At 69.2% G+C, this 113,068-nt stretch carries 105 protein-coding genes, 1 tRNA gene and 2 pseudogenes (2 of these 108 only partly in view); 73 read left to right on the top strand and 35 right to left on the bottom strand.

Features of this window, described 5'->3' with window-relative positions:
• A protein-coding gene (locus ACZ1DY_RS42035) for a MarP family serine protease (RefSeq protein ID WP_192744024.1) crosses the window boundary here: on the top strand, window positions 1–1,005 show its 3' portion. Its footprint begins 180 nt before the window's first position; the window shows 1,005 of its 1,185 coding nt (coding positions 181–1,185); its start codon lies off the left edge, out of view; the stop codon is at window positions 1,003–1,005.
• On the opposite strand, the gene ACZ1DY_RS42030 is transcribed toward ACZ1DY_RS42035, so the two are convergent.
• From ACZ1DY_RS42030 to nhaA, 4 genes are read right to left on the bottom strand one after another with little or no spacing between them, the layout of a single operon-like run.
• On the bottom strand, window positions 1,002–1,406 hold the full coding sequence (locus ACZ1DY_RS42030; RefSeq protein WP_257483241.1) for a DnaJ family domain-containing protein: 405 nt from the start codon (window positions 1,404–1,406) through the stop codon (window positions 1,002–1,004). The genes ACZ1DY_RS42035 and ACZ1DY_RS42030 overlap by 4 nt on opposite strands.
• Window positions 1,403–2,326: an alpha/beta fold hydrolase gene (locus ACZ1DY_RS42025; protein ID WP_465483027.1), complete on the bottom strand. Its 924-nt coding sequence runs from the start codon at window positions 2,324–2,326 to the stop codon at window positions 1,403–1,405. The genes ACZ1DY_RS42030 and ACZ1DY_RS42025 overlap by 4 nt, the downstream gene beginning before the upstream one ends.
• Before the next feature lie 15 nt (window positions 2,327–2,341).
• A complete protein-coding gene (locus ACZ1DY_RS42020; protein WP_126730044.1) occupies window positions 2,342–2,845 on the bottom strand; it encodes a phage holin family protein in 504 nt (167 codons plus the stop codon).
• Between the two features lie 51 nt (window positions 2,846–2,896).
• On the bottom strand, window positions 2,897–4,096 hold the full coding sequence (gene nhaA / locus ACZ1DY_RS42015; protein ID WP_465483026.1) for a Na+/H+ antiporter NhaA: 1,200 nt from the start codon (window positions 4,094–4,096) through the stop codon (window positions 2,897–2,899).
• A 208-nt stretch (window positions 4,097–4,304) separates the two neighbouring features.
• On the opposite strand from nhaA, the gene ACZ1DY_RS42010 reads away from it, so the two are divergent.
• Entirely contained in the window at window positions 4,305–5,765 is a 1,461-nt protein-coding gene (locus ACZ1DY_RS42010) for a peptide MFS transporter (RefSeq protein WP_465483025.1), read from the top strand.
• Between the two features lie 202 nt (window positions 5,766–5,967).
• Here ACZ1DY_RS42010 and ACZ1DY_RS42005 read toward each other — a convergent pair whose 3' ends face one another.
• Complete coding sequence (locus tag ACZ1DY_RS42005) at window positions 5,968–6,687, bottom strand: VIT1/CCC1 transporter family protein (RefSeq protein WP_257483239.1); 720 nt, start codon at window positions 6,685–6,687, stop codon at window positions 5,968–5,970.
• Between the two features lie 111 nt (window positions 6,688–6,798).
• Between ACZ1DY_RS42005 and ACZ1DY_RS42000 the strand changes: the two genes are divergently transcribed.
• Complete coding sequence (locus tag ACZ1DY_RS42000; RefSeq protein ID WP_257483238.1) at window positions 6,799–7,251, top strand: ATP-binding protein; 453 nt, start codon at window positions 6,799–6,801, stop codon at window positions 7,249–7,251.
• A gap of 3 nt (window positions 7,252–7,254) precedes the next feature.
• Window positions 7,255–8,031 (top strand): tRNA(His) guanylyltransferase Thg1 family protein, encoded by a 777-nt coding sequence (locus ACZ1DY_RS41995; RefSeq protein WP_465483024.1) that lies wholly within the window; start codon window positions 7,255–7,257, stop codon window positions 8,029–8,031.
• Here the strand turns inward: ACZ1DY_RS41995 and ACZ1DY_RS41990 are convergent.
• Window positions 7,995–8,675 (bottom strand): DUF2848 domain-containing protein, encoded by a 681-nt coding sequence (locus ACZ1DY_RS41990; protein ID WP_465483023.1) that lies wholly within the window; start codon window positions 8,673–8,675, stop codon window positions 7,995–7,997. The two genes, ACZ1DY_RS41995 and ACZ1DY_RS41990, sit on opposite strands and share 37 nt — an antisense overlap.
• Before the next feature lie 107 nt (window positions 8,676–8,782).
• Here ACZ1DY_RS41990 and ACZ1DY_RS41985 point away from each other — a divergent pair, with 107 nt between their 5' ends.
• Window positions 8,783–10,087, top strand: coding sequence for an MFS transporter (locus ACZ1DY_RS41985; protein ID WP_126730051.1), 1,305 nt, complete (start codon window positions 8,783–8,785; stop codon window positions 10,085–10,087).
• Window positions 10,084–10,419 (top strand): cupin domain-containing protein, encoded by a 336-nt coding sequence (locus tag ACZ1DY_RS41980; RefSeq protein WP_257483235.1) that lies wholly within the window; start codon window positions 10,084–10,086, stop codon window positions 10,417–10,419. Before ACZ1DY_RS41985 ends, ACZ1DY_RS41980 begins: the two co-directional genes overlap by 4 nt.
• Window positions 10,420–10,474: 55 nt before the next feature.
• Here ACZ1DY_RS41980 and ACZ1DY_RS41975 read toward each other — a convergent pair whose 3' ends face one another.
• The 3 genes from ACZ1DY_RS41975 to ACZ1DY_RS41965 all read right to left on the bottom strand — a co-directional run bounded on the left by ACZ1DY_RS41975 (window position 10,475) and on the right by ACZ1DY_RS41965 (window position 13,773).
• Window positions 10,475–10,960 carry a DUF6319 family protein gene (locus ACZ1DY_RS41975; RefSeq protein WP_126730054.1) on the bottom strand — a complete coding sequence of 162 codons (486 nt, stop codon included), beginning with the start codon at window positions 10,958–10,960 and terminating at the stop codon, window positions 10,475–10,477.
• 163 nt (window positions 10,961–11,123) lie between these two features.
• Window positions 11,124–13,094: an acetate--CoA ligase gene (acs, locus tag ACZ1DY_RS41970; RefSeq protein WP_257483234.1), complete on the bottom strand. Its 1,971-nt coding sequence runs from the start codon at window positions 13,092–13,094 to the stop codon at window positions 11,124–11,126.
• A 100-nt stretch (window positions 13,095–13,194) separates the two neighbouring features.
• Entirely contained in the window at window positions 13,195–13,773 is a 579-nt protein-coding gene (locus ACZ1DY_RS41965; protein ID WP_465483022.1) for a GNAT family N-acetyltransferase, read from the bottom strand.
• Window positions 13,774–13,888: 115 nt separating this feature from the next.
• Between ACZ1DY_RS41965 and ACZ1DY_RS41960 the strand changes: the two genes are divergently transcribed.
• From ACZ1DY_RS41960 to ACZ1DY_RS41940, 5 genes are all read left to right on the top strand, one after another.
• Window positions 13,889–14,386, top strand: a complete 498-nt coding sequence (locus ACZ1DY_RS41960; RefSeq protein WP_126730058.1) for a phosphoribosyltransferase — start codon at window positions 13,889–13,891, stop codon at window positions 14,384–14,386.
• Window positions 14,383–15,114: a Fic family protein gene (locus ACZ1DY_RS41955; RefSeq protein WP_465483021.1), complete on the top strand. Its 732-nt coding sequence runs from the start codon at window positions 14,383–14,385 to the stop codon at window positions 15,112–15,114. Before ACZ1DY_RS41960 ends, ACZ1DY_RS41955 begins: the two co-directional genes overlap by 4 nt.
• An 88-nt stretch (window positions 15,115–15,202) precedes the next feature.
• The gene (locus ACZ1DY_RS41950; protein ID WP_465483020.1) at window positions 15,203–15,961 is read left to right on the top strand and encodes a 3-hydroxybutyrate dehydrogenase; all 759 of its coding nucleotides are present in this window, start codon (window positions 15,203–15,205) and stop codon (window positions 15,959–15,961) included.
• A 187-nt stretch (window positions 15,962–16,148) separates the two neighbouring features.
• Entirely contained in the window at window positions 16,149–17,465 is a 1,317-nt protein-coding gene (locus tag ACZ1DY_RS41945) for an MFS transporter (RefSeq protein WP_465483019.1), read from the top strand.
• The gene (locus tag ACZ1DY_RS41940) at window positions 17,462–19,297 is read left to right on the top strand and encodes a helix-turn-helix domain-containing protein (protein WP_465483018.1); all 1,836 of its coding nucleotides are present in this window, start codon (window positions 17,462–17,464) and stop codon (window positions 19,295–19,297) included. Before ACZ1DY_RS41945 ends, ACZ1DY_RS41940 begins: the two co-directional genes overlap by 4 nt.
• Here the strand turns inward: ACZ1DY_RS41940 and ACZ1DY_RS41935 are convergent.
• Both ACZ1DY_RS41935 and ACZ1DY_RS41930 read right to left on the bottom strand, forming a co-directional pair.
• Window positions 19,275–19,859: a nitroreductase family protein gene (locus ACZ1DY_RS41935; RefSeq protein WP_465483017.1), complete on the bottom strand. Its 585-nt coding sequence runs from the start codon at window positions 19,857–19,859 to the stop codon at window positions 19,275–19,277. The two genes, ACZ1DY_RS41940 and ACZ1DY_RS41935, sit on opposite strands and share 23 nt — an antisense overlap.
• A gap of 4 nt (window positions 19,860–19,863) precedes the next feature.
• Window positions 19,864–21,135, bottom strand: a complete 1,272-nt coding sequence (locus ACZ1DY_RS41930) for a tannase/feruloyl esterase family alpha/beta hydrolase (protein WP_465483016.1) — start codon at window positions 21,133–21,135, stop codon at window positions 19,864–19,866.
• Between the two features lie 114 nt (window positions 21,136–21,249).
• Between ACZ1DY_RS41930 and ACZ1DY_RS41925 the strand changes: the two genes are divergently transcribed.
• Window positions 21,250–22,143 carry an extracellular catalytic domain type 1 short-chain-length polyhydroxyalkanoate depolymerase gene (locus ACZ1DY_RS41925; protein WP_465483015.1) on the top strand — a complete coding sequence of 298 codons (894 nt, stop codon included), beginning with the start codon at window positions 21,250–21,252 and terminating at the stop codon, window positions 22,141–22,143.
• Here the strand turns inward: ACZ1DY_RS41925 and ACZ1DY_RS41920 are convergent.
• Complete coding sequence (locus tag ACZ1DY_RS41920) at window positions 22,084–22,389, bottom strand: ArsR/SmtB family transcription factor (RefSeq protein WP_257483225.1); 306 nt, start codon at window positions 22,387–22,389, stop codon at window positions 22,084–22,086. The genes ACZ1DY_RS41925 and ACZ1DY_RS41920 overlap by 60 nt on opposite strands.
• A 52-nt stretch (window positions 22,390–22,441) precedes the next feature.
• Between ACZ1DY_RS41920 and ACZ1DY_RS41915 the strand changes: the two genes are divergently transcribed.
• A complete protein-coding gene (locus tag ACZ1DY_RS41915) occupies window positions 22,442–23,611 on the top strand; it encodes an MFS transporter (protein WP_465483014.1) in 1,170 nt (389 codons plus the stop codon).
• 95 nt (window positions 23,612–23,706) lie between these two features.
• Here the strand turns inward: ACZ1DY_RS41915 and nicT are convergent, their stop codons facing one another.
• The 7 genes from nicT to ACZ1DY_RS41880 all read right to left on the bottom strand — a co-directional run bounded on the left by nicT (window position 23,707) and on the right by ACZ1DY_RS41880 (window position 33,182).
• Window positions 23,707–24,798, bottom strand: coding sequence for a Nickel transporter NicT (nicT, locus tag ACZ1DY_RS41910; protein WP_465485786.1), 1,092 nt, complete (start codon window positions 24,796–24,798; stop codon window positions 23,707–23,709).
• Entirely contained in the window at window positions 24,795–25,724 is a 930-nt protein-coding gene (locus ACZ1DY_RS41905; RefSeq protein WP_257483222.1) for an N-acetylmuramic acid 6-phosphate etherase, read from the bottom strand. Before ACZ1DY_RS41905 ends, nicT begins: the two co-directional genes overlap by 4 nt.
• A 17-nt stretch (window positions 25,725–25,741) precedes the next feature.
• Window positions 25,742–26,740: a MurR/RpiR family transcriptional regulator gene (locus ACZ1DY_RS41900; protein WP_370641834.1), complete on the bottom strand. Its 999-nt coding sequence runs from the start codon at window positions 26,738–26,740 to the stop codon at window positions 25,742–25,744.
• Window positions 26,741–26,950: 210 nt separating this feature from the next.
• Window positions 26,951–28,726: a serine hydrolase domain-containing protein gene (locus ACZ1DY_RS41895; RefSeq protein WP_465483013.1), complete on the bottom strand. Its 1,776-nt coding sequence runs from the start codon at window positions 28,724–28,726 to the stop codon at window positions 26,951–26,953.
• 11 nt (window positions 28,727–28,737) lie between these two features.
• Window positions 28,738–30,006, bottom strand: coding sequence for an exo-beta-N-acetylmuramidase NamZ family protein (locus ACZ1DY_RS41890; RefSeq protein WP_465483012.1), 1,269 nt, complete (start codon window positions 30,004–30,006; stop codon window positions 28,738–28,740).
• The gene (locus ACZ1DY_RS41885; RefSeq protein WP_465483011.1) at window positions 30,003–31,808 is read right to left on the bottom strand and encodes a glycoside hydrolase family 3 protein; all 1,806 of its coding nucleotides are present in this window, start codon (window positions 31,806–31,808) and stop codon (window positions 30,003–30,005) included. The genes ACZ1DY_RS41890 and ACZ1DY_RS41885 overlap by 4 nt, the downstream gene beginning before the upstream one ends.
• A 576-nt stretch (window positions 31,809–32,384) precedes the next feature.
• Complete coding sequence (locus ACZ1DY_RS41880) at window positions 32,385–33,182, bottom strand: HAD family hydrolase (RefSeq protein ID WP_457959370.1); 798 nt, start codon at window positions 33,180–33,182, stop codon at window positions 32,385–32,387.
• 576 nt (window positions 33,183–33,758) lie between these two features.
• On the opposite strand from ACZ1DY_RS41880, the gene ssd reads away from it, so the two are divergent.
• The 8 genes from ssd (at window position 33,759) to ACZ1DY_RS41840 (ending at window position 39,217) form a co-directional block, all read left to right on the top strand.
• Window positions 33,759–34,832 carry a septum site-determining protein Ssd gene (ssd, locus tag ACZ1DY_RS41875; RefSeq protein WP_257483217.1) on the top strand — a complete coding sequence of 358 codons (1,074 nt, stop codon included), beginning with the start codon at window positions 33,759–33,761 and terminating at the stop codon, window positions 34,830–34,832.
• Window positions 34,829–35,971, top strand: a complete 1,143-nt coding sequence (locus ACZ1DY_RS41870; protein ID WP_465483010.1) for a TadA family conjugal transfer-associated ATPase — start codon at window positions 34,829–34,831, stop codon at window positions 35,969–35,971. The genes ssd and ACZ1DY_RS41870 overlap by 4 nt, the downstream gene beginning before the upstream one ends.
• On the top strand, window positions 35,968–36,711 hold the full coding sequence (locus ACZ1DY_RS41865; protein ID WP_465483009.1) for a type II secretion system F family protein: 744 nt from the start codon (window positions 35,968–35,970) through the stop codon (window positions 36,709–36,711). Before ACZ1DY_RS41870 ends, ACZ1DY_RS41865 begins: the two co-directional genes overlap by 4 nt.
• A complete protein-coding gene (locus ACZ1DY_RS41860) occupies window positions 36,705–37,283 on the top strand; it encodes a type II secretion system F family protein (RefSeq protein WP_465483008.1) in 579 nt (192 codons plus the stop codon). Before ACZ1DY_RS41865 ends, ACZ1DY_RS41860 begins: the two co-directional genes overlap by 7 nt.
• A 16-nt stretch (window positions 37,284–37,299) precedes the next feature.
• Complete coding sequence (locus ACZ1DY_RS41855) at window positions 37,300–37,473, top strand: DUF4244 domain-containing protein (RefSeq protein ID WP_465483007.1); 174 nt, start codon at window positions 37,300–37,302, stop codon at window positions 37,471–37,473.
• Entirely contained in the window at window positions 37,473–37,817 is a 345-nt protein-coding gene (locus ACZ1DY_RS41850; protein ID WP_465483006.1) for a TadE family type IV pilus minor pilin, read from the top strand. The genes ACZ1DY_RS41855 and ACZ1DY_RS41850 overlap by 1 nt, the downstream gene beginning before the upstream one ends.
• On the top strand, window positions 37,814–38,170 hold the full coding sequence (locus ACZ1DY_RS41845) for an Rv3654c family TadE-like protein (RefSeq protein ID WP_465483005.1): 357 nt from the start codon (window positions 37,814–37,816) through the stop codon (window positions 38,168–38,170). Before ACZ1DY_RS41850 ends, ACZ1DY_RS41845 begins: the two co-directional genes overlap by 4 nt.
• 420 nt (window positions 38,171–38,590) lie before the next feature.
• Complete coding sequence (locus tag ACZ1DY_RS41840) at window positions 38,591–39,217, top strand: bifunctional DNA primase/polymerase (RefSeq protein WP_126730092.1); 627 nt, start codon at window positions 38,591–38,593, stop codon at window positions 39,215–39,217.
• 13 nt (window positions 39,218–39,230) lie between these two features.
• Here ACZ1DY_RS41840 and ACZ1DY_RS41835 read toward each other — a convergent pair whose 3' ends face one another.
• Window positions 39,231–41,696 carry a DEAD/DEAH box helicase gene (locus tag ACZ1DY_RS41835; protein WP_465483004.1) on the bottom strand — a complete coding sequence of 822 codons (2,466 nt, stop codon included), beginning with the start codon at window positions 41,694–41,696 and terminating at the stop codon, window positions 39,231–39,233.
• Window positions 41,697–42,014: 318 nt separating this feature from the next.
• On the opposite strand from ACZ1DY_RS41835, the gene ACZ1DY_RS41830 reads away from it, so the two are divergent.
• The 4 genes from ACZ1DY_RS41830 (at window position 42,015) to ACZ1DY_RS41815 (ending at window position 46,296) form a co-directional block, all read left to right on the top strand.
• The gene (locus tag ACZ1DY_RS41830; RefSeq protein WP_257483210.1) at window positions 42,015–44,309 is read left to right on the top strand and encodes a sodium-translocating pyrophosphatase; all 2,295 of its coding nucleotides are present in this window, start codon (window positions 42,015–42,017) and stop codon (window positions 44,307–44,309) included.
• Window positions 44,310–44,421: 112 nt separating this feature from the next.
• The gene (locus tag ACZ1DY_RS41825) at window positions 44,422–44,973 is read left to right on the top strand and encodes a hypothetical protein (protein WP_465483003.1); all 552 of its coding nucleotides are present in this window, start codon (window positions 44,422–44,424) and stop codon (window positions 44,971–44,973) included.
• 92 nt (window positions 44,974–45,065) lie between these two features.
• Window positions 45,066–45,650 (top strand): hypothetical protein, encoded by a 585-nt coding sequence (locus ACZ1DY_RS41820; protein ID WP_465483002.1) that lies wholly within the window; start codon window positions 45,066–45,068, stop codon window positions 45,648–45,650.
• A 34-nt stretch (window positions 45,651–45,684) separates the two neighbouring features.
• Complete coding sequence (locus ACZ1DY_RS41815; protein ID WP_126730099.1) at window positions 45,685–46,296, top strand: hypothetical protein; 612 nt, start codon at window positions 45,685–45,687, stop codon at window positions 46,294–46,296.
• Between the two features lie 141 nt (window positions 46,297–46,437).
• Here ACZ1DY_RS41815 and ACZ1DY_RS41810 read toward each other — a convergent pair whose 3' ends face one another.
• Window positions 46,438–47,250, bottom strand: coding sequence for a S1 family peptidase (locus tag ACZ1DY_RS41810; protein WP_465483001.1), 813 nt, complete (start codon window positions 47,248–47,250; stop codon window positions 46,438–46,440).
• 269 nt (window positions 47,251–47,519) lie between these two features.
• Between ACZ1DY_RS41810 and topA the strand changes: the two genes are divergently transcribed.
• Window positions 47,520–50,426, top strand: coding sequence for a type I DNA topoisomerase (gene topA, locus ACZ1DY_RS41805; RefSeq protein ID WP_257483205.1), 2,907 nt, complete (start codon window positions 47,520–47,522; stop codon window positions 50,424–50,426).
• A gap of 66 nt (window positions 50,427–50,492) precedes the next feature.
• Here the strand turns inward: topA and ACZ1DY_RS41800 are convergent, their stop codons facing one another.
• From ACZ1DY_RS41800 to ACZ1DY_RS41790, 3 genes are read right to left on the bottom strand one after another with little or no spacing between them, the layout of a single operon-like run.
• Entirely contained in the window at window positions 50,493–52,010 is a 1,518-nt protein-coding gene (locus ACZ1DY_RS41800) for a carboxylesterase/lipase family protein (protein WP_465483000.1), read from the bottom strand.
• Between the two features lie 11 nt (window positions 52,011–52,021).
• Window positions 52,022–52,648, bottom strand: coding sequence for a VC0807 family protein (locus tag ACZ1DY_RS41795; protein ID WP_465482999.1), 627 nt, complete (start codon window positions 52,646–52,648; stop codon window positions 52,022–52,024).
• Between the two features lie 4 nt (window positions 52,649–52,652).
• A complete protein-coding gene (locus tag ACZ1DY_RS41790; protein ID WP_257483202.1) occupies window positions 52,653–53,243 on the bottom strand; it encodes a TetR/AcrR family transcriptional regulator in 591 nt (196 codons plus the stop codon).
• 112 nt (window positions 53,244–53,355) lie between these two features.
• Between ACZ1DY_RS41790 and ACZ1DY_RS41785 the strand changes: the two genes are divergently transcribed.
• The 6 genes from ACZ1DY_RS41785 to ACZ1DY_RS41760 all read left to right on the top strand — a co-directional run bounded on the left by ACZ1DY_RS41785 (window position 53,356) and on the right by ACZ1DY_RS41760 (window position 60,202).
• Window positions 53,356–54,147 carry an ESX secretion-associated protein EspG gene (locus ACZ1DY_RS41785; RefSeq protein WP_465482998.1) on the top strand — a complete coding sequence of 264 codons (792 nt, stop codon included), beginning with the start codon at window positions 53,356–53,358 and terminating at the stop codon, window positions 54,145–54,147.
• Window positions 54,140–54,913, top strand: coding sequence for an ESX secretion-associated protein EspG (locus tag ACZ1DY_RS41780; RefSeq protein ID WP_126730107.1), 774 nt, complete (start codon window positions 54,140–54,142; stop codon window positions 54,911–54,913). The genes ACZ1DY_RS41785 and ACZ1DY_RS41780 overlap by 8 nt, the downstream gene beginning before the upstream one ends.
• 43 nt (window positions 54,914–54,956) lie before the next feature.
• Entirely contained in the window at window positions 54,957–56,177 is a 1,221-nt protein-coding gene (locus tag ACZ1DY_RS41775) for a hypothetical protein (RefSeq protein ID WP_465482997.1), read from the top strand.
• Between the two features lie 4 nt (window positions 56,178–56,181).
• Window positions 56,182–56,796, top strand: a complete 615-nt coding sequence (locus tag ACZ1DY_RS41770; protein WP_465482996.1) for a hypothetical protein — start codon at window positions 56,182–56,184, stop codon at window positions 56,794–56,796.
• Window positions 56,797–56,942: 146 nt separating this feature from the next.
• Window positions 56,943–58,997: a bifunctional MFS transporter/dTMP kinase gene (locus ACZ1DY_RS41765; RefSeq protein WP_465482995.1), complete on the top strand. Its 2,055-nt coding sequence runs from the start codon at window positions 56,943–56,945 to the stop codon at window positions 58,995–58,997.
• Entirely contained in the window at window positions 58,994–60,202 is a 1,209-nt protein-coding gene (locus ACZ1DY_RS41760) for a DNA polymerase III subunit delta' (protein WP_126730112.1), read from the top strand. The genes ACZ1DY_RS41765 and ACZ1DY_RS41760 overlap by 4 nt, the downstream gene beginning before the upstream one ends.
• Before the next feature lie 374 nt (window positions 60,203–60,576).
• Here the strand turns inward: ACZ1DY_RS41760 and ACZ1DY_RS41755 are convergent, their stop codons facing one another.
• Window positions 60,577–62,265 (bottom strand): hypothetical protein, encoded by a 1,689-nt coding sequence (locus ACZ1DY_RS41755; RefSeq protein WP_465482994.1) that lies wholly within the window; start codon window positions 62,263–62,265, stop codon window positions 60,577–60,579.
• A 140-nt stretch (window positions 62,266–62,405) separates the two neighbouring features.
• Between ACZ1DY_RS41755 and ACZ1DY_RS41750 the strand changes: the two genes are divergently transcribed.
• Window positions 62,406–62,479 (top strand) — tRNA-Thr (locus ACZ1DY_RS41750).
• A gap of 95 nt (window positions 62,480–62,574) precedes the next feature.
• On the opposite strand, the gene ACZ1DY_RS41745 is transcribed toward ACZ1DY_RS41750, so the two are convergent.
• Window positions 62,575–63,201 (bottom strand): TetR/AcrR family transcriptional regulator, encoded by a 627-nt coding sequence (locus ACZ1DY_RS41745; RefSeq protein ID WP_465482993.1) that lies wholly within the window; start codon window positions 63,199–63,201, stop codon window positions 62,575–62,577.
• A gap of 44 nt (window positions 63,202–63,245) precedes the next feature.
• Here ACZ1DY_RS41745 and ACZ1DY_RS41740 point away from each other — a divergent pair, with 44 nt between their 5' ends.
• The 6 genes from ACZ1DY_RS41740 (at window position 63,246) to ACZ1DY_RS41715 (ending at window position 69,484) form a co-directional block, all read left to right on the top strand.
• Window positions 63,246–64,172 (top strand): alpha/beta hydrolase, encoded by a 927-nt coding sequence (locus ACZ1DY_RS41740; RefSeq protein ID WP_465482992.1) that lies wholly within the window; start codon window positions 63,246–63,248, stop codon window positions 64,170–64,172.
• On the top strand, window positions 64,169–64,984 hold the full coding sequence (locus tag ACZ1DY_RS41735; RefSeq protein ID WP_126730117.1) for an SDR family NAD(P)-dependent oxidoreductase: 816 nt from the start codon (window positions 64,169–64,171) through the stop codon (window positions 64,982–64,984). The genes ACZ1DY_RS41740 and ACZ1DY_RS41735 overlap by 4 nt, the downstream gene beginning before the upstream one ends.
• Complete coding sequence (locus tag ACZ1DY_RS41730; protein ID WP_126730118.1) at window positions 64,984–65,913, top strand: ferritin-like domain-containing protein; 930 nt, start codon at window positions 64,984–64,986, stop codon at window positions 65,911–65,913. The genes ACZ1DY_RS41735 and ACZ1DY_RS41730 overlap by 1 nt, the downstream gene beginning before the upstream one ends.
• Window positions 65,910–66,395 (top strand): NAD(P)/FAD-dependent oxidoreductase, encoded by a 486-nt coding sequence (locus tag ACZ1DY_RS41725; RefSeq protein ID WP_126730120.1) that lies wholly within the window; start codon window positions 65,910–65,912, stop codon window positions 66,393–66,395. Before ACZ1DY_RS41730 ends, ACZ1DY_RS41725 begins: the two co-directional genes overlap by 4 nt.
• Window positions 66,392–67,879: a flavin-containing monooxygenase gene (locus tag ACZ1DY_RS41720; RefSeq protein WP_465482991.1), complete on the top strand. Its 1,488-nt coding sequence runs from the start codon at window positions 66,392–66,394 to the stop codon at window positions 67,877–67,879. The genes ACZ1DY_RS41725 and ACZ1DY_RS41720 overlap by 4 nt, the downstream gene beginning before the upstream one ends.
• Window positions 67,880–67,951: 72 nt before the next feature.
• Complete coding sequence (locus ACZ1DY_RS41715) at window positions 67,952–69,484, top strand: PstS family phosphate ABC transporter substrate-binding protein (RefSeq protein ID WP_126730123.1); 1,533 nt, start codon at window positions 67,952–67,954, stop codon at window positions 69,482–69,484.
• A gap of 263 nt (window positions 69,485–69,747) precedes the next feature.
• On the opposite strand, the gene ACZ1DY_RS41710 is transcribed toward ACZ1DY_RS41715, so the two are convergent.
• Window positions 69,748–70,212, bottom strand: coding sequence for a GreA/GreB family elongation factor (locus tag ACZ1DY_RS41710; protein WP_034310019.1), 465 nt, complete (start codon window positions 70,210–70,212; stop codon window positions 69,748–69,750).
• 123 nt (window positions 70,213–70,335) lie between these two features.
• On the opposite strand from ACZ1DY_RS41710, the gene ACZ1DY_RS41705 reads away from it, so the two are divergent.
• The 6 genes from ACZ1DY_RS41705 to ACZ1DY_RS41680 all read left to right on the top strand — a co-directional run bounded on the left by ACZ1DY_RS41705 (window position 70,336) and on the right by ACZ1DY_RS41680 (window position 75,133).
• The gene (locus ACZ1DY_RS41705) at window positions 70,336–70,923 is read left to right on the top strand and encodes a TetR/AcrR family transcriptional regulator (RefSeq protein WP_034310021.1); all 588 of its coding nucleotides are present in this window, start codon (window positions 70,336–70,338) and stop codon (window positions 70,921–70,923) included.
• Window positions 70,924–71,038: 115 nt separating this feature from the next.
• On the top strand, window positions 71,039–72,265 hold the full coding sequence (locus ACZ1DY_RS41700; protein ID WP_126730642.1) for a M14 family metallopeptidase: 1,227 nt from the start codon (window positions 71,039–71,041) through the stop codon (window positions 72,263–72,265).
• Between the two features lie 85 nt (window positions 72,266–72,350).
• Window positions 72,351–72,872: a gamma carbonic anhydrase family protein gene (locus tag ACZ1DY_RS41695; protein WP_126730126.1), complete on the top strand. Its 522-nt coding sequence runs from the start codon at window positions 72,351–72,353 to the stop codon at window positions 72,870–72,872.
• A gap of 33 nt (window positions 72,873–72,905) precedes the next feature.
• A complete protein-coding gene (locus ACZ1DY_RS41690) occupies window positions 72,906–73,337 on the top strand; it encodes an uL11 family ribosomal protein (protein ID WP_192743968.1) in 432 nt (143 codons plus the stop codon).
• Window positions 73,334–73,753 (top strand): CGNR zinc finger domain-containing protein, encoded by a 420-nt coding sequence (locus ACZ1DY_RS41685; protein ID WP_465482990.1) that lies wholly within the window; start codon window positions 73,334–73,336, stop codon window positions 73,751–73,753. Before ACZ1DY_RS41690 ends, ACZ1DY_RS41685 begins: the two co-directional genes overlap by 4 nt.
• A 111-nt stretch (window positions 73,754–73,864) precedes the next feature.
• A complete protein-coding gene (locus ACZ1DY_RS41680) occupies window positions 73,865–75,133 on the top strand; it encodes a serine hydroxymethyltransferase (RefSeq protein ID WP_126730131.1) in 1,269 nt (422 codons plus the stop codon).
• A gap of 156 nt (window positions 75,134–75,289) precedes the next feature.
• Here the strand turns inward: ACZ1DY_RS41680 and ACZ1DY_RS41675 are convergent, their stop codons facing one another.
• Window positions 75,290–75,808: an inorganic diphosphatase gene (locus tag ACZ1DY_RS41675; RefSeq protein WP_034310036.1), complete on the bottom strand. Its 519-nt coding sequence runs from the start codon at window positions 75,806–75,808 to the stop codon at window positions 75,290–75,292.
• Window positions 75,809–75,975: 167 nt separating this feature from the next.
• On the opposite strand from ACZ1DY_RS41675, the gene dacB reads away from it, so the two are divergent.
• The 14 genes and pseudogenes from dacB to folK all read left to right on the top strand — a co-directional run bounded on the left by dacB (window position 75,976) and on the right by folK (window position 90,676).
• Window positions 75,976–77,973 (top strand): D-alanyl-D-alanine carboxypeptidase/D-alanyl-D-alanine endopeptidase, encoded by a 1,998-nt coding sequence (gene dacB, locus ACZ1DY_RS41670; protein ID WP_257483192.1) that lies wholly within the window; start codon window positions 75,976–75,978, stop codon window positions 77,971–77,973.
• 198 nt (window positions 77,974–78,171) lie between these two features.
• Window positions 78,172–79,200, top strand: a complete 1,029-nt coding sequence (locus ACZ1DY_RS41665; protein WP_257489818.1) for a zinc-dependent metalloprotease — start codon at window positions 78,172–78,174, stop codon at window positions 79,198–79,200.
• Window positions 79,197–80,204 (top strand): tRNA lysidine(34) synthetase TilS, encoded by a 1,008-nt coding sequence (gene tilS / locus ACZ1DY_RS41660; protein ID WP_465482989.1) that lies wholly within the window; start codon window positions 79,197–79,199, stop codon window positions 80,202–80,204. Before ACZ1DY_RS41665 ends, tilS begins: the two co-directional genes overlap by 4 nt.
• 116 nt (window positions 80,205–80,320) lie before the next feature.
• Window positions 80,321–80,884 carry a hypoxanthine phosphoribosyltransferase gene (gene hpt, locus ACZ1DY_RS41655; RefSeq protein WP_093933323.1) on the top strand — a complete coding sequence of 188 codons (564 nt, stop codon included), beginning with the start codon at window positions 80,321–80,323 and terminating at the stop codon, window positions 80,882–80,884.
• 144 nt (window positions 80,885–81,028) lie between these two features.
• Complete coding sequence (locus ACZ1DY_RS41650; protein ID WP_125683481.1) at window positions 81,029–81,391, top strand: hypothetical protein; 363 nt, start codon at window positions 81,029–81,031, stop codon at window positions 81,389–81,391.
• 17 nt (window positions 81,392–81,408) lie between these two features.
• Entirely contained in the window at window positions 81,409–82,773 is a 1,365-nt protein-coding gene (locus ACZ1DY_RS41645) for a WXG100 family type VII secretion target (protein ID WP_257483190.1), read from the top strand.
• Window positions 82,774–83,013: 240 nt separating this feature from the next.
• Window positions 83,014–83,808 carry an ESX secretion-associated protein EspG gene (locus ACZ1DY_RS41640; protein WP_126730137.1) on the top strand — a complete coding sequence of 265 codons (795 nt, stop codon included), beginning with the start codon at window positions 83,014–83,016 and terminating at the stop codon, window positions 83,806–83,808.
• Window positions 83,809–84,004: 196 nt separating this feature from the next.
• A complete protein-coding gene (locus ACZ1DY_RS41635; protein ID WP_465482988.1) occupies window positions 84,005–84,838 on the top strand; it encodes an ESX secretion-associated protein EspG in 834 nt (277 codons plus the stop codon).
• Window positions 84,839–85,027: 189 nt separating this feature from the next.
• On the top strand, window positions 85,028–87,445 hold the full coding sequence (gene ftsH, locus ACZ1DY_RS41630) for an ATP-dependent zinc metalloprotease FtsH (protein ID WP_126730140.1): 2,418 nt from the start codon (window positions 85,028–85,030) through the stop codon (window positions 87,443–87,445).
• Window positions 87,414–87,686, top strand: a pseudogene (locus ACZ1DY_RS41625) (GTP cyclohydrolase I); the annotation flags it as partial. The gene ftsH and the pseudogene ACZ1DY_RS41625, both read left to right, overlap by 32 nt.
• Window positions 87,687–88,655: 969 nt before the next feature.
• Window positions 88,656–89,000, top strand: a pseudogene (gene folE / locus ACZ1DY_RS41620) (GTP cyclohydrolase I); the annotation flags it as partial.
• On the top strand, window positions 88,997–89,839 hold the full coding sequence (gene folP, locus ACZ1DY_RS41615) for a dihydropteroate synthase (protein WP_465482987.1): 843 nt from the start codon (window positions 88,997–88,999) through the stop codon (window positions 89,837–89,839). The pseudogene folE and the gene folP, both read left to right, overlap by 4 nt.
• A complete protein-coding gene (gene folB / locus ACZ1DY_RS41610; RefSeq protein WP_465482986.1) occupies window positions 89,832–90,191 on the top strand; it encodes a dihydroneopterin aldolase in 360 nt (119 codons plus the stop codon). The genes folP and folB overlap by 8 nt, the downstream gene beginning before the upstream one ends.
• A complete protein-coding gene (gene folK, locus ACZ1DY_RS41605) occupies window positions 90,188–90,676 on the top strand; it encodes a 2-amino-4-hydroxy-6-hydroxymethyldihydropteridine diphosphokinase (RefSeq protein WP_016337774.1) in 489 nt (162 codons plus the stop codon). Before folB ends, folK begins: the two co-directional genes overlap by 4 nt.
• A gap of 302 nt (window positions 90,677–90,978) precedes the next feature.
• Here the strand turns inward: folK and ACZ1DY_RS41600 are convergent, their stop codons facing one another.
• On the bottom strand, window positions 90,979–91,920 hold the full coding sequence (locus ACZ1DY_RS41600; protein WP_465482985.1) for a MerR family transcriptional regulator: 942 nt from the start codon (window positions 91,918–91,920) through the stop codon (window positions 90,979–90,981).
• 60 nt (window positions 91,921–91,980) lie between these two features.
• Between ACZ1DY_RS41600 and ACZ1DY_RS41595 the strand changes: the two genes are divergently transcribed.
• From ACZ1DY_RS41595 to ACZ1DY_RS41565, 7 genes are all read left to right on the top strand, one after another.
• Window positions 91,981–92,442, top strand: coding sequence for a DUF3180 domain-containing protein (locus ACZ1DY_RS41595; protein ID WP_126730147.1), 462 nt, complete (start codon window positions 91,981–91,983; stop codon window positions 92,440–92,442).
• Between the two features lie 69 nt (window positions 92,443–92,511).
• Complete coding sequence (locus tag ACZ1DY_RS41590; RefSeq protein ID WP_465482984.1) at window positions 92,512–94,491, top strand: DUF6779 domain-containing protein; 1,980 nt, start codon at window positions 92,512–92,514, stop codon at window positions 94,489–94,491.
• A 28-nt stretch (window positions 94,492–94,519) separates the two neighbouring features.
• Window positions 94,520–95,689 carry a PrsW family intramembrane metalloprotease gene (locus ACZ1DY_RS41585; RefSeq protein WP_257483184.1) on the top strand — a complete coding sequence of 390 codons (1,170 nt, stop codon included), beginning with the start codon at window positions 94,520–94,522 and terminating at the stop codon, window positions 95,687–95,689.
• A 134-nt stretch (window positions 95,690–95,823) separates the two neighbouring features.
• Complete coding sequence (locus tag ACZ1DY_RS41580) at window positions 95,824–96,750, top strand: Rossmann-like and DUF2520 domain-containing protein (protein WP_465485785.1); 927 nt, start codon at window positions 95,824–95,826, stop codon at window positions 96,748–96,750.
• Complete coding sequence (gene panC, locus ACZ1DY_RS41575; protein WP_257483182.1) at window positions 96,747–97,655, top strand: pantoate--beta-alanine ligase; 909 nt, start codon at window positions 96,747–96,749, stop codon at window positions 97,653–97,655. The genes ACZ1DY_RS41580 and panC overlap by 4 nt, the downstream gene beginning before the upstream one ends.
• A 12-nt stretch (window positions 97,656–97,667) precedes the next feature.
• Entirely contained in the window at window positions 97,668–98,162 is a 495-nt protein-coding gene (gene panD / locus ACZ1DY_RS41570; RefSeq protein ID WP_126730155.1) for an aspartate 1-decarboxylase, read from the top strand.
• 4 nt (window positions 98,163–98,166) lie between these two features.
• Entirely contained in the window at window positions 98,167–98,955 is a 789-nt protein-coding gene (locus ACZ1DY_RS41565; protein ID WP_465482983.1) for a type III pantothenate kinase, read from the top strand.
• A gap of 176 nt (window positions 98,956–99,131) precedes the next feature.
• Here the strand turns inward: ACZ1DY_RS41565 and ACZ1DY_RS41560 are convergent, their stop codons facing one another.
• Window positions 99,132–99,833 carry a class I SAM-dependent methyltransferase gene (locus ACZ1DY_RS41560; protein WP_465482982.1) on the bottom strand — a complete coding sequence of 234 codons (702 nt, stop codon included), beginning with the start codon at window positions 99,831–99,833 and terminating at the stop codon, window positions 99,132–99,134.
• On the bottom strand, window positions 99,830–100,603 hold the full coding sequence (locus ACZ1DY_RS41555; protein ID WP_465482981.1) for a class I SAM-dependent methyltransferase: 774 nt from the start codon (window positions 100,601–100,603) through the stop codon (window positions 99,830–99,832). Before ACZ1DY_RS41555 ends, ACZ1DY_RS41560 begins: the two co-directional genes overlap by 4 nt.
• 96 nt (window positions 100,604–100,699) lie before the next feature.
• On the opposite strand from ACZ1DY_RS41555, the gene lysS reads away from it, so the two are divergent.
• A complete protein-coding gene (gene lysS / locus ACZ1DY_RS41550; protein WP_465482980.1) occupies window positions 100,700–102,211 on the top strand; it encodes a lysine--tRNA ligase in 1,512 nt (503 codons plus the stop codon).
• A 151-nt stretch (window positions 102,212–102,362) separates the two neighbouring features.
• Window positions 102,363–102,716, top strand: coding sequence for a histone-like nucleoid-structuring protein Lsr2 (locus tag ACZ1DY_RS41545; protein ID WP_005165380.1), 354 nt, complete (start codon window positions 102,363–102,365; stop codon window positions 102,714–102,716).
• A 6-nt stretch (window positions 102,717–102,722) separates the two neighbouring features.
• Here ACZ1DY_RS41545 and ACZ1DY_RS41540 read toward each other — a convergent pair whose 3' ends face one another.
• Window positions 102,723–103,562 (bottom strand): AraC family transcriptional regulator, encoded by an 840-nt coding sequence (locus ACZ1DY_RS41540; protein ID WP_465482979.1) that lies wholly within the window; start codon window positions 103,560–103,562, stop codon window positions 102,723–102,725.
• A 66-nt stretch (window positions 103,563–103,628) separates the two neighbouring features.
• Between ACZ1DY_RS41540 and ACZ1DY_RS41535 the strand changes: the two genes are divergently transcribed.
• The gene (locus ACZ1DY_RS41535; protein ID WP_465482978.1) at window positions 103,629–104,210 is read left to right on the top strand and encodes a TIGR03086 family metal-binding protein; all 582 of its coding nucleotides are present in this window, start codon (window positions 103,629–103,631) and stop codon (window positions 104,208–104,210) included.
• On the opposite strand, the gene ACZ1DY_RS41530 is transcribed toward ACZ1DY_RS41535, so the two are convergent.
• Complete coding sequence (locus ACZ1DY_RS41530) at window positions 104,207–104,965, bottom strand: (2Fe-2S)-binding protein (RefSeq protein WP_465482977.1); 759 nt, start codon at window positions 104,963–104,965, stop codon at window positions 104,207–104,209. The two genes, ACZ1DY_RS41535 and ACZ1DY_RS41530, sit on opposite strands and share 4 nt — an antisense overlap.
• Window positions 104,966–105,371: 406 nt before the next feature.
• On the opposite strand from ACZ1DY_RS41530, the gene ACZ1DY_RS41525 reads away from it, so the two are divergent.
• The 4 genes from ACZ1DY_RS41525 to ACZ1DY_RS41510 all read left to right on the top strand — a co-directional run bounded on the left by ACZ1DY_RS41525 (window position 105,372) and on the right by ACZ1DY_RS41510 (window position 111,088).
• Entirely contained in the window at window positions 105,372–107,930 is a 2,559-nt protein-coding gene (locus ACZ1DY_RS41525; protein WP_034310092.1) for an ATP-dependent Clp protease ATP-binding subunit, read from the top strand.
• A 633-nt stretch (window positions 107,931–108,563) separates the two neighbouring features.
• Complete coding sequence (locus tag ACZ1DY_RS41520) at window positions 108,564–108,929, top strand: type II toxin-antitoxin system RelE/ParE family toxin (RefSeq protein WP_465482976.1); 366 nt, start codon at window positions 108,564–108,566, stop codon at window positions 108,927–108,929.
• A 1-nt stretch (window position 108,930) separates the two neighbouring features.
• On the top strand, window positions 108,931–109,269 hold the full coding sequence (locus ACZ1DY_RS41515; RefSeq protein ID WP_126730169.1) for a helix-turn-helix domain-containing protein: 339 nt from the start codon (window positions 108,931–108,933) through the stop codon (window positions 109,267–109,269).
• A gap of 61 nt (window positions 109,270–109,330) precedes the next feature.
• A complete protein-coding gene (locus ACZ1DY_RS41510) occupies window positions 109,331–111,088 on the top strand; it encodes an Hsp70 family protein (protein ID WP_465482975.1) in 1,758 nt (585 codons plus the stop codon).
• Here the strand turns inward: ACZ1DY_RS41510 and pcp are convergent, their stop codons facing one another.
• Both pcp and ACZ1DY_RS41500 read right to left on the bottom strand, forming a co-directional pair.
• Window positions 111,089–111,724, bottom strand: a complete 636-nt coding sequence (gene pcp / locus ACZ1DY_RS41505; RefSeq protein ID WP_465482974.1) for a pyroglutamyl-peptidase I — start codon at window positions 111,722–111,724, stop codon at window positions 111,089–111,091.
• A gap of 26 nt (window positions 111,725–111,750) precedes the next feature.
• A protein-coding gene (locus tag ACZ1DY_RS41500) for a M1 family metallopeptidase (RefSeq protein WP_465482973.1) crosses the window boundary here: on the bottom strand, window positions 111,751–113,068 show its 3' portion. Its footprint extends 98 nt past the window's final position; the window shows 1,318 of its 1,416 coding nt (coding positions 99–1,416); its start codon lies beyond the right edge, outside the window; it ends in the stop codon at window positions 111,751–111,753.

Genomic DNA, 113,068 nt, shown 5'->3' with positions numbered 1-113,068 from the left:
TTCGCGGTGGCCACCGTGGTGTTCCTGGTCGCGCTCGGCGAGACCCTCGGGGTCTGGGCCGGCCGGAGACTGCGGCAGAAGATCAACCCGGACAAGCTTTCCGGCGTCGACAAGACGCTCGGCGCGGTCGTTCAGGCCGCCGTGGTGTTCGTGGTCGCGTGGCTGATCGCGACGCCGCTGACGGCCGTCTCGGGCGTGCCGGGGCTGGCGAAGTCGATCAACAGCTCGGTCGTGCTCGGCGAAGTGAACAACGTGATGCCGGAAGCGGCGCAGGGCTTCCCGAGCGAACTGCGCAAACTGCTGGACGCGTCCGGCTTCCCGTCCATTGTGGACCCGTTCCAGAAGCCGAACGTCGAGGACACCAGCCCGCCGGACACCGCGCTGCAGGCGAGCGCGATCGTCAAACAGGTGCACCGCAGCGTGGTGAAGATCCGCGGCAACGCGACCTCGTGCTCGCGGGCGCTGGAGGGCAGCGGATTCGTCGTCGCGCCGCAGCGGGTGATGACGAACGCGCACGTCGTCGCGGGGACCGACGAGGTCGCCATCGAATCGACTTCCGGCAAGTTCCCGGCCAGGGTCGTCTACTTCGACCCCGAGGCCGACGTGGCCGTGCTCGCGGTGCCGCGGCTCCAGGCGCCCGTCCTGCCGTTCACGCCGCGGGTCGCGCGGGCGGGAGACAACGCGATCGTGCTCGGCTACCCGCTCGACGGCCCGTACACCGCGACGCCCGCCAGAGTGCGCGGCCGGATCAACCTGCGCGGACCGGACATCTACGAGGCGAACACCGTGCAGCGGGACGTGTTCACCGTGCGCGGGCAGGTGCGCAGCGGTAACTCGGGCGGGCCGATGATCAATCCCGAGGGCGAGGTCATCGGGGTGGTCTTCGGTGCGGCCGTCGAGGATCCGGAGACCGGGTTCACGCTGACGTCGGAGCAGGTGCGGCCGGTGGTGGAGACGGCCCCGGCGCTGAGCGCGAACACGTCGACGGGGCCCTGCGCGAACTAGCGGCCTTCGCGCCAGGAGGCCAAGACCTCGTCCACGTCCAGCGGCCGTGCCCGCAGCACCGGACCTCCGGCCGGACGCCGGTGCTCGGCGCGGATCCGTTCGTTCAGGTCCTCGACGATCTCCCGCACCCGCGCCTCACGACGCACCTTCGCGAGGGTGTCCGGTAGGTCGTCGAGCTCCTTCGCGATCGCCAGCGAAGGCGGCAGCAGCGCCGAAACGTCGTGGCCCTCGGCGCGGACCTTGTTCACCACCCAGGACAGGGCGGTGTCCTTGCCGTCCGTCTTCGGCAGCGGTTTTCCCGCGCCGGGCAGGTCGTCGAACTCGCCCTTCGCCTCCGCGGCGCTGATCTGCCGGTCCACCCAGGACTCGAACGACACGCCCGTCGGTTTTCGCTCGGTCATGTTTCCAAGATACGGAAGAAGTCCAGTAGCGCGGCCGACGTGCGCTCCGGGGCCTCCAGATGCGGGAAGTGCCCGATGCCGGGCCAGCGTTCGAGACGGGCGTCCGGGGCCCAGCGGCGCGACGCCGCCGCCGTTTCGGGCAGGACACACCGGTCGTCCTCGCCGTGCAGTTGCAGCACGCGGGGAGCGAAGCGGTCTTGCAGTGCTTCGCGGAACCGGCGGCCTTCGCCGCGGAACTGGGCGCGGAACGCCCATCGGTAGTACTCGAGCGCGCTGTGCGGCACTCCCTGCACCAGCATCGCCTGCCGGAACGTCCGCACCGTCTCGGTGAAGTCGGAGGTGTTCGTCCACTGTGGACCGGACCAGGCACGGAAGAGCTCTTCGACGGCGAGCGCGTCGTCCTTGACCAGCCATTTTTCCGGCGCCATCGGCACCTGGAAACGGAACAGATGGCCCGAAGCACGCAGCTGCCCCGGCCGCCGGACGGCCCGGCGCAACGCCAGCGGATGCGCGCCGCCCAGCACGCTGACCGACGCCACCAGCCGCGGATGCAGCGCGCCGACCGTCCACGCGAGCATGCCGCCCCAGGCATGTCCGACGAGATGGGCCTTGCGCGCGCCGAGCGACTTGATCAGCCCGCCGACGTCGCCGGCGAGCGTCCAGGCGTCGTAGCCGCGCGGGGGTTTGTCGGAGTCGCCATAGCCGCGCAGATCGACCGCGACCACGCGGAAACCGGCGCCGGCGAGCGCCCTCAGCTGGTGATGCCAGGCCCACCAGAACTCGGCGAACCCGTGCAGCAGCACGACCAGCGGCCCGTCGCCGAGTTCGGCGACGTGCAGCCGGATGCCGTTCGCCGAGACGTCACGATGAGTCCACGGACCGTCGATCCGGACGATCGACGGATCCGGTGTCGCCTGCACCGACTCGAAGACTTCTCAGTCGCGGACCGCGGCCGCGTCGTCTTCGGCGCTGTGACGCGGCTTGAACGCGGCGGCGGTGTCCTTGAAGCTGTTGATCGTCCGCTCCGGCGCCTTGATCTTCTTCACCTTGCGGTAGCCGAGGAAGCCCGCGGCCGCCGTCGCGACGAGCATCAGCCCGAACACGATCGCGAACGCCGCCCAGCGCATCAGCCACTCGGACAGCAGCTCGCCGAGGAAGAAAAAGAAGAAGAACGAGCTGTACAGCCCGATGACCAGCGCGACCAGGAAGAAGATGGCGCCCTTGAGGCCCTTCTTCGCCTCCGCGACGACCTCGGATTTGGCCAGCTCGACCTCGGCGCGGATCAGCGTCGAGACGTGTTGTGTGGCATCGCCGACGAGTTTCCCGAGGGACTGCTCGCTCGCTACCACGTCGTCATCGCTCGACAGGGGGAGGTAGGGCACGGCCCCCACGCCGTCGGGGCCGGTACGTTCGTGCTTGGGGCTGCTCACACCGGTCATCGTGCCACGTGCCCGGATCACGGGCGCGACGGACCGGCGAGTGTCGCCTACTCAATCCTCGCGCGCGTGCACCCGGCTGCGGTGCAGCAGCATCGCGGCGGCCGAAAGCGAGGCGATGGCCGAGGCGATCAGCACCGCCGCCTTCGCCAGCTCGACGGCCTCCCCGTCGAGCGCGAGGTCGGCGATCAAGAGGCTCACCGTGAACCCGACACCGCCGAGCATCGACAGCGCGCCGATGTCTCGCCAGCCCATGCCCTGGGGTTTCTCCGCGAGCTTGAACTTCACGGCGAGCAGGCTGGCGCCGAAGATCCCGACGAGCTTCCCGCCGACCAGGCCGATCAGCACGGCCAGCGGCAACGCCGTGGTGAACACCGCGCCGAGCGATTCGGCGTCCACCTTGATCCCGGCGGCGAACAGCGCGAACAGCGGCACCGCGACCGCGGCCGACCACGGCTGCAACCGGTGTTCGAGCCGGATGGCGGGCGCGTGCTCCTCGCCGTCGTCGGCGCGGACGCGGGTGAGCAGGCCGAGCGCGACGCCGGCGATCGTGGCGTGGATACCCGCGGAGTGCACCGCGACCCAGGTGATCAAGGCCAGCGGCACGTAGATCCAGGCGCTGCGGACGCGGCGGTGCTGCAGGTAGGCGTACAGCGCGAGGGCCGCGACCGCGACACCGGCGGCGACGAGGTCGAACTTCGCGGTGAACAGGATCGCGATGAGGAGGATCGCGCCGAGGTCGTCGACCACCGCGAGCGAGAGCAGGAAGACGCGGGCGCTGCTCGGCAGGTTCGACGCGGTCAGCGCGAGGACGCCCAGCGCGAACGCGATGTCCGTGGCGACCGGGACGGCCCACGCGCGCTCGATGCCCGGCGTTCCCCAGCCGACCGCGAGCGCGACCAGCGCCGGCACGATCATGCCGCCGATCGCGGCGACCACCGGCAGGATGGCCTGCTTGAACCGCGAAAGCTCACCGACCACGAGTTCGCGTTTGAGTTCGAGCCCCGCGACGAAAAAGAACAGCGCGAGCAGGCCGTCTTTCGCCCAGTCTCCGATGGTCAGATTCAGGTGGAGGAATTCGGGACCGAGCCGGAAATCGCGGATCGCACGGTAAATGTCGTCGATGGGCGAATTGGCCCAGATGAGGGCGATCGCGGTGGCGCCGAGCAGGATCATCCCGCCGGTCGTCTCCGTGCGGAGGTAGCGGGCGAATTCGGCGACGGCTTTCGCGGGACGGGTGGGGCCGGTGCTCACGGCATCCTCCGGGTTTCGGCAACGACGAATACTGTTGCCGACCAGACTTCCCGGCGCACCTTGACGTGATTTTAACGCCTCAAGCTGCGGAAATCTCGCGTTCATGACAGCTGCCACAGAGATCATGCGGACGTCGGTGTCCCGTCCACATGCTGGGCTTCTAGCATGTCAACCGGAAACCGACAACGATGTCTTCACAAAGGACGGCATGGTGAGTACCTCTACCGAGGTCCAGCGAGACACGAGGTTTTTCGGGCACCCACGAGGGCTCGCGAACCTCTTCGGCGTCGAGATGTGGGAGCGTTTCTCGTTCTACGGGATGCTCGGCATCCTCCCGATCTACCTCTACTACGAAGTCAGCCAGGGCGGCCTGGCGCTGCCGAAGGCCTCCGCGCTCGGCATCGTCGGCGCGTACGGCGGCATGGTCTACCTGTCGGCGGTGATCGGCGCCTGGGTCGCGGACCGGGTGCTCGGCTCGGAACGCACGCTGTTCTACAGCGCGATCCTGATCATGATCGGCCACATCAGCCTCGCCGTGCTGCCCGGTCTCGCGGGTATCGGTGTCGGCCTCGTCTGCGTGGCCGTCGGCAGCGGCGGGCTGAAGTCCAACGCCACCGCCATCGTCGGGACGCTGTACGCGCCGGGCGACGAGCGGCGTGACGGTGGTTTCACGATCTTCTACATGGGCGTGAACGTCGGTGGCTTCGTCGGTCCGCTCCTGACCGGGCTCGCGCAGAGCGAGATCGGTTTCCACGTCGGTTTCGGGCTCGCCGCGTTCGGGATGGCGCTCGGCCTGATCCAGTACACGATCGGCCGCAAGAACCTCGGCGAGAAGGCGGGCGAGGTCCCCAACCCGCTGCCCGCGTCGCAGCGGCCGCTGGTCTTCGGCGGCACCGCGGTGGGCGTCGCCGCGATCGTGCTGCTCGTGGTCTTCGGCGTGATCAACCCGGCGAACCTGGTCGACGTCGTCGTCTGGGCCGTCGCGATCATCTCGGTGATCTACTTCGTGGTGATCATCGGCAGCAAGAAGATCACCTCCGAGGAACGCAGCCGGGTGTACTCGTTCATCCCGATGTTCATCGCGAGCGCCGCGTTCTTCTCGCTGTACCAGCAGCAGTTCACCGTGGTCGCGGCCTACACCGACGAACGGCTGAACCGGACGATCTTCGGCTGGGAGATGCCGGTCGCGTGGGTCAACTCGATCAACCCGGTGTTCATCATCCTGTTCGCGCCGGTGATCGCCGCGATCTGGACCAAACTGGGTTCGCGGCAGCCGTCCTCGCCGATCAAGTTCGTGCTCGGCACGGTCACCATGGGCGTGGCGTTCCTGCTGTTCCTCCCGATGGTCGGCAGCGGCAAGAACGCGAGCCCGCTGCTCGCGCTGGCAGGCATCCTGTTCGTGTTCACCATGGCGGAACTGATGCTGTCCCCGGTCGGTCTCTCGCTTTCGACCAAACTCGCGCCGGAGGCGTTCCGGACGCAGATGGTGGCGCTGAACTTCCTGTCCATTTCGCTCGGTACGGCGATGTCCGGAAAGCTCGCCGAGTTCTACACGGTGGACGACGAAGCGCCGTACTTCAGCATCGTCGGCGGGGTGGCCATCTTGGTCGGTGTGGCGCTCCTGGTGGCGACGCCGATGATCCGCAAGCTGATGAAGGGCGTTCACTGACGCGCTTCATGCCGCACTGACGAGCGATCCTCGAACGTGCTGAAAGGGCCCTTCACCGCATAGGAAGCGGTGAAGGGCCCTTTCGCTGCGTCTGCCGCTCGTTGGGCGAGGTCGGCGGCGGCTTGTGGTCGGTCCAGGTGGTCGTGAGTGGCGATTCGGGTTCTAACCCGAATCGCCACTCACGACCACCTGGACCGATTGCCTACCCGACGGTGGTCCCGAACAGCACGCCGACGTAGTAGGTCACCAGCATCGTCAGCGCGCCGACGCCGACGTTCCGCGCGATCGCGCGGCCCACGCGCGCGTCGCCCAGTTTCGCGCTGATGAACCCGGTCAGCACCAGCCCGACCACGACCGCCGACGCGCACGCCCAGACCCGCGCGGAGGTCGGCGTCCACACGATCGCCAGCAACGGCAGTAGCGCGCCCACGGTGAACGCCACCAGCGACGCCCACGCCGCCTGCCACGGGCTGGTCAGATTGTCCGGATCGATGCCGAGTTCGGCCTCGGCGTGCGCCTGCAGCGCGTCCTTTTCGGTCAGTTCGCGGGCGACCTCCGCGGCGAGTTCGGGGGAAAGGCCCTTCTCCTCGTAGATTTCCGCGAGTTCCCGTTCTTCGGCTTCCGGCATCTCTTTCAGTTCGCGCTTTTCCAGCCGCAACTGTGCGCGTTCGGTGTCGCGCTGGGTGCTCACGGAGACGTATTCCCCGCCCGCCATCGAAAGCGCGCCCGCGACGAGCCCGGCGATTCCCGCGGTGGCGATCGTGGTGGAGTCGGTGGTCGCGCCCGCGACGCCGACCACGATGCCCGCCACCGAGACGATCCCGTCGTTCGCGCCGAGAACCCCGGCGCGCAGCCAGTTCAGCTTGCCGCTCAGATCCGCATGCGGTTCGTGCGGATGTGAAGTCGATACGGTATCGGTCACCTTTTCAGTGAAACACAAAGAACGGTACCCGGCGAGCGAAGACCTTTTCGGTTAATAGAGGCAATCCTTATTGACTATTGCCTTACCTAACCCATCGGCTACGTTGTGTCCGTGACAGCGGTGGTGATCCTGATCGGGCTACAGGCGTCCGGGAAGTCGACGTTCTTCCGGCGCGAGTTCGCGGGAACGCACGTCCACGTCAGCAAGGACACCTTCCCCAACGCCCGGCGGCCGCAGGCCCGGCAGTTGCGGATGCTGGCCGAGGCGCTCGAAGAAGGTCGTTCGGTGGTCGTGGACAACACCAACCCGTCACCGGAGGAGTGGGCGCCGCTGATCGAGGTCGCCAGGCGGTACGGCGCGCGCGTCGCCGGGTACTGGTTCCCGCCGGATCTCGAAGGCTCCCAAGAGCGCAACGCGCGCCGGAAAGGGAAAACCCGGGTGCCCGACGTCGGTCTGTATGCGACGCTGAAACGCCTCAGGCGCCCGAGCGCCGAAGACGGTTTCGACGAGCTGTACACCGTCGGTTTCGACGGGGAAGGCGGTTTCGTCGTCGAGCGGGGGTGAACCATGGACGCCGGTGATTTCGAGGCACGGCAACGGGAACGCGAGTGGTTCCACGGCCTGACCGTGCCACCGGGTGCCTGGACGGTGCTCCGCGTCGACGACAGGGGTTTCTCGAAGTTCACCGAAGCGCGGTTCGAGAAGCCGTTCGATCCCCGGTTCGCGGACTGTATGGCCGAGACGGCGAACGCGTTGATGGCGGAATTCGCTTCGCCTTACGTGTGCACGGAAAGCGACGAGATTTCGCTCGTCCTCCCGCCCTCCGCCGGCCTCTTCGGCCGGGGTGTGGAGAAGCTCGTGTCGATCTCCGCCGGCGTCGCCTCGGCCGCGTTCACCCACGCGGCCGGGGTGCCCGCGCACTTCGACGGCCGGGTCTGGCTCGGTACGACGCTGGACGACGTCGTCGACTATTTCTCCTGGCGCCAGGCGGACGCGGCCCGCTGCGCGCTCAACGGCTGGTGCTACTGGATCCTGCGCAAGGCGGGGAAAACGGCGAGTGAGGCCGGAGCGGCTCTCGAAGGCATTGGCGTCTCCGAGAAGAACGAGCTGCTCTTCGCGCACGGCGTCAACTTCGCCGAAGTCCCCGCCTGGCAACGGCGCGGCGTCGGGCTGTACTGGGAATCCTACGAGCGCACCGGATTCGATCCGGTGCGCGAGGTCGAGGTCTCCGCGACCCGCCGTCGCGTCCGCGTCGATCGTGAGTTGCCCATGAAGGGCGAGTACCGGGCCTTCCTCGGTGAACTGCTTCAGCCGATCGGTTCGGGCAGCCGCCGCACGGTGTAGGCGAGTTCGATCGTCTCGCCGGTCGCCGGGTCGCCCAGTTCCACGCGCCACGAGCCGGCGAACTGGTCGACGCCGTGCACCATCGGGATGGTCCCGGAGATCAGCACGGTCCCCGGGGCGTAGAGGTCACGCTCGCGCAGCACGTCCAGCCAGTAAGACGGCGGCAGCAGTTCCGCGAGTTTCCCTTGCTGGATCAGGGTTTCCCCGGCCCAGGCGGATAGCGTGAGGTCGTCGAGCCGGTCCTGGACGTCCACGAGCCGCCACGCCTTGGTAGCGAGGACGTCGGGGCCCGCGTTCTTGCTCCACGCGACGCCGTGCGCTTCGAGCGCGCGGTCGGTGTGGTCGCAGGCGGCGGTCAGGAGGACGTCCTCGGGCGCGGGACCGGTGATGACGACGGCCCATTCGGCCTCGCCGGAGGTCCGCTCGTGCTGCACCGGGACCTCGTCGGTCTGGCTCGCCAGATACGGCGCGACGGGGTACAGCGCCGGGATCACCGAAGGCGCGGGGACGCCGAGTTCGGCCAGCTCGGCCACGTGGGCGGCGACGTCCTCCTGGCTGCGACCGGCGTATCCGGCGTTCAGCAGCGTGTGGACCTCGGTCCGCCGCTCCTGGCCGTCGGGAAGGGTGAAACGCAGCTCAGGCATCTGTCCTCCGAGATTGGGGGTTGCGCATACAGCTTGTATACAAGGAGTATATCCGCAATTCAACCCCTCCCGGCGGGGTTGCGGATCTCCTACGGACGGATGTGGACATGACCTCACCAGCCGGTGACCGGCGTTCGTTGCACAAGGCCTTCGCGGCCAGCCTCTCGGGCACGGCGCTCGAGTGGTACGACTTCGCGGCCTACTCGGTGGCGGCCGCGACGATCTTCGGGAACCTCTTCTTCCCGTCGGAAGACCAGCTCGCGAGCACGATGGCGGCGTTCTCCACCTACGCCGTCGGCTATCTCGCCCGGCCGCTCGGCGGGTTCCTGTTCGGCCGCCTCGGCGACGTGCTCGGCCGCAAGCGCATCCTGGTCATGACGCTCGTGCTCACCGGGGTGGCGACGTTCCTCATCGGTGTCCTGCCCACGTACGAGACCATCGGCGGCTTCGCGGCGGTGCTGCTCGTGGCGCTGCGGTTCGCGCAGGGTGTCGGTATCGGCGGCGAATGGGGTGGCGCCGTCCTGCTCTCGAGTGAGTTCGGCGATCCGAACAAACGCGGCTTCTGGGCCTCCGCCGCCCAGATCGGCCCGCCCGCGGGCAACCTGCTCGCCAACGGTGTCCTCGCCGTACTGGCCGGGCTGCTCACCGAGGACCAGTTCAACAGCTGGGGCTGGCGGATCGCGTTCCTGCTGTCCGGCGCGCTGGTCGGGTTCGGCCTGTGGATCCGGCTCAAGCTGGAGGAGACCCCGGTCTTCAAGCAGATCCAGGAGCGTGGCGAACGTCCGTCGGCGCCGATCTCCGAGGTCTTCCGCACCGAACGCCGCGCGCTGGTCGCGGCCGTGCTGATCCGCGTCTGCCCGGACGTGCTGTACGCGCTGTTCACCGTCTTCGTCCTCACCTACGTCACCACGCACACCGACCTCTCGCGCGGCGCCGGGCTGGCCGCGGTGATGATCGGTTCGGCGTTCCAGCTGATCCTGATGCCGCTGTTCGGCGCGCTCTCGGACCGGGTCTCCCGGCGCAAGATGTACCTGGTCGCGACCATCGCCGCCGGGATCTGGCCGTTCGTGTTCTTCCCGATGGTCAGCGGCGGTTCGTTCGCCATGCTGGCGATCGGCATCGTGCTCGCGCTCGTCATCCACGCGGCGCTCTACGGGCCGCAGGCCGCGCTCGTCACCGAGCAGTTCTCGCCGCGCCTGCGCTACACCGGCAGCTCGCTGGCGTACACCCTCGCCGGCGTGATCGGCGGAGCGCCCGCGCCACTGCTGTTCACGGCGCTGCTGGCCGGTTTCGACACCTGGGTCGCGATCGGGGTCTACTTGCTCGCCACCGCCGTCGTGACCGTCATCGGTGTCGCGCTCGCCCGTGACCCGGACCGCGAGGAGGCCGCCGCCATGGAGTCCGTGCGATGACCTGGACTCCGATGTCCACAGTGGAGGGTCTGCCGCTGATCGGCGGGCAGGGCCGGTTCCGGACGCTCGCCACGGCGGAAGGCGGGCTGGCGTACGAGATCTCCTACCCGGCGGGTGTCGCTTCTCCCGTGCACAGCCACGATCACGACAGCATCGTGTACCTGGTTTCGGGTTCGCTGCGCGGCACGCTCGACGGCCGGGAAGTGACCCTCGAAGCCGGCGGCACGATCGTCCACCCGCGCGGTGTTCCGCACAGCGTCGAGGCCATTGTGGACAGTCGGTGGGTGGAGTTCAAGACACCGCTGCCCTCGCGGCCGCCGATCGCGGAATGAAAAAAACCGGGGCGGACACTGATTTCCAGCGTCCGCCCCGGTCGGGAGGAAAGTCTTACGCGTCCAGCTCGGCCAGCGCCAGCTTCGCCTTCTCCAGCTCGGCTTCGAGCTGAGCGACCTTCGCGGCCTGCAGCTCGCGGGCGGCGTTGATGACCTCGTCGATCGGGCCGGACAGGTCGGCGTGCAGTTCCTTGGCGGCGCGGGACACGGCCGCGGCCGGGATCTCCAGGCCCTTCGCGACCCACTTGGCGCCGTTCTTGAGCTCGGCCTGCCACTCGCCGTCGGCGGTGCCGGTGACCGTGAGGGTCAGCTCGACGGTGCGCGTCTTCTTCGCCGTCGTGGCGACCTTCGGGCGGCCACGCTTGGGCTTGGGGGACTCCGCCACTGCCTCTTCGGCAGCGGGCTCCGGGTTCTCCGGAGTCTCGGTCTTCGCCTCGGCCGGGGCTTCGGCCGTCTCCGCCTGCGGCGTCGAGTCGACGGGCGCTTCGGTAGCCGCTTCTTCGGACACGGCGTCAGTGCGTGTCAAGGCATCCACGGTCATCGTCGGTGTCGTCTCCTTGCCCGGGTATGGGGTGGTACCCGGCACATCCTAGAACAGGCGTTCGAGTAGGGCGAACCGGGGTGTGGTAGGCGTGTCGATGTCAGGAAAGGGTCTTTCAGGACGAAATATGTCCTGAAAGACCCTTTCCTGACGTTTTGGGGCGCTACTCCTCGGTCTTGCCGGACTTCAGACCGGAAGAGATCAGGTCCATCACCGACGAGTCGGCCAGCGTCGTCACGTCGCCGACCTGGCGGTTCTCGGCGACGTCGCGCAGCAGGCGGCGCATGATCTTGCCGGACCGCGTCTTCGGCAGCTCCTGCACGACCAGGATCTGCCGCGGCTTCGCGATCGGCCCGATCTCCTTCGCGACGTGGTTGCGCAGCTCCTGCACGGCCTCGTCTCCACCATCGACGGCGTTGCCGCGGAGGATGACGAAGGCGACGATGCCCTGCCCGGTGGTCGGGTCGGTCGCGCCGACGACGGCGGCCTCGGCGACCGTCGGGTGCGAGACCAGCGCGGACTCGACCTCGGTGGTCGAGATGCGGTGCCCGGACACGTTCATCACGTCGTCGACCCGGCCCAGCAGCCAGACATCGCCGTCGGCGTCGTACTTCGCGCCGTCACCGGCGAAGTAGTAGCCCTGGTCGGCGAAGCGGGACCAGTAGGTGTCGCGGAACCGCTCCTCGTCGCCCCAGATGCCGCGCAGCATGCCCGGCCACGGCTTGTCGAGCACCAGGTATCCGCCGCCGCCCTTGCCGACCTCGACGCCCTGGTCGTCGACGACCTTCGCCGAGATGCCCGGCAGCGCCTTCTGCGCCGAACCCGGCTTCGTCGCGGTGACACCCGGCAGCGGCGAGATCATGATCCCGCCGGTCTCGGTCTGCCACCAGGTGTCGACGATCGGCGCCGAGTTCGCGCCGACGTTCTCGCGGTACCAGATCCACGCCTCGGGGTTGATCGGCTCGCCGACGCTGCCGAGCACGCGCAGCGACGAGAGGTCGTACTTCTGCGGGATCTCGTTGCCCCACTTCATGAACGTGCGGATCAGCGTGGGCGCGGTGTAGTAGATGGAGACCTTGTGCTGCTGCACGATCTCCCAGTGACGGCCCTCGTGCGGGGTGTTCGGCGTGCCTTCGTAGACGACCTGCGTCGTCCGGTTCGCCAGCGGCCCGTACACGATGTACGTGTGCCCGGTGATCCAGCCGATGTCGGCGGTGCACCAGTAGACGTCTTCGCCGGCCTTGTGGTCGAAGACGTTGTGGTGCGTGTACGCGGCCTGGGTCAGGTACCCGCCGGAGGTGTGCAGGATGCCCTTCGGCTTCCCGGTGGTGCCGGAGGTGTAGAGGATGAAGAGCGGGTGCTCGGAGTCGAACGCCTGCGGCGCGTGCTCGGCGGACTGGCCGTCGACCAGTTCGTGCCACCAGATGTCGCGGCCTTCGGTGATCGGCACCTCTTCGCCGGTGCGGCGGACGACGATGACCTTCTCGACCGATTCGGCGCCTTCGAGCGCTTCGTCGACGTTGGCCTTCATCGGGGCGGCCTTGCCGCGGCGGTACTGGCCGTCGGTGGTGATGACGATCCGCGCCGCCTGGTCGTCCACCCGGGAACGCAGTGCTGTCGGGGAAAAACCACCGAAGACGACACTGTGCAGGACGCCGATCCGGGCACACGCGAGCATCGCGACGATCGCTTCGGGCACCATCGGCATCTGGATGGCGACCCGGTCGCCCGCCTCGAGCCCGAGCGACTCCAGCGCGTTCGCGGCCTTGGAGACCTCGTCCTTCAGCTGGGCGTAGGTGATGTCACGGCTGTCGCCGGGCTCGCCGACCCAGTGGATGGCGACCTGGTCGCCGTGCCCGGAATCGACGTGGCGGTCGACGCAGTTGTACGCGACGTTGAGCTTCCCGCCCACGAACCACTTCGCGAACGGCGCATTGGTCCAGTCCAGTACCTGCGACCACTTCGTTTCCCAGTGAAGGCGCTCGGCCTGCTTGGCCCAGAACGCTTCCCGGTCGGCGTCGGCTTCGGCGTAGAAGTCGGCGGTGGCATTCGCTTGCGCGCTGAAAGCCTCACTCGGGGGGAAGGTCCTGCTCTCCGTGAGCAAATTGTCCAGCGCCGGCGACTGCTCGGTCATGGTGCGATGCCTCCTGTGATTCGCGTGTCTTCACGCCCGTTGGCACGCTATCGACGTTACGACGCGAAGTAAAAGGTTGCATCGTGGTTGCGCGCGGCATTCACACGCTTGAGGACAGAGCGGTACGGACCGCCGGCCATTCTGGTCCGGTGAGGGAGTAGACGACGGTGTCGCGGACGGTTCCGTCAGGCCGCACGCGATGCGCGCGCAGCACCCCTTCCCGTTGCGCGCCGAGACGTTCGATCGCCTTCTGCGACTTGAGGTTCCGGATGTCGGTCTCCCACGAGACGCGGTTCGCGCCGAGGTCGTCGAAAGCGTGGCGCAGCAACAGGAGTTTCGACTCGCGGTTGAGTCCGGTCCGCTGCCATTCGGAACCGATCCAGGTGTGGCCGATGGAAACGATCTTGTGGCGCGCGTTCATCGCGTAGAACGACGTCGTGCCCGCGACCTCGCCGGTGCGCGCGTCGATCTGGGCCCAGGCGCGGCGGTCGGCGTCGGCGAGGATGTCGTCGACCATCGCTTCGGTCGCGGCGAGGTCCTGTGGCTGCCGGAGGCTGAGCCAGGTCCAGATCGCCGGGTCGGAGCCTGCCGCGTACAGGCCCTTGGTGTGGTCGCGGGTGAGCGGTTCGAGGCGGACGCGTTCGCCGGTCAAGGTCGCATGGGTGTTCCAGTCGGTCACGATCTTGACGGTACGACCGGCAATGGCCTTACTAGATAGCCATTTTCGAAGCATTCGAGAAGGCCACTACCCCGTTGCCTATGCTCGCGGGAACGATCGACGAAGGCGAGGCGGCATGGCCGAAGAGCGGGAAGAGCTCACTTGGGAGTTGTTCGGGACGGCCAGCAGGGAGCTCGCGCAGGCCGTCGCCGACGACGGCTTCGAGCCGGACCTGATCCTGTCGATCGCGCGCGGCGGGCTGTTCGTCGCCGGCGCGCTCGGTTACGCGCTCGACGTCAAGAACCTGCACGTGATGAACGTCGAGTTCTACACCGGCGTCGACCAGCGGCTCGACCTGCCGGTGATGCTGCCGCCGGTGCCGAACGTGGTCGACCTGACGAAGAAGAAGGTGCTCGTCGCCGACGACGTCGCGGACACCGGCGCGACCTTGAAGCTGGTCCGCGACTTCTGCGCCGACCACGTCGCCGAGGTGCGCTGCGCGGTGGTCTACGAGAAGCCTCGCTCCGAGGTCAAATGCGAGTACGTCTGGAAGCACACGGACCGCTGGATCAACTTCCCGTGGTCGGTGCAGGCGCCCGTGGTGCGGCGCGCGGGCCAGGTGCTGGACGCGTGACGGATCCGCTGAAGCCGCTGCTGGACCTCGAAGGGGTCGCCGCGGCCGCGAAATCGGCTCAGGACGCGGTGTTCGCCGTCCACCGGCTGCCCGCCAACCTGCGCGGCGGCGCGGCGACGGCCGCCGAAGCCTCCGTGCGGTCGGCGCGGGCGTCGGCCGGGATCGAAGGCGCCGCGCCCGAACTGCCGGAATCCGGTGAAGTGACCGATCCGGTTTTGGCTGGCGCGCTGCGGGTCGCGGAAGCGCTGGAGGGCCTGCTCCCGACGTGGCGGCGCGCGCCGTTGCAGGCGTTGGCGCGCTTGCACGTTCTGGCCGCGTCGGATCTGGTGACGGACTCCGACGCGCTGGGACGGCCGCGGTCGTCCGGTGACGTCGGGCCGCGGCTGGAGATGCTGGCGCAACTGGTCACCGGCGCGACGTCGGTGCCGGGGCCGGTGCTGACCGCCGTCGTGCACGGGGAACTGCTGGCGCTCAAGCCTTTCGGCTCCGCGGACGGTGTCGTCGCGCGGGCGGCGGCACGGCTTTCGGCGGTGGCGACGGGGCTCGACCCGAAGGCGCTGACGGTGCCGGAGGTGGCGTACTTCCGGCGGGTGCCGAAGTACCTCGAGGCCGCTTCGGCCTTCAGCTCCGGGACCCCGGAGGGCGTCCGGAGTTGGTTGCTCTTTTCGTGTGAAGCGTTCGAGGCGGGCGCTCGCGAGGCGAAGTCCATCTCCGACGCCGCCGGCTGACCCTGGTGAGATCCCACACGGGATCTTGAGTAGGTGTGGGGCGTAGCCACATGGCCTAAGCGGGCCGGGCGACCTAACGTCGTCCGGCATGAGTGGTGCGTATCACAGCGATCTGGCCGGTAAGTCCGCGCTGGTCACGGGCGCGGCGAGCGGGATCGGCCTGGCCTGCGCCGAAGCGCTCGCCGAGGCGGGGGCCAAGGTCCACCTCGCCGACATCGACGACGCCGTCGAGAAGGCGGCGGCCGACGTCAACGGCATCGCGCACGTCGTCGACCTCACCGACGGCCAGGCCGTCGAGACCCTGCCCACCGAGATCGACATCCTCGTCAACAACGCCGGTTTCCAGCACATCGCGCCGATCCACGAGTTCCCGCCGGAGACGTTCACCCGCATCCAGGCGCTCATGGTCACCGCGCCGTTCCTGCTGATCCGCCGCGCGCTGCCGCATATGTACGACCGCGGCTGGGGGCGCGTGGTCAACATGTCCAGCGTCCACGGCCTCCGCGCGAGCCCGTTCAAATCCGCGTACGTCACCGCGAAGCACGCGCTCGAAGGCCTCTCGAAGGTCACCGCGCTCGAAGGCGCGGAGCACGGCGTGACCAGCAACTGCGTCAACCCCGGCTACGTCCGCACGCCGCTGGTCACCGGTCAGCTCCAGGCGCAGGCCGAGGAGCACGGCCTCGAACGCGACGCGGTGATCGAACAGGTCCTCCTGCGCCGTTCCGCGATCAAGCGGCTCATCGAACCCGCCGACGTCGCCGCGTGCGTGCTCTGGCTGTCCGGCGAGCACGCCGCCCATGTCACCGGTACCTCGATCCCCCTCGACGGCGGCTGGACCGCCGCGTGAACCCCAGTGTCTCCCGAGGAACCCGCGACCGCGATCGACGTCGGCAGGGCGCTGCCCGGTCGTCCACTCACGATGGCGATAGGTCGCCCTGCCACCGCGATAGCGGGGCCTTCGGCCGGGCGGGTTCACGCTCGGCCGTCTTCCGGATCCAGCTCCGCCAACAAGTTCTCACGAAAGGACGTCTTCGGTGACCACCCAGAACCGTGGCTCGATCGCGAAGGTCGTCAGCGCCAGTCTGATCGGAACGACGATCGAGTGGTACGACTTCTTCCTCTACACCTCCGCCGCGGCGCTGGTGTTCGGGAAATTGTTCTTCCCCTCCAACGATCCGCTCACCGGCACGCTGCTCGCGTTCCTGACCTACGCCGTCGGTTTCCTCGCCCGCCCGATCGGCGGTCTGGTGTTCGGCCACTTCGGCGACCGCGTCGGCCGCAAGAAGCTGCTGGTGCTGAGCCTGTTGCTGATGGGCGGTTCGACCTGCGCGATGGGCATCCTCCCGACGTACGCCACGGTCGGGGTCCTGGCGCCGATCCTGCTGACGCTCCTGCGGCTCGTGCAGGGTTTCGCGCTCGGTGGTGAATGGGGCGGCGCGGTGCTGATCGTCTCCGAGCACGGCGACGACAAGCGGCGCGGATTCTGGGCGTCCTGGCCGCAATGCGGTGCTCCCGGCGGCAACCTGCTCGCGACGGCGGTCTTGGCGATCCTCGCGGCGACGCAGTCCGACGAGGCGTTCCTCGGCTGGGGCTGGCGGATCCCGTTCCTGCTCTCGGGTGTCCTCGTGGTGATCGGGCTGTGGATCCGGCTCGCGGTCAGTGAGTCGCCGGTGTTCCTCGCGGCGCAGAAGAACAACGCGACCACGCACGCCCCGGTCGTCGAGGTGTTCCGCAAGAGCTGGCGCGCGGTGCTGATCACGATCGGTTCGCGGATGGCGGAGAACGTCTCGTACTACGTGATCACGGCGTTCATCCTCGTCTACGTCACCACCGGGCTGGGCCTGCCGAAATCGGCGGGACTCAACGCGGTGCTCATCGGTTCGGCCGTGCACTTCCTGACCATTCCCTTGTGGGGCATGCTCTCCGACCGGATCGGCCGACGGCCGGTGTACCTGTTCGGCGCGATCGGCATGGCGCTGTGGAGTTTCGCGTTCTTCGCGATGCTCGACACGAAGAACCCGGCCGTCATCATTCTCGCGGCGACCGTCGGGCTGGTGCTGCACGGCGCGATGTACGGCCCGCAGGCCGCGTTCTTCTCCGAGCAGTTCCCGACGCGGGTGCGTTACACCGGCCTTTCGGTCGGCGGTCAGCTGTCGTCGATCGCCGCCGGTGCGGTGGCGCCGCTCATCGCGGTCGCGTTGTTCAAGGAGTTCGGCAGCACGATCCCGGTCTCGCTCTACGTGGTCGCGATGTGCGTGCTGACCGTGATCGCCCTGCTCGCCGCCCGCGAGACCAAGGGCGAGTCCCTGCACTCCGAAGTTCTCACGGAGCGCGGTCGCGTGTCAGCATGACCCTTGTGGACAGTTCCGCACAGCTGCGCCGGCTGCTCGAACTGCTCGCCTCCGGGGCGGGCAGCGAGCAGCTGGCGCACGTCCCCGTCGACCCGAAGGCCACCGAGCTGGCGCTGCGGATCCGGGACACCGTCGCTGAGCACCGGCGGCGCGAGGCGGAGCTGGCCGCGCTGTTCGACACGGCCAGCGACCTCGCCCGGCTGGACGATCCGGACGCCGTCCTGCGGTCGATCGTGCGGCGGGCGCGGGCGTTGCTCGGCGTGGACGTCTCGTATCTCAGCCTCAACGACGAGACCGAGGGCAAGACCTACGTCCGCGTGACCGACGGCTCGGTTTCCGCGCTGTTCCAGGACATCGTGCTGGGCATGGGCGAGGGGCTCGGCGGGCTGGTCGCGCAGACCGCGCGGCCGTACGCGACGGCGGACTACTTCAACGACAAGCGGTTCCGCCACACCACCTCGATCGACACCGGGGTGCTCGACGAGGGGCTGACCGCGATCCTCGGGGTGCCGCTGGCGATCGGCAGCAAGGTCATCGGGGTGCTGTTCGCCTCCGACCGGAGCACCCGCGAGTTCTCGCCCGACGAGGTCGCGCTGCTGTCGTCGCTGGCCGACCACGCGGCGATCGCGCTGGACAACGCGCATCTGCTCGACGAGACGCGCCGCGCGGTCGCCGAACTGAACGCCGCCAACGCGACGATCAGCGCGCACAACGACGCGATGCGCCGCGCCGAGGACGCCCACGACCGGCTGATGGATCTCGTGCTGCGCGGCGGTGATCTGGCCGAGGTCGCCGCCGCGGTCGCGGACGTGCTCGGCGGCGCGATCGCCGTCTACGACGCCGACGGTGTCGTCCTCGCCCGGACCGGCGGCGAGCTGAACCTTTCGCGTGCGGCGGTTTCCGCGTCCAGGACAAGCGGGCGCGCTGTGTCCACTGAGGACGGTTGGCTGTGCGCGGTCCAGGCGGGGCAGGAATTCCTCGGCAGCCTGGTGCTCGGCGGCGGACGGTCGCTCGGCGAGGCCGACCGGCGGCTGTTCGAGCGGGCGGGCGTGGTCACCGCGGTGCTGCTGATGCAGCGGCGTTCCGTCGCACGCGCCGAGGACGAGGTGCGCGGGGAGCTGCTGTCGGACCTGCTCACCGCGCCGGGCCGCAATCCAGCCGCGCTGCTGGCTCGCGGTCGACGCCTGGGGGTCGATTTGTCGACATCGCACGCGGTGCTGGTCGCGCACGCCGACGACGTCTCCCGGCGGCGGCTGGCAGCGGCGGCTTCGCGGCACGCGGACCTGGTCGGGGTGCACGCCGACCAGGTGGTCCTTCTGGTTCGTGGCGCGGAGCCCGGCGCACTGGCGCGATCCGTGGCCGATGAGCTCGCGTCCACAATGGACTGCCCGGTTACGGTGGGGGCGGCGGGGCCGGCGGCGTCACCGAGGGAGCTGGCCCTGGCACACGCCGAAGCCGCGCGCTGCGTCGCGTCTTTGCTGGCGTTGGGCCGGGTGGGGGAAGGCGCGAGCATGGCCGACCTCGGGTTCGTCGGGCTGCTGCTCGGCGAGCACGCCGACCTCGGCGCGTACGTGACCGCCACGATCGGGCCGGTGCTCGACTACGACGAACGCCGCGGCACGGATCTGATCGGCACCCTCCGCGCGTATTTCGCCTGTGGCGGCAATCTGACGCGGGCGAAGGACCTCCTCCACGTGCACGTCAACACGGTCGTGCAGCGGCTGGACCGCATCGCGTCGCTGCTGGACGAGCAGTGGCAGGCGCCCGAGCGCGCGCTGGAACTCCAGCTCGCGCTCAGGCTGCACCGCCTCACCAATGACCGAAACGGATGACGTCGTCGAAGTCGCGGCGAGGGATCTTGGTCGCCGAGGAGCCGGGCGACGGCCCGGATTCCGCACCGTGGCCGAGCGCCACGACGCCGATCGGGTCGTGATCCTCCGGTACGCCGAACTCGCTGTGGAGCCGCTCCACGCTTTCCGGCGCGAGCCCGAAGAAGACCGCGCCGAGGCCCTCGTCGACGGCCGTCTGGAGGATCAGCATCGTCGCCATCCCGGTGTCGACGTCCCAGTACGGCACGCGCCACCACGAGTCGTCGCGGTCGGCGACCCCCTTGTCCGGCTTGGCATAGCGGTCGAGGTACGCGTTCTTGACCGAGAGCGGCACGATCGCGACCGGTGCCGTGGTCACGGTTTCGGGCGCCCAGCTCGCCCCGAACTCCCAGAATTTCGCGAGTTCCTCGCCGGTGAGGACGAGAAACCCTTGTCCCTGTGAGAAACCGGCCGAGGGGCCTTTGAGCGCGTTGCGCAGGATGCGCCGCAGGCTCGCCTCGGCGACGGGTTCGCCGGTGAACTTCCGGACCATGCGACGGCGTCGTACGACGTCCTGGAATTCCATCAGATCAGCTTAGTGCGCACGTGGTCGCGAGGTCGCCGCTTTGACGGGGGATCGTCGCCGAAGCGGGCGGGCGGACGCCGTCGAGCCAGCCTTCGAGCGCGGTGAACGCCGTACGGAAACACGGGCCGATGGGCCGCAGCTTGTCCGGGTACGCGTCGTACAGCCCGTCGACGTGGTTGCCGTCGACGATCCGGTAGTAACGCTGGAGCCCGGCGCGGCCCTGGTCGGCGATCATCCGCTGGTAGACGTCGGAATCGCGGGTGATCGGCAGGAGCGTGTCGAGAGTGCCGTGCAGGGTGATCAGCGGTTTGCCGATCCGGCCGGTCAGCGAGATCCGTTCCACCGCGCGGTGCACCGACGCCGGGCGAGTGGCGTAGTCGTAGTCGGTTCCGGTGAACGACGGATCGAATTCGGCCTGGTAGATGCGCTGGGTCAGGCCCCAATAGACGTCGTTGTGGTACGGCCAGAGGAATTCCGAGCCCGGCGCGAAACCGGCGTCGAGAATTTCCTGGTGGGCTTGCGCGGAACCGGCGACGTACGCGGGATAGGCCTTGATCGCGGGCGGCAGGAAGGTGAACAGGTTCGGCCCGTCTTCGTGCCAAAGCGTGCCCTCCCAGTCGATGCCGCCGTCGTAGAGCCATGGCCGGTTTTCGAGCTGCCAGCGGACGAGGTAGCCGCCGTTCGACATCCCGGCCGCGAGGGTGCGGCTCGGCAGGCGCCCGTAGCGGTGCGCGACGGCGGCCTTCGCGGCGATCGTCAGCTGGGTGACCCGCGAGTTCCATTCGGCGAGCGCGTCACCGGGGTGGCGTCCGTCGGTGTGGAAGTCCGCGCCGGTGTTGCCCTTGTCGGTGGCGGCGAACGCGTAGCCGGCGGCGAGGACCTGGTCACCGATGGCGCGATCGTTCGCGTACTGCCGTCGCACCCCGGGCGACCCCGAGACCACGAGGCCGCCGTTCCAGCGATCGGGCAGCCGCAGCACGAACTGCGCGTCGTGGTTCCAGCCGTGCGTCGTGTTGGCGGTCGACGAATCCGGGAAGTAGCCGTCGATCTGGATGCCGGGAACACCCTTGGGGGCGGGGAAACCGGCGGAGGTCAGCCCGGCCCAGTCGGCCTGGACGGTGTGCCCGGTGACCAGGGTGCCGGTGGTCGTCAAATCGTCCAAACAGGACAGTTGTTGTTTCGCGGCCCCGGGAACGCGTACGTTCGCGCAGCCGCCCGCCGCCTGGGCGGGCACAGCCAGGGCCAGCATCATCGCGAGGACCAGTAAGAGCCGCATCGGATGACGGTAAGCGGCGTCTTCGCGTGCCGGTATCCGTTGTGACCACATAAAACGGGCCACCGCTGTGGTGTTCTTCCACGTGGAATGCGGATGCTGTCGGTTTACCCTGAAATGATGCGAAAACTCCTCATCGGCGCGGTGGTTTCGGCATTGGCCCTTCTTTTCGCGACTCCGGCACAGGCGGCGGCGATCCGCCCGGTGACCGGGTTCGGGAGCAATCCCGGTGCGTTGCAGATGTTCGAATACGTTCCCGACGGGTTGCCGTCCGGACGTCCGGCGGTGGTCGTGCTGCACGGCTGCACCCAGGACGCGGCCGGATACGCGCGTGGCTCCGGCTGGGTCGGGCTCGCGGACCGGCTGCGGTTCAGACTCGTTCTGCCACAACAGGTTTCGGTGAACAACTTCAGCAAATGCTTCAACTGGTTCCAGGCGGGCGACATCAAGCGAGGATCCGGGGAGGCCGAGTCGATCGCGCAGATGGCGCGGTTCTCGGCCGGGAGCCGGACGTACGTGACCGGCCTGTCGACGGGTGGCGCGATGACTTCGGTGATGCTGGCGGCGTACCCGGAACTGTTCTCGGGCGGCGGTGTCGTCGCGGGGCTGCCTTACGGCTGCGCGACTTCGATGATCGACGCGTACTCCTGCATGAACCCCGGCAAGGACCTGACGCCGAAGCAGTGGGGCGACAAGGTGCGCGCCGCGGGCACGGGGCCGCGTTCGCCGGTCAGCGCCTGGCACGGGACCGCGGACTACACGGTCGCGCCGCTGAACATGCGCGAGCTTTCCGAGCAGTGGACCGACGTCGGCGCGGCCGTCGACACGCACGCCGTCACCGGGATGGGGCACGGTCAGCCGGTCGCGCCGGGAGCCGGATGTGGGCAGGCGGGGCCGTACCTGCTGGATGTCGGCGTGTGCGCCGCGGGCGAGCTCGCGGCGAAGTGGCGGCTAGGCGAGGATGGCGTCCAGCAGCCCGGGGAAGCGCGCGTGGACGTCCTCGGTGCGTAGCTCGACCCAGCGGGTCCGGCCCTCGACGAACGTCGTCGTGAGGCCGGCCTCGCGCAACACCTTCCAGTGATGGGAGAGCGTCGGCGCGCTGATCTCGACGTCGTACTCGGAGATGGCGCAGCTTCGCGGCGAAGGATTGCTTCGCAGGGCGCGGATCAGCTCCAGGCGCACGGGGTCCGCGAGCGCCTGGAGCACCGGCACGATCTCGATCTCGTCGATCGACGGCTGCGGCAGCGTGCTGCTCACGGCACTCCAAACTATTTGACAATCATCGAATAGTCCCACCACTATACCTCGCATGACGATTCGACGATCATCAAATGATCGGCTTGCTCTGGGGGCTCTGCTGGTACTCGCCGTCGGGACGTTCACCGTCGGCACCGACGGGTTCGTCCTGAACGGGCTGTTGCCCACCCTCGCCGCCGACCTGCGCGTTTCCGAAGCGGTCGCGGGCCAGCTGACCACTGTTTTCGCGGTGACCTACGCGGTCTCCTCGCCGCTCATCGCGGCCTTCACCGGACGGCTCGACCGGCGCTGGGTGCTCGGCGCGGGGATGGTGCTGTTCACGATCGGCATGGCCGGGCAGGCGCTCGGCGAGTCCTTCGCCGTGGTCGCCGTCGCGCGTGTGCTGGCCGCCCTCGGCGCTGCCGCGTTCCAGTCCAACGCCTATGTCCTCGCCGGCGCGCTGGCGTCGGACGAGCGACGCGGCCGCGCGCTGGCCACGGTCTCCGCCGGCATGAGCGTGTCGATGGTGCTCGGCGTACCGATCGGGGTGCTGGCCGGGAACTGGTTCGGCTGGCGCGCGGTGATGTGGGGGATCGGTGCGGTGGCGCTGGTCGTGATGCTGCTCGTGCCGCTTCTGCCCGGCCTGCGGATGCCGACGGTGTCGTTGCGCGACAGGCTCGCCGTCGTCGCGCGGCCGCCTATCGCGCGTGTGCTCGGTGTGAGCGTTCTCGGTACCGCCGCGGGCTTCGCGGCCTTCGTGTACTTGCCGGTGCTGGTGGCTCCAGTGGCGGCGGGCGTGATGATCTCTTGGCTGCTCGTCGGTTTCGGGATCGGGCAGATCGCGGGCAACGCCTTCGCTGGCCGGGCCACGGATTCACTGGGGCCCGCGCGCGTGCGCTCGATTTCGCTGATCGGGACGGTCGTGACGCTGGCGTTGCTGGACGTCGCCGTGCTGAGCCTCCCCGGCGCACTGATCCTCGCGCTGGCATCGGGCGTGTTCGGCGGAATGCTGATGGTGCCGCAGCAGCACCGGCTGTTCTCGCTGGCGCCTGACGCACCGACGGTCGCCTTGGGACTCAACGGTTCCGCGATCTACGCCGGGGGCGCCCTCGGGGCCGCGCTGGGTGGCGTCGTCCTGTCCTCGGCGGGGGTTTGGTGGGTCGGCCCCGTTGCCGCCTTCGTCGCTCTGCTGGGCTTCGCGCTTTCGGTGCCTTCGCGGGCGAAGGTGGCCCAGCCTGCCTGACCAAAGTGGGAGCAAGGGACCTTTGCTACCACTTGTCTCAACGTCGAGAGAAGTGGTAGCAAAGGTCCCTTGCTCCCTTTCCGCAGGTCAGGGAGCTATTCGACCGACCAGCGCTCCTCGATACGCCCGAAGCGCCACACGAGGAGCGCGAAGACCCACGTAAGCACGAAGAGCGCGACGACCGCGTAGCCCACGTAGTCCAGGCTCAGCGACCCGATCGCCGCGAGCGGCCCGGTCGTGATGCCGAAGCGTTCGGTGATGATCGAGATGACCTCGATCGTCCCGATGAGCAACGCGACCGCGACGGAAAGCGCCGTCACGGTGAGGTTGTAGTAGATCTTCCGCACCGGCTTCGCGAGGGCCCAGCCGTACGCGTAGTTCATGAAGCAGCCATCGGCGGTGTCGAACAGTGTCATCCCCGCGGCGAACAGGATCGGCAGCACCAGGATCGCGTACCAAGGCAGCGAAAACGCGGCCGCGCCACCGGCGAGCACCAGCAGGCTGACCTCGGTCGCGGTGTCGAAGCCGAGGCCGAACAGCACACCGATCGGGTAGATGTGCCAAGGCTTGCGCACCGCTTTGGTGGCGCCTCGGAGCAAGCGGTTCATGAAGCCGCGGTTGTCGAGCTGCCGCTCCAGCGCCGCTTCGTCGAGCTCGCCCCGCCGCATCCGCCGGAACACCTTCACGATGCCGACCAGCACCACCAGGTTCATGATCCCGATGAGGTACAGGAACACCGCGGAAACCGACGTCCCGATCAGCCCGGTCGCCTCGTGCAGCGTCGACGAGTCGTCCTCGACGGCGCCGGCCAGCGCCCGCACGCCGAGCGACAACAGCAGGCACAGGGCGAACACGATCGTCGAATGGCCGAGGGAGAACCAGAAACCGACCGAAAGCGGCCGTTGCCCGTCGGCCATGAGCTTGCGGGTGGTGTTGTCGATCGCGGCGATGTGGTCCGCGTCGAAAGCGTGCCGCATCCCGAGCACGAACGCCGTGACACCGAGGCCGACCCCGAACACGCCCGTGGCGCCGAGCTCGTACTGGCGCGGCGCCACGAAAAGCGTCAGGACCCCCCAGCCGATGACGTTGAGCAGCAGGATGAACCCGGCCATCCCGGCGACGGACACCCGTTCGCGTCGCGTGAGCGCGAGGCGTCGGGATGAACGGGTCTGTCCGCCGGTGTTCAGCTCGCGCGCACCCGGAGGGAGTCGAGAGCCTTGCGTACGTGGCCATCGTTGGCCGCCAGCGCCTTCGCCGCACTCGCGACGTCCTCGCCGGACAGCAGATGGACCAGCGCGACCTTGAGGTCGCCGTCGGCCTCGGTGAGCGCGTCGGAGCAGTCCGCCATGCTCATTCCGGTGGCCTCGCGCAGGATCCGGATGGTCCGTCCGCGCAGCTTGGCGTTCGTCGCCCGCATGCTGACCATCAGGTTCGAATACGTGCGGCCGAGCTTGATCATCGTCGCCGTCGAGAACGCGGTGAGGATGATCTTCTGCGCCGTGCCCGCCTTCATCCGCGTCGATCCGGCGATCGCCTCGGGGCCGGTGTCCACCGCGATGAGGACGTCGACACCCGGCGGCGTCACCGTCGCCGGATTGCCCGACACCAGGGCGGTGCGGGCACCGAGACGGCCGGCCGCGGCCAGCGCGCCGAGGACGTAGGGCGTCCGGCCGGAAGCCGTCAGCCCGAGCACGAAGTCGCCGGGCGCGACGGACTCGGCCACCTCGGCGGCTCCGGCCTTCGCGTCGTCCTCGGCGTCTTCGACGGCTTGGCGCAGCGCGCGTGCGCCGCCCGCGTGATGCGCGATGAACCAATCGGCGGGCACGTTGAACGTCGGCACGAGCTCCGCCGCGTCCAACGTCGCCAGCCTGCCGGAGGTGCCGGCCCCGAAGTAGTGCACGCGGTGTCCCGACCGCAGCGCTTCCACGGCGAAGTCGACCGCCCGCGCCACCTGCGGCAGCACCGCGGCGACGGCTTCGGGGACCCGGCGGTCCTCGGCGTTGATGGCGCCGAGGATGCCCATGGTCGACATCAGGTCGATGTCGGTCGTCCGTGGATTGCGCTGTTCGGTTGGCGAATCGACGTGCACCACCTGGCGTGGGACGGTCATCATGCGCCTCACTTTTTCGCTCATTTGCCGGTTTCCCGCGGCCGCCGCCTGCCGTCGGGCCGGACGCCCAGACGGTGCGAGCCAACCGCGTCCCTGGTCGCGTCGAGAGCGTTGACCGACGCGTCCATGTGCCGCTGCGCGACACCGATGAACAAGCAGTCGATGACGGTCAGCTGCGCGATGCGACTGGCGGTCGCACCCGAGCGGAACGTCGTCTCCCGCGCGGCCGTGGTCAGTACGTGGTCGGCGACCTCGGTGATCGGCGAACGCGGGAAGTTCGTCACGGCGACGGTGATCGCGCCGTGCTCACGGGCCACGCGCAGCGCCTCGACGGTGTCCGTGGTCGCGCCCGTGTGCGAGATGCCGATCGCGACGTCTCCGGGGCTCAGCACGGCGGCCGAGGTCAGCATGATGTGCGTGTCCGACCAGGCGAAGCTGACCCGGCCGATGCGGTGCAGCTTCTGCTGCAGGTCCGCGGCGACGAACGCGCTCGCGCCAACGCCGTAGACGTCCACGCGGCCCGCGCCGGCCAGAACGTCGATCACCCGCTGTAGCGACGGGATGTCGAGCTGGTCGGCGGTCTCTTCCACGGCACGGGCATCCGCGAAGCTCACCTTGCCGATGACCGCGGCCAGGTCGTCCTCCGGGCCGATCTCGCCGCCGAGGTTGCGGGACGACCGCGCCTCGGAGCGGGCGGTGTCGGCCGCCAGTGCGATCCTGAGCTGCGGATACCCGCCGACGCCGACCGCCTTGCAGAACCGCGTGACGGTGGTTTCGCTCGTGTTGGCCGCGAGCGCGACCTCGGTGATGCTGCGCCGCGCGACCGTCGCGGGGTCGTCGAGGACGACCTTCGCGACACGCTGCTCAGCCCGGGCGAGCCCGGGCAGGAGGGAGCGAATCCGGACGAGCGGGCTCGCGTCAGCGTCCCGTGTCGGCTGCGCCGGCACGGCCTCGGACGGTGCGGCCGCGATTACGGAATCGGTATCGCCCACCGTGGGAAAGTTACTAACCGTTGGCATCTGCGACAAGGCTACCCACACCCTTCGGGAAGATCGCAACCTATCCGTGTCTGCGGATTCGATTTGCGATTAATCGTTGACCAGAAAGTCGCTAACCAGGTCGAGGCCGTTAACGAGGTCGAGCTAACGACTTGGCAACTTAGTGTCGCGATGCAAGGGGCTGTGTCCCGGTCAACGGGGTGGTCCGGTCAGCGGATCGGAGCTGGCCGGTTACCTAGTGCTCAACTTCCACCCGGTAGCGACGAAAGTAGGGGGATTATGCTCACTGTCCAGCAGTGTGCGGCCGCGTTCAGTGACTTTCACACCGTCCAAGGAAATTCCCCGGCCGGTGTAACGGGCATCGGTCGTGTAACGCCAGCGGAGGGTGATTTGTGAGCTTTGCGACACCTCTGCCGCCGCCCGCCACCAAGCTCGATGACCGTGCCCGCCGAGACCGGGTTGGTCCCCGACGGGAGCGCCTGGTCCGTTTGCACGCACAGTAATCGTTTTCCAGGTGGCTCCGCCGTCGGTACTTATTTCCAGGAACAGCGAGTCCGACGGGCCTTCGGTGTCCACGAAGGTGTCGAAGGAGACCTTCAGCGGCCCACCGCGCGTCTGCAGCACCGGAGTCGTGAGCGTGGCCGTGGAGACGTCTCCGGCGCCGCTGAACCACGCGTCGCGGCCGTGCGCCGGGCGGACCGCCATCGCTTTGGCGAGCGAGCTCGCCCATGTCTCCCTGGCGATGTTGATCGAGCCCCAGTTCCGTGTCGGGTGCACCCGGTTGGTCAGCAGGATCGCGAACGACCGCGACAGCGGGTCGATCACCAGCGAGGTCCCGGTGAACCCGGTGTGCCCGGCCGTCGAGGGCGCCGACAGCGCGCCCATGTACCAGGGCTGGTCGAGCTCGAAGCCGAGGCCGTGCGCGTTGCCGGGGAACTTGTGGTTGTAGTTCGTCAGCATCGCCCGCACGGTCTCCTCGCGCAGGATCCGCTGGCCTCGGTACGCGCCACCGTTGAGGATCGTCTGCGCCAGCACCGCCATGTCGGCGGCGGTGGAGAACACGCCCGCGTGCCCGGCGACGCCGCCCAGCGACCAGGCGTTCTCGTCGTGGACCTCGCCGCGCACGAGCCCCCGCGGCGGCTTCGCGGCGTACTCGGTCGCCGCGACCCTGGCGAGTTTCGACGCGGGCGGGTTGTACCCGGTGTCCACCAGGCCCAGCGGGGCCGAGATGCGGTCTTGGACCACCTTGTCCAGCGGAGCCCCGGCCACCTTCTCGACCAGGAAACCGAGCGTCAGCAGGTTGATGTCGGAGTAGAGGTATGTACTTCCCGGCGCGTTCTTCAGCGGGCTGTCGAGGACGGCCTTCCGGCGCGACGGGATGTCCGGGTAGCCCTCCCACAGCGACGGGAGCGGTGTCGCGGCGAAGCCCGAGACGTGCGTTAGCAGCTGCTGGACGGTGACGGCCTCCTTGCCGTTCACCCCGAACTCCGGCAGGTACCGCGCCACCGGCGCCGAGATGTCCAGCTTGCCCGCCTCGGCCAGCTGCATCACCGCGATGGAGGTGAACAGCTTCGAGATCGAGGCCATGTCGAAGATGGTGTCCGCGCGCATCGGCACCTGCTGCTCGGGTGGCAGTTCGGTGCCCTTCGCGTCGGCGTAGCGGACAGCGCCACCGACGGCTTGGCGCTCGACGACCACGCCGTCGTGCGCGAGGAGGCCGACCGCTCCGGAGAAATGCGGATGCCCGGTGGCGTCCGGCTTTGTCCAGCTCTCGATGAACTGCTCGGCCGCCTTGATCGGCGCCGGGTCGAGACCGACGTCGGACGGCGCGCCGTCACGCAGGACGGTGGACGCGGGCGCGAAGCCTTCGCGCGGCTTGTCGAACCGGCCCGCCGCGCGGTCTCGCTGGGCTTCGCTCCCCGGAATCGCCTGTGCTCCCGCCGTCGACAGCGTGGTCGCCGCGACCAGTACGGAGACGGCCGCGATCAGGATCTTCCTAACACGCAAGGTCGTTCCCCTCAGCGATAGATGAGATGGCGACGGCGTTTCCGGTCGAACTCGGCCAGTTCGGCCTGCCAGGACCCGACGATCTCGTCCACTCCGGCGCCCTTGTCGATCATCGTGCGCAACCTGTCGGAGCCGGACAGCTTGTCGAGGAAGTTGTCGGGCCGCCACTTGAACTTGTCCGGGTGCACCTGCTTCGCGGTGACGAACATGGTGACCGCGGTGCGGATGGCGTCGAACGACCGCGGGTCCGTGACGGTCACCTGCACGCCACCGCAGGGCTCGTTGACGAACTTGCCGAACGTCGGCACGAAGTACGCCTCGCGGAACTTCACCCCGGGCAGCCGCTGCTCGCCGAGCTTCTCGCGCCAGCGCCAGTCGAGGCCCGGCGCGCCGATGATCTCGAACGGCCTGGTGGTGCCCCGGCCTTCGGAGAACACGGTGCCCTCGAACATCCCGGTGCCGGGATACACGAGCGCGGTGTCCGGCGTCGGCATGTTCGGGCTCGGCGGGACCCACGTCAGCCCGGTGCGCTCGAAGAGCTGGTCACGTCGCCAGTCCCGCACTTCGACGATTTCGAGCTTGCCCGGCGTGACGCCCTCGGCGGGCAGGAACTCGGCGGCGAAGAACCGCGCGAGCTCGCCGACGGTCATGCCGTGCTGCTGGACGATCGGCTTCCGGCCGACCCCCGAGGAGAACGCCGGGTTCAGCATCGGCCCGGCGGCCTTGCCTCCCAACGGGTTCGGCCGGTCCAGCACGACGACCGCCGCGCCGACCTTCGCCGCCGCGACCATCGCCGTGTACAGCGACCAGATGTAGGTGTAGAACCGCGCGCCGACGTCCGCGATGTCGAAGACGACGGTGTCGACGCCCGCCTTCGTGAACATCCCGGCGAGCTTCGTCGCGTCGGCGCCGTACGCGTCGTAGACGGGCACGCCGGTGCGGGGATCGGTGTAGTCGCCCTCGGAGCCGCCCGCCTGCGCGCTGCCGCGGAAACCGTGCTCCGGCCCGAACGCGGCGAGCGGCCGGACGCCGGCGGCGACCATCGAGTCGACGATGTGGTCGCCGCTCGCCAGCACACCTGTCGGATTCGACAGCACGCCGAGCTTGCGGCCGGACAGCGGCGCCCAGCCACGGGCGGCGAGCACGTCCGCTCCGGTGCGGGTGAGCGAGGGACCTTTGCTCTCGCTTTGCGGCTGGGCCCCCGCGACCGAGGATCCGGCCGTCAGCGCGGGAACCGCGAGCGCGCCGGTGGCGAGGAAGTGGCGGCGGTTGAGGTTCACCAGGTCAGCCCGTGGCCGAAGGGGTACTTCACCGTGCCGACGTCCTTGCCGGCGGGAACGTCCACCGGCAGCTTGCCCTGCGGCGTCACCTTCCCGAGGATCACCTTCGCCAGCGCCTCGAGCGAAGGCGAGATGTAGCCGTACGTGGCGAGCCACGTACGGATCGGGTTCTCGTAACCGGCGTCGTAGGGGATCTGGGCGGCGACCGCGACGACGGGTTTCCCGGTGTCGGCCAGCGCCTGCAACAGCTTGCCCTGCAACGGATACGTGCCGACGTTGTTGGTCAGCACGACGACGAGGTCGACGTTCTTCGCCGCCGCGACGGCCTGCGAGATCTGCGCGTCGGTCGGCGTCTGCCCGGTCTGCAACGCGGTCGCCTGCGTGCCGTGCGCGGTGAGCTTCGCCGCCAGGGACGCCGTCGTGCTCACGCCCCAGCCGGTCACCAGCGTCTTCGCGGGCTGCTGCTTGAGCGGAAGGACACCGCCGTCGTTGCGGATGGCGGTGACCGACCGGTCGGCGATGCCCTGCGCGGTCGCGAGGTTGGCCGGGGTGCCGACCTTCGTCATCACCTTGGCCGGGTCGACGAACGGCGAGGTCAGGATGCCGCGGTTCAGCTTGAGCTTGAGCACCCGCAGGACGCTTTCGTCGATGCGCTGCTCGGTCAGCTCACCCTTGCGGACGGCGTCGAGCACCGAGTTGATCGCGAGTTCGAGGTTCACCGGCATGAGCAGCTGGTCGATGCCCGCCTTCAGCGCGAGCACCGGGATCTCCGCGTCGGTGTGCATCTCGCGCACGGCGTCCATCGACAGCGAGTCGGTGACGACGACGCCGCGGTACCCGAGCTCCTCGCGCAGCTTGCCGGTGAGGATCGGCTTCGACAACGTGGCAGGCTCGCCCGACGGGTCGAGGCTGGGGAACTGGATGTGCGCGCTCATGATCGAGTCGATGCCCGCCTTGATGGCGGCCTTGAACGGCGGCACGTCGGTCGCGCGCCAGCTTTCCTCGCTGCGGTCGATCCTGGGCAGCTCGTGGTGGCTGTCGGTGGCCGCGTCGCCGTGGCCGGGGAAGTGCTTCGCGGCGGCGGACACCGTCTCGGAGCGCCGTCCGGAGTTCTGGAAGCCCCTGACCTGGGCCTCGACGAACTGGCTCGCCAGCTCCGGGCGGCCGGAGAACGACCGGACGCCGATCACCGGGTTGGCCGGGTTGGAGTTCACGTCGGCGTCGGGGGCGAAGTCCTGGTTGATGCCGACGGCGCGCAGTTCGTGCCCGAGGATGCGGGCGGCCTCCTGCGCGGCCTTGGTGTCACGGCCGGCCGAGATCGCCATCGCGTTCGGCAGCTCGGTGGCGGGGGCACCCATCCGGGTGACCGTGCCGCCTTCCTGGTCGGTCGCGATCTGCAACGGGATGCGGGCGCCGCTGCGGAGCGCGGCCCGCTGGAGCCCGTTGGACAGCTTGGCGACCTGCACCGGGTCGTCGAAGTTGTCGCGGCTGTCGTTGTTGAAGTAGATGACGCCACCCAGGTGGTACTTCTCGATCACCTGCGCGGGGGTGTCGACGCCGAAGTCGGCCTTGTTCTTGGCGTTGACCTCGTCGGCGGACTTCCCGTTCACCCACGTGACGAACAGCTGCCCGACCTTCTGCTCCAGGGTCAGCCCGCGCAGCGTCCGCTGCGCCTCGACGTCCGCCGTCACCGGCTGCGCGGTCGCCGGAACCGCCGCGACACCCAGGGTGAGCAGGCCCGCGAGGGGCAGGGCGAGCGCATGGATCCTCCGATGACGGGCGTGCGCGGTTCGGGTCGTCACCTCAAGCCTCCCAGATTCGTGCCTGACTCTCAGATGGAAAGAAGTCCACCTGGAAGCACTGATATCCGGAAGCTACCCACGAGCACTTTGCTTGTCCATCGGCCACCCGCACGAACGGTCCGTTCATACACAAAGGGACGCGAAGGGGCCTGTCACGCTTGAAATCGGGGGCAAAACACTGGCGGCGCCCGTCGGCAAGAAGCCGGCGGGCGCCGCCAGTCAGTGCGGACCACTCGGGCGACCAAGCGTGCAACTCTGGTCGTACCTTCATGGACTCGGCGTCCGGCGTCCCGGTACGCAGTCCCTAGACGACGAGCCTCCCGCGGCGCGCTGCGCGTGGGTACCCGGTGTCCGCACACGGAGATTCGCCGGGGTGGAACAGGCTTCTCTTCTACCTGTTCCCTGGCCGACCGAACGTCCGCACCTACTTTCTACGCCGTGAGCCGGGTCACTTCAAGTGCGCAGACGGGTGCACCGGTACAGAGGCTCGATCTAGTGACACGGGCACCCTCCGCGACGGACAATTCGCGGCCCTGACTGCGGAAACCGGCCCGGTACCGCCGTGTGGGTGTGCGCTCAGCGGGTGCGTTTGCGCCGGTTGTAGCCGTACCAGGTGGCCCCCGCGGCGACGGCGCCGAGCGCGACCAGCCCGGCCGACCGCGCCGGGATCCGGGTCCGCAGCGACATCGGGTGTTCGAAGGCGAGGATCTCCCAGCCCTGTTCCGTCGCGTGCTTGCGCAGGACGCGGTCGGGGTTGACCGCGTGCGGCCGGCCGACGACTTCGAGGAGCGGGATGTCGGTGCTCGAATCGGTGTACGCGTGGCACTGGGTGAGGTCGTAGCCGTAGGTCGCCGCGAGTTGTTTCGCGGCGACGGCCTTGTTCTCGCCGTAGCAGTAGAAATCGACTTCGCCCGAGTAGCGACCGTCCACAATCTGCATCCGCGTTGCCACGCTGCGCGTCGCGCCGAGCATTTCGGCGACCGGCGCGACGACTTCCTCGCCGGTCGCCGACAGCACCACGACGTCGTGCCCCTCCGCGCGATGCGAGGAGATCAGTTCCGCCGCTTCCGCGTAGACGAGCGGGTCGACGACGTCGTGCAGCGTTTCGCGGACGATCGCGGACACCTGCGCGACGTCCCATCCGGTGCACAGCGCGGAAACCTCGGCCCGCATCCGCTCGGTCTTCGCCGCGTCCGCGCCCGCGAGGGAGAAGACGAGTTGGGCGTACGCGCTGCGAAGCGCGGCTCGGCGGTTGATGAGGCCTTCGCGCAAAAGCGGCTTGCTGAAGGCCAACGCGCTCGATGACGCGATGATCGTCTTGTCGAGATCGAAGAACGCCGCGACCTGGTTTGGCGTCGTGCTGGGTCGGTCCACCCGCCAAGGATAGGAGAGCCGGACCGGCGCGCGCCGGTTGGTCGACCACGATCGTGCCGTCGCGGTGGAAAATTCACGACCGCCCCCTCGGTCGGGCGCGTCGTGCCGTTATCGAATTGTGGGTGCGGAGGTCGCCCGCAACGGGCCGGTGTCGGAGTTACAGTGAGATTGCCCGGTGTTGCACCGGGCCCAGGTTCAGTCCGACCCCCCGGGGCTGAACCCCAGGCGGCCCTCGTCCCTCCCCCCTGGCGAGGGCCGCCTCCTCGATCCCTTGCGGTGTCAGTGGTTCAGACCTCGACGGCCGCGGAAACCCCGCCCCGGCAATGCAGGAACCGGCCGGAGTTCGTTAACTTTCTTTTCTCTCAATCATTTTCGTGCTCGTTTCCGGCTGCGAACAGAGTCGTGGGTTCGTAGTGGAAAGGGACCGACAAAACCGCGGGAAACCGGTTTCCCGCGGCGGAGTTGTCCACAACACCCCGGTTGTCCACAGGTGGGGCGGAATGGCGTTGTGCGCGGCGGGCGACCGGCGCGACCGTGGAGTCATCACCCGAGTCCGACCGAATCACTGGGGGAGTCATGACCGTGGAACATCCGCTCGTCGTCGCCGGCGACGACATCCTGCTCGACGAGATCCTGCGCGTGGCCGCCGCCGCGGGCTGCGAGGTCGAACGCGCACCCGATCTGGACGCGGCGCGCGGAAGATGGGCCCGCGCGCCGCTCGTGGTCCTCGACGAGGAAGCCGCGAGCGCGCCGAACCGCCTGCTGCGGCGGAACAAGGTCCTGCTGATCTGCAAAGGCGCGCCGACACCGGTGACGTGGGAGCGTGCCTTCAACACCGGTTCGGAGAAGGTCCTTTCGCTCCCGGACGAGGAAGCCGACCTCATCGGCGAATTCGCCGACGTCGTCGACGGGCCGGCGCGTGACGACGGCGTCGTCATCGGGATCATCGGCGGGCGTGGCGGTGCCGGGGCTTCCGTGCTGGCGGCCGCCGTCGCGTATCAAGCGGAGAAGTCCGGCACCGGCGGGCTGCTGGTCGACTGCGACCCGCTCGGCGGCGGGGTCGACGTACTCCTCGCAGCCGAACGTGATCGCGGGCCCCGGTGGCCGGAGCTCGACCTCGGCGGCAGGGTGTCCATGGCCGCGTTGAGCGAAGCCCTGCCGCGAAAGAAGTACTCGACCGGCTCACTGTCCTTTGTGTCCTATGGGCGGGAAGGACGCGGCCCCGGGCCCGAGGCGATCGAGGGCGTGCTGAACGCCGGACGGCGCGCGGGGCGGACCGTCGTCTGCGATCTGCCGAGGTATTTCGGCCCCGAGACGTCCGCCGTGATCGGGCTTGCCGATCTCGTCGTGGTCGTCGTCCCCGCGGAACTCCGTGCCTGTGCCGCCGCGAAACAGGTCCTCGCCAGGCTCGAACCCCACGCGACGAGGATCGGTGTCGCGGTCCGCGGGCCGTCGCCCGCCGGGCTGATCCCCCAGGAGATCGCCGACGCCGTCGGCGTCCCGCTCATCACGTCGATGGGCCGGGAGCGGTCCCTCTCGGTGGCCCTCGACCGCGGCGAATTCGTCCCGAGACATCGCGGGCACCTGGCGACGGCCGCCACCGAAGTCCTCGCGGCGGCGCGCGGAAACCTGGCCGGTGCTTCGAGATGACCGAAGACCTGGTCGAGCGGGTCCGGCGGCGGCTGGCCGGATCGGACGCCCCGGCGGATCCGGTGAGCGTCGCGCGGGCTGTCCGCGCCGAAGCGGGCGGCGCGCTCGGTCAGGACGCCGTCCTCGGAGCGGTCCGGCTGGCCCGTGACGAGTTCGTCGGCGCCGGCCCCCTCGCACCGCTTCTCGAAGAGCCCGGCGTCACCGACATTCTCGTCACCGCTCCCGACGAGGTCTGGATGGACACCGGTAAGGGTCCCAAGGCGACGGACATCCGTTTCGCCGACGAGGAAGCGGTCCGCAGGCTGGCCCAGCGGCTCGCCCTCGCCGGCGGGCGGCGGCTGGACGACGCGCAACCGTTCGCCGACTGCTGGCTGCCGGGAGTGGGGCCGCAAGGCCGGGTCCGGATGCACGCGGTACTCCCGCCGCTCGCGCCCGCCGGGACCTCCCTCTCGCTCCGCGTCCTCCGGCCGGCCACCCATGATCTCGCCGAACTCCGGTTGCGCGGGGCGTTCGGCACCAGCGGCGCGGATCTGCTCGACTCGGTCATCCGGCGACGGCTCGCGTTCGTGGTCTCCGGCGGGACCGGGACGGGCAAGACGACCTTGCTCGCCGCGTTGCTCGGCGCCGTCCCGCCGTCCGAACGCATCGTCTGCGTCGAGGACGCCGGAGAACTGCAACCGGACCATCCGCAGTTCGTCAGCCTGCTCACCCGCCCGGCGAACGTCGAGGGCGCGGGCGAGATCGGGCTGAGCGAACTGGTGCGTCAGGCGCTGCGAATGCGTCCGGACCGCCTGGTCGTCGGAGAGGTGCGCGGCGGGGAGGTGATCGCGTTGCTGAACGCGATGAACACCGGGCACGAGGGTGGCGGCTGCACCCTGCACGCCAATTCCTCGGAGGAGGTCCCCGCCCGGATGGAGGCGCTGGCCGCGCTCGGCGGACTGAAACGGGACGCGTTGCACAGCCAGCTGACGGCGGCGGTGCGGGTGGTCCTGCACATGGTCCGGCTGCCGAGCGGGATCCGGCGGCTGGACGAGGTCGGCGTCCTCCGGTCCTATCGAGGCGAGGCCAAGGTCGTTCCGGTCTGGAGCAAAGGCACCTGGATCGGCGACGAGACTCCGTTCGAGGAGCTGGCGGCATGAACCCGTGGTTCCTGCTCTCCTGCGGCGCGGGCCTGGCCTGCTGGCCGAAGCGTATGGCGCGCGCGCCGATCGCCTGGCGTCCGCCACGGGCGCTTCGGACGGGTTGGTGGCCTCTGCCGGCTCTGCTCGTCCTGCCGTTCCTCGGGATCGGCTGGGCCGTCGCGGTACTCGTGCTCACCGTGACCATCCGCCAGGAGGTCCGGTCGCGAGCGCGGGCGAACGCGGCGCTGGCCGAAGCCGAGCTCACCGCGTCGGTTCTGCGGACGATGATCGGTGAACTCCGCGCGGGCGCCCATCCGGTGACGGCGGCCGAAGCCACCGCGGAGGCGATCCCCGCGGCGTCCGAGCGGCTGCGCGGGCTCATCGCGGCCGCCCGGCTCGGTGGTGAGACCGCGGCCGATCCGGACGCGCCACCGGCACTGGTGAACGCATGGACGCTCGCGAACCGGTTCGGGCTCCCGATGGCCGACGTGCTCGACGCCGCGAGACGGGACGCGGAGGCCGGGATCGGCTTCCGCCGCCGGCTCAAAGCCAAGATGGCCGGTCCCCGGGCGAGTGCCGCCGTACTCGCGGCCCTTCCGCTGTTGTGCCTGCCGCTCGGCGAGGCGATGGGGGCGGGCCCGGTCCACGTCCTCACGAGGACGGGCGCCGGTCAGTCGCTGCTCGTCGTGGGCAGCGGGCTGATCTGGGCGGGTACGGCTTGGTGCCGGGCCCTCACCGGGCGGGTGGCGTCGTGCTGACCGGCGCGGCGTTGATCCTGCTGGGCGGTGCCGTCTTCTGTTGGCCACGCGTCGCGGCCGGAGGCGTAGCGCGGCCAGGCCGGCTTCTCACGCGGCTCCGGACGCGGCCGCCCCGGGACAACGGCGTCTTCGAACTCGTCCGGTCCGCGGCCACCCTCGACCTGCTGGCCGCCTGCCTGGCGGGCGGGCTGCCGGTGCCCGTCGCGCTCGAGGCCGTCGCGCCGACAGCCTCACCGAAGACCGCGGCGGCTCTGCGTTCGGTGGCGTCGCATCTCGCCGTCGGCATCGGGCCGGCGGAAGCCTGGGTGCCGGTCCGCGGCCGGCCCGGCCTGACCGAACTGGCCGTCGCCGCCGTCCGGACGGCGCGGGCGGGCACCGCGCTCGCCACGCACGCGAAGGACCTCGCGCGAAGGCTGCGCGAGTCGCTCTCCGCCGAGGCCGAGGAACGCGCGGAACGGGCGGGAGTGCTGCTGGCGGCACCGATCGGCCTGTGTTTCCTCCCCGCGTTCCTCTGTCTCGGTGTCCTGCCCGTCGTGCTCGGCCTCGCCGGGCGGCTCGACGGCGTCCTCTGATCGAAAGGCGAATCCCTTGAACAAGCTCCCCACCTTCCGCGAAGACGACGGCATGGCGACGATCGAATACGCCATCGCCACCATCGCCGCCGCCGCGCTGGCGGCCCTCCTCTATGTGGTCATCGAAAGCGAAGCCGTCCGAGCCGGGCTCACCGCGCTCATCGAGCGGGCCCTGTCGGTGAAGTTCTGATGCGCGGCGACGACCGCGGCTCCGTCACGGTGGAGGCCGCGCTCGGCATCGGCGCTCTGACCTTCGTCTCGGCCCTGCTGCTCGCCGGGATCGGGGTCGCGTCCGATCAGCTCCGCTGCACCGACGCCGCCCGCGAGGCCGCCAGGCTCCTCGCCCGCGGCCAGCCCGCCCGTGCCGAACAGGCGGTCCGGGAGATCGCGCCGTCCGGCGCCCGGCTGGACGTCGTCCGCGAAGGCGACACCATCACGGCCGGCGTCGAGGCCGAGCCGGTCTCCGGGCTCCTGCCGGGTATCCGGCTGCGCTCCAGCGCCTTCGCCGTCGCCGAGCCGGGGAGCGGGCCGTGACCGCGGACGATCGCGGTGTCGCGACCGCGTGGACCGCCTCGATGGTCGCGGTCCTGGTCTGCGCGGCCGCGATCGCTTTCTGGATCGGCGCCGCCGTCACGACCCGGCACCGTGCCGAAGCCGCCGCGGATCTGGCGGCCCTCGCGGCGGCCTCGCACGCGTCGGACGGTCCCGCCGCGGCCTGCGAACGGGCCCGGCAGGTCGCCGTCCGGATGTCGGTCACGCTGCTGACCTGCCGGTGGGAACGAGGTGACGCCCTGGTCGAGGTGCGCTCGGAGCCCTCGGGGCGGCCGGCGGTCACCGGACGGGCGGAGGCGCGGGCCAGGGCGGGGCCGGTCGACCGGTCGCCGTGACGGAGGTCGCACGGTGAACGGTCGCCGGCCGGTGACCGGCGAGTAGTACGCGCGAGTAACCGCTGGGCGCGAGCAGCGGTCGTTGACGCGCGGCGAGCGGTCGAAGCCATGATCAGCTCACCGCCGAACGGCCGCCCGCCGCTCACCGCGAGCGCCGTCACGCAGGCGGGAAGCCCAGGTCGGCTGCGACGAACGGCTTCATACCGGTCGTGCGGGCCCGATAACCGGACGTCCGGTGTTCGGTCCGTCCGGTCGCACTACCGCGCGTTCATCGCTAAGTAACCGCCGGTTGTCGCGTGAGGTCTTCTCCCGATGTGCAACTTGCCGTTTATTGAGATGTGCGCCACTTCGAAAAGTTCGCCGAGGCCGGTGCGACAGAGAACAGACACAGGACAGAGTTGACCTGAGGCAGGGACAGTAATGTTGGACGCGAATTGGCCGGACAGCTGGCGGGGCGCCTTCCGCATCGAAATGCGTGCGGAGGCGATCGGTCTCGCCTGGCGTGGCTGGCCGGTGCTCCCGGGCGCCGAGCCCGCGGCGCTCACCGCCGACGGTGACGACCTCACCTGGCGGCGTCCGGTCCCGGCCCAGGACAACTGGCGTGAACTGACCGAGACCCACCCCCACGAGGTCGCCACCTGGTTCGGCGACGACACGCACAGCCTGCTCGTCGCCACCGGCACCGTGCTCGACGCCATCGAGGTCGACGACGAACTCGGCAAGGCCGCCGCCCGCCTGCTGCGCGCCACCGGTCACCCCGCCCCGATCGTCGCGATGCCGAACGGCCGCTGGCTGTTCCTCACCACCGTCGCCACGAGCATCCCGCGGGAACTGGCCGACCAGGCCTCGATCCAGTGGCACGGCGCGAACGGCTACATCCCGCTGCCCCCGTCGCCGTTCCAGCACGGTGTCGTGCACTGGCGGGTCAAGCCCGAGGTCTGGGGCTGGCAGCTGCCCGAGGCCACCGACGTGCACGACGTGCTCGTCCGTGCGCTGGCCGGTGGCCAGGCCGTCGCCCCGGTGGCGAGCCTCAGCACCGCCGCCTGATCAACCCACAATTTCAAGCCACCCCGTGGCCGGACACGGACCCGTGCTGACGCAAAGCCCCGAGCACGGTGTCCAGAACGGCCACCGCCCCCGCCTTGTCCAGCGGATCGTTGCCGTTCCCGCACTTCGGCGACTGGACGCAGGACGGGCAGCCGGCCGGGCACTCGCAGGAAACGATCGCCTCCCGCGTTGCGGCCAGCCAAGGGACAATCGCGGCAAATCCGCGGTCGGCGAATCCCGCACCCCCGGGATGGCCATCGTGCACGAACACCGTCGCCTCCCCGGTGTCCTCGTGCCACGCGGTCGACACCCCGCCAATGTCCCAGCGGTCGCAAGTAGCGAACAGCGGTAGCAGGCCGATCGCCGCGTGCTCGGCGGCATGCAGGGCACCGGGGACGCGCGCCGGATCCAACTCGGCGCCCGTCCCCGGTGCCCCGCCAAGTTCCTCGGTCCCCACCCTGGAGCCTCCGGTCCCCACCGGCTCCAGAGCTTCGGTCCCCGTCCGATGGCCCCCGGTCCCCGCCACGCCATCGGACGCGCCGAGCAGCTCGGCCGAGATCGTGTACCAGACGGCACGGGTGTGCAGGCTCTGCTCCGGCAGATCCAGCGGAGTCTGGTCCAGCACCTCACCGGACGGACGTCTCCGCAAGTAGCCGACCACTTGCGAGCTCACCGAAACCTCGCCGAGGTTCACCGTGACCCCGCCGTGCACTCGCTTCTCTTCGGTGCGCAGCACGCTGATGTCGACGATCTCGCGCGGTGACGTGGTCCAGTCCGGATCCTCCGCGTGCACCAGGGCGAGCCCGGTCTCCAGATCCAGTTCGTCGACCACATAGGACGAACCCTGGTGCAGGTACACCGCACCGGGATGGACCGCGTAGCAGGCTGAACCCGGGTCGACCGTGCCGAGCATCCGGCCGGAATCGGCTTCCACCACCGCGATCTGCTCGCCGCCGGACCCCCGGATGCCGACCTCGGCGTGTGGCCGGTCGCGCGAGGTCCAGTACCAGCCGCTCGTGCGGCGGCGGACGATCTTCTCCTTGACCAGGTCGGCGAGCACGGCGCGCGCCGGGTCCCCGCCGAAGGCCGCGACCTCCGGCTCGGTCAGCGGGAGTTCGGCGATGGCGCACGCCAGCTGCGGCCCGAGCACGTACGGATTCGACGGGTCGAGGACGGCGGCCTCCACCGGGCGGTCCAGGATCGCGGCCGGATGGTGCACGAGATAGGTGTCCAGCGGGTCGTCGCGGGCCACGAAGACGACCAGTGCCGCGTCGCCGGCGCGCCCGGCCCGGCCGGCCTGCTGCCAGAACGACGCGAGCGTGCCCGGATAGCCCGCCAGCACCACCGCGTCCAGCCCGGCGATGTCGACCCCGAGTTCGAGCGCGTTCGTCGTCGCGACACCGAGCAACCGCCCGGACAGCAGCGCCGCTTCGAGGGCTCGCCGTTCCTCCGGCAGATACCCGGAGCGGTACGCGGCGACGGATTCCGCCAGCGAACCGTCCACTTCGGACAGAATCCGCCTGGCGCCGAGCGCGGTCAGCTCGGCGCCTCGCCGCGACCGGACGAACGCCAGCGAGCGAGCGCCTTCGATGACCAGTTCGGCGAGGATCCGGGCAGCCTCGGCGCCCGCCGAGCGCCGCACCGGTGCCCCGTTCTCACCCGAGAGTTCCGACAGCAGCGGGGGTTCCCACAACGCGACCGTGCGGGCGCCGCGCGGCGAGCCGTCCTCGGTGACCGGGACGCAGTCCTGCCCCGTGAGCTTCGACGCGAACGCCGCCGGATCCGCCGTCGTCGCGGACGCGAGGACGAAGACCGGCGAAGCACCGTAGTACGCCGCGACCCTTCGCAGCCTGCGCAACAGCAGCGCCACATGGGAACCGAAGACCCCGCGGTAGCTGTGGCACTCGTCGACGACGACGAACGAGAGCCGCCGGAAGAACCGGGACCAGCGCGCGTGCGACGAGAGGATCCCGCGGTGCAGCATGTCCGGGTTCGTGAACACCCAGTTCGCGTGTGCGCGGACCCAGTCCCGCTCCTCCATCGGGGTGTCGCCGTCGAACGACGCCGCCCGCGCCTTTTTGATGTCCAAAGAGGACACCGCGCGCAACTGATCGGCGCCGAGCGCCTTGGTCGGCGACAGGTACAGCGCCGTGGCCCGCTCGTCCTCGACCAGTGCCGAGAGCACCGGCAGCTGGTACGCGAGCGACTTGCCCGACGCGGTGCCTGTCGAGATCACGACGTGCTCGCCTTCGCGGACCAAGGACGCGGCTTCCGCCTGATGCCGCCATGGCGCCTCGACCCCGTGCGCCTTCAGCGCCTCGACGACGGGACCCGCTACCCAATCCGGCCAGTCGACGAAATCCGCCGGACGAGCCGGCAGCTCGGCCACATGGGTGACCGGGTACAGCGAAGCCGGGATCCCCGCCGTCGCGCGGTCGAGAAGCCGCCGGCCCTTGCCGGATCGCACCGTGCCGTCCACCTTCGGAAGCTTCGCACAGCGCACCGACAGAAACGGTCCGCCGCCGGACGGAACAGGCACTGGAAGCGGCCGCTGATGATCGATACAGTGACCAGCCTCACAAGATTACGGAACGTACGGTGGCGGGGACGCCTTGCCGCCCGCCATCCCACTACCAATACACTCCCGCAATCCACACCGTCTGTGGCGAGCGTCATGTGAGACGTGCCTTGCAGTGCGACTAGCGTGACGTTCGGCTCAGCTCCCCATGCCAACGTCGGAACGCCGGCTCCATCGGCGGATCGTCGTTGGCCAACGGCGACGTCTCCAGGAGGACGAATGTCCCGGCAGTTCCTCGCGGAGGGCGAACTCACGCTCTCCGGAGGTGGTTACACCATCGTCGGTGTGATCGCCGTGGTCGCCCTTGCCGCACTGGTCATCGGCTACGTTCTGATGAAGGAGGTCCTGGCCGCGGGCCAGGGCACCTCCAAGATGCAGGACATCGCGAAGGCAGTGCAGGAAGGCGCGGCTGCCTATCTCAAACGGCAGCGCAACACTCTCGCGATCTTCGGCGCGATCGTTTTCGTGCTGCTCTTCGCTTTGCCGGCCGATGACTGGAACGAGAAGATCGGCAGGTCCATCTTCTTCTTGGTCGGTGCCGGATTCTCCTTCGCGATCGGCTATCTCGGCATGTGGCTGGCGACGCAGGCGAACCTGCGTGTCGCGGCCGCTTCGCGCGAGGCGGGCGGTCGCGAGAAGGCGATGCGCCTGGCCTTCCGCACCGGTGGCGTCGTCGGCATGATCACCGTCGGTCTCGGCCTCTTCGGCGCCGCGGTGGTCGTCCTCGTCTACACCGGACAGGCCCCGAAGGTGTTGGAGGGCTTCGGTTTCGGTGCCGCGCTGATCGCGATGTTCATGCGTGTCGGCGGCGGTATCTTCACGAAGGCCGCCGACGTCGGCGCGGACCTGGTCGGCAAGGTCGAGCAGGGCATCCCCGAGGACGACCCGCGCAACGCGGCCACCATCGCCGACAACGTCGGTGACAACGTGGGCGACTGCGCCGGGATGGCGGCGGACCTCTTCGAGTCGTACGCGGTCATGCTCGTCGCGGCGCTGATCCTGGGTAGCACGGCCTTCGGCGTGCACGGCCTGATCTTCCCGCTCATCGTTCCCGCCATCGGCGTGATCACCGCGGTCATCGGTGTCTACATCACCAAGGCCAAGGCGGGTGAAGGCGGCCTGGTCACGATCAACCGCTCGTTCTACATCTCCGCGGGGATTTCCGCGGTGCTCTCGACGATCGCCGCGTTCGTCTACCTGCCCGGTTCGTTCTCCGAGCTGACCAGCGGTGCCACCAGCGAGCCCGGCAACCCGGCGCTGATCGCGACCATCTCGGTGCTCATCGGCATCGTGCTCGCGGCGGTCATCCTCAAGCTCACCGGCTACTACACCGGCACCGAGCACAAGCCGGTCAAGGAGGTCGGCAAGTCTTCGGAAACCGGTGCGGCGACGGTGATCCTGGCCGGTATCTCGGTCGGTTTCGAGTCCGCCGTGTACACCGCGCTGGTCATCAGCGCGGCCGTGTTCGGCGCGTACCTGCTCGGTGGCGGCGTCGCGCTGTTCGCCGTGGCGCTGGCCGGTACCGGTCTGCTCACCACGGTCGGCGTCATCGTCGCGATGGACACCTTCGGCCCGATTTCGGACAACGCGCAGGGCATCGCCGAGATGTCGGGCGACGTCGACGAGGACGCGGCGCAGATCCTCACCGAACTCGACGCGGTCGGCAACACCACCAAGGCCATCACCAAGGGCATCGCGATCGCCACGGCGGTCCTCGCGGCGACGGCGCTGTTCGGGTCCTATCAGGACGCGATCAGCAAGGCGCTGAAGTCGATCCCGGAGGCGGCGCAGGCCAGCGCGTCCGCGCTGAACTTCTTCGTCAACGAAGTAGTCAGCCCGAACACCCTGGTCGGTGTCATCATCGGTGCGGCGGTCGTGTTCCTGTTCTCCGGTCTCGCGGTCAACGCGGTGTCCCGTGCCGCCGGCGCGGTCGTCTACGAGGTGCGCCGCCAGTTCCGCGACATCCCGGGGATCATGGAGGGCACCACCCGTCCCGAGTACGGCCGGGTCGTCGACATCGTCACGCGCGACTCGCTGCGTGAGCTGACCACGCCCGGTCTGCTCGCGGTCTTCGCCCCCATCGCGGTCGGCTTCGGCCTCGGCACCGGCGCGCTCGCCGGTTACCTGGCCGGCGCGATCGCTTCCGGCACCCTGATGGCGATCTTCCTCGCCAACTCCGGTGGCGCCTGGGACAACGCGAAGAAGCTCGTGGAGGACGGAAGCCACGGCGGCAAGGGGTCGGACGCGCACGAGGCCACCATCATCGGTGACACCGTGGGTGACCCGTTCAAGGACACCGCCGGTCCCGCGATCAACCCGCTGATCAAGGTGATGAACCTGGTGTCGGTGCTGATCGCCCCGGCGGTCGTGCAGTTCTCGATCGGCGCGGACGCGAACGTCGGCATCCGCATCGCGATCTCGCTGGTCGCCGTCGCGATCATCGTCGCGGCGATCGTGGTCTCCAAGCGTCGCGAGTCGGTTCTTTCCGAGACCCCCGCGCAAACGAAGGCGTAGCGGTTTCTTTACCGCCGGGCCCGCCACGATCTTTTCGTGGCGGGCCCGGCGTCTGTCCGGCGCAGGCTAATGTCTGCCCGTCACGCCGATCCGATCCGGGGGAGTCCCTGCCATGAGGCGTCCGATCGTCCTGTTCGCCGCCGTTTTCCTGCTGGCGGGCTGTGGTGGCGCCGAGCGGACGGCCGCTCCTTCTCCTTCTTCTCCCGCCCCCGCGGCCGGGAGTTCCTGGATGGACGGTTTCTGCGGTTCGCTGATCGACTTCGCCAAGATCGGCGATTTCCGGCTGCCCGACTTCGAGCAGGACGACGTCGTCAGTGCGCGGAAGGCGATGGACGAGGCCTTCGGGGTGTTCGCGCCCGGGTTCGACAACGCGGTCACCGGATTGGGGAAGCTCGGCCAGGCGCCGAGCGCGGAAGCCGACGCGGCGCGCAAGAGCATCGTCGACACGCTGACGCCCATCCGGGACAAGGTGCTCGCCGCGAAGTCCGCCCTCGACGCGGCACCGAAGGACGACAAGGCCGCCGTTGCGGCCGCCGCGGTCTCCTTCCGGCGAATCGGAGCCGACATCAACGACATGCCCGACCCGTTCCAGCAGCTGGAAACGAACGTTTCGTTGAAAACGCTGGCCGCACAGGCCCCGAACTGCAAGAAGCTGCCTTCCTGACCGTTCTTCGGCGTCGCGTTGATTTGCATTGCCCCCCGGTATCGGTACCGTCGGGGGCCAGCCGGGAAGTCGTCAGGTCGGGAGGTGTTTTCGTGCGGCCGCGGTTCACCGTCCTTGCCGCGCTAGCAACAGGTATCGGACTCGGCCTCGCCGGGTGCGGGCAGCAGCCCGCGGTGACTTCCCACGCCAGACAAGAAGGTCTCGCGACGGTCAGCGCGTCGGAGGCCGACCCCGCCTCCGCATGGACGGAGGGGTACTGCGGCGCGGCGGGCGGCCTCGTCCGGACGCTGGCGACGCTGCCCAGCGTCGATCCGAGCACGCCAGAGCAGGCTTCCCGTACCTCCAGCGAACTGATGGCCTCGGTCGTCGAAGGGCTGGACCGGACCTCCGCCGCCATGGCGAACCTCGGGCCGGCGCCGGTCGCGGGCGGTGACTCCGCGCGCACGTCCGCCGTCGCCCAGCTCGACGGCATCCGGGCCCGCGCCGACGACGTCCGCCACCGCCTCGACTCCTCAAGCGACCCCGAAGCGACGAAAACGGCGCTTCGCGACGCGAGGACGTCCCTCGATGAACTAGACCGCCTCGACCTCCTCAGGGGCCTTAACGACGTCCCTCAGCTCGCCGCGGCGAGCAGCCGGATCCCGAATTGCCAGGATTTGGTCAAACAACCTCGCTGAGTCACCGCCTCATCACTGGCCATGAGTCGAACTTGTGTTCTATTCTGTCCGGGTGGACGGGACGATCTCGCTCTTCTCGGCGGAGGCGAGCGGGCCGGGGCTCGCCGACCTCGCCGGAGTGCTGTGCGGGCCCGGGCGGATGACGGGTTTCGGGCGGACGGCCGCGCGGCTGTCCGCCGTGGTCGACGAGCCGTGGCGGGCGGGTGCCCTCGCCAGGGAATGCCGTCGTCGCGGCGCGGAGGCGCAGGTCTCGGCCGCCGAATGCGGGCGGCCGCTCGTGAGAACGCCGTTCCGGGTCGATCTGCTGCCACTTGAGCAGCGCTGGAACCGTGGTGAAGAGAAGGTCCTGCCGGAGGGCTTCCGGCTCGATGGGGCCATGTTGAGGATGTGGGCGCTGGCGGCGGGCAGTCCGCAGGGCAACGGCTACCTGCTCGCGCTGGATCCGGAGGCGCCGGAGACGCATGAGCGGCTGATCACGGCGCTGGCCCAGCTGGGCGTCCCGGCGAAGGTGCAGAAAGGTGAAGAGGCGCTGCTGCGGGTCACCGGCCGGAGGCGGCTCGCGCACGTGCTGGAGCTGATCGGAGACGCGCCGGCGGGTGCCGAGCCCGCTTGGCCGAGCCTGGTGCCCGTGGTGCGCGCCGTCTGACGCTCGTGAGTGGTGAGGACGGTTCTAACCGTCCTCACCACTCACGAGGCAAGAAGCCCCGGCCGCGCTCGTGTCGTCCATCCAGTCACGCGTGTCGTCCGGTCGATCACGTGACCTCGTCGGTGCGCGAGGGTCAGGCGGTCAGGGTTTCGGAGCCCGGCAGTCCGGGTTCGAAAGGTCCAGTTCACTGTGGGAGAGACAGGAGGTCAGCTGGTAGGTCTGCTGCCCGTAGTTGATGCCCTTCCGCACGGTCACCTTCCCGGCCGCGTCGACCTCGCACGGGTTGTTCATCGTGCACCGCTGGCCGCTCTCGTTGCCGGTGTTGTTGACGCCGACGACCTTCCCCGTGGCGGTCTCGATGATCGGCGACCCCGAGGTCCCGCCGATCGTCTTGCACGCCGAGGTGTACCTGATCGAGTCCTTCCAGACCCAGTTCGCCTCGCGCAGTTCGTGGACGAAGCCGTCGACGTTGCAGGAGTAGATCTTCTTCCAGTAACCCGACACCACGTCCATCGCGATACCCGCCGACGGACGGGTCGGCGAGAGCGTCAGCGGGGCGATACCGTAGGCCGACTTGATCTTGGCGTAGCTGGTGTCGAGCTGGTAGAGCGAGACGTCGGTGTCGGTCATCGTCGCGTAGAGCAGCTTCTTGGCCTTGAGCGTGCCGAGCGAGGAACGGCCGTCCTTGGACAGCAGGCTGAAGGTCCGCGTGGACGGCTTGTCGACGATTACTTCCCCGGGGTCCGGGAAACCTTCTTGCAGGCAATGCCCGTTGGACAGGACGAGGGCCGGGTCGTCGAGGCTCGCCTCGGGCGGTTTGACCACCGACCCGGAGCAGTTCGACAACGCCACGGTTCCGGCGAAGGTGTTCGTGGCCGCGTGCGCCGGCGCGATGCCGACCAGGGCGGACGCGGTCAGCATGGCGAACAGTGTGCCGAGGAGTCGTCGGGTCACGTGGAGTCCTTTCGGGTCGGCGTGGACATCAAGTGAAGCGTTGGCGGGAGGTGAGCCACCACCGTCGAACGGAGGGTGTTCGCCCCGTCACGCGGGACCCCAGGCGGACGTGTCCGACATCACGTGCTAGGTGTTGAAAGGAAACATCGACGAGGTCAGCGGCGATGCGCTGGACACACGATCGGCGGCGTGTTGCACCACCTAGCCGTGGTCCGGGCGGTGCGAGCGTGCACACTGACGGGTCGAGAGGCGGCGCGAAGGCGCCGAAGATGAGCGGAGAGCAGGACAGCGTGGCAGGAGCACGGACGAAGAAGACCGCGGCGTCGGACGACGGCGCGGGCCGTCGTCGGCTGGTGATCGTCGAGTCGCCGACCAAGGCCCGCAAGATCGCCCCGTACCTCGGCGGTAACTACGTCGTGGAGTCCTCCGTCGGACACATCCGCGACCTCCCTCGCGGCGCGGCCGACGTCCCCGCCCAGTACAAGGGCGAGTCTTGGGCGCGGCTGGGTGTCGACGTCGACAACGACTTCAAGGCGCTCTACGTCGTCACGCCGGACAAGAAGTCCAAGGTCACGGAGCTGAAGGGCCTGCTGAAGGACGTCGACGAGCTCTACCTCGCCACGGACCCCGACCGCGAGGGCGAAGCCATCGCGTGGCATCTGCTGGAGACCCTCAAGCCGAAGGTCCCGGTGCGCCGGATGGTCTTCCACGAGGTCACCGAGCAGGCGATCCGCGCCGCGGCCGACAGCACCCGCGAGCTCGACGGCGACCTGGTCGACGCGCAGGAGACCCGCCGCATCCTGGACCGGCTCTACGGCTACGAGGTCTCGCCCGTGCTGTGGAAGAAGGTCATGCCGAAGCTTTCGGCGGGCCGCGTGCAGTCCGTCGCGACCAGGATCGTGGTCGAGCGGGAGCGCGAGCGCATGCGCTTCACCTCGGCGTCGTACTGGGACATCTCCGCCACGATGGACGCGGGCGCCGACGCGTCGCCGCGCAACTTCCCGGCCAGGATGATCGCCGTCGACGGCGCGCGCCTGGCCACCGGCCGTGACTTCGGCTCGGACGGGCAGCTCAAGACCGGCACCTCATCGAACACCGAGATCCGCGTGCTGGCCGAGGCCGACGCGGTCCGGCTGGCCGAGGCCCTGAAGAACCGCGACTTCAAGGTCGCGAGCGTCGAGGAGAAGCCTTACACGCGGAAGCCGTACGCGCCCTTCATGACCTCGACTCTGCAGCAGGAGGCGGGCCGCAAGCTGCGGTTCACCTCCGAGCGCACCATGCGGATCGCGCAGAAGCTGTACGAGAACGGGTACATCACTTATATGCGTACCGACTCCACGACGCTGTCGGAGTCGGCGATCTCGGCGGCGCGCAGCCAGGCGACGCAGCTGTACGGCAAGGAGTACGTCTCGCCGTCGCCGCGCCAGTACACCCGCAAGGTGAAGAACGCGCAGGAGGCCCACGAGGCGATCCGTCCTTCGGGCGAGGTCTTCCGCACGCCGGGCCAGGTCGCGAAGGATCTGGACACCGACGAGTACCGCCTTTACGAGATGATCTGGCAGCGCACGATCGCGTCGCAGATGGCGGACGCGAAGGGCACCACGATGTCGGTGCGCATCGTCGGCACCGCCACCAGCGGCGAGGAGGTCACGTTTGCCTCGTCGGGCCGCACGATCACCTTCGCCGGGTTCCTCAAGGCGTACGTCGAGGCCGTCGACACCGAGAGCGGTGGCGAGGCGGACGACAAGCAGAGCCGTCTCCCGCAGCTGGTCAAGGACCAGGCGCTGACCGCGACCGAGCTGAGCCCGGACGGGCACACCACGTCGCCGCCGGCGCGGTACTCGGAGCCGAGCCTGGTCAGCAAGCTCGAAGAGCTGGGCATCGGCCGCCCGTCGACGTACGCGTCGATCATCAAGACCATCCAGGACCGCGGCTACGTGTGGAAGAAGGGTTCCGCGCTGGTGCCGTCCTGGGTCGCGTTCGCCGTGATCGGCCTGATGGAGCGGCACTTCGAGCGGCTGGTCGACTACGACTTCACCGCCGGTATGGAGGACGAGCTCGACCGCATCGCCGCCGGTGACGAGCACCGCACGCAGTGGCTGTCGAAGTTCTACTTCGGTGGCGACATGGGTGTCGACGGTTCGGTCGGCCGTCTCGGCGGGCTGAAGAAGCTGGTCGGCTCGGGTGTCGAGGACATCGACGCCCGCGAGATCAACTCGATCCCCCTGTTCACCGACGCCGACGGGCACACCGTCGTCGTGCGTGTCGGCCGCTACGGCCCGTACCTCGAGCGCGAGGTCGACGGGACGTCGCAGCGGGCGAACCTGCCCGAGGACCTGCCGCCGGACGAGCTGACCAAGGAGATCGCGGAGAAGCTGTTCGCGACGCCGCAGGAAGGCCGTGTTCTCGGCAAGGACCCGGTCAGCGGACACGAGATCGTGGCGAAGGAAGGCCGCTTCGGCCCGTACGTCACCGAGCTCCTGCCCGAGCCGGAGCCGCTGCCCGAAGGCGCGACGGCCGCGCAGAAGAAGGCAGCCAAGGCGAAGCAGCCGAAGCCGCGGACGGGCTCACTGTTCAAGTCGATGTCGATCGAGACGATGACCCTCGAAGACGCGCTGAAGCTGCTCTCGCTGCCGCGCGTGGTCGGCAAGGACCCGGAATCCGGCGACGAGATCACCGCGCAGAACGGGCGCTACGGGCCGTACCTGAAGAAGGGCACGGACTCGCGTTCGCTCACGACCGAGGACCAGCTGTTCTCGATCACGCTCGAAGAGGCGCTGAAGATCTACTCGGAGCCTAAGCAGCGTGGCCGGTCCGCGACCGCGAAGCCGCCGCTCAAGGAACTGGGCGACGACCCGGTGTCCGGTAAGCCGATGGTGGTCAAGGACGGCCGCTTCGGTCCGTACGTGACCGACGGCGAGTACAACGCGACGCTGCGGAAGTCCGACAGCATCGAGGAGCTGACCGCCGAGCGCGCCGCCGAACTGCTGGCGGAGAAGCGCGCGAAGGGGCCGGCGCCCAAGCGCAAGGCTCCGGCGCGGAAGACGGCGGCGTCGAAGACGACGGCCACCAAGACGACCGCTGCCAAGAAGACCGCCACGACCAAGACGGCGGCGACCAAGACCGCGGCGGCGAAGAAGCCCTCGACACGCTCGACGGCCACGAAAACGAAGTAGCTCCCTGAGCGCTATGAACGGGCCGTTCCCTGCAAATCTCGCAAGGAACGGCCCGTTCGACGCTCGTCAGGGGTGAAGGCCCGTCCAGAAGCCGCACCGGTGATCGGCCGCATGAGCGACCGGACGGATCGCGTCCGGCGCGAGCGACAGCACGACGTCCCGATCCCAGCGGGGTGACCCTGGCGAGTTCGGGTCACCCGTGCGCATGAACGTGGTCCAGTACGCGATCATCTGCTCCGAAAGGCGCTTCTGTCCCTCGTCCAGCGACTTTTCGACCCCGCTGAGCTCGAACAGATAGACCAGATCGAGGGCGTGCGCCGCGCCGTGCGGCACCGTGGGCACGTCGTTGCCGTTGACGTTGGGCGCGTTCTTGTCGTCAAACTCGTAGGCATACAACGGAGTTCGCCGGGAAAACAGCCTGTTCCCCTCGGCCGTCGGGCAGGCCCATGACCGGTCCGTGGTGACCGTCGCCCAGGCCAGGGCGGGCGAAAGGTGGTTGCGCGACGGGTATTCGGCCGCGACCTCGTCCGCGTGCTCGCCGAACGTCTTGTGCAGGAACTCCTGATAGCGCTCCTCGGTGATCGGCTTGAGCTTCTCGACACCGGCGATGAACGCTCGCATCTCGTCGTGCGTGCCGCCCGAAAGCACCGGCACCCGGTGGAAAGCGCCCCGCCGCACGGCTTTCGCGGGGTCGAGCGGGAGCAGCTGCGTCCCGTAGGTCAGATGATTGGCGAAGGACTGGTGGTCCTTCAGCAACTCCGCGGCCGGGAGACGACGCAGGCAGCCGAGCGCGTCCGGGCCCTCGCAGCCGTGGCTCGCGGCCATCGCGGCGCCGTCGGCTTCGGTCTTGACGAGCGGCGAGTACGGGGTCTGCGCGGGCTGATTCGGGATGAGACCGCCGGGAGGCCAGTTCAGCAGGCAGGAGCCGGACATGATCGCGGCCTTGTGGAACAGGCCTGCCGCGGCGGGCGAGGTGAGCAGTGCGCAGGTGCTCATCCCGCCCGCGGACTGCCCCGCCAGCGTGACGTTCCGCGGGTCGCCGCCGAACGCGGCGATGTTGCGCTGGGTCCAGCGCAACGCGGAAAGCTGGTCCATGAGCCCGAAATCGCCGGAACCCGCGAGGCCGGGAAGGCCGAAGTAGCCGAAGACGCCGAGCCGGTAGTTCGTCGTGACCACGACGACGTCGCCCTGATCCGCCAGCCGCTGCGCGCCGTAGAGGCTGCCCGCGTCCATCGTGTAACCGCCGCCGTGCAACCAGACGAGCACCGGCAGGCGACGGTTGCCCGCGTCACGCGGCACGGTGACGTTCAGGAAGAGACAGTCCTCGGCGCTGTCCGGCAGATACTGGGTGCAGGCGGGGCCGGGTTTCGTGGCGTCGGCGACGTCCTTCCACGGTTCTGGCGGGCGCGGCGGCTTCCAGCGGTCCTCGCCGACGGGTGGCGCGGCGAACCTGATCCCGTTGAACGTCCTGGTCGGACCGGATTCCACGCCGCGGACCGGGCCGGCGTCGGTGCGCACGACGAGCGGGTCCGCGGGGGCGACGATCGCGAGGAGACCGGTGACGATGGCCAGCAGGAGATGCATGAGCGGTCCTTTCAGGAGGCCGCGAGGTGGCGCCACAGCCCGACGCGGCGGAAATAGAGGTGTTGCAGTACCTGCACGGCGACGAACGTGACGCCGTACAGCGCGGTGCCGAGGGCGGGAACGGAGTCCACCGGCAGCGTGTACGCCAGCAGGACCCGCCCGGCGGCATCGGCGATCAGGGCAACGCCCCACAGGACGGTCGCGACCCGCCGAGCCCGCCGGAACCACTCGTGCCGTGGCCACAGCTCGTCCCAATCGCGGACGCGCAGGGTGTCCGCGAATCGGCTCTTCGCGACCATCGAGCGGGCCATGCCGTACGCGAGCGGCCTGGAGAACAGCAGCGAAACGAGGAATCCGGCGCCGATCACCCCGGTGACCCAGCCCGCCTTCGCCAGCATGAACCGCGGGCTGCCGGTGACGAAGGAGAAGCCGGCGCTGACCGCGAAGATCGTCAGCACGAAGATCGCGAGCGTGTCGATCTTCCGCCACCGGACCGCCCGGTAGAGGACGAAGAGCACGGTCGGCAGGGCGCAGAGGGCGAGCGCGAACAGCGCGCCGACGCCGAAGCCGCGAAGCACGTAGTACCCGGCGACGGGCACGACGACCTCGAGCAGCACCACACCCCACTGCCGGATCACGGGATCACTGCCTTCGGGTCGCGAGATCGAAGAGGGTCACCAGTTCGGCCGCGTAGGTGGTGAGGTCCGGCTCCGGCGTTCCGGCGAGCAGGAACACCGGGCCCTCCACCGAACGCCGGATCGTCGTCGCCATCACGTGGACGTCGAACTCGCGGAACTCGCCCGACTCCTGGCCCCAGCGCAGGATGCGTTCGACCGGTTCCAGCGCCGCCCGCTCGTTCGCCGGGTCGTAGTCGAGGGCGCCGCCCAGAAAGATGTTCAGCAGTGCGCGCATCCGGGTCGGCTGCGCGGCGGCGAACTCGAGGTTGGCCTCCAGGTACGTCCGCAGCGCCTCGCTCGCGGACGCGGGCTCGCTCATCCGCTCGGCCATGAACGCGCCGATCTCGCGGAAGACGTCTTCGAGGACCGTGCGGACGAGTTCCTCCTTGTTCGCGAAGTGGTACGAGATGAGTCCGGTGCTCGACAGCTTCGCCTGTTTCGCGATCCGGGCGAACGACGCGCGGGTGTAGCCGAGCTCGGCGATCGTCTCGATGGCCGCGGCCACGATCTGTGCGCGTCTCGCACTCTCGGTGAACGTCTTCGCTTTTGCTTGCATGAGCAAAAAATAGCTCAGGCGAGCAAAACTGTCGACCGGAAACCGCTCACCGACCGCTCGCCGAACGACCTCACCCGTTCGAACAAAAGTTCTAAAAATTGTCGGTACCAGGGTGTTCAATGGTCAGGTGAGCACTTCAACGACCGCTGTCTTCGACGTCATCGACGAGATCATCGCCCCGCTGGCCGCCGAGGTTCCGGAGCGTCCCTCGGTGATGGAGTTCTACGACCCGGAGCTCGCCGTGCCGCCGGTGCTGGCCGACGAGGAGCCGACTCCAGGGCTCACCCTGGCCGAGGAGGTGGAGCAGTACACCCGGTTCGTGAGCGGGATGGCGACCATCGGGCTGGCCCCCGGCGGTGAGGTCACGCCCGAGGCCGTCGGGCTGTATCGCGCGCTGCGCGGCGGGTTCATCCGCGGCGTGGTGACCGGTGTGTTCCCGTCGCGCGCGGAGCCGTGGGAGGTGCGGTTCTTCGGCGACGAGGACTACACGACGGTGCTGAACAAGCTCGGCAAGCGGGCGCGGCTGCGGTCCGGATTCCTCAGCGCGCTGCCGGGCTGGGTGTTCGACGGGCTGCCCGACCATCCGCCCGGCACCGGCGAGACCGTGCGCATCGAGACGGACGCGGGCGGGCTGATCCCGGTGCGGGCGCGCGATGCCGTCGAGGTGATCCGCGAGGGGGCTTCGCGGCCGCGGCACGGCACGGTCCTCGTCGATCTCGCGGTGCGGAACGCCATCCTCGCCGAGTATCCGCACGGCGCGTTCGGCCTGGTGGACAACGACCTCGGCCGGTACCAGTTCAGCGCGGCGATGGACGCCGACGGCCGCTGGACGCTCACCTGGGGCCCGGCCAGCCGGTCGACGGCCGAGCAATGGATCGTGAAGGCGGTGCAGAACCATGCGTGAACCGGCGACCGTGAAGGAACTGATGAGGCGCGCCGCCGAGCCGGTGCTGCGCGCCGTGCCCGAGCGGCGGAGCGTGTACCTGGGCTACGACCCGGAGATCACCGACGACGAGATCCGCCGCCTGTGCCCGTCCTACGACGGGCCGGCGGATCTCGTCACCCAGGCCGAGCGGTACGCGGCCAAGGCGGCGATGCTCGAAGAGGCCGGGCTGATGGAGAACGGCGAGATCCATCCGGCCGCGGTCCGGATGCACGGCGTGATGCTGCGGGGTTCGGTGCGAGGCGTCCTCACCGGCGTCTTCGCGTCCGCGCCCCGTTCGGTACGCGTCGATTGCTACGGCGACGGGCAGCAGGCGGTCGTCTGGCGGATGAGGTCGGGGCGGCGGACCACGTTCAGCCTGAGCGATTTCGGTGAGCTGGGCGCCCGCGTCTTCGGCGGGCTCCCCCACGTTCCCGCCGGTGAGACCGAGCCGATGCGCATCAGGATCGACGAGCACGGCGTGCCGTTGCCCGGCCAGGACGAGGAGGTCGGCCTGGTCGCCGACACGCTGAGCCGTCCGCGGACCGGCACGGCGATCCTCGACCTGGTCGCCTTCGGCGGGCTGAACGCCGAGTACCCGGACTACGGCTTCGTGATCGTCGACAACGATCTGGGGAGGTTCGTGTTGTACGCCGCCCCTTCCGAAGGGTGGCTGATGTTCGGTGGAATGGACCGCCGGGCACTGGCGGGCTGGCTGCACGAGGCGGTGGACATGAGCCGTACATAGTGCCGCTGGCGCCTTGGGCGATGAACGACTGGGGAGGGCGGGCATGGACCTGGACCGGCGCGCGGCCGACGCGTGGTTCCGGCGGCGAGGGCTGCCGATGGTCATCCACCGGCGGAGGCGTGGGGCGGCCATGTTGCGCCGGTCCACGCCAGGGCTGGTGTTCCTGTCCCTGCTCGACCTGCTCCTTGCCGGGCTGCTGAAGCTGCTCGACGTCCCCGAGGACGTGCTCGCGGCCAGGATGCGCAGCAGCGGCGTCGGCTACGTCCTCGGCGTGCTGGCGCTGACGTTCGCCGTGGTCGTGGTGCCGGTGATCGCGGGCCGCCTGATGGCGAAGCTGCTCCGCGTGCTCAGCCGCACCAGGGTCCGGTTGGCCGTCATGGCGGTGACGATCGGCTTCTGGTTGTTCGTTCTGCCGCTCGGCGAGCGGTTCACCGGGCTGGTGGCCTGGGACAACCCGCTGTGGGTCGCCGTGCTCGCCAACCTCGCCGCGCTGGGCGTGCTGATGCTGCTGGTCCGGATCGGCGTCGGTTCGATCCTGACCTGGGCGGCGCGGAGCGCGGTCGCGCAGGTCAGAGCCATCGGAACGCTGGCTTCGCGGGCGTTGCCGCTGCTCCTGCTGGTGGTGATGTTCAGCTTCTTCACCGCAGAGCTGTGGCAAGCGGTGGAACGGCTGACGCCCGGCCGGTTGTGGCTGGTGGCCGGCTTCCTCGTGCTGATCGGCGCGGTGTTCCTGGCGTCGATGCTGTCGGACGAGATCAAGGAGCTGAAGTCCTGGACCGTGGAACCCGGGGCGGCCGTCCTGCGCGGCACGCCGTTCGACGACGACACGCCTCCGCCGGAGCGGCGCGCCCTGACGAAGACCGAGCGCCTGAACATCGCCTTGGTGCTGTTCTTCGCCCAAGCCGTGCAGATCGTGGCGTTCGGGGTGCTGGTGTTCGCCTTCTTCGTCGTGTTCGGGGTGCTGATCCTCAGCCCCGAGGTCGTGACCGAGTTCGCCGGCCGTGAATCGGCGCCCGGAACACTGTTGGGTGTCCCCCTTCCGGTCAGTTCCGCGCTCGTCAACGTCTCCGTCTTCCTCGCCGTCTTCTCCGGTCTGTATTTCGCCGCATCGACCGCGACGGATGCCCGGTACCGGCGTTCTTTCTTCGAACCTTTGCTGGAGGATGTGAAGATCAGCCTCGCGGCGCGTGACATTTATCTGGCCCATTGGGCGGATGTGCGGCGGGCCGAGGTGGTTACCCTGGAAGCAGAGGACATTCCGTAGTGAGGTGGTCACCATGAGCGGGAAGGGCGAGACTCCCTTCTTCGATGCCCCCGACTTCGTGAAAGGCGACGGCACTCAGGCAGATCCTCCAGGCGACAGGTTCGCCGACCCGCTGTCCGGGCTGGTCACGACGGCCCCGGCGTCCCCTTCGGCGGGGGCCGACGACGTCCACGTGCAGGTGCCGGGACCGGTGCAGCCCGACCCCGAAGTCGTGAGCCGGATGGTCAACGCGGCCATGCTCGCGGACGAGCGGCCCGCCGAAAACCCGGGCCCCGAGCAGACCGCCGCGCAGCCGCCCGCGAGGGTCGTCAGCACGGTCGGTGAGCAGGGCGCTGCGCCGATCGGGATCCTGCCCCAGCAGCGCACCTGGCCGTCGAGGCCTTCCCAGCTGATCCGTCCGCCCCGGCGGGTGAAGCAGGAAGAGCCGGTCGATGTCGACGAAGAGGCCGAAGTCGAAGTACGGCGGGCAAAGCGCTCCATGCAGATGCCGCGGCTCGGCAAACCGTCGTCGAACACGGCCGGTGTCATGATCGCGATCGCCCTCATGATCATCTTCGCGTTCCTGGCCATCCAGCTGCTGGCCAGCCTGTTCAACAGCATCGCGGGGATCTTCGGGTAACCCGTCCGGCGGATACCGCCGGACGGGGCCGTCCGTCCAGACGTCACCCATCGGGATACCCTGGCCCTACGGTCGGGGTACCCGGTGTTGACCCGGGTCGCACCCCGGCGCCGCGTGACTAGTGGGGTGGGCGTATCAGCGAGGGCGTGCGGTCGGTGCCCGAAGCGGGCACGGGTGATTCGGCGGGGCGTGACGCTTCCACCATGCACCGGGTGCGGCGGGTGCTGGCGATCAAGCCGTTCCGCCGGATCTGGGGTGTCTCCTACCTGTGCAGCGTCGCGGACTGGCTGAACCTCCTGACGCTGACCGGTCTGGTCACCAAGCTGACCGACAACTACGCCGCGCAGAACTTCGCGTTCGTCGGGGTCGTGCTGACCTCGCTGCTGCCGGGGCTGCTGTTCGCCCCGCTCGGCGGGCTGCTCGCCGACCGGTTCGACCGGCGCAAGGTGATGGTGCTCTGCGACCTCGGCCGGTGCGGGTTCCTGCTGTCGATCGCGTTCGTCGGCACGCCGTGGTGGGTGTTCGTCGGAAACTTCCTGGTCGGCTGCTGCTCGATGATGTGGATCCCGTCGAAGGACGCGGCGGTGCCGAACCTGCTGCGCCGTCCGGACCAGGTCGAGACGGCCAACCAGCTCGGCATGGTGATGACCTACGGCCTCGCGGTGATCACCGCGGCCGGGGCGAACGCCGTGCTCACCGGTAGCAACACGACGTTCCACTTCTTCCAGGGCGACGCCCAGCTCGGTATCGCCAAGGTCGCCGTCGTCATCACCGGCCTGCTGTACCTGACCAGCGCGATCGTGATCGCGACCCGGATCCCCGAGCTGTCGCTGCGCAACGTCCACGCGGTCGAGAAGCCCAAGGTCAAGGCCGCCGACGAGGAGAAGTTCGGCTTCCGGCAGATGATCGCCGACGGCGCCCGCTTCGTGCGGACGACGCCGCTGGTCCGCGGGCTGATGATCGGCGCGTTCGGTGCCTTCGCCGCCGGTGGCGCGGTGATCGGTTCGGCCAAGCCGTACTCGTCCAGCCTGCTCGCCGGTGACGCGGCGTTCAACCTGCTCGTCCTCGCCGTCTTCCTCGGGCTCGCCACCGGGATGGCCGTGGCCCCGAAGCTCGCGCGGCGGCTCGCGCACGACCGGCTGTTCGGGATCTCGATCGTCGCCGCGGGCCTGTGCCTCGTCGTCGTCGCGCTGTCGCCGCATCTCGCCGTTTCGCTGGTCGCGGTCGCCGCGGTCGGGGTCTGGGCCGGAACGGCGTTCCTGACCGGTGTCACGATCATCGGTTCGCGGATCGAGGACTCCATCCGCGGCCGGATCAACGCGATCTACCAGTCGCTGATGAAGATCGTGCTGTTCGGCTCGACGGTGCTCGTGCCCGTGCTGATCAGCCTGGTGCAGCCGACCGCGATCTCCGTGTGGGGGAGCACGATCACGATCGACGGGACGCGGCCGGTCATGATCGGTGGCGGCATCCTCGCGCTGCTCGCCGGCATCTTCGCGTACCGGCAGATGGACGACCGGCGCGCCGAGCCGATCCTCGCCGACCTCCGCAACGCCTTGCGCCGCAGTCCGCGTCGCGTGAACGGGCTGCTGATCGCGCTGGAGGGGACGCGGGCGATCAACACCGAGACGCAGGCCGCGCGGCTGGCCGAATGGCTGCGCGCCGGTACGCGTCCGGTCGTGCTGGCCGCGGATCCGGCGCTGGACGATCAGCGGCTCGCGAAGCTCGTCTCCGGTGCTTCGCTGTCCGGTGCGCGGGCGCAGGCGCTGGCCGCCGCCGCGGTGCGGGCGGACATCGTCGAACGGGACATCCAGCCGGCGCTCGACGCCGGGTCCGTCGTGGTGATGGAACGGTTCGTGGACTCGCCGCTGGCGCATCTGTCCGCGGTCGCCGGGCTGGACAGCCAGGAACTGGAAGGGCTCGCCGACTGGGCGACCGGCCGGTTGCGGCCCGACATCACCATCCTGCTCGACGCCGATCCCGGCACGGTGATGCGGAAGTCCGCGTCGCTGGACGCGCAGTGGCGGGTGCAGCATCTGCTCACGGAGATGGCCGCCGCCGACCCGGACCGGTATGTCGTGGTCGACGCGGAAGGCACCGAGGACGAGGTGAGCGACCGGGTGCGGACCGCGATCCGCGCGGTGCTCGTCGGCAGGCTCGCCGGGCTCGCGCCGGCGGAGGAAAAGGTCGAGGTGAAATGACGGAAGCCCCTGCGCTGATCGGTGTCTGGAAGCAGCTCGTCGGCCAGGAGCCCGCCGCGCGCACGCTTTCCACGGCGTCGGCCGCGGCCGCGCGGATCGTCGAGAACCAGCCCGTCGCGCCCGGCGCGATGACTCACGCCTGGCTGGTCACCGGCCCGCCGGGTTCGGGGCGGTCGACGGCCGCGCGGGTCTTCGCGGCGGCATTGCAGTGCAGCACCGGCACCGGCTGCGGCGAATGCCCCGGCTGCCGGACCGTGCTGGCCGGGACGCACGCGGACGTCAAACTCGTCGTGCCGGAAGGCCTTTCGATCTCCGTCGCGGAAATGCGTTCGCTGGTGCAGGCCGCCGCCCGCCGCCCGACCACCGGGAAGTGGCAGGTGGTGATCATCGAGGACTCCGACAGGCTGACCGAAGGCGCGTCGAACGCGTTGCTGAAGGCCGTCGAGGAGCCGCCGGACCGGACGGTGTTCCTGCTGTGCGCGCCGTCGGATCACCCGGACGACGTGTCGGTGACGATCCGCTCGCGGTGTCGTCTGGTCACGTTGCGGACGCCGCCGCCGGAGGCGATCGCGCAGGTGCTGATGGAGCGCGACGGCATCGATCCCGAACGCGCGCGGTGGGCCGCGTCCGTCTCGAGTGGACATGTCGGCCGCGCGCGGCGGCTCGCCACCGACGAGGCGGCCCGGCAGCGGCGGGCGACCGTGCTGCGGATCCCGCTCGGGCTGCGGCGTCCGTCCGATGTGTTCACCTGCGCCGATCAGCTGATCAGCGCAGCGGAGGCCGACGCGGGCGAGGAGAGCAAGGTCCGCGACGAGGCCGAGCGTTCCGAACTCCGCACCGCGATGGGCGGCGACGGCATCGGGAAGGGCGTCGCCGGGGCGAAACGAGCCGCCGAGGCCGCCGTGAAGCAGCTCGAGAAGCGCCAGAAGTCCCGCGCGACCCGAACCCAGCGGGACACCCTCGACCTCGCGCTGGTGGACCTCGCCGCGTTCTACCGGGATGTGCTCGTGACCGCGAGCGGCGCGGGCGCGACGCTGAACCACCCCGACCACGCTTCGGAGATCGCGCAGGCCGCCTCCGCCTGGGCGCCGGACTCGATCCTGCGGCGGCTCGAAGCGGTCCTGGAATGCCGCGAGGCCATCGACCTGAACGTGAAGCCGAGGATCGCCGTCGAAGCCATGGTCACCACCCTGCGCCAAGGCTGATCGGCGCTTCGCTCACCACCCCAGCCCCCCGCCCGTCCCAGGGGGGCGACCCCGAGTCCAGTCTACCGGGGGTGGAGGGGGAAAAGGGCTGGTCGCGGGAGTTGTCCACAGGTGGGGATGGTTGTGGACAACTGCTGTGGGTAAGTGAAGGTGGTTCGGGTTCGGTGGGGAACACCGCGGGCCCGAAGGCGCGGGGGCGCCGGGCGACCGTGTGGATTTCAGGTCGTCCAACGCACTGAAATCCACACAGTCACCGCAAAGCGAAAGGGGCCCTCGCCGCAAGGCGAAGGCCCCTGAAGACGATCAAGGTACGAACGGTCCTTCCACGCCGGTGCATAGCGTGAAAGGACCGTTCATCACCCTCCTCGCCCCGTCTAGTCCTCCGAGTCCAAGGAGCGCGGACGCGGCGAAGGTTTGAACCCAGGCGAGTTCTTCGCGATCGGGACAACCGCGAGCCGTCGCCGTCCCGGCATGGCTGCCACGAGCACCACGCCGATCAGCAGCATCGCCGTACCCGTCCAGAACATCGGCACCGTGTCGTAGGCCGCGTTGGTGTAGGCCAGGTTCTTGACCGGCCCCTTCGGCGCCGCACCACCGTTGTTGCCGGCGGGAGGTGCCTGAGCCGTGCCGCATTCGACACCGCCTGCCGGAGCGTGCGCCCGGGCGATCTGCTCGCCGAGCGAGATCTGCGCCAGTGACGACGGCAGGTTCTTCGCGGCCTCCGGCGGCAGCGCCTTCTGGAGCGCGGTCGTCGGGAGGATCTGCAGGTCCAGCAGCCGTGCCGAGGCACCCAGCTGGAAGCCCTTGAACGGCGTCGTCGTGTCGCTCGACTTCTGGTTCAACCCGGCGATCGACAGCTTCAGCACCCCGAGGTCGAGCGTGAGCCCGTTGCCGGCCTCGCCGCCCGGAAGGTGCTTGGTGGCACCGTCCATCATCTCGGCGAGCCCGCCGACGACCGGCACGTTCTTCAGCTGCTCGAAGCCGGGGGTCTGCTTGAGCGACGGCAGCGGGATCCCGATCGGGATGTCCTTGGTCGGGTTGTTCGCGTCGAGGGTGAACAGCACCTTGTCGCCGCGGACGATCTGCAGCACCGGCGCGGTGTACTCGACCTTCGACGTCTTCTTGTCACCGGTCGAGGTGACCCGCAGCGTCGGCTGGCTGGCGACCTTGATCGTCAGGCCGAGCGGCGTGCCCTTCAGCAGCTCGATGTTGGCCGCCTGCAGCGTCGACGTCGACTCGACCGCCTTGTTCTTCGAGCCGGGGATGTCGACCAGCCGCACGACCGAACGCGACGACAGCGTGTTCGGCAGGCTCAGCACGGCGCCCTTGCCGTCGGCGTTGGTGCTGGTACCCGAAAGCAGCCCGCCGAGGTTCGCCAGCGGGCCGAGCGCGGACAGGCCCGCCTTGAGCTGGTCCGAAGCCTGGGTCAGCTGCTCGGCGCCCGGGATGTTCGGGATGGTCGGCAGCAGCGCGAGGTTCGCGATCGACGTGCTCGAGTCGGCGATCGTGCCGACGCACGGCCCGAGCGTCGGGCTCCAGCGCGCGTGCGCCTCACCGTTCAGCAGACCGAGGTTGAACAGCGGGTTCGTCGGCGCGTTGAGGCCGCCGCTGATCGGCTTCGGGTTGTCCGGCAGCGCCGTCTGCACGAGGCTGCCCGGCGTCTGCGGCGCGTTGCCCGCGGCGGACAGGCCGAACGGCGACGACTGCGCGATCGCCTTCTCGTAGCTCAGGTAGGCCTCGGAGTTGGCCTGCGCGCTGGAAAGACCCATCCCGGCCTCGAGCGCGGACTGCTTCGGCAGCAGCTTGTCCGCCCCGGGCAGGATCGCGCTCGTCGGCACCGCGTTCGGCAGCAGCCGCAGCACGCCCAGCGCCGCTCCCGCGTCACCGACCGCCTTCCCGAGCGGCTGGGGGCCGATCGGCGCCGACATCGGCGGCTGTCCCGGATTGGCCGGATCGGGGATCGGCGTGGTCGGGATGTCCTGGGCGATCGCCGGGGCCGCGGTCAGCAGGAGCAGGGCCGCGGCGGCCGGAAGCGCCAGCACACGGGGCAGTCGTTGCCGCATGAACAGGTCCTCCAGTGGGGATGGGCCGATCTTGGGGGACTGAGACCGGCGTCATAGGACCTTAACGACGGTGGCCCTCGAAGGTGACGTTCAAGCCTCCGCTACACTTGTCCCCGTCATCGGGTGCGAGCCCGATGTCCGCCGCCTTAGCTCAGTCGGCCAGAGCGATTCACTCGTAATGAATAGGTCAGGGGTTCGATTCCCCTAGGCGGCTCCGCAGGTCAGGGCCTCATTCGGAACACTCCGGATGAGGCCCTGACTCGTTTCCGGGCCGGCGAAGAGCTCACGCCGGAAGTTCACCCGTTGGTGTCACCCCTTGAGGAACATCCGGGACAGCGAAGTGCCCACTCCGGTGAGGTGGCCGACCAGTGTGTCCGCGTCCGCGTCGAGCAGCCCGGAGCGCCACGCGAGCATGATCTCCACGAAGCCGCCGATGCCCAGCAGGACGTTGACCCGGAACTCCAGCCCGTCCACGTCCGGCTTCAGATGCGGCCGCGCGAGTTCGATCAGCAGGCCGGTGGTCTCCTGGACGGTCTGCCGCCGCAGTTGCTCCAGCACCGCGCTGCCCGAGTGGTCGCCGAACAAGATCTGCGCGCGGGCGGGCTCCTCTTGCACGTGGTGCACGACGACGTCGACGGCGGCACGGAGCTGCTCCAGGGCCGGTCGATCGATGTGGGCGGCGACGGCGTCGAGGACCATCCTCAGGGTCTCGTCGCGGACCTGTTCCCAAGCGGTGGCGAGCAGCGCGTCGCGGTTCGCGAAGCTCTCGTAGAAGTACCGGTCGGTCAGGTTCGCCCGCGCGCAGACGCCCCGCATGGTGACCGCCGCCCAGCCTTGTTCCTGCCAGATGTCGAGTGCGGCGCCGAGGAGGGCGAGCCGTCGTTCGGCGCGGCGTTCGTCGGCGGTCTTGCCGCTGTAGCGGCGGGACGCGGTCACCTCCCCATCTTGACAGCAGGTGCCCTCAGATTCATTCTGAGGGCATGCGACCGCAGAATGTCCTGCGCACCGGTTTGGCCGCCGCGCTGACGTCCGCTTTCGTGCGGCCGATCGCCAACGCGATCCCGGCCAACCGCGCGGGTGTGGCGTTCTCCCGCGCTTTCATCGCGAGCAGTCTGTGGCTGGCCTCGCCGCCGTTGAAGGGGAGCCGCGTCGAGCCGGGCATCCGCGGCGAGTGGGTCCGCGCGCCCGAGGTGACCGAGGGCAACGCCGTGGTCCTCTACATCCACGGCAGCGGTTACGCGCTCTGCTCGGCGCGCACGCATCGCGGGCTGACCACGCGGGTCTCCGCCGGCACCGGGCTGCCGGTCTTCGCCTGCGAATACCGTCTCGCGCCGCGGCACCGCTTCCCGAGCGCCGCCGACGACGTCCGCGCGGCCTACGACCGGCTTCTCGGCCAGGGTTACCGCCGGATCCTCGTCGCGGGTGATTCCGCGGGCGGGCATCTCGCGGTCGACCTCGCCGCGCAGCTGATCCGCGAGCACCGAGAACCGCCCGCGGCGTTGGCGCTCTTCTCGCCGCTGTTCGACGTGACCTTCGGGCTGGCCGCCGAAAGAGAACGCATGAGCCCGGACCCGATGATCTCCGCAGCCGCGGCCGCGCGGCTGGTCGGTCTGTACACAGTGGACGCGGACCTCGCGTCGGCTCGGCTGCGGTTCGCCTTCGACGACATCAAGGGTTTCCCGCCGACGATCATCCAGGCGGGCGGGCTGGAAATGCTCGCTGCGGACGCCATCGAACTCGCCAGGGCATTGCGCCGCGCGGGGGCCGACTGCGAACTCGAAGTGGTCCCCGGTCAGATGCACGTCTTCCAGGCATTGACCCGCTTCATCCCCGAAGCGGCACCGGCGATGGAGCGGGCCTGCCGCTTCCTCACCGGCAACCTTCCGGCGATCGTGAGGGCGGCATGACCAAACGGACCCATGGGGCACATGCCGTCGTCACCGGCGCAGGCAGCGGGATCGGCAGAGCGATCGCGGCCGAGCTCGTCCGGCGCGGCAGCCGCGTCGTCTGCGCGGACATCGACCTCGAAGCGGCCGAAGAGACCGCGAAGACGCTCAAGGACGCGGTCGCCATCGCCTGCGACGTGTCCGATGTGGACGAAGTCGCCGACCTGGCGAACCAGGCGCGGTCCTGGCTCGGCCGCGAGCCGGACCTCGTCGTCAACAACGCCGGGATCGGTGCCGGCGGCAAGCTCGTCGGGGAGAGCCCGCTGTCCGATTGGCAACGCACGCTCGGCGTGAACCTGTGGGGCGTGATTCACGGCTGCCACACCTTCGTCCCGGCCATGCGAGCGGCGAAGGCGGGCGGCGTCATCAACGTCGCTTCGGCGGCCGGCTTCACCGCCGCGCCGAGGATGGCCGCGTACAACGTGAGCAAGGCGGGCGTCGTCAGCCTTTCCGAAACGCTGGCCGCCGAACTGTCCGGCACCGGCGTCGCGGTCACCGTCCTTTGCCCGACCTTCGTGCGCACCAACATCTTCGGCGGTGAACTCATCGAAGACGGGGCACGCGGGCTCGCCCAGCGGGTCTCCGACGTGGTCGGGTTCTCGCCGGAGCGCGTCGCGCGGATGACACTCGACGCCCACGATCGCGGCCGCCTGTACGTGGTGCCGCAGCCCGACGCCCAGCTTCTGTGGCACGCCAAGCGTTTCGTGCCCGTCCCGTACACGCGGATCGCCGGTCTGCTCGGCCGGTTCCTGCCCGCCGAAAAGGAGAAGTGATGGCCTACGACTTCGCGGCGATGCTCCAGACGATCAAGGACAAGCAGTGGTCGCTGGCCGACATCGACTGGGACGCGCCCGGCGCCGAGACGATGACCGACGAGCTCCGCGCCAAGATGCGGCCGTTCATGGCCGATCTCGTGTGGATCGAGCACGTCGGCGCCCGCGGGTTCGCGTCGCTGGCCAAGAAGGCGCCGACGCCGGTGATCCAGGAGATCTACCGCTACTTCCACGCGGAGGAACAGAAACACGCCAACGCGGAACTGGCGTTGATGAAACGCTGGGGCATGCTCGACGAGCACGGTTCGATGCCCGAGCCGAACATCAACGTCAAGCTCGCCATCAAGGTCCTCGACGACTACGGCGACACACTGCCGCTGACGGCGCTGGCCACGCTCATCCCGCTGCTGGAATGCGCGCTGGACGGCGCACTGGTGAAGTTCCTGCTGGAAGAGGTCTCCGATCCGGTGTGCCATCAGGTGTTCCGGCACATCAACTCAGACGAGGCCCGGCACATCACGGCCGATTTCGAGGTGCTGGAGCTGATCGGCGCCGGTTCCACGACCAAGCTGCTCACCGAATCCGTCGGCTCGCTCAAACCCCAGATCGTCCTCGGCCTGATCGTGGTGTTCGTCCCGCTGATCAACAAGATGCGGGACAACATCGTCGCGATGGGCCTGCCGGAGAAGAAGCTGTACAACGCCGTGAAACGGTTCTCCACCATCGGCGGGCGCGGCGAATTCACGAAACGGATCCCGGCGTACCACGTGCTCAAGGCGCAGGCGGCGATGATCGTCGACCGCTCGCACGTCTACCACCGGCTGCTCGCCGACCCGATGGTGAAGATGACCCGGCTGATCCCCGCGCGGCTGCTGGGAAAGCCGCAGTCGTGGACCGAGGAGATCACCCACGAACCGGTCGCGTCATGAGCCTCGGCGAATTCCGGGGTGAGGTGCTGCGCGGCACCGAGTGGTTCGGGCACGACTTCTCCGGCCAGCGGGTGGCCGTGGTCGCGCCCGGCCGCGAGGCGGCGCAGATCGTGCCCGAGGTCGCGGCCACCGCGCGTGCGGTGAAGGTGTTCCAGGAAGAACCCGACTGGGTGGTGCCGATGCCGGTCCCCGGGCCGAAGGTACTCGGCATCACCGTCGCCCGGGTTTTCCTGCGCTGGCAGGTGAAAGACCCGTGGATCCGCAGGCTCCTGACGCCGGACAGGCGCTTCGGCTCGCGGCGGACGGCGCCGGGTCTCGGCTACTACGGCGCGCTGCGGCGGCCCGGCTGCAAGCTCATCACCTGGCCGATCTACGCCTTCGCGCCCGACGGCATCCGCACCGCCGAAGGTATCGAGCATCAGGCGGACGTCGTCGTGCTCGGCGCCAGTTCGCTGTTCGCCAAGGAAGGACTTCCCGCATGAAGCCGGACCACGAGATCGCGATCATCGGCGGAGGGTTCTCCGGTATCGGCGCCGCGATCCTGCTCCACAAGGCGGGTTTCGAGGACTTCCTGATGCTGGAGGAGGGCGACGGCGTCGGCGGCGCCTGGCACTGGAACACCTATCCCGGTGTCGCCGTCGACATCCCGTCGTTCAGCTACCAGTTCTCGTTCGAGCAGATCTCCGGCTGGTCGCGCGTCTACGCGCCCGGCCGCGAGCTGAAGGCGTACGCCGACTACTGCGTCGACAAGTACGACATCCGCCGCCGTACGCGCCTCGGCAGCAAGGTCGTCTCCGCGACCTTCGACGACGAGACGCACTTGTGGCGCCTCGAAACCGCCGAGGGCTGGTCGATGACGGCGCGGTTCGTCGTCGGCGCCACCGGCGTGCTCACCCAGCCGAAGCCGCCGGACATCGCCGGGCTCGACGCCTTTCGGGGCACGGTCATGCACACCGCGCGCTGGGACCACTCCGTCGACCTGCGGGGCAAACGCGTCGCCGTCGTCGGCACCGGGGCCTCGGCCGTGCAGGTGATCCCGTCCATCGCGCCGGAGGCGGGTCACCTGACGGTGTTCCAGCGCACGCCTATCTGGTGCCTGCCCAAACCCGACGCCGTCCTGCCGCGGCCGGCCCGGCTCGCGCTGCGGCGCCTGCCGGGCGCGAAACTGGTGTCCCGGCTGGCCAGCCAGGCACTCGTCGAGGTGACCTTCCCGCTGGCCGCGCATTTCCACAACCTCCTGCCGACCGCGGGCGCGGGGGAGCGGATCGGGCGCGCGCATCTGCGCCGGGCGGTGAAGGACCCCGTGACCCGGGAGAAGCTCACGCCGCGTTATGCCTTGGGGTGCAAGCGGCCGAGCTTCTCCAACGAGTACCTGCAGACGTTCAACCGGGACGACGTCACGCTGGAGACCACGGGCATCGACACGATCACCGAATCCGGCGTGCGCACCACCGACGGCACCGAGCATCCGGTCGACGTCCTGGTGCTGGCCACCGGGTTCAAGGTGTTCGAGAAGGGCAACATGCCGGCCTTCACAGTGCGCGGCGCGGGCGGCGCCGATCTGGAGAAGTTCTGGGCGGAGAACCGGTTCCAGGCCTATCAGGGCGTCAGCGTCCCCGGTTTCCCGAACTTCTTCACCATTCTCGGACCGTACGGCTACAACGGTTCCTCGTACTTCAACCTGATCGAGACGCAGACCGCGCACATCGTCCGGTGTCTGCGCAACGCCCGGAAGACCGGCGCGACCCGCGTCGAGGTCACGAACGAGGCCAACGACCGGTACTTCCGGAGCATGCTGGAGCGCCGCAAGCACCAGGTGTTCTTCCAGGACAGCTGCTCGCTGGCCAACAGCTACTACTTCGACGCGAACGGGGACGTGCCCTTCCGTGCCTCGCCCACCCTGGAAACCATGGTGACGAGCCGGTTCTTCGACCTCGACGACTACGCCTTCGCGGACGGCCGGTGAACACTGGCTGAAGTCCGCCGTCCGCCCCCGGGATGAGCCATAGGTTCGATACCCCGAACCTGGAGGCTGGTCTTGGAAGGCTTTCCCTGGGACGTCCTGCTCGCGGTGGCCGGGATCGGCGTCCCGGCCGTCGCGTTCCTGTGGGAGTTCGTGCTCGTCGGCCGCAAACGGCTCGGCTACCGCGTGCAGATGGACACCCCGACGGCGTCCGGGCGCGGGTTCGCGCCGACCGCCGACGCGCTGGCGCAACTGCAGCACGAGAACGGGGAGCGGCTCGTCGACCCGTCGTTCGTGCTGCTGCGCATCGAGAACAACGGCACCACCGACATCGACACCGACGACTACGCGGTCAACGCGGACGACCCCGTCGGCATCCGCGTGAAGTTCCCCGGCCGCACCGTGGCCGGGATGGTGGTGACCGAGCTCAGCTCGCCGCATCTGCACGAATGTTTCGGTGACGACTCCGGTTTCGGGGCGCGCGACGAGAATCCCGCGCGGCCGTCCGGCGTGATCGACCTGCCGAGGGTGCCGCTGAACCGCGGCGCGCACTACAAGATCCTCGCCGTGCTCGACCGGGTCCCCAACGGCTCGCCCGACGCCTTCGACGAACCTCAGGTGATCGGCGAGATCAAGGGCGGCAGCCTCCGCGAGACCAAGAGCCGCACCGGGCCGACGGGTTCGGTGATGGCGCTGATCCTCTTCCTCGTCGTGGTCAGCATCTTCCAGCTGACCCGGTCGCTGTTCTTCGACGAGAAGCCGCCGCCGCTGGACTGCGCGTCCGGGAAGCTCACGATCACCGGATCGACGGCCTTCGCGCCGGTGCTGAGGGAAGCGACGGCTTCGTACACGAAGACGTGTCCGGGCGCGTCGTTCGTCTTCGACAGCAGGGGGAGCGCCGAAGGGCTCGGGAGCCTGAACCAGGCCGCGAACGACGGCATGCTGGCGTTCTCCGACGGTGCCAAGGGTGAGGGCTACCCGCAGCTGCTTCCGCGCCCGGTCGCGTTCTCGCTGTTCACGCTCGTGATCAACAAGGAGGCGGGCGTCCAGGATCTTTCACTCGCGCAGATCCGCGACGTCTACGACGGCAAGATCGCGAACTGGCGGGAGATCGGCGGCAAGGACCAGCCGGTCCGGCTCGTCGACCGGCATTCCGACTCCGGCACGCGGCGGACGTTCGAGGCCCAGATCCTGGCGGGCAAGCGGGAACCCGGCGACAACTCCGACGACTGCCTCAAACCGGCGCCGGGCGCCCAGCCGGGAGTGGCGCGGTGCGCGAAGCCGTCCACGAACGACGTCCTCGACGCGGTGTCGCGGGTGCCGGGCGCCCTCGGCTACAGCGAACTGGGCGCGGCCACGAAACGCGAGGACGTGCTGCCGGTGCGGATCGACGGCCACCAGGCGACGCTGGAGGGCGCGATCCACGCGGCGTACCCGTTCTGGGAGACGGAGTACGCGTACACGTTCGGCGAGCCGAAGGCCGACTCGCTCGTCGCGAGCTTCCTGCGGTACCTGACGAATCAGGTCGGCAAGGACATCGTGCGGTCGCATGGGCACCGGCCGTGCGCGGAGCTGGCGAATCCGGTGCTGTGCCGTCCGGGTGCGTGACGGGCCCCCGCACCCGGGCGCTTGCGCTGAGGTGTCGCGAAAGCCACTTTCGGGACATCAGGCGTCGCGAAAGTGGCTTTCGCGACATGCGTCCAGAAGGCCTGGGCAGGCCGCTGACGTTGCGAAAGCCACTTTCGCAACCTTCAACGTTGCGAAAGTGGCTTTCGCAACGCGCCCTCTTCGACCTTCCCCTCGACATCGCGCGTGAAGGCCCCCTTCCCTCGGCTGAGCCGAGGGAAGGGGGCCTTCACGCGCGAACGAGGTCAGGCAGGCGGCTTCAGCGTGACGACGGTGGCGCTGGTCTCGCCACGCGGCGTCCGGTACGTGATCTCGTCGCCCTCCTTCGCGCCGACGAGCGCGAGCCCCAGCGGGCTGTCCGAGGTCACCGTGGAGGCGTCCGCGTCCTCCCCGGGGATCGTGACGATGTGGAGCTCGTCTTCGTCGCCGTCGGCGAACCTGAGGGTGACGGTGGTGCCGTCGGGGAGCAGGCCCTTGCTGTTCCGGCCGCCGTGTTCGAGCTTCGCCGCGACGTCGGCGATGCGCCGGTCGAGGTAGGCGGCGGCCTCCGCGCGGTCCAGCACCTCCGCCTGGTCGGCCGCGTCGCCGGTTCGTTCCTGCTCACCGACGAGCGGCGCCATCGCGTCGCGCTGCGCACGCAGATCGGCGAGTTCCTTCTCCAGCTGCCGCCGCGCGGCCGGGCTGAACCCGTTGTCCCCTGAGGTCACCATGTCGCGCATTGTCCGCTACGGATCGACGGCTAGCCACCTAGATTTTTCACCCGCTGTGATCGGCCAGGACGGTTGCCCTAAGCTTCAGGGCTCCCGTCCTGACTACTTGGTGTAAGGAACTTCGTGACCGCCGTTCCCGGCCGCAGCGCGCGGCTCTCCCCCAATCAGCTGCAGAAACAGGAGCAGATCGTCGAAGCGGCGCGTGTCGTGCTCGCCAGGGACGGGCTCGCGGGTTGCACCGTGCGCGCGATCGCGGACGCCGGACCGCTCACGAAGAGTGCGATTCATTACTACTTCGCGGATATCGACGTCCTGATCGACCGCGCGATGGCGGCGCACATCACAACGTTCATCGCCGATTTGCGCAAAATTTCGGCGAAACACGATCACCCGTCCGAGCGGCTCTTCGCCGCGCTCGAAGCCTTCCTCGGCGAGTTCTCCGGGCGCCCGAACGCGGCCTTCCTCTGGTTCGAGTACTGGATCGCCGCGGGCCGCGCGCAGCATCCTCAGGCCATCGACGTGATGCTGACGTCGATCACCGAACTGCTCGCGGAACTGCTCGCCCCGCTCGACGTCGAAGACCCGCGGGCCAGGGCGCGGGCGCTGCTGTCCTACCTGCTCGGCGCGATCGTCCAGCAGCGCGTCCGGCGGCGGCCGTTCGCCGCACTGCGTGGTGACATCGAAGCGCTCTGTTTCGCGAACTACGGCTAGAAATACGCATTAGATCCGTACCGTTACGGATTGTTCGCCCTTCCCGCTCCGGCCATGGTGAGGTTCCCCTTCCCTGCCTGAGAGCTAGGAGACGACGATGCGCATAAGACGGTGCATGGCCGTGGCGATCGCGGCCGTCGCGGCGTTCACCATCCCGGTCGCCGCGAGCCCGGCGACCGCGGACCAGCAGGCCGAGGACGCGCAGGTCCAGATCTACGAGGTCTTCGGGACCGGGACTTCGCAGCAGCGCACCCAGATCTCCCGGCTCGGGGTCGACGTCCTCGGCTCGGCGGGCGGCACGACCACGGTCATCGGCGAGGCGCGCGACGCGGCGAAGATCCGTTCGCTCGGCTACCGCGTCGAGCAGCGTGGCGTCGTCGACCGGTCGGAGAAGGTCGGCACGAACGCGATCAACGACTTCCCGCCGTCGGACTCCGGCTACCACAACTACGCCGAGGTCACGACCGAACTGCGCAACGCCCAGTCGAACTTCGGCTCGATCGCGCGGCTGAGCAGCGTCGGCAACTCGTACCAGGGCCGCGCGCTGAACCTGCTCAAGATCAGCGACAACGTCGCGACGGACGAGAACGAGCCCGAAGTCCTCTTCACCTGCAACCAGCACGCCCGCGAGCACCTCACCACCGAGATGTGCCTGCGGATCGTGAACCGGTTCACCCAGGGCTACGCCTCCGACCCGGCGATCAAACGCTTCGTCGACAGCGTCGAGATCTACGTGATCCCGAACGTCAACCCGGACGGCTCGGAGTACGACATCTCCGGCGGCAGCTACAAGTACTGGCGCAAGAACCGGCAGGGCAACGGCACCGACCCCAACCGCAACTGGGCCTACAACTGGGGCTGCTGCGGCGGTTCGTCGGGCTCGACGACCAGCGAGACCTACCGCGGCCCCTCGGCGTTCTCCGCGCCCGAGACCCGCGCGGTGTCGAACTTCGTCAACTCGCGCAAGATCGGCGGCGTCCAGCAGATCAAGGCGAGCATCGACTTCCACACCTACTCGGAGCTCGTGCTGTGGCCGTTCGGCTTCACCTACAACGACACCGCCCCCGGAATGACCGCCGCGGAAGCGCAGCGGTTCCAGACGGTGGGCCGTCAGCTGGCGGCGACCAACGGCTACACGCCGCAGCAGTCGAGCGACCTGTACATCACGGACGGGACGATCGACGACTGGATGTGGGGCACCCACAAGATCCTGAGCTTCACCTTCGAGATGTACCCGCGGGGCTCGAACCCCGGTTTCTACCCGCCCGACGAGGTGATCGTCCGGGAGACCACCCGTAACGACAAGGCCGTGGACCTCCTGCTGAACACCGCCATCGGCTGACCTCTGTAGCGCGTGAAGGCCCCCTTCCCTCGGCTCAGCCGCGTGAAGGGGGCCTTCACGCGCTAGGACGCATAGGGTGCGGGGCATGCCGATGTTCGAATTCGAGGGGCACCGTCCCCAGGTGGATCCCGAAGCGTGGATCGCCCCCACCGCCACCCTGATCGGCGACGTCGTCGTCGAAAAGGGCGCCTCCGTCTGGTACGGCGCCGTACTGCGCGCCGACTTCGGGAAGATCCTCATCCGCGAAGGCGCCAACATCCAGGACAACTCGGTCATCCACGTCAACGGCGGCGTGACCGAGGTCGGCAAGAACGTCACCGTCGGGCACCAGTGCCTCGTGCACGACTGCACGATCGGCGAGCAGGCGCTGATCGGGAACGGCTCGACCGTGCTCGACAAGGCGCAGATCGGTGCGAAGGCCCTGGTCGCGGCCGGCGCCACGGTGACGCCCGGGATGGTCATCCCGCCGGAGACGGTCGCCATGGGCAGCCCGGCGAAGAAGCACGTCCCGCTCGACGGCACCGCCCGCGGCTGGGTCGAGCACAACGCGGCGATCTACCAGGAGCTGGCGCGCCGTCACGCGGAAAGCGTCAAGCCGATCGATTGACTCTCCAGTAACTGGAGACCATAGCTTCGGCGCATGGCACCGAAGTCGAAGAAGAAAACGCACCAGGCGACGCTCGAGTTGACCGCCGGCAACGCGCCGGTGGTCGACCTCGGGAAGACGCTCGGGCAGACCGGCGTGAACCTCGTCGAGGTCAAGAAGGCCTACGACGCGGCGACCGCCGCCCAGCGCGGCGACATCGTCCCGGTGGTCGTGTCGGTGTTCGAGGACCGCTCCTTCGAACTTCGGCTGAAGACCCCTCCGACGTCGTTCCTCATCAAGAAGGCCTTGGGCGGCAAGGGATCCAGCCGTCCGGGACACGAGGTCGCCGGGAAGCTGAGCCAGGAACAGCTGCGCGGCATCGCGGAGCGGAAACTGCCGGACCTCAACACCGGAGACCTCGGCGCGGCCATGCGCACGGTCGCGGGCACGGCCCGCTCGATGGGTGTCGCGATCGAAGAACCGTGACGCGCAAGCATGTGATCGTCCCGCCGTTCCGCGACCTCGACCCGGCGCTTGAGGTCGCGGAAAGGCTGCTGGCGCAAGGGAATCCGCGGCTAGTCGAAGTCTTTTCGGCACTGCCGGACGAACACGCCGCCGCCAGCCGGCTCAACCGGATCCTCGCCGGGACCGGCGCCTCGCCCCGGCTCGTCGAAGTCGCGAACGGCTGGCGTCTCGTGCAGGTGGCGTCGTGGCCGGGCTGCGGTGACCTGGTCGCGGGCGCCTCCGGGCTGGCGGAACTGGTCGCGTTCGGCGGCTGGCGGCGGCTCAAACGGTGCGTCGTCTGCGCGCGGGCGTTCTGTGATCGCACGGCCGGATGCAGCCGCCGGTGGTGCGCCGCGCATCGCCCGCACGCCGAGGCCCGCTCCAGCGGAGTGCTCTAGTCTGGTCCGCACCAGCGACTGGCGCCATTTGAGGTGGAGCACCACCGGGAAGCGACGACGAGGCCGGTACCGCGCGCCTGGGTCCGGCCGTCTCTGGCAGGAGTACGTCCGATGACACACCAGCCCGAACTTTCCGCGCTCGCCGCCGCCGACCCGCAGATCGCGGGGCTCGTGGAGGACGAGGCGAAACGCCAGCACGACAAGATCCGCCTGATCGCGTCCGAGAACTACGTCTCACAGGCCGTACTGGAGGCGACGGGCACCGTCCTCACCAACAAGTACTCCGAGGGCTACGCCGGCAAGCGGTACTACGAGGGCCAGCAGCTCATCGACCAGGTCGAGAACCTCGCCATCGAGCGTGCGAAGGCCGTGTTCGGCGTCGACCACGCGAACGTCCAGCCGTACTCCGGCTCCCCGGCGAACCTGGCGGTGTACCTCGCGTTCGCCCAGCCGGGCGACACCGTGCTCGGCATGGCGCTGCCGGACGGCGGCCACCTCACGCACGGCTGGAGCGTGTCCGCGACCGGCAAGTGGTTCACCCCGGTCCGCTACGGCGTCCGCAAGGAGACCGGCCGCGTCGACCTCGACCAGGTCCGCGAACTCGCGCTGAAGCACCGGCCGAAGCTGATCTTCGCGGGTGGCACCGCGATCCCGCGCACCATCGACTTCCCGGCGTTCGCGGAGATCGCCCGCGAGGTCGACGCCGTCCTGGTCGCCGACATCGCGCATATCGCCGGGCTCGTCGCCGGTGGCGCGCACCCGTCGCCGGCCGGGCACGCGCAGGTCATCACCACGACCACGCACAAGACGCTGCGCGGTCCGCGTGGCGCGATGATCCTTTCCGACGCCGACCACGCGAAGGCCGTCGACAAGGCGGTGTTCCCGGGGCTGCAGGGCGGCCCGCACAATCACACGACCGCCGCGATCGCCGTCGCGCTGGGCGAGGCGCAGAAGCCGGAGTTCTCCGAGTACGCGCACACGATCGTCGCGAACGCGCGGGCGCTGGCGGAGGCGCTGGTGGAGCGCGGTTACGACCTCGTGTCCGGCGGCACCGACAACCACCTGCTGCTGATCGACCTGACGAACAAGAACGTGCCCGGCAAGCCCGCCGCACAGGCGCTGGACCGCGCCGGTATCGAGCTCAACTACAACACCGTGCCGTTCGATCCGCGCAAGCCGTTCGACCCGTCCGGAATCCGGCTCGGCACCTCCGCGATCACCACGCGCGGGCTCAAGCCGGAGCACCAGACACAGGTCGCGGAGTGGATCGACCGCACGATCACCGCGGCGGCCGGCGAGGAACAGTCCGCTTTGGACACCATCGCCGCCGAGATCCGCGAGTTCCTGGCGCCGTTCCCGATCCCGGGCTACTCGGCCTAGGCAGGTGCGTCCGGTGGGTCGTGAGTGGCGATTCGGGTTCTAACCCGAATCGCCACTCACGACCACCTCGACCCACGCGGCACCGGCACTCCCCAGACGCGAAGGGGCCCTTCACCGCATCCCGTGCGGTGAAGGGCCCCTTCGGCGCTTGAACGACTAGTGAGCCGCCGGACCGTCGATGGCCTCCTTGGCCAGCCGGTCGGTCTCGCGGTCGAGCGAACGCTTGATCTCGGCCTCGGCCTCGGAGCGCCCGACCCAGCTCGAACCCTCGACGCTCTTGCCCGGCTCCAGGTCCTTGTACACCTCGAAGAAGTGCTGGATCTCGAGCTTGTGGAACTCGTTCAGGTGGTGGATGTCGCGCAGGTGCTCCAGCCGCGGGTCGTTCGTCGGCACCGCGAGGACCTTGTCGTCCGGGCCCTTCTCGTCGGTCATCCGGAACATGCCGATCGCGCGGCAGCGGATCAGGCAGCCCGGGAACGTCGGCTCCTGGACGAGCACCAGCACGTCGAGCGGGTCGCCGTCCTGGCCGAGGGTGTCGTCGATGAACCCGTAGTCGGCGGGGTATTGCGTGGCGGTGAACAGCGTCCGGTCGAGTTTGATCCGACCGGTCTTGTGGTCCACCTCGTACTTGTTGCGCTCCCCCTTGGGGATTTCGATAGTGACGTCGAATTCCACGCCGGCCTCGCTGCTCTCGTCTTTGGTACGCCCCGCCGTCGCGGACGGCTCACCGAGTTCATGGTCTTGTCTTCACTAGTGTGGACCACGGGGTCCCGGGTGGTCGCATCGATGTGGTCGTATGTGAGCTTGGCCCCTTCCCCGGACGGTGGATGAAGGAGCGTTGAGTGCCGGAAAACGATGCCCCGAGGTGGCCGTCGGACGACAAGGACACCTCATCCGCCGAGCCCAAGGCCGCCAAGGGGGAGGGCGAGGCCACGATGTGGCTGCCCATGTCGGGGATGGCGAACGGCAAGACCGAAGAGCTGTCAGTGCCGAAGGTCACACCCGAAAGTGGCTCCTGGTTCGAGCCGGTCGTCGAGGTCGAGGAGGAACCGGACGTCCCGGAGACCCCGACCCCGAAGTGGTCCGCGTTCGAACCGGTGACGCCGGTCGAGCCGAAGGAACCCGAAGCGCCGAAGACGGTCTTCGTGCAGCCCGTCCAGCCGCAGCCGACCGACAAACCGGACTGGGACCAGTTCGATCGGGTCGCCGAGCCCCCTGAACCCGAGCCGAAACCCGAGCCCCCGCGCCGCCCCGAGCCGACGCGGGTCGAGCCGCCGGCGCCCGCGCCGGTCCCGTCCGCGAGCATGCACGCCCGCCCGGTCCGCATCGAGCCCGCCGAAGAGCGCTTCGACGCCGAAGCGACCGTCGGGATCCAGCGGCCCGAGCCGCCGTCCCAGGAACCCCCGGCCGCCGAGACCGAGGCCGCGCCCGCGCCGAAGCCGAAACGCAAGCGCAAGGCCCTGCTGATCACGACCCTGGTCGTCGTCCTGCTGCTCGCCGGGATGGGCGGCGCCGCCGCGATGCCGAAGGTGTCGAACCGCCTCGGCCTGCCCTGGGCGCCGAACGCGCCGAAGGGCGAGATCCCCAAACCCGCCGGGGTCACCCGCGTCCTGCACGGGCCGGACATCAACGGCGCAGGGCCGACGAAGGAAGGTCTCGCGGCCGCGCTGGCGGGCCCCGCCGGTTCCCCGGACCTCGGCACGCTCACCGGCACCGTCGTGGACGCGGCGTCCGGTGAAGTCCTGTGGGACAAGAACTCCGGCACCCCGCTGACCCCGGCGTCGACCACGAAGATCCTCGTCGTCGCGGCCGCTCTGCTGTCGATGGACCACGGGACGCAGTTCTCGACGAAGATCGTCCAGGGCGCGGAGCCGGGCACGGTCGTCCTCGTCGCGGGCGGCGACCCGTCGCTGACCTCGCTGCCGCTGGGCACGGACTCGCCGCTGTACCCGGGCGCGGCCCACGTCGACGACCTCGTCGCCCAGGTGAAGAAGGCCGGAGGCGGCAAGATCTCCAAGGTCCAGCTGGACATCAGCCTCTTCAAGGGGCCGACGTCCGCGAAGGGCTGGGACCCGGAGGACACCGCCGCCGGGAACACGTACATGGCGCCGGTCCTCCCCGTGATGGCCGACGGCGGCCGCACCGACCCGAAGAACGACCACTCGCCCCGCGTCGCGAACCCGGCGGCCGCGCTGACCCAGAAGATCGCGGGCAAGCTCGAAGCCCAAGCCGGCGGTACGACGACGGCGCCGAAGGACGCGAAGGTGCTGGGCGAGGTCAAGTCCCAGCCGCTCGCGGAGTTCGCCAACTCGCTGATGCAGCTTTCGGACAACCTGATGGCCGACGTCCTCGCCCGCCAGCTCGCGCTCGCGAAGGGCGCCGAGGCGTCGTTCACCGGCGGCGCGACCGCGACGATGAACGTGCTCAAGGAGGCCGGGTTCGACCTCACCGGTGTCCAGATCAACGACGGCAGCGGGCTGTCCGACCAGAACAAGATCCCGGCCAAGGTGCTCAGCGAGATCCTCGCGGTCGCGGCGGCGCCGGACGGCAAGGATCCGAGGACGCCCAAACTGCGGCCCCTGCTGGCCGGTCTTCCCGTCGCGGGCGGCAGCGGGACGCTGGAGAAGCGCTACGGCGATCCGGCGTCGGCCGCTGGCCGCGGCTGGGTTCGCGGCAAGACCGGGACGCTGTCCGGCGTGAACACCCTGGCCGGCGTTGTGCTGGACACCGACGGCCGGATGCTGGTGTTCGCGCTGATGTCGTCCGGTTCGGACCAGAACAAGGGCAGGGCCGCGCTCGACGTCGTCGCGGCGACGCTGCACAAGTGCGGCTGCCGATGATTTCGGTGAACCCGGCGATCGCGTCGCCAGGGCGGGTTCACGTCGTAGTCGGTCGGTCTTCGTTCGTTCGCACCTGCTCCGCCGTCCGGCTCCGGTGAGCGACCGGAATCGGAGCGTGAGGAAGTCGGGACGGAATCCGGTCTTCCAGCGGGTAGCGTCATAAGAGTGACTGAGGAAACGCCGACCAAGACACGTTCGATGGTCGACTGGTCCCTGGCCGCCTCGACGGGCGCCCTGCTGGTGCGCGGCGGTCCGGCGGTCGACCGCGAAGAGGCCGAAGAAGCCGTCGCAGATCTCCGTGACCTGACCGGCGAAGCGGAGGGGCACGTCCGCGAGCTGACCGGGCTCGGCCTCGATCTGCCGCTGCTGCCCGCCGATGTCGTCGACAGACCCGGCTGGGTCCGTTCGGCCGCCGCGGGGCTCGACGCGCTCACCGGCCGCGCGCTGCCGGAAGCCCAGGGCGGCCCGCTGGCGCCCGTGCTGGCCGGCGGCGCGGGTGTCCAGACCGGACTGGTGCTCGCCTTCCTGGCGTCCCGCGTGCTCGGCCAGTACGACCCGTTCGGCGGGCCGGACCGCGCCGGCCGTCTGGTGCTCGTCGCGCCGAACGTGGTCGCCGCCCAGCGTGCGATGGACGTGCCGGGCCACGACTTCCGGCTGTGGGTCTGCCTGCACGAATGCACCCACCGGCTGCAGTTCACCGCGGTCACCTGGCTGCGCGACTACTTCGCCGACGAGGTCGAGCGCCTGATCGGCGGGCTCGCCGGCCGGGACGCGGACGGGCTGAGCGATCTGGTCGGCCGCCTGCCGGACACCATCAAGCAGATCGGCAAGGGCAAGGCGGGCGGCGCCGGCCTCGCCGAACTCCTGCAGTCGCCGGGCGAGCGAGCGGTGTTCGACCGGCTGCTGGCGCTGTCCACCCTGCTGGAGGGGCACGCCGACTTCGTGATGGACGCCGTCGGGCCGCAGGTCGTGCCGAGTGTCGAGCTGATCCGTTCGCGGTTCACCGCCCGGCGCAAGGGCGGCGGCCTGATCGACCGCGTGCTGCGCAGCCTCCTCGGCGTGGACGCGAAGCTGCGCCAGTACGAACAGGGCGCGAAGTTCACCAAGCACGTCGTCGACGCCGTCGGCATGGACGGCTTCAACGCGGTCTGGACGTCGCCGAACACGCTGCCGACCAGGGCCGAGATCAGCGATCCGGCGGCCTGGGTGCGGCGACTGCACGGGTGAGCGGGCCGGATCCGGCGATCGCGGCCGTGCGGACGGCCGTGCGGGACTTCCTGGCCTCGTCAGGGGCCGCCGACGAGCTCTGTGTCGCGGTCTCCGGCGGCGCGGACTCCTTGGCGCTGGCCGAAGCGGCGGCGTTCGTGGGGTCGCGTGCCGGGCTGAAGGTGCGGGCGCTCGTCGTCGACCACGGCCTCCAGGAGGGTTCCGCCGAAACCGCCGCCCGAGCCGCGAACACTGCGCGGGAACTGGGCGCCGACACGGCCGAAGTCCTGAAGGTGCGCGTCGAGGGCGCGGGCGGACCGGAAGCGGCGGCCCGCCGGGCCCGTTACGGCGCCTTGCGTTCGGCGCTGCCCGATGGACGCGGCGTCGTCCTGCTCGGCCACACCCTCGACGACCAGGCCGAAACCGTCCTGCTCGGCCTCGGCCGGGGTTCCGGGCCGCGTTCGCTGGCCGGGATGCGCCCGCACGACCCGCCCTGGGGACGGCCGCTGCTCGGCGTCACCCGCGCCACCACGCGGCAGGCGTGCCGGGCGCTCGGCGTCGACCCGTGGCAGGACCCGCACAACGAAGACCCGCGCTTCACCCGTGTCCGGTTACGGACCGAAGTACTGCCCCTTCTGGAGGATGTGCTGTCCGGCGGTGTCGCGGCGTCGCTCGCCCGCACGGCGGCGCAACTGCGCGAGGACACCGAGGCGTTGGACACACTCGCGGACGAGGTCCACCTGCGCGCCTTCACCGGCGAAGGGCTCGACGTCGCGGTGCTCGCCACCGCACCGCCCGCGCTGCGGCGACGCGTCCTCCGCAGGTGGCTGCTGGACTCCGGCGTCCGCGAACTCACCGACGCCCACCTGCGCTCGGTCGACGCGCTGGTGGGGAACTGGCGGGGTCAGGGCGGGGTCTGGCTACCCGGCGACTTGGTGGCCGCGCGGGCGCATGGCAGGCTCACGGTGTCGCTGCCTGGTCGTCCACCTCCCGGAGGTGGATCGGGTGTCCCGCCACCGCGATAGCGGGGCCTCCGGCCGTGGCGGGTTCACGCGTATCGTGACCATCCATCGACACGACCCGGCTCCGCGAAAAGGCTCAGCCGAAGCACCCCAGTCCACCACCTAGAGGGGATCGTCCCGTGTACGAAGGCGAGATCGCCTCCGTGCTCGTCACCGAGCAGCAGATCAACGACAAGATCGCCGAACTGGCGGCCAAGGTCGCAGCGGACTATCCGGCCGACGGCCCCGGCTCCGGGCAGGGAGACCTCCTGCTCGTCGGCGTGCTCAAGGGCGCGGTGATGTTCATGACCGACTTCGCCAGGGCGCTCCCCCTTCCCTCCCAGCTCGAGTTCATGGCGGTCTCCTCCTACGGCTCGGCGACGTCGTCGTCCGGCGTGGTGCGGATCCTCAAGGACCTCGACCGCGACATCGCCGGCCGCGACGTGCTCATCGTCGAGGACATCGTCGACTCCGGGCTGACCCTGTCCTGGCTGCTGAAGAACCTCGCGAGCCGGAACCCCGCTTCGCTCGAGGTCGTCTCGCTCCTGCGCAAGCCGGAGGCGGTCAAGGTCGACGTACCGGTCAAGTACATCGGGTTCGACATTCCCAACGAATTCGTAGTCGGATACGGCCTGGACTACGCGGAGCGTTACCGGGACCTGCCCTACATCGGAACTCTGGATCCCCACGTCTACACGTCCTGAGAACCGCTTGCCCGGGTGTGCGGGAATACGGAACCCTGAGCACGGAGAACGCGTCATAGGCTGCGATCGAGTGCGTTAACCTATGCGAAGACCTTTGCCACGCAGCCGTCGTGGCCTGGCCCGGGGGAAACGGAGAGAGCTCAGATGGGGAACAGCTTGGCGGACGCGAACGCGTTCAAGAACGCCGCGGCCCAGGGTCAGGTCGGGATCGACCCTGACGCGGCCCAGACCGTCCTGAACAAGATCCGCACCGGCAAGGACGCCATCGAGGCCCTCCTGCAGCGGGCCGGCGACCTCGGGCAGGCGCCGAAGCTGGGCAACAACCCGGTCGGCAACGCGATCGCCGCGAAGGTGGCGAACCGTGCCGACGGCGGAGGCGACTCGTACGCGGCCGCGCTCCAGAACCTTTTCCAGCAGTACGAGGCCGCCGAGTCCGGCATCGTGACGGCGATGGCCCGCTACCACGAGATCGACCAGGCCGCGGCCGAGCCGTTCCGTAACGTCTGAGGGGGAGTCAGAAAGCCATGCCACCGAAGCACAGCGCCGACTCTTACGGCGAGAGCAACACCAGCGGCACCCCGGTGCAGCTCGGCGACAATTCGGAAGCCGCGAACATCGTGTCGTCCGCGCGCGGCCGTTCCGACGGGTTCGACATCGGCGCCGACCGCGCCATCACCAACCCGCCGAACTGGGAGAGCGCGCCGAGCAGCCAGGACCTGTGGAACCAGGCCAACATCGGCAACGACCCCAGCACGGCGACCGCCATCAGCCAGTCGTGGGGCTCGCACGGCGCCAAGCTGAGCCAGGCGTCGAACGACCTCTACAACGCGATCTCCGAACTGGGCGCCGCCTGGATCGGGCAGGGCGCCGCGGCCGCGCAGGGTTCGCTGGTCGCCATCGCGAACTCGGGTTCGCAGGCCTCCGAGGCCGCGCACACGATGTCGGACAGGCTGCAGAAGCAGGCCGACGCCGCCACCAAGGTCAAGCTCATGCCGAAGCCGACCGACTACAGCCCCGAGAAGGCCATGGGCCAGGCGCTGGCGGCGGGCCCGATCGGCATGATCACCGACCAGAAGCCCCTCGCCGACCAGGACAAGGAAGTGCGGGCGGAGCAGGCCAGGTTCCTCGAGGCCTACACCAAGGAGATGAGCGAGGTCGACAGCTCGACCCCGAGCTTCGGCCCCGAATCCCTCGGCATGAAGCCGACCGCGACGCACAACAGCGCCGGGTTCAGCGGCGTCGGCAACATCGGCGGCGCGGGCCTCAACTCCGGCGCCGTCTCCGGCACCCCCGTCTTCGCCGGCACGCACGGCTACGGCGCGCAGGGCAGCGGTGCGGCTCCGGTCCACGTCGGTCCGGACTCGGGCGTGTTCTCGCAGGCCGGCTACAGCCCGGCCGCGAGCCCGGCCGCCGGTGTCGCGCCGGGTGCGGGCGTCGCGTCCGGCGCCGGTGCCCCGATGACCCCGCACGCCCCGGCGAGCGGCGGCAACGGGCTCGGCCAGGCCCTCACCGCGGCCGCGCTCGGCGGCGGCCTCGGCTACGCGGGCGCCAAGGCGCTCGGCCAGGGCAACAAGTCCGGCGCCAAGGACACCGACAGCACCGACGCCGCCGCGACCGAGAAGGGCGGGCCCGCGCAGAGCGCCGCGTCCCAGGCCGTTCCGCAGCAGGGCATCGTGTCCTCCAGCGGCACCATCGGTGGCGCCACGCCGCCGATGCACGGTATGGGCGGCGGCATGGGCATGGGCGCGCACGGCGCGCAGGCCGAGCAGGAAGAGGAGCACACGCACGCGTCGTTCCTCATCGAGCCGGACCCGGACGACGCCTTCGGCGCCAACGAGGCGACCCCGCCGCCGGTCATCGGCGCGTGGACCGAAGACGACGAACGCTAGAGCGGTTTCCCACCGGGCGCGCGGCCGATCCGGCCGCGCGCCCGCTGACTTGTGCGAGAGCCTGTCGGCGGTGCCGAAGTTGGATGCCGAAGGGCGACCACACGTGAACCCGCCCGGCCGAAGGCCCCGCTATCGCGGTGGCAGGACACCCTGTACGCGGTCGCGAGACAGCTGACCAAGCAGTGTCCTGCCGACGCCGATCGCGGACGCGGGTTCACCAACAGACACTAGGGGCGGATGATGGCGAACGGTGACCTGCTCACCCCGGTCGAGCTGGACTTCCTGTGGGAGAGCGCGAACGCCGGTGAGCTGCCGTACCCGCTGCGGCTCCGCTCGCACGGGGCGACGATGGACGAGCGCGGCGCACTGCGGACGCAGACGCTCCAGTCGCTGAACCAGCGCCGTCTCGCCGACGAGCGCGGACGCCCCGAGCCGCATATCGAGGACTACTTCGGCGTCCTCGCGAGGCCGGACCTGAGCCTGGACTGCGTCCAGCTCAACAACCCCGGCACCGAACCGCTGCTCGCGGTCGCGTCGGTGCTCGGCGGACAGGGCCTGCTGACCGTGCAGGACCCGCGCGGTTTCCACTTCCACCCGATCGCCCCGGACGGCCTCGCGAGCGCGATCGTCTCCCTGCTGCCGCCGGGTTCGCGCGGCACGGAGAAGTCGATCACCCTCCCGCTCGACGGGCTCGTCGGCGCTTCGGGCGCGGACTTCCTCCAGCGCCGTCAGCCGCAGGTCGACGGCTCGGCGACGTCCGACGAGGACCGCAAGGCCCTGTCGAGGCTCCAGGCGCAGCCGCGGCTTCGCGGTGGCCAGTTCGGCGCCAACGCGCGCAGCAAACACGGCACGCGGAGCCGGTCTTCGGTGCTGAGCTGGTTCGACACGCAGTCCGGCCGGTACTTCACCCAGGCCACCCGCGGTTCCGACGGACGGGACTGGATCACCGTCGCCCCCGCGGACCCGGCGACGCTGCGCCAGCGGCTCACGGAGCTGCTGGGGAAGATCGCTTCCGACGCCTCCCTCGCGCACTGAGCGATCCGGCCCCGTGTCGCGAAAGCCACTGTCGGGACATCAGGCGTCGCGAAAGTGGCTTTCGCGACACGCGTCCCTGCCAGGCGCAGGGCATGATCCGCGATCCGGACGCCGCCCGTCGTACCCCTTCGCTATCGTGAACCTCTGGGCGTCCCGAGGCCCATGAAGCCGAGGTGCCGGGAGGGCACGGAGCAAAATGCACCAGGAACACTTCACACCGATGGCGTTCGACTTCCTCTGGGAGTCCGCCGAGCTCGGCGACCTGCCATACCCGCTGCGCGTCCGGTCGCACGGAGCGACCGAGCTCGAACGCCGGGCACTGCGCCAGCGCGTCGACAACGAACTCCAGGCCCGCGGAATCCGCGACGGCCGGGGAAGGCTGGAGCGGCGGATCGAGGACTGGCTGTACCTCCTCGCCCGCGGCTCGTTGACCATCGACGCGCTCCACATCCCCGAATTCCAGGCCCCGACGATCGCCGTGCTCGGCGCCACCGACGGCCGCGACGCGGTGATCGCGATCCAGGACCAGTCCGGGATCTGGCTGCGCGAAGCACCCGCCGACGGGCTCCCGACGGCGGTCGTCGACCTGCTGCCCCCGGGACAGCGCGGCTCGGAGGCGTCCGTCACGCTGCCGATCGACGACGCCCGCCGCACCGAGCCGATCCGCGCCGCCATCAACCCGACGAAGCAGGCCGAGGAGCCCGAAGCGGCGAAGAGCCGTCGCAAGGACAAGCCGCGCGTCTCGCTCAGTGATCGCATCGCGGCGGATCCGCGCGAGGCGTTCGGCAAGCTCACCGGCCAGCCGAGGCTGCGCGGCGGTCAGCTCGCAGCGAACAGCCGGTCCCACGTGGGCGCCAAACAGCGGTCCCGCGTGCTCGGCTGGTTCGACACCGCCAGCGGTCGCTATCTCAGCACGTCACAGGCCGGTCCGGACGGGCGCGAGTGGGTCACCGTCTCGCCCGCCGACGTCAAGACGCTCCGGACGCGGCTGGGCGAAATGGCCGCCGGTGTGGCGGTCGACACACGCTAGGGTCCGGCTCCGGGAACCCTCGCGCGACGTCCGCCGTTTACGTCCGAGAGGCTCACCACCCTCATCCGTCCAGGCGGGCGGTATCCTGAGGGGCGGGTGTCGGAGCACCATGGGTCGTCAAGATCGTGATGGCGGGTATCACATGAGCCGCCCAACCAGGAAGGGTCGAGGCCACCAGGGCCGAGTCGTATGAACCGGAAGAGCGTGCTCAGGAACCCAGTGCTCTGGATTCTCGCGGCGGTACTGGCGTTTCTCGCATACAACACGATCTTCGACAGTGATCGTGGCTACACCCAGGTGCCGATCTCGATCGCGAACCAGCAGATCACCGCGAACAACGTCAAGGAAGCCTCGCAAGAGGACAAGGAGCAGCAGATCAAGCTGCTCCTGAACAAGAAGATCGAGGTCGACGGCCAGCAGGTCGACCAGATCATCGCGCAGTACCCGGCGAACGTCGCGGGCACCATCTACGGCCAGCTCATCGGCCTGAAGAGCGGTGACAACCCGGTCAAGTTCACCACCAAGGTCACCCAGCAGAACGTCCTCACCCAGATCCTGATCTTCGCCATCCCGCTGGCGCTGGTGCTGGGCCTGCTGATGTGGATGATGAACAACGCGCAGGGCGGCGGGAACCGCGTCCTCAACTTCGGCAAGTCGAAGGCCAAGCAGCTCAACAAGGACATGCCCAAGACGACCTTCGGGGACGTCGCGGGCGCCGACGAGGCCGTCGAAGAGCTGTACGAGATCAAGGACTTCCTGCAGAACCCGGCGCGCTACCAGGCGCTCGGCGCGAAGATCCCCAAGGGCGTCCTGCTCTACGGGCCGCCCGGTACCGGTAAGACGCTGCTCGCGCGCGCCGTCGCCGGTGAGGCGGGCGTGCCGTTCTACACGATCTCCGGTTCCGACTTCGTCGAGATGTTCGTCGGTGTCGGTGCCTCGCGAGTCCGCGACCTGTTCGAGCAGGCCAAGCAGAACGCGCCCTGCATCATCTTCGTCGACGAGATCGACGCGGTCGGCCGCCAGCGCGGCGCCGGCCTCGGCGGCGGCCACGACGAACGCGAGCAGACGCTGAACCAGCTCCTCGTCGAGATGGACGGCTTCGACGCGCGCGGCGGCATCATCCTGATCGCCGCGACCAACCGTCCCGACATCCTCGACCCGGCGCTCCTGCGCCCCGGCCGCTTCGACCGCCAGATCCCGGTGTCCGCGCCGGACATGCGCGGCCGCAAGGCGATCCTCGAGGTGCACGCCAAGGGCAAGCCGATCGCGCAGGGCACCGACCTGAGCAGCCTCGCCAAGCGGACCGTCGGCATGTCCGGCGCGGACCTGGCGAACGTGCTCAACGAGGCCGCGCTGCTCACCGCCCGCCAGAACGGGCACGTGATCACCGACGCCGCGCTGGAGGAGTCGGTCGACCGCGTCGTCGGCGGCCCCGCCCGCAAGAGCCGGATCATCTCCGAGAAGGAGAAGAAGATCACGGCCTACCACGAGGGCGGGCACGCGCTCGCCGCGTGGGCGATGCCGGACATCGAACCGGTCTACAAGCTGACGATCCTGCCGCGCGGGCGCACCGGCGGTCACGCCCTGCTCGTCCCGGAGGACGACAAGGAGTTGATGACCCGATCGGAGATGATCGGGCGCCTGGTCTTCGCGATGGGCGGCCGGACGGCGGAGGAGCTCGTCTTCCACGAGCCCACCACCGGTGCCTCCTCCGACATCGAGCAGGCGACCAAGATCGCCCGCGCGATGGTCACCGAATACGGCATGAGCGCCCGGCTCGGCGCGGTCAAGTACGGCCAGGAGCAGGGCGACCCGTTCCTCGGTCGCTCGGCGGGCCGCCAGGCGGACTACTCGCTCGAGGTCGCGCACGAGATCGACGAGGAGGTGCGCAAGCTCATCGAGACCGCGCACACCGAGGCGTGGCACGTGCTGAGCACCTACCGCGACGTGCTGGACGAGCTGGTCATCGAGCTCCTCGAAAAGGAGACGCTGACCCGCAAGGACCTCGAGCGGATCTTCGCGACCGTCGAGAAGCGCCCGCACATCACCATCTTCAACGAGTTCGGCGACCGCAAGCCGTCCGACAAGCCGCCGATCAAGACCCCCGGCGAGCTGGCGATGGAACGCGGCGAGCCGTGGCCCCCGCCGGAGGAGAAGAAGGAGCAGCCGGTGCTGCAGCCGGCGCCGACGCCGGTCGGCACCGCGCAGGGCGGCGGCGACCTTCCCGGTGGCCCGCCGTACGCGCAGCCCGCTCCGCCGCCGGACCCGAACGCGAACCCGTACGCCCCGCCGCCGCCGGGCGCCTACCCCAACGGTGGTCGCCCCAACGGTGGGCCGAACGGCACCGGTCACTGGCCCCAGGCATATGGTGGGCAGCAGCCGGGTGGTCCGGCAGGCGGTTACCAGGGTGGGCCCGTTGGCGGCCCGCCGAACTACGGGGCTCCTCCCGGCTGGACCCCGGCCACGCAGCCGGGCGGCCAGCCGAACCAGCCCTGGCGTCCCGCCGAAGACCGCCCGCGTGACGGCTGGTTCGCTGACCAGCCCGGCGGTCAGCAGGACGAAGGACAGCAACGGCGTGACGACGGACAGGACGACACCAAGCGGTAACGGCGTAAGCCCGGTCTTCGACCAGGACCGGGCCGAGAAAGCCGTACGCGAACTCCTGCTCGCCTGTGGTGAGGACCCGGACCGGGACGGTCTCTTGGAGACCCCGGCCCGGGTCGCTCGCGCTTACCGGGAAATGTTCGCCGGTCTCTACACCGAACCGGACCACGTCCTGGACCGCACGTTCGACGAGGCACACGAAGAACTCGTACTCGTGACGGACATTCCGATGTTCTCGACCTGCGTGCCCAGCAAGCAGACGGTGAACGCGGTCGGAGGCCGTAAGCAGGCGGCCGAGGTCGAAGTCGGTGACAAGCTGTGGACTCTGTCGGGTGGCAAGGTCGAGGAGACCACGGTCACCGAGATCAGCTCGCACCAGACTCGTGAGCTTGTCGAGGTCACGACCGCGGGTGGAAGTTTCAAGGTCACTCCTGACCATCCTTTGGCGACGCCCAAGGGCTGGGTGGAGGCCAAGGACGTCGAGGGTTCCTTCATCGAGTGGACCCACGCGCGCAAGCTCTGCCGGGATCGCTGGAAGCCGAAGTTCGGTTACGACTTCGGTTATGTCATCGGTGCGACCTGCTCGGACGGGACCGTCGCCGAGCGCTACGTCTCGCTGGTGGTGAACGACCGCGACTTCGCGAAGAAGTACGCCGAGTCGCTCTATCGGGCCTTCGGGATCGAGGCGAAACTCGAGCCGGTCACGCGGCCTTCGGGCTACCTCGGACGTGAAGCGCCCGGCTTTCGGGTGCGTGTCGTCTCATCGTTCCTCGCGGATCTCATGCGGCAGTACGTCGGTGGCGATGCTCATCATCAGCGGCAGCGCTTCCCCATGGTCGTGCTCAACGACCGAAGCACTTTCAACGGCTTTCTCGATGGCTACATCGACGGGGATGGCTGCGACGACAAACGACACCCGGGCCGCCTGATCACCAGCGCGAACATCCCTTTCCTCGAAGACTTGGCCACGATCATCGGAGCGAGGTTCACACCGCGTAAGGCGCCTGCCTCAGTTCTCTACGTCGCTGACCGCTGGTTCGAGCGGCATGGCTTCCCCCAGGACGACTACACGACAGACCTCATCGAGTCGGACTACGTGGAGGTAGAGTCCGTCCGCCCCGTGAAGGCCACAGGAACCAAGCCCTACACGGTGTACAGCTTCAAATGCGAGCCACACCCGACGTTCCTGATCGCCGGGCACCTGACGCATAACTGTGAACACCATTTGCTCTCATTCCACGGCGTCGCTCACATCGGGTACATCCCCAACGAGCACGGCAAGGTCACCGGCCTGTCCAAACTGGCCCGCCTCGTCGACCTCTACGCCAAGCGCCCGCAGGTCCAGGAGCGCCTGACCTCCCAGGTCGCCGACGCGCTCATGCGCAAACTCGAGCCCCGCGGCGCGATCGTCGTGGTCGAGGCCGAACACCTTTGCATGGCCATGCGCGGGATCCGCAAACCCGGCGCCAGGACGACGACGTCCGCCGTGCGCGGGCTGCTGCAGTCTTCGGCGTCCTCGCGGGCGGAGGCGCTGGATCTGATCAAGGGCCGTCGATGACCGCCCTGCCCCGGCCCGGCCGGTGCGCGGTGATGGGGATCCTCAATGTCACCCCCGATTCCTTTTCGGACGGTGGCCGCTACCTCGGCGTCGAGCAGGCGCTGGAGCACGCGCACGAGATGTGGGCGCGCGGCGCGGATCTGATCGACGTCGGCGGGGAGTCGACTCGGCCGGGAGCGTCCCGGGTGGACGCCGGCACCGAGATTTCCCGGATCATGCCGGTGATCCGCGCCCTCGCCGCCGACGGTGTCGCGATGTCCGTGGACACCACGCGGGCCGAGGTCGCCCTCGCCGCGGTCGAGGCGGGCGCGTCCGTCGTCAACGACGTCTCCGGTGGGCTGGCCGATCCGAACATGGCGAAGGTCGCCGCCGAGACAGGTGTCCCTTATGTACTGATGCACTGGCGCGGGCACAGCAAGGACATGAACGCGCTGGCGTCCTATGAGGACGTCGTCGCGGACGTGCGCGCCGAGCTGCTGTCCCGAGTGGACGAAGCGCTCGCCGCGGGTGTCGACGCCGATGCGATCGTGCTCGACCCCGGGCTGGGTTTCGCGAAGAACGCCGAGCACGACTGGGCGTTGCTGAACGGCCTGGATACCTTTCTGTCACTGGGTTTCCCGGTTCTCGTCGGTGCTTCGCGCAAACGGTTCCTCGGGCGCCTTTTGTCCGGAAAGGACGGAAAGCCCGCCCCGCCGGACGGCCGCGAGAACGCGACCGCGGCCGTGTCCGCGCTCGCCGCGGCGGCCGGCGCCTGGGGAGTGCGGGTGCACGAGGTCGGCGCGAGCATCGACGCCGTGACCGTCGCGGCGGCTTGGCGGAAGGGGAATCCCGTTGTCTGACCGGATCACGTTGACCGGCTTGAGGGTCTTCGGCAGGCACGGGGTCTTCGACCATGAGAAGCGGGACGGGCAGGAGTTCGTCGTCGACATCGTGGTGTGGCTGGACCTCGGCCCGGCCGCCGCGTCCGATGACCTGACCAAGACGCTGCACTACGGCGAACTGGCGGAACTCGCCGCCGGCATCGTGGCGGGCGAGCCGTACGACCTCATCGAGAGTGTCGCCGGGAAGATCGCCGACGACGTGCTGCGCGACGAGCGGCTGACCGCCGTCGAGGTGACGGTGCACAAGCCGTCCGCGCCGATCCCGCTGAACTTCGACGACGTCGCCGTCACGGTGCGGCGGGAGCGATGAGCCGCGCGCTGCTTTCGCTCGGCTCCAACCTGGGGGACCGGCTCGCGTATCTCCGATCCGCCGTCGACGCGGTCCGGCCCGCGGTCGTCGCGGTGTCGTCGGTCTACGAGACCAAGGCGTGGGGTGTCGAGGACCAGCCGGACTTCCTCAACGCCGTCGTCCTGGTCGACGACCCGGCGCGTGATCACTGGGACTGGCTGCGCACCGGGCAGGCCGCCGAGCAGGCGGCGGAGCGCGTGCGCGAACTCCGGTGGGGTCCGCGCACGCTGGATGTCGACATAGTGACCGTGGACGGGGTTCGCTCCGACGACCCCCAGTTGCTGCTTCCGCATCCCGGCACGCCGGAGCGCGCGAGCGTGCTGATCCCCTGGCTGGAGATCGAGCCCGACGCGGTACTTCCCGGCCACGGTCCCGTCGCCGACCTCCTCGCCGCCCGCCCCGCCTCGGACCGCGACTCCGTCCGTCTCACGCATTTCGTCCTCTGAATGAGGTAGTTGGCGATACCAACCACCTCATCCAGAGGTCGGTCCCGGAAGTGGGGGACCGTGTGGATTTCTGGTCACCTGACGCCCCAAACCCACACGGTCACGGCCAAGCCCCCAGTGGTTCGTGATGCGAACCACCGCGTTTGGTCGCCTGATTGCGAGGGGCGGCGACCCCGGAAAGGTTGCGAAAGCCACTTTCGCAACCTTCAGCGTTGCGAAAGTGGCTTTCGCAACGCCCACCCGGCGCCCGTCGGCCAGGCAATCAGTCGACTAAATGCGGGAGTGGTAGCAAAGGTCCCTTGCTACCCCAGCGCCGAGCGCAGGGCCGCGATGATCCACTCCGCCTGCGGCATCTGCGAAGGGAACGACGGCCAGCCGTTGATCTTCCCCAGCAGCAGCCAGTACCGCTCGGCCCGCGGGTCGGAGCTGATCGCCATCCCGTCGGTCAGCCGCTTCCGCCAGGCCGGGTCGGCGGGGTCACGGCCGTTCCGCGAAGACTGCGTGAAGATCGTCTCCGCCAGCTCGCGGCCCTCGGGCGAGTCCGGCGCGAGACCGGCTTCGAGCGCTTCGGTCGCCCGAGCGCTCCACGCCATCCACAGCTCCTGCTGCTTCGCGCCGAAGTCCGCTCCGTCCTGCTTCCGGAGCTGCGAGTGCCACTCGCTCATCCGGCGGATGGACGCGCGGAACTCGTCGTCCTGCACGAGTTCGGCGAACTCGATCCAGGCCTCCAGCTGCTCGGGCGTCGGGTCGTCGGGCAGCTCCGGTTTCGCCGAGCGCATCCGCTCGTAGAACTCCGGGTCCAGATCGAGCCCTTCGACCATGTCCGCCCAGAACTCGTCGAGCAAACGTTTGCGGTCCTCGTCCGACATCGACGCGAGTTTGTTCATCAGTTCGACCTCCTCCAGTGGTGAGTCCCGTTTGGCCACCGCTCGCAGGACCGCGCGGCGCAGTTCCAGCCGCCGGATCTGCTCGTCCAGGGCGGCGACGTGCTGGACCGCGAGGTCCCCGATGGTCGCTTCCCTGGTCAGCGCCCGCTCGACGTCGGCGAGGCCGAGCCCGAGTTCCCGCAGCGTCCGGACCAGCTCGAGACGCGCCATCGCGGTCGCGTCGTAGAGCCGGTAGCCCGAATCGGTGCGGTCGGTCGGGGGCAGGAGCCCCTCGTCGGAGTAGAAGCGGATGGTCTTCACCGGCAGGCCGGTCCGTTTGGCCAGCTCCCCGATGGTGAAAACCGCTGCGGTGCCCATATGCCTCATCGTCGACTCTCCAGTTGGTGGAGAGTCAAGCCTGCCAGGTAGCGTTGGACCATGCACTTCACCCGGCCACGTGAGCTGGCGGTGGCCGGCCTCCTGGGATTGGTCCTGGCCTATCTGCTTTTCCAGGTCGCCTACGGATCCATCCCCGCGCTTCCGCTCTTCGCCGGAATCACGCTGCTCGTCCTCGCGCTCTGCGAGTTCGTGCTCGCCTTCATCATCCGGTCGCGGATCAAGGAGGGCCGCGTGCTCTCCGCGATCTCCGTCGCTCGATCGGTGGCCCTCGCCAAGGCCTCTTCGCTCGCCGGATCCGCGATGACGGGCGTCTGGCTCGCGGCTTTCGCGTATCTTTTTCCGCGACGTGACGAACTCCTCGCGGCGAGCGGCGATCTCCGCTCGGCCACGGTCGGGATCGTCAGCTCGGCGGCGCTGGTAGCTGCGGCTTTATGGCTCGAACACTGCTGCCGGACCCCCGAGGGCGGTGATCGGGATACCGATCCCGAGCCGACCGGTTAACGCTCGGGAGCCACCGCTCGAAGTACCGACTAGGTCTCGTTCGGATTACTAGAAGGTACGGTGTTGGGCATGACCGGGGTGGGTGACGACTCGCGCGGCCGCCTTGCGGGTAGGCCGTGGCTTGTCGTCGGCTTGGTTCTCGCCGTCGGCGCGACTCTCGCATTGGTGCTTTCCGACGACCTCCGCTACTTGCGTCTGGGGATCGTCGCGGCGCTGTGGGCCGCCTTGATCGGTGCGTTCCTCGCGGTCCGCTACCGCAAGCACGTTTCGCAGAGCGAGGACGCCGTCGCCGAGGCGCAGGCCGTCTACGAGCTTGAGCTGGAACGCGAGATCGCCGCCCGCCGCGAGTTCGAGCTGGAGATGGAGGCGGAGACCCGGCAGGCCGCCGAGAGCCGCTCCCAGGAAGAGCTCGAAGCGCTCAGAGCCGAGGTGAGCGCTCTGCGTGAAAGCCTCCAGTCGCTCTTCGGCGGCGAGGTCCTCCTCGAACGCGTCGCGCTCACCGCGCAGGCCACCCGGATGCGGTCCCTCGACAACAAGCAGCTGATGAGCGCGGGGTCCGAGAACGGCAACGGCAAACCCCAGCTCATGGCGGCCAAGAGCACCACGATCGACGTCGACGAGCGTGACCGCGAGCGCCCGACCGAGATGATCGACCGCGTCCTCGAACCCGCCGCGATGCGGGCTCCGGCGCCGCCCGCGGCCCGCCGCAAACCGGCGAACGGTCAGGTAAACGGCGCAGGCGGCTACGGCCAGAGCAATCAGGTCCAGCGGCCGAAACCGGTCGACGAGTCGACTCGCCGCAGTATGCGCAAGGCCGACGCCCGCGCCTCCAAGGCCGCCGAGGCGCTCGCCGCCGAAGCCGCCCGCCGCGAGCGGATGGAGCTGTCGAACCCCGGGATGTCGCCCGCCGAGGTTTCCCGCCCGATGCCCAGGGTCGACGCCCAGCGCAAGACCCCGCCGCCGGTGACCCCGGCCGAGGTGTCCCGCCCGTCCATGCCGGGTGTGTCGCGCGCCGAGGCCTCGCAGCCCTCGATGCCCACCGTCGCCCGCCAGCCCCAGCGCAACGAACCGCCTCGCCGCCCGCAGCAGCCGTCGCTGCAGCAGCGGCTCGACGCCGGCACCGTTCAGCGTCCTCCCGCGCCGCGGCCCGAGGAGCAGACGCGGAAGCAGACGCCGCCGGTGAAGCCGCCCGCGCCGGCGAAGCCGGTCAAGAAGGTCGAGCCGGATCGTCCCCGGCCGAACCGCGAGCTCGGTTTGACCCGCCCCGGTATGAAGCCGGTCGAGCGGTCCCGTCCGGCCGGCGGCACGCCGCCGCCCGCGAACAAGCCCGCCACGCCGGAGCCGATGGAGGCCACCGGCGAGTGGAAGCCGTCGTGGACGCAGGAGCGCCCGGTCTCCGACCTGAGCGCGGCGTTCCCCAGGAAGGACGACTTCCAGGACCGGCTGCGTCCCAAACCCCAGCAGCCGCAGCCTTCGGCGTCCCAGCCACGGCCGGAGCCGCGTCCCGAGCCTCGTCGTGAGCCCGAGCCGCCGACCCCGCCGTCGATCCCGGCCGTGTCCGAGCCGCCTCGCCGGGCCGAGCCCGTGCGGAAGCCGGAGCCCGAACCGGTGCGCCGTCCGGCGGCCGAGGCGCCGTCGCGGCACAGCTCGCCGCCCGTCGAGGAGCCGCCCGCGGTCAACCTGACGTTGCCCGAAGAGATCCGCCTGTCGCAGAACGGCGGCGGTGGACGCCGTCGCCGCGCGGCGGAAGACTCCTCGGCCTCGCTCACCCCGGCCCCGAACGTTCCCGAGCCCACCGGTGGCGGCCGTCGCCGTCGCCCGGACGGGGAACCCCCGGCTTGGCAGAGCACCGAGTCCTCTGGCGGCCGTCACGGCGGCAGGCGGGCGAAGCCGGACGACGAGACGCCGTCCCGTAACGGGTCTTCGCACAGCCGTCCCGAGACTTCCGAGGCGGGTTCCCACGCGTCCGGCCGGTCGGTGATGGATCTGCTCGCCGCCAACGGCGCGAACGAATCCACTCCGCGGCGCAGGCGGCGTGCCGAAGACTGAACCCGTACCGACGGTAGGGTGACCCGCTGTGAGCGAGCCTTCCTCCCCTGCGCCCGGCCCCGACCGGATCCGCCGGTCCCGGTCGATCACCGTGCTGCTGCCGGTGCTCGGGCTGATCGCCGTCGCGCTGTGCGGGTTGTTCGTCTTCGGCACGGTGACCGAAAAGGTCGGCCCGCTCGCGGTGGGGATCGGTGTGCTCGCGGCACTCGTCCCGGTCGCCGTGGTGGTCACCGCGTTCCTGTGGGTCGACCGCTGGGAGCCCGAACCGCCGAAGCTCCTGCTGCTGTCCTTCGTCTGGGGCGCGTGCGTCGCGACGATCATCGCGCTGCTGCTCAACAGCGGCGCCGAAGCCGTCGGTGATCTGCTGCTCGGCACCGGCGTCGGCGGCAAGATCAGCGGGCTGGTCTCCGCGCCGCTGGTCGAGGAGGCCGCGAAGGCCGCTTTCATCCTGCTGCTGTGGTGGCGCCGCCCGATCGAGTTCGACGGCGTCGTGGACGGCATCGTCTACGCCGGGTTCACCGCGGCGGGTTTCGCCTTCACCGAGAACATCTATTACTTCGGCCGCGCCTTCGCCGAGCACGGCTTCGGCGACGGCACGAGCGCCGGCGTGCTCGCGGCGTTCTTCCTCCGCGGCGTGCTCTCGCCGTTCACCCATCCGCTGTTCGCCGTCATGACCGGGATCGGGCTCGGCATCGCCGCGAGCAGCAAGGTGCGCTCCCTGCGGATCCTGGCGCCCATCGGCGGTTACGTCGTCGCGGTGCTGCTGCACGCGCTGTGGAACGGTGCCGCGCTGCTCGGTGGCGCGAAGACCTTCCTGAACGTCTACTTCCTGATCATGGTGCCGCTGTTCATCGGGGTCTTCTCGGTGGTGGTCATGCAACGACGGCGTGAGCAGCGGATCGTCGCGGCGGCGCTGCCGATGATGGTTGATGCACGCTGGATCGCCCCCTCCGAGGTCGCGCTGCTGGCCAGTCTCTCCGGGCGGCGGTCGTGGCGGAAACAGGCGCGGAAGCAGTCGGGGCGGGAGGCGGCGAAGGCCGTCGGCCGCTACCAGGCCAGCGTGACCGAGCTCGCGTTCCTGCGGCGCGGCCGCAAGCTCACCGACGACGCGAAACAGCGGCAACGTGAGCTGCTCCAGGTGCTCAAGACGTCGCGGGCCGAGGCCGTGCGGCTGGCCGACGGCGCGCCGCGCGGATGACCACTGTCAGGTGAAGCTGGTCACGGGGGCCGGTTCAGACCCGTGCCGGAGGGTTACCCTCGCGCCGTCGTCTGGTACCCGCGACCGCAGAGCGGGACTGGAACGAGTTGAGGAGTTTCGACCATGAGCGTCCACTGGCGCACGCCATGATGAGGCCCGCTCGCCTGGCCGTCGGCGTCGTTTCCGCGGGGCGCGTCGGCAGTGTCGTCGGCGCCGCGCTCACCAGGGCCGGGCACACGGTCGTCGCCGCTTCGGGCCTTTCCAACGCTTCGGTGCGCCGGGCGGAGCAACTGCTCCCCGACGTGCCCCTCCTGCCTCCCGACGAGGTCGCCCGCCGTGCCGACCTGGTCCTGCTGGCCCTGCCGGACGACGCGCTCGCCGGGATGGTGCGCGGTTTCGTCGCCACCGGATCGCTGCGGCCGGGGCAGATCGTCGTGCACACCTCCGGCGCGCACGGAATCGACGTCCTCGCTCCGGCTGCCGAGGCAGGCGCGCTGCCACTGGCCCTGCACCCCGTGATGACCTTCACCGGCCGCGCCGAAGACCTCGACAGGCTGGCCACCTGCAGCGTCGGCGTCACCGCGACGGAGGGTGACGAAGCGGCGTGGAACGTCGGCGAAGCGCTGACCGTGGAGATGGGCGCGGAGCCCGTCCGGGTCCCTGACGAGGCGCGAGCGCTCTATCACGCGGCGTTGGCGCACGGCGCGAACCACCTGATGACACTGGTCGCCGACTGCGGGGAACTGTTGCGGGAGGCGGGAATCGCCCAGCCCGAACGCCTGGTGGCTCCGTTGTTGTCGGCGGCGTTGGATAATGTTCTCCGACACGGGGACCGGGCGCTGACCGGGCCGGTGGCCCGTGGTGATCTCGGCACCGTGCGTAAGCATCTCGCGGTGCTGGCCGAACGTGGCCCCGACATCGCCCCGAGCTACCGCGCGCTGGCCAAGCGCACGCTGGCGCGCGGCGACGCCGCCGGGCTCCTGGACGCGTCGGCCGCCGCCGAGCTCACCGAACTCCTGAGTGATCCCGCAGATCCCGCCGAAGGGCAGCAAAACCAGTGACCACACCGAAATTCGCCCGAGGCACGCTGCACACCTTCCAGCCGCCCGAGCAGGTCAGCCAGGTGACGCGTGCCCTGCACGGCGTCGGCCGCAAGGTCGCGCTCGTGCCAACGATGGGCGCCCTGCACGCGGGGCACCGCGAGCTGATCCGCCGGGCGAAGCGGCTGCCGAACACGGTGGTCGCGACGTCGATCTTCGTGAACCCCCTGCAGTTCGGGGAGGGCGAGGACTTCGAGGCGTACCCGCGTCCGCTGGACAAGGACCTCGAAGTGCTGAAGGAGGACGGCGTCGAGCTGGGCTTCCTGCCCAAGGCGTCGGATCTGTATCCCGAGGGGGCCACCGTCACGGTGCATCCCGGCGCGCTCGGCGACGAGCTGGAAGGCGCGGCGCGGCCGGGGCATTTCGCCGGCGTGCTGACCGTGGTGGCGAAACTGTTCAACATCGTGCGGCCGGACTACGCCTTCTTCGGGGAGAAGGACTACCAGCAGCTGGTGCTGATCAAGAAGATGGTGCGTGACCTGAACTTCGACACCCGCGTCATCGGGGTGCCGACGGTCCGGGAACGCGACGGGCTGGCGTTGTCCTCGCGCAACGTCTATCTGACCCCGGAACAGCGCGAGGACGCGATCGTGTTGTCGGCGGCGCTCACCGCGGGTGCCTTCGTCGGACGCGACGGCGCGGAAGCCGTGCTGGCGACCGCCAGGCAGACCCTCGCCGCGCGTCCCGCGGTCGAGGTCGACTATCTGGAATTGAGGGGAACCGACCTCGGGCCCGCGCCCGTGGACGGTGAAGCGCGGTTGCTGATCGCGGCCAGGGTGGGGAGTACCCGGCTGATCGACAACGTCGGAGTGATGCTCGGCGCCGCCGTCGACCATCCGGAGAACGCGCTGGACGCAGGGGAATAGGGAGAGTCCACGATGTACCGCACGATGCTGAAATCGAAGATCCACCGGGCGACGGTCACCCAGGCCGACCTCCACTACGTCGGCTCGGTGACCGTCGACGAGGACCTGATGGACGCGGCGGATCTGCTGCCGGGCGAACAGGTGTCCATTGTGGACGTCACCAACGGCGCGCGGCTCGAAACGTACGTGATCGCGGGCGAACGCGGCAGCGGGGTGCTCGGCATCAACGGTGCCGCGGCGCATCTGGTGCACCCCGGCGATCTGGTGATCCTGATTTCGTACGCGCAGATGGAGAACGCCGAGGCGGCCGCGTTCCGGCCGCGGGTCGTCTTCGTCGACGCGGACAACCGGATCGTCGAGAAGGGCGCCGACCCCGGGCACGCGCCGGAGGGTTCCGGTCTGCTGAGCGGCACCGTGACGCTGGCCGACGACGACACGATGACCTTCCCGGTCGCCGAAACCGCCGACGCCCGCCGTCTCGACGCGCTGCTGCACGCCGAAAGCTGAGCCCTTGCTGCTCACGGTCGACGTCGGCAACACCAATATCGTTCTCGGGCTGTACTCGGGAAACGAGCTGATCGGCGACTGGCGCATGCGCACCGACGCGCGGATGACCGCCGACGAGCTCGCGCTGACCATGCGCGGGCTCCTCGGTTCGCACGCGGACTCGATCACCGGGATCAGCGCGCTGTCCACGGTTCCCGCGGTGCTGCGGGAGCTGCGCGTCATGCTTTCGCGGTACTACGCCAAAGTGCCGAAGATCGTCGTCGAGCCGGGGGTGCGCACCGGTGTGCCGCTCCTGGTCGACAACCCCAAGGAGGTGGGCGCGGACAGGCTGGTGAACACCCTCGCCGCGCACCATCTGCACCCGGACACCGCTTGTGTGGTGGTCGATTTCGGGACTTCGACCAATGTGGACGCCATCTCCGCCAAGGGCGAGTTCCTCGGCGGCGCCTTCGCGCCCGGTATCGAGATCTCGGTCGACGCGCTGGCCGCGCGGGCCGCGGCGCTGCGCAAGGTGGAGCTGGTGCCGCCGCGGTCGGTGATCGGGAAGAACACCGTGGAATGCCTGCAATCCGGCATCCTCTACGGTTTCGCCGGCCAGGTCGACGGCCTGGTGAAGCGGATCAAGCGCGAGCTCTCGCCCGGCGGGGCGGAGCCGGTCGCGGTGATCGCGACGGGTGGCCTGGCGCCCCTGGTGCTGGAGGAGTCCGAGACGATCACCGAACACGTCCCGGATCTGACGCTCCTGGGCCTCCGGTTGGTCTACGACCGGAACCGCGCCACGCCCCGCGCGTGATCAGAGGCGTAACTCGCGTGATCAGAGCCGTAACTCGCGTGATCAGAGCCGTAACTCGTGAGTTACGCCTTCAATCACGTGAGTTACGTGTCTGATCACGCGAGTCACGCCTTCCGTCACCGGCGTGAGGCGACCATCAGCACCCGCCGCGTCATCAGGTCCTGGTTCCGCAGCGTCTATTCGAGGCTCGCCCGCAGCTGCGCCGGATCCTGCCCCGATTCCCCGGCCAAATCCTCCACCCGCGCGAGCGAGAGCTCCACGGTCCGCCGTTGCCGCGCCCGCCAGTCCGGCGTCTCCTCGTAGGAGAGGACGTCGAATCCCGCCGCTTCCAGCAGCGGCCGATGGTCGGCCACCTGGGGCGGCCGGTTCACCGGCTGACCGTCGAAGTCCCAGGTCGTGACGAGCAGACGCCCGCCGGGCACGAGGATCCGCGCGAACTCCGCGCAGGCACGCCGCTTGTCGGGCGCGAACAGCAGCGCGTCGACGCTCATCACCGCCTCGAACGACGCGTCGTCCAGTCCGGTGTCCTGGAAATCGCCGACCAGGAACTCGGTCGCTTCGACGTCCATCAGCTCCGCGCGACGCCGCGCCGACGCCAGCGCCGTCTCCGCGATGTCGACGCCGGTGAGCGTCGCGTACGTGCGTGCGGCGACCCATAGCCCGGGACCGCCGCGCCCGCACCCGATGTCGGCCAGCCGCCCGCCCGGCTCCAGACGCGCTTCGGCCGCGATGCGGCGCAGGTCGGTGCGGGTCACGAAGCTGTAAGTGTCCAGCTCGGCGGGGTACTCGTCGCCGTACACCTCGGCCCAGATCCGTGCGGACACCGCCGACGCGGGAGCGCCGAACGTCGCGGTGAACGTCGCCTTCCAGTCGGTCATCGCTTACCCGCCCGGAAGACGGTGGTGGTGATCGGCAGGTCGAATTCCCCCGAGGCGGTTTCCGGATTCCGGTCGAGGAATTCCCGCGCCGTGCGAAGTTTGGCTTCGCGTTCCTCCGCCGGGGCCACCAGCATGTGCGAATGGGTGGCGAGAGTCGCCACCAGGGTCTCCGCGGTCCTCGGCTGTTTGTGACCGAACGTCTTCTTCTCGAACGGCTCGAAGGCCTCGTGTTCCGGCAACGATTCGTAGTCGCTCAGCCAGCGCCTGCTCGCCGAGGTCTTGATCAGGGCGTTCAACTCGGCCAGCCAGCCAGACGACTCGTCGTCGTGATTCCACAGCGCGGCGACGACGCCTCCGGGTTTCAGCACCCTGGCCATCTCCGGATAGGCCCGGTCGAGGTCGAACCAGTGCACGGCCTGGCCGACGACCACGGCGTCCACGGAGCCGTCGGGCAGCGGGATGTCCTCGGCCGTCCCGATGAGCGGGGTCACGGAGGGGAACGCCTTCTTCAGTTCCGCGAGCATCTTCTCGTCCGGCTCCACCGCGGTGACCTCGACACCCAGCGCGAGCAGCCCTTCGCTGACCTTGCCGGTCCCGGCCGCGAGGTCCAGTACCCGTTCCGGCGCGTGCCGGGCGCCGGCCAGACCCCAGGCCAGTGCCTTTTCCGGATAGTCCGGCCGATGCGCGGCATAGGCGGCCGCTGTCGCACCGAACGAGGCGGCGCGGCGGGCGTGCAGTTCGGGTTCGATGCCGGGACCGGATGAGTTCACGCGCTCAAGGTTAATGGACAGAAAACCGGCCGGTCCCGACCCGGAAAAGGTAATCCGGTTGGCGTAGGGAAGCGGCGGGTTCGTACGCTGTGCGCCATGACTGAAATCCCCGCATCCGAGGGCGTGAGCCCCGACGAAGACCTGCCGGAACAGATGCGGGTGCGCCGGGACAAGCGCGACCGGATAATCGCGGAGGGTATCGATCCGTATCCGGTAGAGGTGCCCCGGACGCACTCACTGGCCGAAGTCCGCGCGAAGCATTCCGGTCTTCCCGCCGACACGGCCACCGGCGAGATCGTCGGTATCACCGGCCGGGTGATGTACATGCGCAATACCGGCAAACTGTGTTTCGCGAGTCTCCGTGAAGGCGACGGCACCGAGTTGCAGGCGATGCTCAGCCTCGCGAAGGTGGGCGAGGAAGCTCTCGCGGCCTGGAAGTCCGATGTCGATCTCGGTGATCACGTATTCGTCTCCGGCGAGGTCATCACCTCCAAGCGCGGTGAGCTTTCCGTGATGGCGGACTCGTGGCGGATCACGTCGAAAGCATTGCGCCCGTTGCCCGTGGCGCACAAAGACCTCGCCGAGGAAACGCGGATCCGGCAGCGTTATGTCGATCTGATCGTGCGTCCCAAGGCGCGGGACGTGGTCCGCACCCGCGCCGGTGTGCTGCGTTCCCTGCGTGACTCGTTTCACGGCCGGGGATTCCTCGAGGTCGAGACCCCGATGCTGCAAACGCTGCACGGCGGCGCGGCGGCAAGGCCATTCGTCACGCATTCGAATGCCTTCGACCTCGACCTCTACTTGAGGATCGCGCCGGAGCTGTACCTCAAGCGTTGTGTGGTCGGCGGTATCGAGAAGGTCTTCGAGATCAACCGGAACTTCCGGAACGAGGGCAGCGACTCGTCACACTCGCCCGAGTTCGCCATGCTCGAGTACTACGAAGCGTATGCGACCTATGACTCCAACGCGGTGATGACGCGGCAGCTCATCCAGGAGGCGGCGCAGAACGTTCTCGGTACTCAGGTGGTCACTCTGGCCGACGGTTCGGAGTACGACCTGTCCGGCGAGTGGACCACACTCGGAATGTACGAGTCGTTGTCCGAGGCGTTGTCGGAAGAGGTCACTCCCGAGACATCGGTGGACAAGCTGCGTTCCTATGCCGAAGCGCGAGAGCTGGAGCTCGACCCCAAGTTAGGCCACGGCAAACTCGTCGAAGAACTTTGGGAACATCTCGTCGGCGATCATCTCCACGAACCTACTTTTGTCCGTGATTTTCCGGTCGAGACATCCCCGCTGACCAGGCAACATCGCAGCAAGCCGGGGGTCGCCGAGAAGTGGGATCTGTACGTGCGCGGATTCGAACTGGCCACCGGATACTCCGAGCTGGTCGATCCCGTGGTGGAGCGTCAGCGGCTGGTGGAACAGGCTCGGCTGGGTGCGCAGGGCGATAGTGAGGCCATGAACCTGGATGAGGATTTCCTCCGTGCGCTGGAGTACGGAATGCCGCCGAGCGGTGGTGTCGGAATGGGGATCGACCGGTTGCTGATGGCGCTGACCGGCCTTGGTATCCGGGAGACCATCCTGTTCCCGCTCGTCCGACCCGAATAACCCGTCCGCGTGACAGATACCTCGATCGTTCTCGTAAACAAGATTTGCGTTATGTCTCGGTAGCGGGTATTAATGTCGCTAGACAAAGTCTTCTGTCCGGGGCATGCCCCGTACCAGATCATTCGTGTAAGCCCCCAGCAGGAGGAAACAGATGGCACAGAAGGTGCTCGTCTCGCTCGTCGACGACCTCGACGGCACCGAGGCGGAAGAGACCGTCGAGTTCGGTTTGGACGGTGTGAGCTACCAGATCGACCTTTCCGCGGAAAACGCGGAAGAGCTTCGTGACGCGCTGGCCCAGTATGTGGAGCACGCCCGTCGCGCGGGTGGCCGTAAGCGCACCGCCATTCGTCCGGTCGCCGGCGTGAAGGCCGCCGCCCGTCCCGCGACCGTGGACCGCGAGCAGAACCAGGCCATTCGTGCCTGGGCCCGCAAGAACGGCTTCCAGGTTTCCGACCGCGGACGTATCCCGTCCGAGGTCGTGGAGGCCTACCACAAGAAGAACTGAGGTCTTTCAGACCTGACGGCCGCCGGGAATCCGTTCCCGGCGGCTTTCTTGTTCTTGTACACGGTTCAAGCGGGCGTACTCGGTGGGCGCCCATCCGGTCACGGAGCGGAAATCCCGGATGAAGTGCGCTTGGTCGCTATAGCCCAGCGCGGTCGCCAGTTCCGGGTAGTCCGGCCGTTCCTCGGCGGCGATCCGTGCCGCCGCCTCGTTCAAGCGGTATACCTGAATCGCCCATTTGGGGGCGGCGCCGACATGTTCGGCGAACAGGCGTTGCAGGCTTCGCTGAGACAGGCCCGTCCGGCTTGACAGCTCGCCGACTCTGGTAATGGCCGGATCGGCCGCGATTGTTTCCACCGCTTCGACGGCCGTCCTGGCCGCGGCGGTCAGCACCGGATCTTTCGCGAGGAGCAGTTCCTCGCAGCGGCGGACCATTTCGAAGTCGTCCGTCGCATTCCGTACCGATTCCGTCACTCCTCCGGCGCCGGGGAAGAGATCGGTGAGCGGAACGGAACCGCCGGAGATCATCGAGACCGGACCGGTGAGGAATGCCCGGAAAGCTCCCGGCCGGAATCGCACGCCGATACCGTGGTCCGTGCCCGCGACGGTGTAGCGGAAAGGTCGTTTCCCGGGGCCGAACGCGCCGGCCGCGTCGCGGAAGAACGTGACGTTCACCGCGAGATTGGGCAGGACCACCTGTTCCTGGGATGGGCGGCCGCTCAGGTCCCAGCGCAGCACCCAGTGGTGATCGACGAACGGGCGCAGCTCCGGCGCGGGGCGATGCCGGACGAGGCTGAACTTCGCCTGCCGCGCGTTGACGATCCCCGCCGGGATCCGGTGCCCGCTCACCGGATCAACTTAACCTTGTCGCGTTTCTTCAAGACAGCGCGCCGGGTTCCGTGAACTCATGCCCTCATGTCCGAACACGCTGCCCTGATCGCCCCCGCCGCCGCGGAATTCGCCGGAATCCTGCGCGGGATCGGCGAGTCCGACCTCTCCGCGCGCACCCCGTGCGCCGAATACGACGTCCGCGCGTTGCTGAACCACCTTCTCTACTGGGGCCCCTGGCTCGAAGCCGCCGGACGCAAGGCGGCGCCGCCCGAGGTGTCCTCCGGCGAGGCCGAGGCGGACCTCGTCGGCGGCGGCTGGCTCGCCGACATCGAGAGGCAGACCGCGCGGCTCGTGGACGTCTTCGGGACGCCGGAGGCGTGGCAGGGGCAGACCACCTTCGGCGGCAACCCGATGCCCGCGTCGATGGCGGGATACATGGTGCTGGACGAGTTCGTCTTCCACGGCTGGGACCTCGCCAGGGCGACGGGCGCGGAGTTCTCCGTCCTCCCCGAAGTCGCCGACGCCGTGTACGCCATCGCGCTGGAGATCGGCGATCAGGCGCGCGCGATGAAGGTGTACGGCGAAGAAGTGGCCGTCGCGGACGGCGCGACGACGTTCGAGCGCGCCTTGGGCGCGACGGGGCGTGATCCCGGCTGGACGCCTTAACGAACTCTCGGGCAGCCGCCGCATTCCGATTCCGTGGGAAGCAGATAGTTGAAACAGCAGCCCTCGCGGTTTCTCGTCCACTCGCGGCGTCCGTCGGCTCCCGTGGTCAGCGTCAGCTTCGACGGCGAGGTCAGCGGCGGGAACCGGGCTTCGAGGACCAGGGCGGCGTCCGCGACGCCGGCACCCTCGGACTCCGGCGTCCCGCCGAGGCGCCCCGCCGACCACAGCGCGTTGTCGAGCGCGTCCGTGGCCGCCGCCCACAACTGCCGTCGCCCTAGCCTCGTCAGCGGCCCGTAGACGTCGATGAACCGGCTCGCGTGGGCGACGTACCTGCCCCGCAGCACCGTCGCCAGTGCCCGCTCGTCCGGGACCACGACGGCCCGCGGATGCGCCGAGTCCGGGTCGGTCGGCAGGCAGTGGAAGCCGTCACCGAGGACGGCGACGGAGTCGGGGTGGGGCCGGTCGGCGCCGATCCGGAACGCCAGCGCGGACGGCGCCAGCGACGGGACGCGGCGTGCGTGATGGAGCAGCATCGCGCCGGCCAGCGCCGGGACGTGCAGGTACCAGGACAGGATCCAGCTCGCCGGGGTCCGCTCGGGGATCCCGGCTGCCTCCGGATACGTCTCGGCCAGCCAGCCGGTGAGCCGCTCCCGCCATCGCACGAGCCTGGCAGGCTCGGCGAGCAGGTCGCCGCAGCGGACCCAGCCCGGCTCGTCCGCGGGGACGTCCGCGCGGAGACGGGCGTCCTCGGGCATCCTGGAGAGGGAGGCCCGGAGCCCGTTCGGCGGGGACGCGAGAGCGTAGTGTCGTGACACACCGGCCTCCCGTCATTAGGTACGCCTTACCTTACATACTGTCCGTGACTACTCCGGACGGGTGTCCATCCACTGGGCAGACCCGTGTTCGCGCTCAGCGGACAACGCTCGTCCGGCGGAATCCGAGGGCGCCTTCGCACGTTGGGCTTGACGTAAAGGTGCAGGGCAACCGGAAGATGAAAGAGCGCACGGCCGGAGAACGGCCGGGGCGCGAACGGGCCGCAATCAGCCGTAGTGGTACGCCAGCGCGACCGCATGGCTACTAGAGTGGTCTCACGGTGCTGAATCCATCGCGGTGAAAGCACGATGGAAACGGGCCGCCGTCGCAGCAGTCGAGGGAGTGCACATGTTTGAGAGGTTCACCGACCGCGCGAGGCGGGTGGTCGTCCTGGCCCAAGAAGAGGCCAGGATGCTCAACCACAACTACATCGGCACCGAGCACATCCTCCTGGGTCTGATCCACGAGGGTGAAGGTGTCGCCGCCAAGGCGCTGGAATCGCTGGGCATCGCGCTGGAGGGCGTCCGCCAGCAGGTCGAGGAGATCATCGGCCAGGGGCAGCAGGCCCCGAGCGGGCACATCCCCTTCACCCCGCGGGCCAAGAAGGTGCTTGAGCTGTCCCTGCGCGAAGCGCTGCAGCTCGGCCACAACTACATCGGCACCGAGCACATCCTGCTCGGGCTGATCCGCGAGGGTGAGGGCGTCGCCGCACAGGTGCTCGTCAAGCTCGGCGCGGACCTCAACCGGGTGCGTCAGCAGGTCCTGCAGCTGCTGTCGGGCTACCAGGGTGGCAAGGAGTCGACCGAGACCGGCTCCGGACGCGGTGAAGGCACCCCGTCGTCGTCGCTGGTGCTCGACCAGTTCGGCCGCAACCTGACCGTGCAGGCCCGCGAAGGCAAGCTCGACCCGGTCATCGGCCGGGGCAAAGAGATCGAGCGGGTCATGCAGGTGCTGTCGCGGCGCACCAAGAACAACCCCGTCCTCATCGGCGAGCCCGGCGTCGGCAAGACCGCCGTCGTCGAGGGGCTCGCGCAGAACATCGTCAAGGGCGAGGTGCCCGAGACGCTGAAGGACAAGCAGCTCTACACCCTCGACCTCGGCTCCCTGGTCGCCGGTTCCCGGTACCGCGGTGACTTCGAAGAGCGCCTCAAGAAGGTGCTCAAGGAGATCAAGACCCGCGGCGACATCATCCTGTTCATCGACGAGCTGCACACGCTCGTCGGCGCGGGTGCCGCCGAGGGCGCGATCGACGCCGCGTCGATCCTGAAGCCGATGCTGGCCCGTGGTGAGCTGCAGACGATCGGCGCGACCACGCTCGAGGAGTACCGCAAGTACATCGAGAAGGACGCCGCGCTGGAGCGCCGCTTCCAGCCGATCCAGGTCGGCGAGCCGTCGCTCGAGCACACGATCGAGATCCTGAAGGGTCTGCGTGACCGGTACGAGGCGCACCACCGCGTCTCGATCACCGACGGCGCGCTGGTGCAGGCGGCGACCCTCGCGGACCGCTACATCAACGACCGTTTCCTCCCGGACAAGGCGATCGACCTGATCGACGAGGCCGGCGCCCGGATGCGCATCCGCCGCATGACCGCGCCGCCGGACCTGCGCGAGTTCGACGAGAAGATCGCCGACGTGCGCAGGGACAAGGAGTCCGCGATAGACGCGCAGGACTTCGAGCGCGCCGCCCGCCTCCGCGACGAGGAGAAGACCCTCCTCGGCCAGAAGGGCGAGCGGGAGAAGCAGTGGAAGGACGGCGACCTCGACGTCGTCGCCGAGGTCGACGAGGAGCAGATCGCCGAGGTCCTCGCCAACTGGACCGGTATCCCGGTGTTCAAGCTCACCGAGGAGGAGACCACGCGTCTGCTCCGCATGGAGGACGAGCTGCACAAGCGGATCATCGGCCAGGAGGACGCGGTCAAGGCCGTCTCCCAGGCGATCCGCCGCACCCGCGCCGGCCTGAAGGACCCGAAGCGCCCCTCCGGCTCGTTCATCTTCGCCGGCCCGTCCGGTGTCGGTAAGACCGAGCTGTCCAAGGCGCTCGCGGCGTTCCTGTTCGGCGAGGACGACGCGCTCATCCAGATCGACATGGGCGAGTTCCACGACCGCTACACCGCTTCGCGGCTCTTCGGTGCCCCTCCGGGCTACGTCGGCTACGAAGAGGGCGGCCAGCTGACCGAGAAGGTGCGGCGCAAGCCGTTCTCGGTGGTGCTGTTCGACGAGATCGAGAAGGCCCACCAGGAGATTTACAACACGCTCCTGCAGGTCCTCGAAGACGGCCGTCTCACCGACGGCCAGGGTCGTACGGTCGACTTCAAGAACACCGTGCTCATCTTCACCTCGAACCTGGGTACCTCGGACATCTCCAAGTCCGTCTCGCTCGGGTTCTCGTCCGGCGGCGACACCGCCAACCGGTACGAGAAGATGAAGCAAAAGGTCAACGAGGAAATGAAGAAGCATTTCCGGCCCGAGTTCCTGAACCGGATCGACGACATCATCGTCTTCCACCAGCTGACCAAGGACCAGATCATCCAGATGGTCGATCTGATGATCGCCCGGGTCGAGACGCAGCTCAAGGCCAAGGACATGGAGCTCGAGCTCACGCCCAAGGCCAAGTCGCTGCTCGCCAAGCGCGGCTTCGACCCGGTGCTGGGCGCGCGGCCGCTGCGTCGCACGATCCAGCGCGAGATCGAGGACCAGCTGTCGGAGAAGATCCTGTTCGGCGAGGTCCAGCCCGGCCAGATCATCCTGGTCGACGTCGAAGGCTGGAACGACGAAGAGGGCGAGAAGGACGACAAGGCGCACTTCGTCTTCCGTGGCGAAGCCCGGCCCTCGTCGGTCCCGGACGCCCCGCCGGTGAGCATCGGTGCCGGCTCGACCGAAGAGAACGGTGAAACCGAGGGCGAGTAAGTCCCTTTCGGTTCCGGAAGTGCCCGTCGCGGGTTCGCCCGCGGCGGGCACTTCCGCGTTCGCGGCCGTGTCGTCCGTCTGATCACGCGTGTCGTCCCTTCGATCACGCGTGTCGGCCTCCCCATCACGCGAGTTCGCCTTGCAGTCACGCGAGTTACGTCCCTAATCACGTGAGTTACGCCTTCAATCACGCGAATTACGTGTCCGATCACGCGAGTTACGCGTACAAGCACGTGAGTTCGCCTTTCCCGCACAAGGGGCCTGTGTGTGTGATGGTGAACTCGCGTGATCAGACGGACGACACACGTGATCAGACGGACGACACACGTGATTGAGCGGACGGCACGCGTGACCAGGCGGGCAACTCGCGTGATTGGGGCCGGAACTCGCGTGACTGGGGCCGTAACTCGCGTGACTGGGGCCGTAACTCGCGTGATCGGACGCGGAACTCGCGTGATTGGGCGCGTAACTCGCGTGATCGGGCGCGGGTTACCGCGGCGGGAGGCGGGGCTCGCGAGGGGGACGCCTTGCGGCTGCGCAACACCGGCCGGTGTCGAGCGGCGGAAGCGCACCTTCGTGGGAACTCTGGCCTTCGCGCCCTGATCGATATAAGGTATACATTATGGTCGCCTGATGCAGTGGGAGATCGAGCTTCACGACGAAGTGGATCGCTGGTTCGCGGCGCTGTGTCGCGAAGAACCGCGCACGGCCGACCGGGTCGAAGAGGCGATCGACATGTTGGCTCGTGAAGGACCGCGGCTCGGGCGGCCACTGGTCGGCCGGATCAGTGGCTCGCGCAGGCACAACTTGAAAGAACTGCGCCCGGCGTCGGCCGGGCGAACCGAGATCAGGATCTTGTTCGTCTTCGATCCGGCGCGCAAGGCCGTGCTCTTGGTGGCCGGTGACAAGGCCGGAAACTGGAAACGGTGGTACGACATCACCATCCCGATCGCGGAGGAGCGATACCGGCAACATCTGGACGCGATGGAGGAAGGCTGAAATGGGTCGGTCCTGGAAAGAGGTCAAGGCCGAAAAGCTCGCCGCGGACCGTGAGGCGGGGCGCGACGTCGAAGCCGCGCGGGCCGAGGCACGAGAAGCCACTCAGGCGTACATCCTCGGCTTCCGGCTGTCGCGGCTTCGCGAGGACGTCGGATTGAGCCAAGCCGAGGTCGCCAAGCGAATGGGCGTCAGCCAGCCGCGGATCAGCCAGCTGGAGCAGGGCGATCCGAGCCAGATGGAATTGGACACGCTCCGCCGGTACATCGTCGCCCTGGGCGGCCGCATGCGCGTGGTCGCCGATTTCGACGATCACGACGTCACCATTTCCACCGCCGTCTGACCCGGCCCGGTCTCCCGATCATCGCGTGAGACGATGCCCTTCGGGTCCGGGAGGGGGTCAGGTGGACGTTCTGGCGATCGATTTCGGTACCTCCAGCACGGTGGGGGTGCTTTCGATCCACGGCAGGGGGACGCAGGTCGTCGAGATCGACGGGTCGGTGACGATGTCGTCCGCGATCTACGCCGACAAGGACGGCACGGTCTTCGTCGGTCGTGACGCCGAACGCCGGGCCCGGCTGGATCCGAGCCGGTTCGAGGCGAATCCCAAGCGGCGCATCGACGAGGGCGCGCTCCAGCTCGGTGACGTCTCGCTTCCCATCGCCGACGCCTTCGCCGCGGTCCTGCGCCGGGTCGGCGAAGAGGCCGAGCTGATACTCCAGCGTCCGCCCGCCCAGGTGCGCATTTCGCATCCCGCGGGCTGGGGCCCGGATCGCAAGCAGATCCTCCGCGACGCCGCGCTCAAGGCCGGTTTCGGCACGACGGTGCTCATCCCCGAGCCGGTCGCCGCCGCCGCGCATTACGCCTCGCTCAACAACGGTCACCGGCCGCCCGGGCCGATCGCGGTGTACGACCTCGGGGCGGGCACCTTCGACTGCGCGGTGGTCGGGGTCAGCGCGCAGGGGTTCGCCGTGCTGGCCGAGGACGGCCTGCCCGATCTCGGCAGTCTCGACATCGACCAGGCGCTCCTGGTGCACATCGGCCGCGAGGTTTCGCATTCCGAACCCGCGCGCTGGCAACGGATCCTGCGCCCGCAGTCGGTCAGCGACCGCCGGACGCGCCGGTCGTTGCTGCAGGACGTCCGTGACGCCAAGGAAAGCCTGTCCCGCCACCAGCAGACCGAGATCCCGATGCCGGAGCCGTTCGGCGACGTGCGGGTGACCCGGATGGAGCTCGAGGCGCTCGTCCGGCCGAGTTTCCTGCGCAGCGCCGAGCTTCTGGCCACCACGATCCGCCGTGCCGGGCTGTCCCCGGACCGGCTCGGCGGCGTCTACCTCGTCGGCGGGCCGAGCCGGATGCCGTTGCTGGCGAGCCTCCTGGCGAATCAGCTCAGGATCGCGCCCACCACACAGGATCAGCCGGAGACGGCGGTCGCGTTCGGCCTGCACCATGTGCCGGCCGGTGGCGAAGACTCCCAGCTGACGGTGCCCGCCTTCGCGCCGGTCACCCCGCCGGTCCGGCAGCAGCCGGTGCAACAACCGCCGCGCCGTCCGCAGCCGCCGCGCTGGACGCCGCCCCCGCCGGCGCCGGGCCGGACCTGGCAGAAGCCCACGACCTATGGCGTCGTCGCGCTCGCCCTCGCGGCGATCGTGACGACGATCGTCCTGCTCAGCGGCGGCGAAGACGAGCCGGTCGCCGCGCCCGCCCCGGCGAAACCGGTGAGCTGCGATCAGCCCGGGCCGAAGGACGCGCAGGGGTTCACGGACTGTCTCCGCCGGATCGCCGCCGTCATCCCGCAGCGGGACGAGTGCCGGGACGCGCCCGACGCCGCCACCACGGTGGGCGCGGCGTCGGCGGTCACCTGCGTGTTCAAGGACGACAAGGGATCGAACGCGATCAACTACTACCAGGGTGTCGCGATGACCGGTCTGGAGGACGGCGTCCGGCAGCGCATGACCAAGGGCAAACCCGTCGAAGGCACCTGGGCGGCCGACGGGCTCCGGGGGCGCTACTTGGCGGGTGTGGGCGCGCGAAGCGGCATCGTGCTCTTCGGGACCGAGGACGCGCCGTTGAGCGCGATGCTCGTCTCGACACGCAGCGACGGCTCCGCGCGGACGACGGCGGAGATGGTCGAGTTCTTCACCGCGCAGCTCAAGCCTTGATCAGTGCAGGGTCCCCGCCGGCGTCGAGAGATCCTCGGTCACCGAAAGCGCGGTCTCCACGATGATCTCCAGCGCCTCGGCGGCGCGGTGCACGGCAAGGCTCGGCGCGGTCGTCCGCGAGGCCTGCTCCGGCGTGTACGGCACGTGCACGAAACCGCCGCGCACTCCGGGAAAGTCGTTGTCCAGCAAGTGCATCAGCCCGTAGAAGACCTGGTTGCACACGTACGTCCCGGCGGTGTGCGAGACGGACGCAGGAAGCCCCGCGGCCTTGATCCCCGTGACACAAGCCTTCACCGGCAGCGTGGTGAAGTACGCGTTCGGCCCGCCGGGGATCACCGGGACGTCGACGGGCTGCGAGCCCGCGTTGTCCGGGATGCGGGCGTCGATCAGGTTGATCGCGACCCGCTCCGGGGTGACGTCGGGGCGCCCGCCCGCCTGGCCGACGCAGATCACCAGTTCCGGCCGGTATTCGTCGATCGCGTCGCGCAGGGTGACCAGCGAACGCGAGAACACGCACGGCAGTTCGACGGCGACGGTGTCGTGCCGGCGGCGGGTGAGCAGGGAAACCGCCTGCCACGACGGGTTCACCCGCTCACCGCCGAACGGTTCGAAACCGGTGAGGAGCACTGACGTCATGCCCTCACCCTAACGTGTGACGCGCTTCAGGCGGTCGGCTTGAGGTCCCCCGGGTAGAGGAACTCGGGCGCCGGTTTGGTGTTGCCGTAGAACCACGCCTCGAAGAAGCCCTGCAGGTTCTTGTGCGCGACGCGTTCGGCGAACTTCTGGAACTCCGGCAGGCTCGCGTTGCCGTCGCGGTGGATGGCGGGCCACGTCTTCAGGATGCGGTCGAACGGCGCCGCGCCGATGTAGTTCTTCAGCGCGTGCAGCGCCACCGGGCCCTTCGAGTACACGTACGTGAATTCGTTGCCGGGCCCCATGTCGTACAGCTTCCCGGCCCAGAAGCGGTCCGTCGCCTTCTGCACGGCGGTCAGGTAGCGCGCCTTGAGGTCCTGCCCGGACTTCGCCTCGGACCAAAGCCATTCCGCGTACGAGGCGAAGCATTCGTTGAGGCAGACGTCCTTCCACTTGTCGACGGCGACCGAGTCGCCCCACCACTGGTGGGCGTTCTCGTGCACGATCGTCGGGACGTTGCCCGCCGCGCCCGAGTAGATCGGCCTGCTCAGCGTCTCCAGCGAGAACCCGATCGGCTCGGCGAGGAAGATGCCGCCCGCCGCGTCCACCGGATAGCGCCCGAACTTCGACGACAGGAAGTCGATGATCTCCGGCAGCCGCGCCTCGGCCTGCTTGGTCGACGCCGGGGTGCCGGGGGCGTAGGCGTTGACGACCGGGGTGCCGTCGGACAGCTTCGTCCGCTCGAACTCCCATTTGTCGATCGCGACCGTGGTCATGTACGGCACGGCCGGGGTCTCCTCGGCCCAGACGTACGTGGTGTTGGCGCCCGAAGCGAACTTCCCGCGCTCGCGGCCGTTCGAGATGACGCCCCATTCCGAGGGCACGGTGACGGCGAGGTGGAAGGTCGCCTTGTCCCGCGGGGTGTCGTTGACCGGGTACCAGGTGGTCGCGGATTTCGGCTCGCCCGCGACGAACGCGCCGCCGGATTTCGCGTACTGCCAGCCGTTCTCGCCCAGCGCCGGATCCTCGATCGGCTGCGGGACGCCGTGGTAGGCGACCTCGGCGGTGAACCGCTCGTGGTTCCGCAGCGAACGCGCCGGGGTGATCACGAGTTCGTGGTCGCCGGTCCGGGAGAAGGTCGCTTTCCGCCCGTTCACCTTGACCGAGTCGACGGTGAGCCCGCGCAGGTCGAGGTTGAACGAGCTCAGTGCCTGGGTGGTCCGTCCGGTGATCGTCTGGTGGCCGGTGAGCTGCCTGGCGGCGGGCTCGTAGCCGATTTTCAGGTTGTAGTCGGCGACGTCGTAGCCGCCGTTGCCGTCCTGCGGGTAGTAGCTGTCGCCCGCGCCG

Source organism: Amycolatopsis sp. PSD-21 (genome assembly GCF_055561455.1).
The sequence above is the reverse complement of the archived record's forward strand: the minus strand, read 5'-3'. Positions and strand labels throughout refer to the sequence as shown.

Bases quoted from the DNA above. Each gene is read 5' to 3' on its own strand.
- ACZ1DY_RS42030 (WP_257483241.1), bottom strand. From the start codon at position 1,406: ATGACCGAGCGAAAACCGACGGGCGTGTCGTTCGAGTCCTGGGTGGAC.
- ACZ1DY_RS42020 (WP_126730044.1), bottom strand. From the start codon at position 2,845: ATGACCGGTGTGAGCAGCCCCAAGCACGAACGTACCGGCCCCGACGGC.
- ACZ1DY_RS42010 (WP_465483025.1), top strand. From the start codon at position 4,305: ATGGTGAGTACCTCTACCGAGGTCCAGCGAGACACGAGGTTTTTCGGG.
- ACZ1DY_RS41995 (WP_465483024.1), top strand. From the start codon at position 7,255: ATGGACGCCGGTGATTTCGAGGCACGGCAACGGGAACGCGAGTGGTTC.
- ACZ1DY_RS41990 (WP_465483023.1), bottom strand. From the start codon at position 8,675: ATGCCTGAGCTGCGTTTCACCCTTCCCGACGGCCAGGAGCGGCGGACC.
- ACZ1DY_RS41985 (WP_126730051.1), top strand. From the start codon at position 8,783: ATGACCTCACCAGCCGGTGACCGGCGTTCGTTGCACAAGGCCTTCGCG.
- ACZ1DY_RS41980 (WP_257483235.1), top strand. From the start codon at position 10,084: ATGACCTGGACTCCGATGTCCACAGTGGAGGGTCTGCCGCTGATCGGC.
- ACZ1DY_RS41975 (WP_126730054.1), bottom strand. From the start codon at position 10,960: ATGACCGTGGATGCCTTGACACGCACTGACGCCGTGTCCGAAGAAGCG.
- acs (WP_257483234.1), bottom strand. From the start codon at position 13,094: ATGACCGAGCAGTCGCCGGCGCTGGACAATTTGCTCACGGAGAGCAGG.
- ACZ1DY_RS41960 (WP_126730058.1), top strand. From the start codon at position 13,889: ATGGCCGAAGAGCGGGAAGAGCTCACTTGGGAGTTGTTCGGGACGGCC.
- ACZ1DY_RS41950 (WP_465483020.1), top strand. From the start codon at position 15,203: ATGAGTGGTGCGTATCACAGCGATCTGGCCGGTAAGTCCGCGCTGGTC.
- ACZ1DY_RS41940 (WP_465483018.1), top strand. From the start codon at position 17,462: ATGACCCTTGTGGACAGTTCCGCACAGCTGCGCCGGCTGCTCGAACTG.
- ACZ1DY_RS41935 (WP_465483017.1), bottom strand. From the start codon at position 19,859: ATGGAATTCCAGGACGTCGTACGACGCCGTCGCATGGTCCGGAAGTTC.
- ACZ1DY_RS41930 (WP_465483016.1), bottom strand. From the start codon at position 21,135: ATGCGGCTCTTACTGGTCCTCGCGATGATGCTGGCCCTGGCTGTGCCC.
- ACZ1DY_RS41925 (WP_465483015.1), top strand. From the start codon at position 21,250: ATGATGCGAAAACTCCTCATCGGCGCGGTGGTTTCGGCATTGGCCCTT.
- ACZ1DY_RS41915 (WP_465483014.1), top strand. From the start codon at position 22,442: ATGACGATTCGACGATCATCAAATGATCGGCTTGCTCTGGGGGCTCTG.
- ACZ1DY_RS41905 (WP_257483222.1), bottom strand. From the start codon at position 25,724: ATGATGACCGTCCCACGCCAGGTGGTGCACGTCGATTCGCCAACCGAA.
- ACZ1DY_RS41900 (WP_370641834.1), bottom strand. From the start codon at position 26,740: ATGCCAACGGTTAGTAACTTTCCCACGGTGGGCGATACCGATTCCGTA.
- ssd (WP_257483217.1), top strand. From the start codon at position 33,759: ATGACCGTGGAACATCCGCTCGTCGTCGCCGGCGACGACATCCTGCTC.
- ACZ1DY_RS41870 (WP_465483010.1), top strand. From the start codon at position 34,829: ATGACCGAAGACCTGGTCGAGCGGGTCCGGCGGCGGCTGGCCGGATCG.
- ACZ1DY_RS41865 (WP_465483009.1), top strand. From the start codon at position 35,968: ATGAACCCGTGGTTCCTGCTCTCCTGCGGCGCGGGCCTGGCCTGCTGG.
- ACZ1DY_RS41850 (WP_465483006.1), top strand. From the start codon at position 37,473: ATGCGCGGCGACGACCGCGGCTCCGTCACGGTGGAGGCCGCGCTCGGC.
- ACZ1DY_RS41840 (WP_126730092.1), top strand. From the start codon at position 38,591: ATGTTGGACGCGAATTGGCCGGACAGCTGGCGGGGCGCCTTCCGCATC.
- ACZ1DY_RS41830 (WP_257483210.1), top strand. From the start codon at position 42,015: ATGTCCCGGCAGTTCCTCGCGGAGGGCGAACTCACGCTCTCCGGAGGT.
- ACZ1DY_RS41825 (WP_465483003.1), top strand. From the start codon at position 44,422: ATGAGGCGTCCGATCGTCCTGTTCGCCGCCGTTTTCCTGCTGGCGGGC.
- topA (WP_257483205.1), top strand. From the start codon at position 47,520: ATGAGCGGAGAGCAGGACAGCGTGGCAGGAGCACGGACGAAGAAGACC.
- ACZ1DY_RS41800 (WP_465483000.1), bottom strand. From the start codon at position 52,010: ATGCATCTCCTGCTGGCCATCGTCACCGGTCTCCTCGCGATCGTCGCC.
- ACZ1DY_RS41790 (WP_257483202.1), bottom strand. From the start codon at position 53,243: ATGCAAGCAAAAGCGAAGACGTTCACCGAGAGTGCGAGACGCGCACAG.
- ACZ1DY_RS41780 (WP_126730107.1), top strand. From the start codon at position 54,140: ATGCGTGAACCGGCGACCGTGAAGGAACTGATGAGGCGCGCCGCCGAG.
- ACZ1DY_RS41775 (WP_465482997.1), top strand. From the start codon at position 54,957: ATGGACCTGGACCGGCGCGCGGCCGACGCGTGGTTCCGGCGGCGAGGG.
- ACZ1DY_RS41760 (WP_126730112.1), top strand. From the start codon at position 58,994: ATGACGGAAGCCCCTGCGCTGATCGGTGTCTGGAAGCAGCTCGTCGGC.
- ACZ1DY_RS41755 (WP_465482994.1), bottom strand. From the start codon at position 62,265: ATGCGGCAACGACTGCCCCGTGTGCTGGCGCTTCCGGCCGCCGCGGCC.
- ACZ1DY_RS41740 (WP_465482992.1), top strand. From the start codon at position 63,246: ATGCGACCGCAGAATGTCCTGCGCACCGGTTTGGCCGCCGCGCTGACG.
- ACZ1DY_RS41735 (WP_126730117.1), top strand. From the start codon at position 64,169: ATGACCAAACGGACCCATGGGGCACATGCCGTCGTCACCGGCGCAGGC.
- ACZ1DY_RS41730 (WP_126730118.1), top strand. From the start codon at position 64,984: ATGGCCTACGACTTCGCGGCGATGCTCCAGACGATCAAGGACAAGCAG.
- ACZ1DY_RS41725 (WP_126730120.1), top strand. From the start codon at position 65,910: ATGAGCCTCGGCGAATTCCGGGGTGAGGTGCTGCGCGGCACCGAGTGG.
- ACZ1DY_RS41720 (WP_465482991.1), top strand. From the start codon at position 66,392: ATGAAGCCGGACCACGAGATCGCGATCATCGGCGGAGGGTTCTCCGGT.
- ACZ1DY_RS41710 (WP_034310019.1), bottom strand. From the start codon at position 70,212: ATGGTGACCTCAGGGGACAACGGGTTCAGCCCGGCCGCGCGGCGGCAG.
- ACZ1DY_RS41700 (WP_126730642.1), top strand. From the start codon at position 71,039: ATGGCCGTGGCGATCGCGGCCGTCGCGGCGTTCACCATCCCGGTCGCC.
- ACZ1DY_RS41695 (WP_126730126.1), top strand. From the start codon at position 72,351: ATGCCGATGTTCGAATTCGAGGGGCACCGTCCCCAGGTGGATCCCGAA.
- ACZ1DY_RS41690 (WP_192743968.1), top strand. From the start codon at position 72,906: ATGGCACCGAAGTCGAAGAAGAAAACGCACCAGGCGACGCTCGAGTTG.
- ACZ1DY_RS41680 (WP_126730131.1), top strand. From the start codon at position 73,865: ATGACACACCAGCCCGAACTTTCCGCGCTCGCCGCCGCCGACCCGCAG.
- ACZ1DY_RS41665 (WP_257489818.1), top strand. From the start codon at position 78,172: ATGGTCGACTGGTCCCTGGCCGCCTCGACGGGCGCCCTGCTGGTGCGC.
- ACZ1DY_RS41650 (WP_125683481.1), top strand. From the start codon at position 81,029: ATGGGGAACAGCTTGGCGGACGCGAACGCGTTCAAGAACGCCGCGGCC.
- ACZ1DY_RS41645 (WP_257483190.1), top strand. From the start codon at position 81,409: ATGCCACCGAAGCACAGCGCCGACTCTTACGGCGAGAGCAACACCAGC.
- ACZ1DY_RS41640 (WP_126730137.1), top strand. From the start codon at position 83,014: ATGGCGAACGGTGACCTGCTCACCCCGGTCGAGCTGGACTTCCTGTGG.
- ACZ1DY_RS41635 (WP_465482988.1), top strand. From the start codon at position 84,005: ATGCACCAGGAACACTTCACACCGATGGCGTTCGACTTCCTCTGGGAG.
- ftsH (WP_126730140.1), top strand. From the start codon at position 85,028: ATGAACCGGAAGAGCGTGCTCAGGAACCCAGTGCTCTGGATTCTCGCG.
- folP (WP_465482987.1), top strand. From the start codon at position 88,997: ATGACCGCCCTGCCCCGGCCCGGCCGGTGCGCGGTGATGGGGATCCTC.
- folK (WP_016337774.1), top strand. From the start codon at position 90,188: ATGAGCCGCGCGCTGCTTTCGCTCGGCTCCAACCTGGGGGACCGGCTC.
- ACZ1DY_RS41600 (WP_465482985.1), bottom strand. From the start codon at position 91,920: ATGGGCACCGCAGCGGTTTTCACCATCGGGGAGCTGGCCAAACGGACC.
- ACZ1DY_RS41595 (WP_126730147.1), top strand. From the start codon at position 91,981: ATGCACTTCACCCGGCCACGTGAGCTGGCGGTGGCCGGCCTCCTGGGA.
- ACZ1DY_RS41590 (WP_465482984.1), top strand. From the start codon at position 92,512: ATGACCGGGGTGGGTGACGACTCGCGCGGCCGCCTTGCGGGTAGGCCG.
- panD (WP_126730155.1), top strand. From the start codon at position 97,668: ATGTACCGCACGATGCTGAAATCGAAGATCCACCGGGCGACGGTCACC.
- ACZ1DY_RS41560 (WP_465482982.1), bottom strand. From the start codon at position 99,833: ATGACCGACTGGAAGGCGACGTTCACCGCGACGTTCGGCGCTCCCGCG.
- lysS (WP_465482980.1), top strand. From the start codon at position 100,700: ATGACTGAAATCCCCGCATCCGAGGGCGTGAGCCCCGACGAAGACCTG.
- ACZ1DY_RS41545 (WP_005165380.1), top strand. From the start codon at position 102,363: ATGGCACAGAAGGTGCTCGTCTCGCTCGTCGACGACCTCGACGGCACC.
- ACZ1DY_RS41535 (WP_465482978.1), top strand. From the start codon at position 103,629: ATGTCCGAACACGCTGCCCTGATCGCCCCCGCCGCCGCGGAATTCGCC.
- ACZ1DY_RS41530 (WP_465482977.1), bottom strand. From the start codon at position 104,965: ATGCCCGAGGACGCCCGTCTCCGCGCGGACGTCCCCGCGGACGAGCCG.
- ACZ1DY_RS41525 (WP_034310092.1), top strand. From the start codon at position 105,372: ATGTTTGAGAGGTTCACCGACCGCGCGAGGCGGGTGGTCGTCCTGGCC.
- ACZ1DY_RS41520 (WP_465482976.1), top strand. From the start codon at position 108,564: ATGCAGTGGGAGATCGAGCTTCACGACGAAGTGGATCGCTGGTTCGCG.
- ACZ1DY_RS41515 (WP_126730169.1), top strand. From the start codon at position 108,931: ATGGGTCGGTCCTGGAAAGAGGTCAAGGCCGAAAAGCTCGCCGCGGAC.
- pcp (WP_465482974.1), bottom strand. From the start codon at position 111,724: ATGACGTCAGTGCTCCTCACCGGTTTCGAACCGTTCGGCGGTGAGCGG.